The 102,979-nt window shown below is 68.0% G+C and carries 100 protein-coding genes and 5 tRNA genes; 66 read left to right on the forward strand and 39 right to left on the reverse strand.

Translation table 11 applies throughout. From position 1 onward, the window contains the following. The first annotated feature begins 439 nt into the window (after positions 1-439). Positions 440-1,375 carry an aldo/keto reductase gene (locus EV670_RS17775; RefSeq protein WP_130434680.1) on the forward strand — a complete coding sequence of 312 codons (936 nt, stop codon included), beginning with the start codon at positions 440-442 and terminating at the stop codon, positions 1,373-1,375. Further along, positions 1,375-2,076: a DUF6064 family protein gene (locus EV670_RS17780; RefSeq protein WP_130434682.1), complete on the forward strand. Its 702-nt coding sequence runs from the start codon at positions 1,375-1,377 to the stop codon at positions 2,074-2,076. Before EV670_RS17775 ends, EV670_RS17780 begins: the two co-directional genes overlap by 1 nt. Here the strand turns inward: EV670_RS17780 and EV670_RS17785 are convergent. Genes EV670_RS17785 through EV670_RS17800 form a run of 4 tightly spaced genes read right to left on the reverse strand, consistent with a single transcriptional unit; the run spans position 2,073 to position 3,935 of the window. After that, on the reverse strand, positions 2,073-2,714 hold the full coding sequence (locus EV670_RS17785; protein ID WP_130434684.1) for a DUF599 domain-containing protein: 642 nt from the start codon (positions 2,712-2,714) through the stop codon (positions 2,073-2,075). The two genes, EV670_RS17780 and EV670_RS17785, sit on opposite strands and share 4 nt — an antisense overlap. Positions 2,715-2,723: 9 nt before the next feature. Next, positions 2,724-3,164 (reverse strand): DUF6691 family protein, encoded by a 441-nt coding sequence (locus EV670_RS17790; RefSeq protein ID WP_130434686.1) that lies wholly within the window; start codon positions 3,162-3,164, stop codon positions 2,724-2,726. A gap of 10 nt (positions 3,165-3,174) precedes the next feature. Beyond that, positions 3,175-3,609 (reverse strand): YeeE/YedE family protein, encoded by a 435-nt coding sequence (locus tag EV670_RS17795; protein WP_130434688.1) that lies wholly within the window; start codon positions 3,607-3,609, stop codon positions 3,175-3,177. A gap of 5 nt (positions 3,610-3,614) precedes the next feature. Further along, positions 3,615-3,935 carry an ArsR/SmtB family transcription factor gene (locus EV670_RS17800; RefSeq protein ID WP_130434690.1) on the reverse strand — a complete coding sequence of 107 codons (321 nt, stop codon included), beginning with the start codon at positions 3,933-3,935 and terminating at the stop codon, positions 3,615-3,617. 81 nt (positions 3,936-4,016) lie between these two features. Between EV670_RS17800 and EV670_RS17805 the strand changes: the two genes are divergently transcribed. After that, positions 4,017-4,895: an MBL fold metallo-hydrolase gene (locus EV670_RS17805; RefSeq protein ID WP_130434692.1), complete on the forward strand. Its 879-nt coding sequence runs from the start codon at positions 4,017-4,019 to the stop codon at positions 4,893-4,895. A 10-nt stretch (positions 4,896-4,905) separates the two neighbouring features. Here EV670_RS17805 and EV670_RS17810 read toward each other — a convergent pair whose 3' ends face one another. From EV670_RS17810 to EV670_RS17825, 4 genes are all read right to left on the reverse strand, one after another. Next, a complete protein-coding gene (locus EV670_RS17810) occupies positions 4,906-6,966 on the reverse strand; it encodes a M13 family metallopeptidase (protein WP_130434694.1) in 2,061 nt (686 codons plus the stop codon). 54 nt (positions 6,967-7,020) lie between these two features. Further along, entirely contained in the window at positions 7,021-8,037 is a 1,017-nt protein-coding gene (locus EV670_RS17815; RefSeq protein WP_130434696.1) for a glycoside hydrolase family 18 protein, read from the reverse strand. Positions 8,038-8,179: 142 nt separating this feature from the next. Then, positions 8,180-8,887 carry a DUF6445 family protein gene (locus EV670_RS17820; protein ID WP_207225102.1) on the reverse strand — a complete coding sequence of 236 codons (708 nt, stop codon included), beginning with the start codon at positions 8,885-8,887 and terminating at the stop codon, positions 8,180-8,182. A gap of 116 nt (positions 8,888-9,003) precedes the next feature. Continuing rightward, on the reverse strand, positions 9,004-11,628 hold the full coding sequence (locus EV670_RS17825; protein WP_130434698.1) for a TonB-dependent receptor: 2,625 nt from the start codon (positions 11,626-11,628) through the stop codon (positions 9,004-9,006). A gap of 437 nt (positions 11,629-12,065) precedes the next feature. Between EV670_RS17825 and EV670_RS17830 the strand changes: the two genes are divergently transcribed. After that, a complete protein-coding gene (locus EV670_RS17830) occupies positions 12,066-12,803 on the forward strand; it encodes a GntR family transcriptional regulator (RefSeq protein WP_130434700.1) in 738 nt (245 codons plus the stop codon). A 4-nt stretch (positions 12,804-12,807) separates the two neighbouring features. Here the strand turns inward: EV670_RS17830 and EV670_RS17835 are convergent, their stop codons facing one another. The 7 genes from EV670_RS17835 to EV670_RS17865 are packed head-to-tail and all read right to left on the reverse strand — an operon-like array spanning position 12,808 to position 20,381. Continuing rightward, the gene (locus EV670_RS17835; protein ID WP_130434702.1) at positions 12,808-13,716 is read right to left on the reverse strand and encodes a glycoside hydrolase family 16 protein; all 909 of its coding nucleotides are present in this window, start codon (positions 13,714-13,716) and stop codon (positions 12,808-12,810) included. Then, positions 13,716-15,065, reverse strand: a complete 1,350-nt coding sequence (locus tag EV670_RS17840; RefSeq protein ID WP_130434704.1) for an MFS transporter — start codon at positions 15,063-15,065, stop codon at positions 13,716-13,718. The genes EV670_RS17835 and EV670_RS17840 overlap by 1 nt, the downstream gene beginning before the upstream one ends. Positions 15,066-15,100: 35 nt before the next feature. Next, positions 15,101-16,594: a beta-N-acetylhexosaminidase gene (nagZ, locus tag EV670_RS17845; RefSeq protein WP_242617042.1), complete on the reverse strand. Its 1,494-nt coding sequence runs from the start codon at positions 16,592-16,594 to the stop codon at positions 15,101-15,103. Between the two features lie 23 nt (positions 16,595-16,617). Continuing rightward, entirely contained in the window at positions 16,618-17,628 is a 1,011-nt protein-coding gene (locus EV670_RS17850; RefSeq protein ID WP_130434858.1) for an SIS domain-containing protein, read from the reverse strand. Beyond that, positions 17,621-18,742 (reverse strand): N-acetylglucosamine-6-phosphate deacetylase, encoded by a 1,122-nt coding sequence (gene nagA / locus EV670_RS17855; RefSeq protein WP_130434706.1) that lies wholly within the window; start codon positions 18,740-18,742, stop codon positions 17,621-17,623. The genes EV670_RS17850 and nagA overlap by 8 nt, the downstream gene beginning before the upstream one ends. A 5-nt stretch (positions 18,743-18,747) precedes the next feature. After that, positions 18,748-19,488, reverse strand: a complete 741-nt coding sequence (locus tag EV670_RS17860; RefSeq protein WP_130434708.1) for a GntR family transcriptional regulator — start codon at positions 19,486-19,488, stop codon at positions 18,748-18,750. Next, positions 19,485-20,381: a glucosamine kinase nucleotide-binding domain-containing protein gene (locus tag EV670_RS17865; protein ID WP_207225103.1), complete on the reverse strand. Its 897-nt coding sequence runs from the start codon at positions 20,379-20,381 to the stop codon at positions 19,485-19,487. The genes EV670_RS17860 and EV670_RS17865 overlap by 4 nt, the downstream gene beginning before the upstream one ends. A gap of 324 nt (positions 20,382-20,705) precedes the next feature. Here EV670_RS17865 and EV670_RS17870 point away from each other — a divergent pair. From EV670_RS17870 to rpoC, 13 genes are all read left to right on the forward strand, one after another. Continuing rightward, positions 20,706-20,791 (forward strand) — tRNA-Tyr (locus EV670_RS17870). Positions 20,792-20,810: 19 nt separating this feature from the next. Next, positions 20,811-20,884, forward strand: a tRNA-Gly gene (locus EV670_RS17875). 65 nt (positions 20,885-20,949) lie between these two features. Beyond that, positions 20,950-21,024: transfer RNA gene (locus EV670_RS17880), tRNA-Thr, on the forward strand. A gap of 46 nt (positions 21,025-21,070) precedes the next feature. Beyond that, complete coding sequence (tuf, locus tag EV670_RS17885) at positions 21,071-22,261, forward strand: elongation factor Tu (RefSeq protein ID WP_130434712.1); 1,191 nt, start codon at positions 21,071-21,073, stop codon at positions 22,259-22,261. Between the two features lie 39 nt (positions 22,262-22,300). Continuing rightward, positions 22,301-22,376 (forward strand) — tRNA-Trp (locus EV670_RS17890). A 183-nt stretch (positions 22,377-22,559) separates the two neighbouring features. After that, on the forward strand, positions 22,560-22,946 hold the full coding sequence (gene secE / locus EV670_RS17895) for a preprotein translocase subunit SecE (protein WP_130434714.1): 387 nt from the start codon (positions 22,560-22,562) through the stop codon (positions 22,944-22,946). A gap of 29 nt (positions 22,947-22,975) precedes the next feature. Continuing rightward, a complete protein-coding gene (gene nusG, locus EV670_RS17900; RefSeq protein WP_130434716.1) occupies positions 22,976-23,554 on the forward strand; it encodes a transcription termination/antitermination protein NusG in 579 nt (192 codons plus the stop codon). A 169-nt stretch (positions 23,555-23,723) separates the two neighbouring features. Then, positions 23,724-24,155 carry a 50S ribosomal protein L11 gene (rplK, locus tag EV670_RS17905; protein ID WP_130434718.1) on the forward strand — a complete coding sequence of 144 codons (432 nt, stop codon included), beginning with the start codon at positions 23,724-23,726 and terminating at the stop codon, positions 24,153-24,155. Position 24,156: 1 nt separating this feature from the next. Further along, the gene (gene rplA / locus EV670_RS17910; RefSeq protein WP_130434720.1) at positions 24,157-24,864 is read left to right on the forward strand and encodes a 50S ribosomal protein L1; all 708 of its coding nucleotides are present in this window, start codon (positions 24,157-24,159) and stop codon (positions 24,862-24,864) included. Between the two features lie 338 nt (positions 24,865-25,202). Next, positions 25,203-25,748 (forward strand): 50S ribosomal protein L10, encoded by a 546-nt coding sequence (gene rplJ, locus EV670_RS17915; RefSeq protein ID WP_130434722.1) that lies wholly within the window; start codon positions 25,203-25,205, stop codon positions 25,746-25,748. A 46-nt stretch (positions 25,749-25,794) separates the two neighbouring features. Next, positions 25,795-26,169, forward strand: a complete 375-nt coding sequence (gene rplL / locus EV670_RS17920) for a 50S ribosomal protein L7/L12 (protein ID WP_130434724.1) — start codon at positions 25,795-25,797, stop codon at positions 26,167-26,169. A gap of 294 nt (positions 26,170-26,463) precedes the next feature. Further along, the gene (gene rpoB, locus EV670_RS17925; protein WP_130434726.1) at positions 26,464-30,591 is read left to right on the forward strand and encodes a DNA-directed RNA polymerase subunit beta; all 4,128 of its coding nucleotides are present in this window, start codon (positions 26,464-26,466) and stop codon (positions 30,589-30,591) included. Positions 30,592-30,603: 12 nt separating this feature from the next. Further along, a complete protein-coding gene (rpoC, locus tag EV670_RS17930; protein WP_130434728.1) occupies positions 30,604-34,845 on the forward strand; it encodes a DNA-directed RNA polymerase subunit beta' in 4,242 nt (1,413 codons plus the stop codon). 84 nt (positions 34,846-34,929) lie between these two features. Here the strand turns inward: rpoC and pgi are convergent, their stop codons facing one another. The 3 genes from pgi to pgl form a co-directional block, all read right to left on the reverse strand. Continuing rightward, complete coding sequence (gene pgi, locus EV670_RS17935; RefSeq protein ID WP_130434730.1) at positions 34,930-36,594, reverse strand: glucose-6-phosphate isomerase; 1,665 nt, start codon at positions 36,592-36,594, stop codon at positions 34,930-34,932. Further along, complete coding sequence (locus tag EV670_RS17940) at positions 36,584-37,477, reverse strand: SIS domain-containing protein (RefSeq protein ID WP_130434732.1); 894 nt, start codon at positions 37,475-37,477, stop codon at positions 36,584-36,586. Before EV670_RS17940 ends, pgi begins: the two co-directional genes overlap by 11 nt. 150 nt (positions 37,478-37,627) lie before the next feature. After that, complete coding sequence (pgl, locus tag EV670_RS17945; protein ID WP_207225104.1) at positions 37,628-38,395, reverse strand: 6-phosphogluconolactonase; 768 nt, start codon at positions 38,393-38,395, stop codon at positions 37,628-37,630. A 165-nt stretch (positions 38,396-38,560) separates the two neighbouring features. Between pgl and edd the strand changes: the two genes are divergently transcribed. From edd to zwf, 3 genes are read left to right on the forward strand one after another with little or no spacing between them, the layout of a single operon-like run. After that, complete coding sequence (edd, locus tag EV670_RS17950; protein WP_130434736.1) at positions 38,561-40,420, forward strand: phosphogluconate dehydratase; 1,860 nt, start codon at positions 38,561-38,563, stop codon at positions 40,418-40,420. Positions 40,421-40,425: 5 nt separating this feature from the next. Beyond that, a complete protein-coding gene (gene eda / locus EV670_RS17955) occupies positions 40,426-41,055 on the forward strand; it encodes a bifunctional 4-hydroxy-2-oxoglutarate aldolase/2-dehydro-3-deoxy-phosphogluconate aldolase (protein WP_130434860.1) in 630 nt (209 codons plus the stop codon). Between the two features lie 15 nt (positions 41,056-41,070). Continuing rightward, positions 41,071-42,564 (forward strand): glucose-6-phosphate dehydrogenase, encoded by a 1,494-nt coding sequence (gene zwf, locus EV670_RS17960; RefSeq protein ID WP_242617043.1) that lies wholly within the window; start codon positions 41,071-41,073, stop codon positions 42,562-42,564. Positions 42,565-42,585: 21 nt separating this feature from the next. On the opposite strand, the gene EV670_RS17965 is transcribed toward zwf, so the two are convergent. Then, entirely contained in the window at positions 42,586-43,035 is a 450-nt protein-coding gene (locus tag EV670_RS17965; protein WP_130434738.1) for a PIN domain-containing protein, read from the reverse strand. 231 nt (positions 43,036-43,266) lie between these two features. Between EV670_RS17965 and rpsL the strand changes: the two genes are divergently transcribed. From rpsL to EV670_RS18145, 36 genes are all read left to right on the forward strand, one after another. Further along, on the forward strand, positions 43,267-43,644 hold the full coding sequence (rpsL, locus tag EV670_RS17970; protein WP_130434740.1) for a 30S ribosomal protein S12: 378 nt from the start codon (positions 43,267-43,269) through the stop codon (positions 43,642-43,644). Between the two features lie 143 nt (positions 43,645-43,787). Then, entirely contained in the window at positions 43,788-44,258 is a 471-nt protein-coding gene (gene rpsG / locus EV670_RS17975) for a 30S ribosomal protein S7 (protein WP_130434742.1), read from the forward strand. Between the two features lie 71 nt (positions 44,259-44,329). Continuing rightward, positions 44,330-46,432, forward strand: coding sequence for an elongation factor G (gene fusA, locus EV670_RS17980; protein WP_130434744.1), 2,103 nt, complete (start codon positions 44,330-44,332; stop codon positions 46,430-46,432). A gap of 115 nt (positions 46,433-46,547) precedes the next feature. Beyond that, complete coding sequence (gene tuf / locus EV670_RS17985) at positions 46,548-47,738, forward strand: elongation factor Tu (RefSeq protein WP_130434712.1); 1,191 nt, start codon at positions 46,548-46,550, stop codon at positions 47,736-47,738. Positions 47,739-47,837: 99 nt separating this feature from the next. Next, complete coding sequence (gene rpsJ, locus EV670_RS17990) at positions 47,838-48,149, forward strand: 30S ribosomal protein S10 (protein ID WP_130434746.1); 312 nt, start codon at positions 47,838-47,840, stop codon at positions 48,147-48,149. 193 nt (positions 48,150-48,342) lie between these two features. Then, positions 48,343-49,023: a 50S ribosomal protein L3 gene (rplC, locus tag EV670_RS17995; protein ID WP_130434748.1), complete on the forward strand. Its 681-nt coding sequence runs from the start codon at positions 48,343-48,345 to the stop codon at positions 49,021-49,023. Next, positions 49,023-49,643: a 50S ribosomal protein L4 gene (gene rplD, locus EV670_RS18000; protein WP_130434750.1), complete on the forward strand. Its 621-nt coding sequence runs from the start codon at positions 49,023-49,025 to the stop codon at positions 49,641-49,643. Before rplC ends, rplD begins: the two co-directional genes overlap by 1 nt. After that, positions 49,640-49,972, forward strand: coding sequence for a 50S ribosomal protein L23 (rplW, locus tag EV670_RS18005; protein WP_423213595.1), 333 nt, complete (start codon positions 49,640-49,642; stop codon positions 49,970-49,972). Before rplD ends, rplW begins: the two co-directional genes overlap by 4 nt. Continuing rightward, positions 49,972-50,796 (forward strand): 50S ribosomal protein L2, encoded by an 825-nt coding sequence (gene rplB, locus EV670_RS18010; protein ID WP_130434752.1) that lies wholly within the window; start codon positions 49,972-49,974, stop codon positions 50,794-50,796. The genes rplW and rplB overlap by 1 nt, the downstream gene beginning before the upstream one ends. Positions 50,797-50,808: 12 nt before the next feature. Next, complete coding sequence (gene rpsS, locus EV670_RS18015; protein WP_130434754.1) at positions 50,809-51,084, forward strand: 30S ribosomal protein S19; 276 nt, start codon at positions 50,809-50,811, stop codon at positions 51,082-51,084. A gap of 9 nt (positions 51,085-51,093) precedes the next feature. Beyond that, positions 51,094-51,423: a 50S ribosomal protein L22 gene (gene rplV, locus EV670_RS18020; RefSeq protein WP_130434756.1), complete on the forward strand. Its 330-nt coding sequence runs from the start codon at positions 51,094-51,096 to the stop codon at positions 51,421-51,423. Between the two features lie 10 nt (positions 51,424-51,433). Then, complete coding sequence (gene rpsC, locus EV670_RS18025) at positions 51,434-52,345, forward strand: 30S ribosomal protein S3 (protein ID WP_130434758.1); 912 nt, start codon at positions 51,434-51,436, stop codon at positions 52,343-52,345. A gap of 12 nt (positions 52,346-52,357) precedes the next feature. Continuing rightward, complete coding sequence (rplP, locus tag EV670_RS18030) at positions 52,358-52,774, forward strand: 50S ribosomal protein L16 (protein WP_130434760.1); 417 nt, start codon at positions 52,358-52,360, stop codon at positions 52,772-52,774. A gap of 20 nt (positions 52,775-52,794) precedes the next feature. After that, positions 52,795-52,995, forward strand: coding sequence for a 50S ribosomal protein L29 (rpmC, locus tag EV670_RS18035; RefSeq protein ID WP_130434762.1), 201 nt, complete (start codon positions 52,795-52,797; stop codon positions 52,993-52,995). Further along, positions 52,992-53,267, forward strand: coding sequence for a 30S ribosomal protein S17 (rpsQ, locus tag EV670_RS18040; RefSeq protein ID WP_130434764.1), 276 nt, complete (start codon positions 52,992-52,994; stop codon positions 53,265-53,267). The genes rpmC and rpsQ overlap by 4 nt, the downstream gene beginning before the upstream one ends. Positions 53,268-53,391: 124 nt before the next feature. Beyond that, a complete protein-coding gene (locus EV670_RS18045; RefSeq protein ID WP_130434766.1) occupies positions 53,392-53,904 on the forward strand; it encodes a peroxiredoxin in 513 nt (170 codons plus the stop codon). A 278-nt stretch (positions 53,905-54,182) separates the two neighbouring features. Further along, positions 54,183-54,551, forward strand: a complete 369-nt coding sequence (gene rplN, locus EV670_RS18050) for a 50S ribosomal protein L14 (protein ID WP_130434867.1) — start codon at positions 54,183-54,185, stop codon at positions 54,549-54,551. A 25-nt stretch (positions 54,552-54,576) separates the two neighbouring features. Next, a complete protein-coding gene (gene rplX, locus EV670_RS18055) occupies positions 54,577-54,903 on the forward strand; it encodes a 50S ribosomal protein L24 (RefSeq protein ID WP_130434768.1) in 327 nt (108 codons plus the stop codon). Between the two features lie 15 nt (positions 54,904-54,918). Beyond that, complete coding sequence (gene rplE / locus EV670_RS18060; protein WP_130434770.1) at positions 54,919-55,458, forward strand: 50S ribosomal protein L5; 540 nt, start codon at positions 54,919-54,921, stop codon at positions 55,456-55,458. An 8-nt stretch (positions 55,459-55,466) separates the two neighbouring features. Further along, complete coding sequence (rpsN, locus tag EV670_RS18065) at positions 55,467-55,772, forward strand: 30S ribosomal protein S14 (protein ID WP_130434772.1); 306 nt, start codon at positions 55,467-55,469, stop codon at positions 55,770-55,772. A 26-nt stretch (positions 55,773-55,798) separates the two neighbouring features. After that, positions 55,799-56,194 (forward strand): 30S ribosomal protein S8, encoded by a 396-nt coding sequence (rpsH, locus tag EV670_RS18070; protein ID WP_130434774.1) that lies wholly within the window; start codon positions 55,799-55,801, stop codon positions 56,192-56,194. 17 nt (positions 56,195-56,211) lie between these two features. Next, positions 56,212-56,745 carry a 50S ribosomal protein L6 gene (gene rplF, locus EV670_RS18075; protein WP_130434776.1) on the forward strand — a complete coding sequence of 178 codons (534 nt, stop codon included), beginning with the start codon at positions 56,212-56,214 and terminating at the stop codon, positions 56,743-56,745. Between the two features lie 11 nt (positions 56,746-56,756). Beyond that, the gene (gene rplR, locus EV670_RS18080; RefSeq protein WP_130434778.1) at positions 56,757-57,122 is read left to right on the forward strand and encodes a 50S ribosomal protein L18; all 366 of its coding nucleotides are present in this window, start codon (positions 56,757-56,759) and stop codon (positions 57,120-57,122) included. Between the two features lie 16 nt (positions 57,123-57,138). Beyond that, on the forward strand, positions 57,139-57,657 hold the full coding sequence (gene rpsE / locus EV670_RS18085; protein WP_130434780.1) for a 30S ribosomal protein S5: 519 nt from the start codon (positions 57,139-57,141) through the stop codon (positions 57,655-57,657). Between the two features lie 20 nt (positions 57,658-57,677). After that, positions 57,678-57,863 carry a 50S ribosomal protein L30 gene (gene rpmD / locus EV670_RS18090; protein WP_130434782.1) on the forward strand — a complete coding sequence of 62 codons (186 nt, stop codon included), beginning with the start codon at positions 57,678-57,680 and terminating at the stop codon, positions 57,861-57,863. Between the two features lie 23 nt (positions 57,864-57,886). Continuing rightward, the gene (rplO, locus tag EV670_RS18095; protein ID WP_130434784.1) at positions 57,887-58,318 is read left to right on the forward strand and encodes a 50S ribosomal protein L15; all 432 of its coding nucleotides are present in this window, start codon (positions 57,887-57,889) and stop codon (positions 58,316-58,318) included. A gap of 42 nt (positions 58,319-58,360) precedes the next feature. Next, entirely contained in the window at positions 58,361-59,674 is a 1,314-nt protein-coding gene (secY, locus tag EV670_RS18100) for a preprotein translocase subunit SecY (RefSeq protein ID WP_130434786.1), read from the forward strand. A 20-nt stretch (positions 59,675-59,694) separates the two neighbouring features. Next, a complete protein-coding gene (gene infA / locus EV670_RS18105; RefSeq protein ID WP_011830996.1) occupies positions 59,695-59,913 on the forward strand; it encodes a translation initiation factor IF-1 in 219 nt (72 codons plus the stop codon). 52 nt (positions 59,914-59,965) lie between these two features. Then, positions 59,966-60,079: a 50S ribosomal protein L36 gene (rpmJ, locus tag EV670_RS18110; protein ID WP_009548427.1), complete on the forward strand. Its 114-nt coding sequence runs from the start codon at positions 59,966-59,968 to the stop codon at positions 60,077-60,079. Between the two features lie 29 nt (positions 60,080-60,108). After that, on the forward strand, positions 60,109-60,474 hold the full coding sequence (gene rpsM / locus EV670_RS18115) for a 30S ribosomal protein S13 (RefSeq protein WP_130434788.1): 366 nt from the start codon (positions 60,109-60,111) through the stop codon (positions 60,472-60,474). A 27-nt stretch (positions 60,475-60,501) separates the two neighbouring features. Further along, positions 60,502-60,906: a 30S ribosomal protein S11 gene (gene rpsK / locus EV670_RS18120; RefSeq protein ID WP_130434790.1), complete on the forward strand. Its 405-nt coding sequence runs from the start codon at positions 60,502-60,504 to the stop codon at positions 60,904-60,906. A gap of 206 nt (positions 60,907-61,112) precedes the next feature. Continuing rightward, entirely contained in the window at positions 61,113-61,736 is a 624-nt protein-coding gene (rpsD, locus tag EV670_RS18125; RefSeq protein WP_130434792.1) for a 30S ribosomal protein S4, read from the forward strand. Positions 61,737-61,878: 142 nt separating this feature from the next. Next, positions 61,879-62,883, forward strand: coding sequence for a DNA-directed RNA polymerase subunit alpha (locus tag EV670_RS18130; RefSeq protein ID WP_130434794.1), 1,005 nt, complete (start codon positions 61,879-61,881; stop codon positions 62,881-62,883). Positions 62,884-63,000: 117 nt separating this feature from the next. Next, positions 63,001-63,399 carry a 50S ribosomal protein L17 gene (gene rplQ, locus EV670_RS18135; protein WP_130434796.1) on the forward strand — a complete coding sequence of 133 codons (399 nt, stop codon included), beginning with the start codon at positions 63,001-63,003 and terminating at the stop codon, positions 63,397-63,399. Positions 63,400-63,545: 146 nt separating this feature from the next. Then, a tRNA-Met gene (locus EV670_RS18140) sits at positions 63,546-63,622 on the forward strand. A 187-nt stretch (positions 63,623-63,809) separates the two neighbouring features. Further along, the gene (locus EV670_RS18145; RefSeq protein ID WP_130434798.1) at positions 63,810-64,748 is read left to right on the forward strand and encodes a sugar kinase; all 939 of its coding nucleotides are present in this window, start codon (positions 63,810-63,812) and stop codon (positions 64,746-64,748) included. Positions 64,749-64,752: 4 nt separating this feature from the next. On the opposite strand, the gene kdgR is transcribed toward EV670_RS18145, so the two are convergent. The 9 genes from kdgR to kduI form a co-directional block, all read right to left on the reverse strand. Then, the gene (gene kdgR / locus EV670_RS18150) at positions 64,753-65,571 is read right to left on the reverse strand and encodes a DNA-binding transcriptional regulator KdgR (RefSeq protein ID WP_130434800.1); all 819 of its coding nucleotides are present in this window, start codon (positions 65,569-65,571) and stop codon (positions 64,753-64,755) included. 63 nt (positions 65,572-65,634) lie between these two features. Then, on the reverse strand, positions 65,635-67,995 hold the full coding sequence (locus EV670_RS18155) for a pectinesterase family protein (protein ID WP_165393359.1): 2,361 nt from the start codon (positions 67,993-67,995) through the stop codon (positions 65,635-65,637). Positions 67,996-68,072: 77 nt separating this feature from the next. Further along, complete coding sequence (locus tag EV670_RS18160) at positions 68,073-69,242, reverse strand: oligogalacturonate lyase family protein (RefSeq protein WP_130434804.1); 1,170 nt, start codon at positions 69,240-69,242, stop codon at positions 68,073-68,075. A gap of 5 nt (positions 69,243-69,247) precedes the next feature. After that, entirely contained in the window at positions 69,248-70,549 is a 1,302-nt protein-coding gene (locus tag EV670_RS18165; protein ID WP_165393360.1) for an ABC transporter substrate-binding protein, read from the reverse strand. A gap of 1 nt (position 70,550) precedes the next feature. Next, positions 70,551-71,684 carry an ABC transporter ATP-binding protein gene (locus tag EV670_RS18170; protein ID WP_130434808.1) on the reverse strand — a complete coding sequence of 378 codons (1,134 nt, stop codon included), beginning with the start codon at positions 71,682-71,684 and terminating at the stop codon, positions 70,551-70,553. A gap of 14 nt (positions 71,685-71,698) precedes the next feature. Further along, positions 71,699-72,607 (reverse strand): carbohydrate ABC transporter permease, encoded by a 909-nt coding sequence (locus EV670_RS18175; protein ID WP_207225105.1) that lies wholly within the window; start codon positions 72,605-72,607, stop codon positions 71,699-71,701. Continuing rightward, complete coding sequence (locus EV670_RS18180; RefSeq protein WP_130434810.1) at positions 72,604-73,491, reverse strand: carbohydrate ABC transporter permease; 888 nt, start codon at positions 73,489-73,491, stop codon at positions 72,604-72,606. The genes EV670_RS18175 and EV670_RS18180 overlap by 4 nt, the downstream gene beginning before the upstream one ends. Positions 73,492-73,571: 80 nt before the next feature. Then, positions 73,572-74,333, reverse strand: coding sequence for a 2-dehydro-3-deoxy-D-gluconate 5-dehydrogenase KduD (gene kduD / locus EV670_RS18185; protein WP_130434812.1), 762 nt, complete (start codon positions 74,331-74,333; stop codon positions 73,572-73,574). 23 nt (positions 74,334-74,356) lie between these two features. After that, complete coding sequence (gene kduI, locus EV670_RS18190; RefSeq protein WP_130434814.1) at positions 74,357-75,193, reverse strand: 5-dehydro-4-deoxy-D-glucuronate isomerase; 837 nt, start codon at positions 75,191-75,193, stop codon at positions 74,357-74,359. 217 nt (positions 75,194-75,410) lie between these two features. Here kduI and EV670_RS18195 point away from each other — a divergent pair, with 217 nt between their 5' ends. The 3 genes from EV670_RS18195 (at position 75,411) to EV670_RS18205 (ending at position 80,593) form a co-directional block, all read left to right on the forward strand. Beyond that, a complete protein-coding gene (locus EV670_RS18195; protein ID WP_130434816.1) occupies positions 75,411-75,743 on the forward strand; it encodes a cupin domain-containing protein in 333 nt (110 codons plus the stop codon). A gap of 186 nt (positions 75,744-75,929) precedes the next feature. Further along, positions 75,930-78,926, forward strand: coding sequence for a TonB-dependent receptor (locus EV670_RS18200; RefSeq protein WP_130434818.1), 2,997 nt, complete (start codon positions 75,930-75,932; stop codon positions 78,924-78,926). Positions 78,927-79,123: 197 nt separating this feature from the next. Then, a complete protein-coding gene (locus tag EV670_RS18205; RefSeq protein WP_130434820.1) occupies positions 79,124-80,593 on the forward strand; it encodes an alpha/beta hydrolase in 1,470 nt (489 codons plus the stop codon). On the opposite strand, the gene EV670_RS18210 is transcribed toward EV670_RS18205, so the two are convergent. The 4 genes from EV670_RS18210 to EV670_RS18225 are packed head-to-tail and all read right to left on the reverse strand — an operon-like array spanning position 80,584 to position 85,744. Beyond that, positions 80,584-81,219: a TetR/AcrR family transcriptional regulator gene (locus EV670_RS18210; RefSeq protein ID WP_130434822.1), complete on the reverse strand. Its 636-nt coding sequence runs from the start codon at positions 81,217-81,219 to the stop codon at positions 80,584-80,586. The genes EV670_RS18205 and EV670_RS18210 overlap by 10 nt on opposite strands. Further along, positions 81,219-82,379: a CaiB/BaiF CoA transferase family protein gene (locus tag EV670_RS18215; protein ID WP_130434824.1), complete on the reverse strand. Its 1,161-nt coding sequence runs from the start codon at positions 82,377-82,379 to the stop codon at positions 81,219-81,221. Before EV670_RS18215 ends, EV670_RS18210 begins: the two co-directional genes overlap by 1 nt. 2 nt (positions 82,380-82,381) lie before the next feature. Continuing rightward, positions 82,382-84,520, reverse strand: coding sequence for a 3-hydroxyacyl-CoA dehydrogenase NAD-binding domain-containing protein (locus EV670_RS18220; RefSeq protein ID WP_130434826.1), 2,139 nt, complete (start codon positions 84,518-84,520; stop codon positions 82,382-82,384). A gap of 18 nt (positions 84,521-84,538) precedes the next feature. Then, on the reverse strand, positions 84,539-85,744 hold the full coding sequence (locus EV670_RS18225; protein WP_130434828.1) for an acetyl-CoA C-acetyltransferase: 1,206 nt from the start codon (positions 85,742-85,744) through the stop codon (positions 84,539-84,541). A 118-nt stretch (positions 85,745-85,862) separates the two neighbouring features. On the opposite strand from EV670_RS18225, the gene EV670_RS18230 reads away from it, so the two are divergent. From EV670_RS18230 to EV670_RS18250, 5 genes are all read left to right on the forward strand, one after another. Next, positions 85,863-87,548, forward strand: coding sequence for an AMP-binding protein (locus EV670_RS18230; RefSeq protein WP_242617045.1), 1,686 nt, complete (start codon positions 85,863-85,865; stop codon positions 87,546-87,548). Positions 87,549-87,615: 67 nt separating this feature from the next. Further along, a complete protein-coding gene (locus tag EV670_RS18235) occupies positions 87,616-88,122 on the forward strand; it encodes a hypothetical protein (protein WP_207225106.1) in 507 nt (168 codons plus the stop codon). 70 nt (positions 88,123-88,192) lie between these two features. Continuing rightward, positions 88,193-88,501, forward strand: coding sequence for a hypothetical protein (locus tag EV670_RS18240; RefSeq protein WP_130434830.1), 309 nt, complete (start codon positions 88,193-88,195; stop codon positions 88,499-88,501). A 39-nt stretch (positions 88,502-88,540) separates the two neighbouring features. Next, complete coding sequence (locus EV670_RS18245; protein ID WP_130434832.1) at positions 88,541-89,026, forward strand: RidA family protein; 486 nt, start codon at positions 88,541-88,543, stop codon at positions 89,024-89,026. Between the two features lie 80 nt (positions 89,027-89,106). After that, entirely contained in the window at positions 89,107-89,394 is a 288-nt protein-coding gene (locus EV670_RS18250) for a DUF1330 domain-containing protein (protein ID WP_130434834.1), read from the forward strand. Positions 89,395-89,398: 4 nt separating this feature from the next. Here the strand turns inward: EV670_RS18250 and EV670_RS18255 are convergent, their stop codons facing one another. Further along, entirely contained in the window at positions 89,399-90,790 is a 1,392-nt protein-coding gene (locus tag EV670_RS18255) for an esterase/lipase family protein (RefSeq protein WP_130434836.1), read from the reverse strand. An 82-nt stretch (positions 90,791-90,872) separates the two neighbouring features. Between EV670_RS18255 and EV670_RS18260 the strand changes: the two genes are divergently transcribed. Beyond that, entirely contained in the window at positions 90,873-91,112 is a 240-nt protein-coding gene (locus EV670_RS18260) for a ribbon-helix-helix domain-containing protein (RefSeq protein ID WP_130434838.1), read from the forward strand. Then, on the forward strand, positions 91,109-91,438 hold the full coding sequence (locus EV670_RS18265; protein WP_130434840.1) for a type II toxin-antitoxin system RelE/ParE family toxin: 330 nt from the start codon (positions 91,109-91,111) through the stop codon (positions 91,436-91,438). The genes EV670_RS18260 and EV670_RS18265 overlap by 4 nt, the downstream gene beginning before the upstream one ends. Before the next feature lie 22 nt (positions 91,439-91,460). Here EV670_RS18265 and malQ read toward each other — a convergent pair whose 3' ends face one another. The 6 genes from malQ to EV670_RS18295 form a co-directional block, all read right to left on the reverse strand. Next, positions 91,461-93,038, reverse strand: coding sequence for a 4-alpha-glucanotransferase (gene malQ, locus EV670_RS18270; protein ID WP_130434842.1), 1,578 nt, complete (start codon positions 93,036-93,038; stop codon positions 91,461-91,463). Between the two features lie 32 nt (positions 93,039-93,070). Next, entirely contained in the window at positions 93,071-95,176 is a 2,106-nt protein-coding gene (gene glgX / locus EV670_RS18275; protein WP_130434844.1) for a glycogen debranching protein GlgX, read from the reverse strand. Further along, on the reverse strand, positions 95,173-97,368 hold the full coding sequence (gene glgB, locus EV670_RS18280) for a 1,4-alpha-glucan branching protein GlgB (RefSeq protein WP_130434846.1): 2,196 nt from the start codon (positions 97,366-97,368) through the stop codon (positions 95,173-95,175). Before glgB ends, glgX begins: the two co-directional genes overlap by 4 nt. Positions 97,369-97,381: 13 nt before the next feature. After that, a complete protein-coding gene (locus tag EV670_RS18285; RefSeq protein WP_207225107.1) occupies positions 97,382-99,829 on the reverse strand; it encodes a glycogen/starch/alpha-glucan phosphorylase in 2,448 nt (815 codons plus the stop codon). A gap of 224 nt (positions 99,830-100,053) precedes the next feature. Further along, complete coding sequence (locus tag EV670_RS18290) at positions 100,054-101,190, reverse strand: ABC transporter ATP-binding protein (protein ID WP_130434850.1); 1,137 nt, start codon at positions 101,188-101,190, stop codon at positions 100,054-100,056. An 18-nt stretch (positions 101,191-101,208) separates the two neighbouring features. After that, on the reverse strand, positions 101,209-102,849 hold the full coding sequence (locus EV670_RS18295) for an alpha-glucosidase family protein (RefSeq protein ID WP_130434852.1): 1,641 nt from the start codon (positions 102,847-102,849) through the stop codon (positions 101,209-101,211). Between the last annotated feature and the right edge of the window lie 130 nt (positions 102,850-102,979).

Consider the following 102,979-nt stretch of genomic DNA (forward strand, 5'->3'; position numbering starts at 1 on the left):
GCGGTGAAGGCCGCGATGATGCAGTACAAGTGCGTGGCCGGCGCCGGCGAGGTGCGTGCGGTGCAGGAGTTCAGCTTCAAGATCGACTGACGAGCGTCCCGGCAGCGGGTGCACTCAGCGCAAAGGGCCACCGAGAGGTGGCCCTTTGCTTTTGGTCGCCGCCTGCTGTGCCCGATCAGGCGCGGCGGGGCCGGAGCGCGCGACCCAGTCGATCGGTGCGTCGAGCGCTGCGTCGCGCGCAAAGCCGCCGCGCAGCGCGACGTGGCAGCGTCAGGTCGTCATGAGCGAAGCTAGCATGGCCCGACCCCGGGGTGCCGCCGCCTCATGCGGCCAGATCCGGCGTCCGCCGTCACGCCGGCGGGAACTTCGAGGCGGCGAGCGCGCTCACTCACGTCGCCCGCGCCACGCGCGTGGCGGCCTTCAGCAAGGAGACTGTCCGATGACTGCCGAAAGCCGCAGCACGCTGAGTCGACGTGAACTGTTGCGAGGCGGCTCGTTGCTCGCCGCTGCGCTGCCGTGGACCCGGGCCGGCGTCGCGGCCGACCCTCCAACGCCCCTTGCCACGCGGCCGATTCCCGCGACCGGCGAGCCGTTGCCGTTGGTCGGGCTCGGCAGTTGGATCACCTTCAACGTCGGCCGCGACCGCGCGGCGCGCGAGGCCTGCGCCGAGGTGATGCGTGCCTTCTTTGCCGCAGGAGGGCGCATGATCGATTCGTCGCCGATGTACGGTTCCTCGCAGTCGGTCATCGGCGAGGGGCTGGCCCGGCTCGGTGGCGCAGCAACGGTGTTTGCCGCCGACAAGGTGTGGACCGTCGCCGACGGGCCGGCGCAGATCGAGGCATCGCGCCGTCACTGGAACCTGCCACGCTTCGACCTGCTGCAAGTGCACAACCTGCTGGGCTGGGAGGCGAACCTGCCGACGCTGTTCTCGATGAAGGCGGCCGGGCAACTGCGCTACGTCGGCATCACGACCTCGGAGGGCCGACGCCACCGCGAGATCGAGGCGCTGATGCGCAGCCAGCCGATCGACTTCGTCCAGCTCAGCTACAACCTGCTCGACCGCGAGGCCGAGCAGCGCCTGCTGCCGCTGGCGCGCGAGCGCGGCATCGCCGTCATCGCCAATCGGCCCTTTCGCGAGGGCGCGCTGCTGCGCGATCTGCAGCGCCATCCGCTGCCGGCCTGGGCGACGGAGATCGACTGCGACGGCTGGGCCCAGTTCGCGCTCAAGTTCATCGTCTCGCACCCGGCGATCACCTGCGCGATCCCGGCCACCGCCAGCGTGGCGCATGTGCGGCAGAACCTGGGCGCCGCCCGCGGCCGCCAGCCAGACGCTGCGATGCGAAGGCGCATGGCCGAACATGTGGCGGCGCTGTGATGTCGGAGGGCTCGCGCTACGAGCTGGCGGACCTGCTGCTGTTCTCTGCGCGCACCTACTACCGGCAGTTCGAGCTCTACAACGCAGAGCTCTGGCCGGCGCAGCTCTTTGGCATCGGCCTCGGCTTGGGCATCCTGGCGCTGGTGCGCAGCGGCACGTCGCGATCGGCGCGCGCGGTGCCGCTGCTGCTGGCCGCATGCTGGCTGTGGGTGGCGTGGGCCTTCCATCTGCAGCGCTACGCCGACATCAACTGGGCCGCGACCTGGTTTGCTGCCGCCTTTGCCACTCAGGGCCTGATGCTGCTGCTGGCCGGTGCCGGCGCCGCAGCGCGCCCGTCCGTGGGCCCGGTGCGCGCGGCGAGCTCTGCGATCGGCCTCGGCCTGATGGTCTTTGCGCTCTTCGTTCAGCCGTGGATCGGCGTGCTGTTCGGTCGCGCGTGGCGCCAGGCCGAGTTCTTCGGCCTCGCTCCAGATCCGACGGTAGTGTTCACGCTCGGGGTGCTGCTGTTGCTGCAGCCGGTCAGGCAGGGCCAGACACGGACACGACCGCTGCCGGCATTGCTGTGGCCGATTCCGCTGCTGTGGTGCGCGGTGAGCGGCGCGACGCTGTGGACGATGCGGGCGCCGGATGCCGTGGTGATGCCGCTGGCGGCGCTGGTGGCAGTCGTCGGCCTCGGGATCCGCGCGTGGAGCCGAGCCTAGGCGGCACCGACGCGATCGAAGCCGAACAGCACCGCCACCGCAATCACCGCCGCCACCGGCCCGGCCGCGGGGTGGACGATCGCGGCAATGATCGGCGCGACCAGGATCAGGTTGCGCAGCCCCCAGCTGTAGAGCACGCCGGCGCGTCGCACGTAGACGGTGCCGGCACTCGACCAGCGCTGGCGCGCCTCGGACTCGACCGGCATCGAACCGATGAAGCTGGCGTGGTTGTAGTAGCGCACCGCCATCGCCGAGCACAGCAGCGAGGCGAACAGCAGCGCCATCAGCGCGAGTTCGAGCGCCAGCCGCGCGCTGAAGGCGGGCCCGCCGGCCGGCGCCACGCCGAGGCTGGCGTGCAGTGACGGCGCCGCCAGCGTTACCGAACCCATCAGCGCCAGCGCGGCGGTGGAGGCGGTCAGCGTGGCCGACATCAGCGAGTTGCGCAGCGTCTGCACCGCCAGCAGTTCCGAGCCCTTCTGCGCGGAGAGGGTGGCGAACCATTCCTCGCGCAACGCGGCGTGGGCCGAGCGCGCCAGCCGCTGCGGGTCGCGTCGGTGGGCCAGCGCGAGCACAAGCTCGTAGCCGAGCAGCACGCCGACGGTTGCTGCCGCGGCCAGCCAGGCTTGGGTCTCGCTCATCGCGGGCGCTCAGGCAGCGTGCGCGACGGCCGCCTGCCGGCGCCGCTCGACCAGTTCGAACAGGCCCATGCCAGCCAGCATCGCGGCGACGAACACGAATGCCTTGAACTCGCCCATGCCGAGCGCGACCAGCCCCGGCCCCGGGCAGAAGCCGGCGATGCCCCAGCCGATGCCGAACAGCGTGCTGCCGGCCAGCAGGCGGCGATCGATATGGCGCGCGGTCGGCAGCTTCATCTCGGCACCGATGAGGGAAACGGTGCGCTCGCGCGCGACGAAGAAGGCCAGCACGCCAACTGCGATGGCGCCGAGCATCACGAAGGCGAGCGAGGGGTCCCAGGCGCCGGCGAGGTCGAGGAAGCCCAGCACCTTGGCCGGGTCGGCCATGCCGGAGACGATCAGGCCGAGTCCGAACAGCAGGCCGGCGAGCAGGGAAGTGAGAACGGGCAGCATTGCGAGCTCCTCAAAGACCGAGCAGGTGACGGGTCACGAACACCGTCGCGAAGCCGGCGCCCATGAACGCGAGCGTGGCCGCCAGCGAGCGCGGCGACAGCCGCGACAGCCCGCAGACGCCGTGGCCGCTGGTGCAGCCCGAGCCGTAGCGGGTGCCTACGCCGACCAGCAGCCCGGCCGCGACCAGCGCGCCGAAGCCGGCATCGACGCGCGGCGTCGGCAACTGGCCGAACAGCGCATAGGCCAGCGGCGCACCGACCAGCCCGAGCACGAAGGCCGCGCGCCAGCCGATGTCGCCGCGCACCGGCCGCAGCAAGCCGCCGATGACGCCGCTGATGCCGGCGATGCGGCCGTTGAGCAGCAGGAACATCGCCGCGGCGATGCCGATCAGCACGCCGCCCGCGAGCGCGGACCAGGGCGTGAACTGGTTCCAGTCGATGGTCATCGTGATCACTCCTTCGGACAGTACAGGCGGTGCAGCAGCGCCAGGATCTCGAGCAGCGAGCGGTCGGCGACGCTGTAGTAGATGTTCTTGCCCTCGCGCCGGGTGCTGACCACGCCCTCGCCGCGCAGCACGCCGAGCTGCTGCGAGAGGGTGGGCTGGCGGATCTCGAGCTGCTCCTCGAGCTCGCCGACGCACATCTCGCCCTGCGAGAGCTGGCACAGCAGCAGCAGCCGGTCCTCGTTGGCGAGCAGCTTCAACGCGCCGACGGCCTGCGTGGCGCCGGCGCGCAGGGCCTGGGGATCGATCATGAGTCGCGAGCGTGGCATGGGTTGGCTCCGGTTTGACAACAGTATATCAAAAGATATAACATGTGCACACAGATTGATTGAACATCCCCGGAGTACCCGATGAGCACCCGCAGCACGACCCAAGGCTTCTTCGACCCGCAGACCTGGACCGTGTCCTATGTCGTGTGGGACCACGCCACGCGCCGTGCCGCAGTGATCGATCCGGTGCTCGACTACGACTTCAAGTCGGGCCACACCGGCACCGCCTCGGCCGACCTGATGCTCGACTACCTCGAGCGGCATGCGCTGCAGGTCGACTGGATCCTCGAGACCCACGCCCACGCCGACCATCTCTCGGGCGCGCGCTACCTGCAGCAGCGGGTCGGCGGGCGCATCGCCATCGGCGAGCACATCCGCGCGGTGCAGGCTACCTTCAAGAAGCTCTACAACCTGGAGCGCGGCTTCCTGCCCGACGGCAGCCAGTTCGACCACCTGTTCAAGGACGGCGAGCGCTTTCGCATCGGCGAGCTCGAGGCCACCGCGCTGCTGGTGCCGGGCCACACGCCGGCCGACATGGCCTACCTGGTCGACGGTGCGGTCTTCGTCGGCGACACGCTGTTCATGCCCGACGTCGGCAGCGCGCGGGCCGACTTCCCCGGCGGCGACGCGCACCAGCTCTACCGTTCGATGCGGCGCCTGCTCGCCCTTCCTCCGCAGACCACGATGTATGTCTGCCACGACTACCCGCCCGCCAACCGCGAGCCGGCCTGGCAGACCACGGTGGCCGAGCAGCGCGCACTCAACATCCACGTGCACGACGGCGTCGGCGAGGACGAGTTCGTCGCCATGCGCAAGGCGCGCGACGCCACGCTCGAGGTGCCGACGCTGATCCTGCCGTCGATCCAGGTCAACGTACGTGCCGGCCAACTGCCGCCGGCCGACGACAACGGGGTGGCCTACCTGCGCATCCCGCTCAACGCGCTGCCGCTGCACCGCTGAGCACGACGGCTCACCACACGCGGCAGGGCTTGGCGCGCACCATCGGCTGGTCCGGCTTGCAGGCAAAGGCCTGCGCGAACTCGGGCATGTTGGCGAGCACGCCGTTGACCCGGTGGCGCGCCGGCGAGTGCGGGTCGTTCAGCGCCTGCAGTCGCAGCCGCTCGGGCCGCTCGTTGCCGCAGGCCCATTGCGCCATGCCGATGAAGAAGCGCTGCTCGGGCGTGAAGCCGTCGCGCGCCTGCAGGTCCTGGCCGGCGGTCGCGGCCTTCCACGCGGCGTAGGCGAGGATCGTGCCGCCGAGGTCGGCCACGTCCTCGCCGAGCGTGAGGCGGCCGTTGATGCGGATCTCGTCGACCACCGTGTAATGCGAGTACTGGTCGACAACGCATTGCGCGCGCTGCTTGAAGGCGGCGGCATCCTGCTTGGTCCACCAGTCGCGCAGGTTGCCCTGGGCGTCGAACTGGCGACCCTCGTCGTCGAAGGCATGGGTGAGCTCGTGGCCGATGGTCGCGCCGGTGTTGCCGTAGTTGGGCGCGTCGTCCATGCGTGGATCGAACAGCGGCGGCTGGAGGATGCCGGCCGGGAAGTTGATGCTGTTCATCTGCGGGTCGTAGTAGGCGTTGACGGTCGGCGGCGTCATGAACCATTCGCCGCGGTCCAGCGGGCGCCCGATCTTGGCCAGCTGCCGCGCGCGCTCGAAGCCCAGGCTGCGCTGCACGTTGCCGACGAAGCCCTCGCGCGCGATCGCCAGCCCGCCGTAGTCGCGCCAGCGCTCGGGGTAGCCGACCTTGTCGGAGATGGCCTGGAGCTTGGCCAGCGCCGCGGCCTTGGTGGGCTCGCTCATCCAGTCGAGCGCCTCGATGCGGGCGCGCATCGCGTCCTCGATGTGCCGCGTCATCGCAACCGCGGCGTCGCGCGTGGCCGGCGCGAAGGTCTTCTCCACGAACATCTGGCCGAGCGCTTCGCCGAGGTCGCGGTCGACCCACTGCACGCACTGCTTCCAGCGCGGCGGCATGGACTCGATGCCCTCCAGCGTCTTGCCGTAGAAGTCGAAATGCGCCTGCGCGAAGGCCGGCGAGAGATACGGTGACTGCGAGCGCAGCAGGTGCCAGCGCAGGTAGCTCTTCCACTCGGCAAGCGGCCGGCCCGCGAGCAGCCCGCCGAGCGCCCGCATGAAACGCGGCTGAGTCACGTTGAGCGCGGTGTCGGCCGCCACGCCGCTGGCCTCGAGGTAGGCGCGCCAGTCGAAGCCCGGCGCCAGGCCTTGCAGCTCGGCCAGCGTCATGCGGTGGTAGACGCCGCGCGGATCGCGCTTCTGCTCGCTGGTCAGCGAGGCCGCGGCCAGTGCGGTCTCGATGCCGAGCACCTCGCGCGCCGCCGAGCGCGCCTGCACCGGCGTGGCGCCGGCCAGCTCGAAGCTGCGCGCCACATGGGCCTGGTAGGCGCGCTTCAGCGCCAGCGAGGCCTTGTCGCGCTTGAAGTAGTGGTCGCGGTCGGGCAGGCCGAGACCGGCGGCGTCGGCGACCGCGATCACCTGGCTCGAGTCGGCGGCGTCCTGTTCGGCGCCGAAGCGGAACAGGCTGTGCCCGGCGCCCAGGCGATGCAGCCCGGCCAGCAGCGGTGCCAGTGCCGCGCGCGAGTCGAGTTGCTCGATCGCGGCCAGCGGGCCGGCGAGCGCGGCGAGACCGGTGTCGGCATCGGCCGCGGTCTCCGCCGCCACGCAGGCGGCGAAGTAGTCGCCCGCCTTCTGTTCATGCGCCGCGCGCGCCGAGCCCGGCTCGGCCGCGGCGATCAGCAGGCCCCACAGGTAGCGCAGGTTCTCGTCCTGCAGCTTGGCGTAGACGCTCCAGCCGGCCTCGTCGGGCGGGATCGGGTTGTTCTTCATCCAGCCGCCACAGCTGAAGCGGTGGAAGTCGACACAGGCGTCGACCTCGCGGTCGAGCGAGCTCGGGTCGAGGCTGGGCGCGTAGGGCAGCGTGCTCAGCGGCTGCGGCTGCCGGGCCGGCGCCGCGCCGGCGAGAAGCAACAGCGCCAGCAGCGGGGCGAGGCGACGAGGGGAGAACAGCGGCATCGAGGGTGCGGGCGTGACGGCAAGACGCGCAGTCTGCCGTGGCCTGCGCCGGGCTCAGCGCGCCTGGTCGCCGGCGGCCAACGCCCGCGTGAAGGCCAGCGGCTCCAGCCCAGGCAGCGAGTGGCAGGTCGGCGAGAGCGCATCCTTGTCCGGCGGGCATGCGCGGTCGCGGTCGAGCGACCAGTGATGCAGCCCGGCCAGGCCGAGCGCGCGCGCATCGCGTGCCAGCGCCTGCGCGTCGGCCAGCGTGAACACGTTCTCCGCGACGTCGTTGCGGCCCAGCATCGCGGTCAGCGCGATGCGGTTGTAGGGCACGCCGTGCTTGCGATGCAGGTTGTGCGCGGCCTGCAGCGCCGAGGCGTGCATGTCGCAGCGGCCGTCCTTGCCGACCACGCAATGGGCGGCCGAGGCCGGGCCGTAGTTCATCACCATCAGGTTGATCACGGCGCCGCCGAGCTGGTGGCGCTTGATGGCGGCCATCAGCGTGTCGCCGAGCGCGTTGAGGCTGGCGCCGCCGCCGTCGCTGGCGGCGAAGGTGGCCACCGTGAACGAAAAGCGCAGCTTCGGATGCCGGCGCTGCGCCGTCTTGACCCGCTGCACCAGCGAGTCGACCTCGGCCGGGGTCTGCTTGCCCTCGATGTCGAAGTCGAAGCCGCGCAGCATCTTCGATGCGTAGCGCGCCATGAAGCGCGCCATGCCCTCGTCGCTGGCGCAGGTGAACACGCCGCCCTCGCCGCCGGTCGAGACGATGTAGGGCATGCCGGCCTTCTCGAAGGCCGCGACGTTGGCCCGCGCGACGAGGTCGGCATCGAGGCCGATCCAGCGCTCGGCGCCACATTCGCCAACCGCGAAGGCCCAGCTCAGCGTGCTGCCGGCGGGCAGCACCTCGGCCGCCGGCAGCAGCGTGCGCTTGCCGCTCACCGCGGTGGCCATGCGGGGGTCTGCCGGCTCCAGCGACTGCGCGAGATCCTTGTAGGGGCCGAAGACAAAGCGGTCGACCGGCGCGCCGCGTTCTTGCGCGAACGCGGTAGTCGAGATCGATCCCAGCGCGAGTGCAGTGGTGGCGACCACTGCGCGGATACGTCGTGCGTTTGCGAGTGCTTGATGTTGGCCGTTCTTCATGTTCGATGAGGTTCTTCGCCGCCAGTCGTTCACCACAGGTCGACGCTGGAACGCGAGGTGAGCGCCGGGCGCGGTCATGGGCCCAGGCTGCTCAGAGGTCGTAGAAGGTGTTGACCGTCAGCCGGCCCTGGCGCGGGTCGCTGCTCAAACTGCGGGCGGGGTTGATGCAGGCGCTGTGCAACAAGCTGCCGGGATACACCACCAGGCGGTTGAAGCGGGCGGGCATCATGCCGAGAAAGCTGAACTGCTCGTCGGAGCGGTCGAAGTAGCGCGCCGGCGGGGTGCGGCGCTTGACTTCTGCGTGATAGACGTCGAGGTAGCGCTCGCGATCCTCGGCAGTGATCCGCTGCAAGCCCGTGGCGTTGTGGCGGTAAAAGCCGGTGCCGCCATGGCTTTCGTCGCACAGATAGAGCAAGGCCGCCATGTAGTGCGGCGTGCTGGCGTCGAAGTGCGGTGTGCGCTGCAGCGGCCCCAGTTCTTCGGGCTGGGTGGTGGTGAGGGAGAAGGCACTCAGTCCCACCTTGATGTCCAGTTGTTCCGGCACCTGGAAATTGATCCTGATGAGCGGGTCCAGCAACTCCGTGAGCGCTTGCGTGTAGGCCGCCGGAGCCGCGGCACGCAGGCCCGGGTAGCCCTTCCCTTCGGCCCGCGTGGCAGACGGCTCGAAGCGGCTTTGGCAGGCGGCTTCCACCAAGGCTTGCGGGTCTTGCAGGAAGTTGTCGATGAAGACGATGTTCTGCCCGCCGATGTTCACGGATCGGACGTCGGGGGGCATGCGGATGGCGACGGGCGGACTCATGGGACGGGCCGCTGGGGCAGGTTCGTGGGTGCGCAGCGAGGGGCGCTGGCTCGATCATAAAAAAAGCCCGGCCTGAGCCGGGCTTCTCGGAAAGGCGGGCCGAAGCTCGCCCGCCATCAGAACCTGGCGCTCACGCCAAGCTGATAGGTGGTTTCACCCTCGAACGACCAGGCCGGGAAGCCGTCGCGCAGCGAGGGGCGCTGCGCCGGGGCGTTGCCAGCACCGTACTGCACCGAGTCTTCCTTCGTCAGGTTGACCGCCTCGAAGGTCAGGCGCAGGTTCTTGGTGATGTTCCAGCCGAGGCTCAGGTCCAGGCTGCCGATGTCGTCGTGCCAGCGGTTGCCGTACCAGCCGTTCTCGCGAACCATGTACTTGGAGCGCCAGCTGTAGGCCAGACGGGCCGAGTAGCTTTCGTTCTCGAAGTAGCCCACCAGGTTGACGTTGTTGCGCGAGGACAGCGTGAAGACGTTGATTTCGTCCTGGTAGCTGGTGGCTGGCGCCGTGGCATCGGAGTAGGTGTAGTTGGCGGCTACGCCGAAGCCGTTGTCGAAGGCATGGTTGCCCTGCAGCTCGATGCCCTTGATCTTGCCGCCGCCGGCATTGATGTAGCGGTTGACGGTCCAGTTGTCGAGGCCGGTGTCGGGGCTCACCACGCCGACGCTCTGGTTCAGCAGGGTCTGCGTGGTGACGAAGTTGTTGATCTTCTTGTAGAAGATCGCCGCGGCCACCACGTTGCCGCGACCGTAGTAGTGCTCGATGCCAAGGTCGAACTGGCTGGACTTCTGCGGCTTCAGGGTGGGCGAGCCGTAGTTGAACGCGTCGTTGGAGGCGTTGGTGTCGTCAAAGCCGACCACCGACGTCAGGAACATGTTGTCGTAGTTCGGACGGGTGATCGCCTGGGCGGCAGCAAAGCGCAGCAGCGTGTCCTTGCGCAGGTCGTAGACGACGTTCAGGCTCGGCAGGAAGTCGTCGTAGGTCTGCTTCTCGGTGACCTTGTTCGTGCTCCAGCCGTTGTTCTGACCGACGTCGGTCGTCGGGGTGCCGTCGAAGGCAAAACCCGTCGCCGAGACCTCGGTGCGGATGTAGCGCAGGCCGAAGTTGCCGCGCAGGGCTTCCTTCTCGAACTCGAGCATGCCGTACAGGGCCGAGTTCTTTTCGTTCAGCTGCGCGTAGGCCGAGCGGTCTTCAACCCAGTTGCTGATGTTGGCCGAGGCCAGGCCCAGCGCGGCGTCGATGTTCGGACGCGGAACGCTCCAGCCGCCCACCACGTCCAGGTTGCCGCTGTACAGGCTGGCCGTGTCGCCCGGGAGGGCGGTCGCCGCGTGCACGCCACGGAAACCCGTGCGCGTGAACGTGTGGTCGCTCGCCCGCACGCCGGTCTTGAAGGAGCTCAGACCGTTCCAGTCGATGTCGATGGTGCCGTCCGCCTGGACGAAGTTTTCCTTGTCCTCGTTGGGGCCGCGGCCGGAGGCCCAGCTTTCCGGCGCCGAGGTGGCGGGCAGGTTGCCGACGCCGATGCTCTGGTTGGAGCTGGGATGGATGGCAATCTGCTTGCCGCGGGCGTCGATCGTGCCGGTCCAGAACGGCAGGTTGGCCGCACCGGTGACCGGGGCCCATTGGCCGTAGGCGAAGTTCGCCGTCTGGTCGGTGCCGCCGGTGGCCTTGGTCGTGCCGACCACGCCGGACAGCCTGAAGCCGTCGCCCCTGTAGGCACCGTCCAGCACCAGGCTGTCCGAATCCATCGAGGCCTTGCGGATCCAGTTCTGCAGGAACACGTTGTCCGTCGCCGGGCTGGCCGTGTCGCGGGTGTGCAGCGTGCACAGGCCCGCCGCATTGGTCTGCTGGCAATTGCCGGAGTTGCCCGTGAAGATGTAGTGGCTGGTGTTGGAGTTGTTGGCATCCAGCTCCAGGTGCAGGTAGTTCAGGCCGATGTCGAAGCCATCCGCCGGACGGGCCTGCAGCGTCACGTTCAGGGCCTTGCGCTCGCGCTCCTGCACGAAGGTCGTGGGCGCCACGTCGCCAGACCAGCGCATGTCGGCTTCGACGCCGCGGCGGATGTAGTCGCCCTTCTCGAACACGCCGGCGACCAGCACGCCAAAGGTCTTCGCGTCGTTCTTCCAGCTGTAGAGGCCCGAGACATCCCCGCTCGTGTCGCTGATCGTGCCCTTGCCGACCTTGAGGCTGCCGAAGACGGTGTTGGCGTCCAGGTCCAGCGGCTTGCGCGTATTGACGATCACGGTGCCGCCGATGCCACCTTCGGTCAGGTCGGCCTGCGACGATTTGTACACCTTCAGGCCGCCGACCAGCTCGGCGGGCAGCAGGGAGTAGTTGAAGGAGCGGTCGACCGACTTCTGGTCATACCAGCCCGTGGAGGCCACCGACTGACCGTTCAGGGTGGTGTAGGTCATCTGCGGGTCGGTGCCACGGATGGAAACCGAAGCGCCCTGGCCGAAATCGCGACCCACCGAGATGCCCGGGATGCGGCCCAGAGCTTCGCCCACGTCGGCGTCGGGCAGCCTGCCAATGTCCTCGGCGGATACGGCGTCCACCACGGCGTTGGCGTTCCGCTTGACGTTCGCGGCCGTTGCCAGCGAGGCACGGATGCCGGTGACGGTGACCGTTTCCAGATCGGCCTTCGTCTCGGGTGCTGCGGGCGCGGCCTGCTGGGCCTGCACCGCGAAGGCGGCGCTCATCAACAGGAGCGCCACGGCCGATGCGACGGGGGTGTGGTTGCACTTCATTGCTCACCTCTGCGGTGTTGTGGCCTCGGGATGCCCTTGGCCGATGGATTGATCGGGCGATTCGGTGCCTGACTGCGTGTCTGGCCCTTGCTGCTCTGGTTTGTTGCTGCCTGTTTCCGCCGCCGTCCTGGCGCGTGACCGGTGGGCCTACTGGTAGTGCCAGACTGCATGCCAGCGATGGAAATTCGACGCCAAGAAGAGTACCACTTAGAGCCAGTTTGCTACCACTTGGTAGAAACGAGAATCCGCGGCTTTGTTGCAACTATTTCGCAGGAGCTGCGGAGCGCCGGCGGTTGTCATTTGGTGCGCTCGGTGATGCTGCTGGTGCGCCCACTGGCGCGTTATTGGTATTATTTTGGTTCGGCGACGAGGGGGCGCGCCGATGCGGCGCGGCATTTCGCCTCAAGTCCCCGGCGGCCAAGGAGGGCCGCAGCAGCATGAAATCGCTCGCCAAGACCCTGCGCGCGCTCGATCCCGCCAGCAGCCAGCCGCTCTACCAGCAACTGCAGCGCGCGCTGCGCGAGGCGATCGAGAAGCAACTGCTCGGGCCGGACGACGCCCTGCCCTCGGAGCGCCAGCTGGCGATCGACCTCGGCGTCTCGCGCATCACGGTGCGCAAGGCGATCGACGGTCTCGCGGCGGAAGGGCTGCTGGTCAGCCGCCAGGGCTCGGGCAACTTCGTACGGCCGCACATCGACAAGAACTTCGCCAAGCTGACCTCGTTTCACGAGGACATGCAGTCGCGCGGCCAGGTCCCGCGCAGCGAGTGGCTCAAGCGAACCGAGGGCACGGTTTCGCCCGACGAGGCGCTGAAGCTTGCGCTGAGCCCGGGCACCCTGGTCTATCGCTTCCACCGCCTGCGCTATGCCGACGATGCGCCGATGGCGCTCGAGTACGCCACCGTCGTGGCCTCGTGCCTGCCGTCGATCGACGCGGTGCAGGAGTCGCTCTACGAGGCGCTGCAGAAGGCGGGCAACCGCCCGGTGCGCGCGCTGCAGCGGCTGCGCGCGCTGCTGCTCGACGATGAGCAGGCCCGGCTGCTGCAGGCCGAGCCGGGCGACGCCGGGCTGCTGGTCGAGCGCCTGGGCTTCCTGCGCGACGGGCGTGCGGTGGAGCTGAGCCACTCCTACTACCGCGGCGACACCTACGATTTCGTCGCCGAGCTCAGCGCCTGAGCGTTCAGAAGTCGCAGCGGCTCGGAAGCGCGGGTTCTGCCGCCGGGACCGTGTCGACGCGGGCATGACCGGCGCGACGCCGGGCCTGCACCGCGGCCTCCACCTGCGCCGGCGACAGCATCGCGTCGCGGGCGTGGAACACCCAGTCCACGTCCTGGCGCCAGACCCGTGGCTCGGCGCTCGCCGGCAGCAGGCCGCCGGGCGAGAACCAGAGGTTGAAGCTGATTGCCATCGGCTGCACCGGCACGTTGCGACCGGCGTGGCGCGCGAGTTCGCGGCCGTCGAGGAAGACCCGCACGTGGTCCTGCGCGACCTGCGCCATCAGCACATGCCAGCCGTCGAGCGCACGGCGTTCCTCGTGGCTGGCGTTGAAGGCCTGCCACGGCTCGATCTGCACCGTCTGCCACGAGATCGCGTAGAGCCGCGTGTCCGGGCTGCCCCAGCCGCCGTTGGGCAGGTACTCGAAGTCGACCTCGCTGAAGTTCGGGTCGAAGTCGTGCTTGAGCGGCGCCACCGCGTAGAAGGTCTGGATCACCGGATCGCCGTCGATGCCCGACTGCGGCCGATCGTTGAAGCGGATCCGCGCCGCGTAGGTGCCGCGCAGGAACTTGCGCGCCTGGCAGAGCTGGGTCTGGGCGGTGCCCTGCGGCGTGCCGTCGGTGCGCGCCTCCATGCGCAGCAGCCGGTTGCCGGGGCGGGCCGGGTCATCGACCAGGCTGATCAGCTCCGGTGCCCAGCGCGCGCCCGGCACGCCGGGGTGGCCGGCGGCGGCGCGCAGTGTCCAGCCACCGGCGGCGAGGGTCGCGGTGTCGGCATCGCCGAAGTCGTCGAAGAAGATGGCCGGTGCTGCCGGCGCGGCAGCCTGCGCGGCCGAGGCCAGAGCCAGCGTCAGCGCGAGGACGGCGATGCGCATCAGGCGCCGGCCGGCTTGTTGCCGACGGCGTCGACCGCGGCGTCGGGCGCGGTTGAGGTCGCGTCGCTGCGTCCGGGGATCCTGACGAAGAACATCAGCGCCAGCACCGGCAGGCCGCACAGCACCGTCCACAGGAAGAAGCGCTCGTAGCCGAGGGCGAGCTGGATGTCGCCGCTGATGGTCTTGGAGAGGATGAAGCCAAGCTGCATCACGCCGGTGCCCAGGGCGTAGTGCGCGGTCTGGAAGCGGCCCGGCGCCACCGCCTGCATGATGTAGAGGATCATGCCGACGAAGCCGAAGCCGTAGCCGAACATCTCGATGCTCACTGCGGTGCCGATCACGTTGAGGTCGCTCGGTCGTGCATGCGCGAGCCAGGCGAACACCAGGTTCGGCACCATCATGCCGAGGATCAGGAAGAACATCGCGCGCTTGAGGCCGAGCCACGACGTGAAGTAGCCGCCGAGGATGCTGCCGAGCAGGAAGGCCAGCGTGCCGGCGGTGCCGTAGACGATGCCGATCTGGTCGGTCGTCAGGCCCAGGCCGCCCTGGTCGCGTGCCTCGAGCATGAACAGCGGACCGATGGTCTGCACCTGGCCCTCGGCGGCGCGGAACAGCACGATGAACAGGATCGCCAGGCCGATGCCCGGCTTGGACAGGAAGTCGCCGACCACGTCGCGCAGCGTGCGAGTGACGCTGGCCAGCGTGAGGTCGGCATGGCCGGTGTTGAGCGTGCCGGGCAGCGCCCAGGCGTTGTAGGCGGCGATGGCGGCCAGCAGCACCGCGAGCAGCACGAAGATCGCGCTCCAGGCGTTGTGCACGCCGACGCTCTTTTCAAGATGCCCCGCCAGCACCAGCAACCCGCCGAGGGTGAGGAACTTCGAGGCGTTGAAGAAGGCACCCTGCCAGCCGGCGTAGGCGGCCTGCGAGCGCGCGTCGAGTGCTGCCATGTAGAGGCCGTCGCAGGCGATGTCATGCGTGGCCGAGGCGTAGGCGAGCAGGAACAGCACCGCGATGCTGGCCGCGAAGAACATCGGCAACTGCACCGCCAGCGCCAGCAGCGCCAGGCCGATCGCGCCGGTGAACTGCAGCGCGACGACGATCAGCTTCTTGCTGCGCGCCATCTCCAGGAACGGGCTCCACAGCGGCTTGAAGGCCCAGGCCAGGCCGAGCACGCCGGTCCAGCGCGCGATCAGGTCGTTGGCCACGCCCATGCTCTTGAACATCAGGCCGGCGATCAGCATGACGACGAAGAACTGCAGGCCTTGCGCGAAGTAGAGCGTCGGCACCCAGCTGATCGGGGAGCGCTTCTTTACCGTGACGGCGGGGGCGGTGTGGTCGGCGGTGGTCATCGGCGGGCTGGCAGGAGAAGTCGGGGCGCGGTCGTTCAGGCGGCGCGCGGGGCGAGAGTGACCGGCGGCGTGGGCAGGGCGTCGGCGCGGCCGTCGAGCCAGGCCTTGACCGCGGCCAGCGCGCCATCGGCGTAGCCCCAGCTGACGAGCGCCGCGGCCGCCACGTCGAGCGCCTGGTATGGGTTCCACAGCACCAGGTGCAGGTCCGGCCGCCAGCCGGCCGCGGCGGCACCGTAGCGGGCGCGGTGGTTGGAGGCCAGCACGTTGAAGCGGCCGTCGCGCGGCATCGAGGCGCCGTCGAGATCGTCGAGGCGGGCGAGCGCGATCAGCTCCACGTCCTTGAAGCCGGCAAACAGCGCGGCGATCTGCTCGGCCGAAGGCCCGGCCTCGGACACGCCATCGCAGGGCACGCTGCGCTGAGTGAAGACGCGCAGGCGTTCGTCGGCGCGCGGCGGGCGCGGTGCGCCGAGCGCGACCAGGCCACGGGCCCAGGCGGCGCGCATCAGCGCGTCATCGCTGGCGCGCTGCTCGTCGGCGTACGACTCAGCGCGGATCGGGAAGCGGGTCGCCAGCGCGGCGACGCGCCCGCGTGCCTGGTCGGCGCGTGCGAGCGGCACGCTGCCGTCGCGCAGCGCGGCATCGATCGATTCGATCGCCGCTAGCTGTTCGTGGCGCGCGCCCTGCGCCAGCACCAGGTCGGCGCCGGCCTGCAGCGCCAGCACCGCGGCGCGGGCATGGCCGTAGCGCTCGTGGATCGCCTTCATCATCAGCGCGTCGGTGATGACGACGCCGTCGTAGCCCATGGCCTTGCGCAGGATGCCGGTCAGCACCCGCTTGCTCAGCGTGGCCGGATGCTCGGGGTCGATCTGCGGGTAGACGATGTGCGCCGTCATCACGGCGGGCGCGATGGGCGCCAATGCGCGGAAGGGCTTGAGCTCGAGCGCCTCGAGCTGCGCCAGCGTCTTGTCGACCGCCGGCAGCGCATGGTGCGAATCCACATGCGTGTCGCCGTGGCCGGGAAAGTGCTTGACGCAGCAGGCCACGCCCTCGGCCAGCGAGCCGCGCATCCAGGCGCCGGCCAGGCGCGTCACACGCTCCGGCTCCTCGCCGAAGCTGCGCTCGGCGATCACCGGGTTGGCCGGGTTGTTGTTGATGTCGAGCACCGGCGCGAAGTTCCAGTTGATACCGAGGCCGCGCAGGCCGCGCGCCACGGCCGCGCCGATGGCCTCGGACAGCGCCTCGTCATCGGCGGCGCCAAGCGCCATCGCCGCCGGCGGCTGCGGCAGGAAGGTGGCGCGCACCACCGAGCCGCCTTCCTGGTCGATGCCGATCAGCGCCTCGGGCCCCATCAGCTCGCGCAAATCGGCGCAGAGGCGCTTGACCTCGGCCTCGCTGCCGAGGTTCTTGCGGAACAGGCAGACCGCGCGGATGTCGTGCTCGCGGATGAAGTCGGCGGTGGCGGCGGCTAGCGAGGTGCCATCCATGTCGACCATCACCAGATGGCCGGGGCGGATCGTGTTGCTGTTCATCGTGCCGGCTTCTTCGAGCTTCTTCAATGGGTGCGGGTGACCTTGGCGAGGTGGCGCGGCACATCCGGATCGAGCCCGCGCGCACGCGCCAGCGCCTCGACCATCGGATAAAAGCTCTGCACCGCGCAGATCGGGTCGAGCTCCTCGTGGCCGGCCTCGACCAGCGGCAGCTCGGCGCCGGGCGTGCCGGCTGGTGCGGCCAGCAGCACGCGCGCGCCGCGGCCGCGCATCTCCTCGGCCAGCGCGATCAGGCCGGCCTGGGCCGGGCCGCGCGGCGCGAACACCAGCATCGGGTAGCCCTGCTCGACCAGCGCCATCGGGCCATGCTTGACCTCGGCGCCGGAGAAGGCCTCGGCCTGGATGCCGCAGGTTTCCTTGAACTTGAGCGCGGCCTCCATCGCGATCGCCAGGCCGGTGCCGCGGCCGATGACGAACAGCTTGTCGGCCTGCGTCAACGCGTCGACCGCCGGCTGCCAGTCCTGTCGCGCGGCGCGTGCGAGAGCGGCGGGCAGCGCGTGCAGCGCGGCCGTCAGCGCGGCGTCGTCCTGCCAGCTGGCCACGACGCGCGCGCCGGCCACCAGTTGCGCGATGTAGCTCTTGGTTGCGGCCACGCTCTGCTCGGCGCCGGCATGCAGCGGGAACACCCATTCGCTGGCCTGCGCCAGCGGCGAGGCGGCGTCGTTGACGAAGGCCACGGTGCGCGCGCCGCCGTTGCGGAAGAAGCGAGTCGGCGCGACCAGATCCGGGCTCTGGCCCGACTGCGAGAAGGCCAGCGAGACCAGGCCCTGGCACTGGATCTTGCTCTGGTAGAGCGTGATCAGCGACATCGGCAGCGAGGTCACGAGCCGGCCCAGGCGCGCCATGATCAGGTAGGCCATGTAGTGCGCGGCGTGGTCGGAGCTGCCGCGCGCCACGGTCAGCAGCGACTGCGGTGGCATCTCGCGCAGGCCGCGGCCCAGGGTGGCGTAGGCCTCGGTGTCGGCCGCCATCAGGCGGGCCACGGCGTCGGGGGCGTGCAGCGCCTCCTCAAGCATGCGCGAGGTCAATCTCTTCTCCTTCTGCGAAAACGCGGATCAGTTGCAGGTCGCGGTCGAGTACCGCGATGTCGGCGTAGGTGCCGGCGGCCAGCCGGCCGCGGTCGGTGACGCCGAGGTAGTCGGCGGCGTGGGTGCTGGTGCGCATCGATGCCTCGGTGAGGCTGAGACCGAGGCCGACCAGGTTGTAGAGCGCCTGGTCCAGCGTCAGCGTGCTGCCAGCCAGCGTGCCGTCGGCCAGCCGCACGCCGCCCAGGCACTTGGTCACGATGTGGCGGCCGAGGCGGTAGTCGCCGTCGGGCATGCCGGCGGCGGCGGTCGAGTCGGTCACGCAGAACAGGCAAGGCACCGCGCGCAGCGCGGCCTTGATGGCGCCCGGGTGCACGTGCAGCAGGTCCGGGATGATCTCGGCGTACTGCGCATGCGCCAGCGCCGCGCCGACCATGCCCGGCAAGCGGTGGTGCATGCCGCTCATCGCGTTGAACAGGTGGGTGAAGCCGCCGGCGCCGCGCTCGAGCGCGGCCACGCCGTCCTCGTAGCTGCCGCCGCTGTGGCCGATCTGGATGCGAAAGCCGGCCGCGCGCAGCGGCGCGATCAGCTCGAGATTGCCGTCGAGCTCGGGTGCCAGCGTGATCAGGCGGATCGGTGCCAGCGCGTGCAGCGCGAGCACCTCGTCGATCGAGGCCGGCTTGGCGAAGTCGGGCTGCGCGCCGAGCCGGTCGGGGCTGATGTAGGGGCCCTCGAGATGAACGCCGAGCACGCGCGCCGACTGCGGCGCGCGCTGTGCGCAGGCCGGCCCGAGTGCGCGCATCGCGGTCTCGATCTCGACCAGCGGCGCGGTCATCGTGGTCGCCAGCAGCGCGGTGGTGCCGTGGCGCACATGCATGCGCGTGATCTGCGCGATCGCGTCGCCGGCCTCCATCGTGTCGGCGCCGCCGCCGCCGTGCACGTGGGTGTCGACGAAGCCGGGCAGCACGAAGGCGCGCGCCTCGGCGCGGGCCTGCGCCTCGCCGACCGGCGTGCCCTCGATGCGCAGCACGCGGCCACCCTCGTGCTCGAGCGCACCGTGCACGAAGCCCTGCGGCGTGAGGACGTGGCCTTCGATCCGTTGCATCGCGTTCAGCCCTCGCGCCGCATCTCGGCGACGAAGCCGTAGTAGTCGCTGCGACAGTACGACAGCGTCAGCTCCACCGCCTGGCCGCTGGCGAGGTAGCCGACGCGGGTGATGAACAGCAACGCATGGCCGGTCGCCACGCCGAGCATGTTGGCCAGTTGGCCGTCGGCGTTCTGGGCGCGGATGTGCTGCAGTGCGCGCACCGGCTCGCGGCCGCGGCCACGCAGGTACTCGTAGAGCGAGGCCTCGACCGCGTCGGGCTCGGGCACCACCTCCTGTGGCAGCACGCTGACCTCGTAGGCCATCACGACCTCGTCGGCCAGGCGCAGGCGCTCCAGCCGCGCCACCGGCGTGCCGGGCGACAGGCCCAGGCTCAGCTGCTCCTGCGGCGTGGCCGGTGTCAGTGCGCGGTTGAGCCAGCGCGACGACGGCGTGAAGCCGCGCAGGTGCAGTTCTTCGGAAAAACCGGTCAGCCGCGACAGCGGCTGTTCGAGCTGCGGCGCGATGTAGTTGCCGGAACCCTGGCGGCGAACGACCAGGCCCTGGTCCACGAGCTGATCGATCGCCTTGCGCGCCGTCACGCGCGACAGGCTCAGCGAGTCCGACAGCACGCGCTCCGAAGGCAACGCCTCGTTGGTCTGGTAGCGGCCGTCGCGGATCGCCTGGGCCAGGGTCTGGGAGAGTTGCAGGTACAGCGGCGACGCGGCCTGCGCGTCGGGCTGGAAATCGAAGCGCAATCGGCTCATGGGATTCCAGGGGCGAGCGGTTGTCGGATCTGTTCTCGGACCAGTTGCAGCGCGCCGTCGATCGCGTCGCCGGCCGGCTTCACGCAGCGCGCGCGCGTGGCGGCGTCGAGGTAGGGCTCGAGGCGCCGACCCAGGCTGCCGCACAGCGCCAGCGGCAGTTCGGCGCGCGGGTCGATGGCGACGACGGTGGCTTCGATCGCCTGTGCCGCAGCCGCCAACAGTGCGGCGGCCTGCGTGTCGTCGGCCTCGGTCTCGAATACCAGTGGTGCCAGTTCGGCGTAGCGCTGCTGGCCGGCGTGCTCGCACCAGGCCAGCAACTCGGCGCGACTGCCGCCGGCAGTGCGCCAGACCGCGCGCGCCAGGGCGCCAGCGGCGCTGCGGCCATCGAAGGCCTGCTGCGCGATCTGCATGGCAAGCAGGCCAAGCCAGGCGCCGCTGCCCTCGTCGCCGACCGGGAAGCCCCAACCGTTGGCCGAGGTCTCGCGGCCGTCGGCATGGCGCGCCAAGCCGATCGTGCCGGTACCGACCGCGACGATCGTTCCTGGCCGCCCGGCATGCGCGCCGGCCAGCGTGGTGGCGGCGTCGGTGGCGAGTGCCAGTTTGCAGTAGGCAGGCGCCGATGCGAGGAAGCGCTCACGTCTGGTTGCCACCTCGGCACCAGCCAGACCCAGGCCAAGGGCGCAATCGGCCTCGGCGGCCGGCGTCAGGCCGGCGGCCAGGAAGGCGGCGTCGATGGCTTGGCGGATGTTGCGCCAGGCCTGGTCGACGCCCTGGCCCAGGGCTGAGGGCCCCGCCTCGCCCTGACCGAGCCGGCGGCCGGCGCTGTCGACGAGTCGCGCGCGGGTGCCGGTGCCACCACCATCGATGCCGATCAGATAGCGCGCAGCGGGCACTGCCGTGGAGGATGAAGGCGATGGGCGGCGGCTCATGGTCTGATACCAGTGTAGTACCAGACGAGGCAGCGGGTCAATCGCGCCGGCGCCGGCTTTCCCCTGTGAAAACCCTCGTAGCAGGCTGAGTGTGGTCATCGCGGCAGCTCGCCCACCGCGGTCGGTGGTGTGGTCGACAATACCAATTGCTGCGCGCTGGTGTCATCCGACCGCTGGCCGCCGGCGATGGGTCGCGATCGGTGTCGTCGCGCAGGCTCGGGCGAGGGGCGAGTCGCTCGCGGGGGCTTGGCGATGGGCGACGAACCCTGCTATACTGATGGGCTCGCCGGAGGGGTGCCCGAGTGGCTAAAGGGGGCAGACTGTAAATCTGTTGGCTTACGCCTACGCTGGTTCGAATCCAGCCTCCTCCACCAGCGAGAACCCAATTTCAGGGCGGGAGTAGTTCAATGGCAGAACCCCAGCCTTCCAAGCTGATGACGCGGGTTCGATTCCCGTCTCCCGCTCCAGCATTTGTTGTCGTGCCTTGATCGACAGCGGCTTGCGCACCGTGGTGCCCAAGCCCGTGTTGATCGCCCATGTGGCTCAGTGGTAGAGCACTCCCTTGGTAAGGGAGAGGTCGCGCGTTCGATCCGCGCCATGGGCACCACCTCTTTGTTTGATCACCGACCGCGTCGACCGTCAGGAGAAGCGAAATGGCAAAAGGCAAGTTTGAGCGGACCAAGCCCCACGTGAACGTGGGCACGATCGGTCACGTGGACCACGGCAAGACGACGCTGACGGCGGCGATCACGACGATCCTGTCGAAGAAGTTCGGCGGCGAGGCCAAGGCCTACGACCAGATCGACGCAGCGCCCGAAGAGAAGGCGCGCGGCATCACCATCAACACCGCCCACGTCGAGTACGAGACGGCCAACCGGCACTACGCCCACGTCGACTGCCCGGGCCACGCCGACTACGTCAAGAACATGATCACCGGTGCCGCCCAGATGGACGGCGCGATCCTCGTGTGCTCGGCCGCCGACGGCCCGATGCCCCAGACCCGCGAGCACATCCTGCTGGCGCGTCAGGTCGGTGTTCCGTACATCATCGTGTTCCTGAACAAGTGCGACATGGTCGACGATGCCGAGCTGCTCGAGCTCGTCGAGATGGAAGTGCGCGAACTGCTCAGCAAGTACGACTTCCCGGGTGACGACACCCCGATCGTCAAGGGCTCGGCCAAGCTCGCCCTCGAAGGCGACACCGGCGACCTCGGCGAGCAGGCCATCATGCGCCTGGCCGATGCGCTGGACAGCTACATCCCGACGCCCGAGCGCGCCATCGACGGTGCCTTCCTGATGCCGGTCGAAGACGTGTTCTCGATCTCCGGCCGCGGCACCGTGGTGACCGGCCGTATCGAGCGCGGCATCGTCAAGGTCGGCGAGGAAATCGAGATCGTCGGCATCGCTGCCACCCAGAAGACCACCTGCACCGGCGTGGAGATGTTCCGCAAGCTGCTGGATCAGGGCCAGGCGGGCGACAACGTCGGCATCCTGCTGCGCGGCACCAAGCGCGAAGACGTGCAGCGCGGCCAGGTGCTGTGCAAGCCGGGCAGCATCAAGCCGCACACGCACTTCACGGCCGAGGTGTACGTGCTGAGCAAGGACGAGGGCGGCCGTCACACGCCGTTCTTCAACAACTACCGTCCGCAGTTCTACTTCCGCACCACCGATGTCACGGGCGCCATCGAGCTGCCCAAGGACAAGGAAATGGTGATGCCGGGCGACAACGTGTCGATCACCGTCAAGCTGATCGCACCGATCGCCATGGAGGAAGGCCTGCGCTTTGCCATCCGCGAAGGCGGCCGCACCGTCGGCGCCGGCGTCGTGGCGAAGATCGTCGAGTAATCGACGCTCGGTTGCGGTTCCTGCAAGAGGATTCAGCTTAGGGGTATAGCTCAATTGGCAGAGCGTCGGTCTCCAAAACCGAAGGTTGTAGGTTCGATTCCTACTGCCCCTGCCACCTGAATCCTGCACCGGAAGAAGCGCGACAGACAGAACAGAGAGCGTCCAACGCAACGTCAGCAGCCCGCGGAAATGTTCCGCGGATGAGCCCGCAGGAGGTCCCCAAAGACCCGGCGGGCTTTGCTGCTCAAGGCGATGCCGCACCGAAGCCTTCCGGCCCAGGTGCAAGACACGAGCAAAGATGAGCAATTCCTCCTCCGTCGAAACCGTCTCCACTGGCGCCGACAAAGCCAAGCTGGCGGGTGCCGGCCTGTTGGTCGTGGCCGCCGTGGCAGCCTATTACCTGCTGGGTCAGCAGGCGCTGTGGCTGCGCGTGCTGGCGCTGCTGGGCCTGCTGGTCGCGGGCGTGGCGCTGTTCTTCACCTCCGAGCCGGGCAAGGCGCTGATCGCCTACGGCCGCGACTCGGTGCGCGAGGTCAAGAAGGTCGTCTGGCCAACCCGCAAGGAGGCCACGCAGATGACGCTCTACGTGTTCGCCTTCGTCGTCGTGATGGCGCTGTTCCTGTGGTTGACCGACAAGACGCTGGAGTGGGTGCTGTACGACCTGATCCTGGGTTGGAAGCACTGAGTTCGCACGGCGACACGAGAGGTTTGAGCATGAGCGAAGTCGAGCAAACGGCCGTCCCCGAAGCCGCGGCAGCGAATCCGCTGCGCTGGTACATCGTCCACGCCTATTCGGGCATGGAGAAGGCGGTCGAGCGCAACCTGCGCGAGCGCATCGAGCGTGCCGGCATGAACGCCAAGTTCGGTCGCATCTTGGTGCCGACCGAAGAGGTCATCGAGGTCAAGAACGGCAAGAAGGCGATCAGCGAGCGCCGCCTGTTCCCGGGCTACGTGCTGGTCGAGATGCTGATGGACGACGAGTCCTGGCACCTGGTCAAGCACACCAGCAAGGTCACCGGCTTCGTCGGTGGCGCCAAGAACCGCCCGGTGCCGATCTCGGAAGACGAGGTCAACAAGATCGTCAACCAGATGCAGGAAGGCACCGACAAGCCGCGGCCCAAGGTCGAGTGGATGGTCGGCGAACTGGTGCGGGTCAAGGACGGCCCCTTCACCGACTTCAACGGCTCGGTCGAGGAAGTCAACTACGACAAGTCGAAGGTGCGTGTCTCGGTCACGATCTTCGGCCGCGCGACGCCGGTGGAACTCGATTTCCACCAGGTCGAGAAGGTCTGAAGACCTGAGGTTCACGGGGCTGGCGCTGGCCCCGACCGCCGCAAGGTGGTCGCTCCAGCGCCCGTTGCTGCCGGTGACGAGACACCGGTGCGAGGAGCCAGGGTAGCCAATCCCTGGCGTTTGCACTCAACCCCTGCCGCAGGCCGCAGCGGGGGCTACTGGAGAAATCATGGCCAAGAAGATTGTCGGCTTCATCAAGCTGCAAATCCCGGCGGGCAAGGCGAACCCTTCGCCCCCGATCGGTCCGGCGCTGGGTCAGCGCGGACTCAACATCATGGAGTTCTGCAAGGCGTTCAACGCCCAGACCTCCAGCCTGGAACCGGGCCTCGTGCTGCCGGTGGTGATCACCGCCTTCGCGGACAAGTCCTTCACCTTCATCCTCAAGACCCCGCCGGCGACGGTGCTGCTGAAGAAGGCGGCCAAGCTGGACAAGGGCTCGAAGACGCCGCACACCGACAAGGTGGCCAAGCTGACGCGCGCGCAGGTCGAGGAAATCGCCAAGACCAAGATGAAGGATCTGACCGCTGCCGATCTGGACGCCGCCGTGCGCACGATCGCCGGTTCGGCCCGTTCGATGGGCATCACGGTGGAGGGCCTCTGAAATGGCAAAGATCACCAAGCGCCAGAAGGCATTTGAAGGCAAGGTCGACACGACCAAGCTGTACCCGATCGGCGAGGCCCTGAGCCTGGTCAAGGACTGCGCGACCGCCAAGTTCGACGAGTCGATCGACGTCTCGGTCCAGCTCGGCATCGACGCCAAGAAGTCGGACCAGGTCGTGCGCGGCGCCGTCGTGCTGCCCAACGGCACCGGCAAGACCAAGCGCGTCGCCGTGTTCGCCCAGGGTGCCAAGGCCGAGGAAGCCCGCGCCGCCGGTGCCGACGTGGTCGGCATGGAAGACCTGGCCGAACAGGTCAAGGCCGGCAACCTGAACTTCGACGTCGTGATCGCCTCGCCGGACACGATGCGCATCGTCGGCACACTCGGCCAGATCCTCGGCCCGCGCGGCCTGATGCCGAACCCGAAGGTCGGCACCGTGACGCCCGACGTGGCCACCGCGGTGAAGAACGCCAAGGCCGGTCAGGTCCAGTTCCGCGTCGACAAGGCCGGCATCATCCACACCACGCTCGGCCGTCGTTCCTTCGACGCCGACAAGCTGGTGGGCAACCTGCAGGCACTGCTCGAAGCGCTCAACAAGGCCAAGCCGGCTTCGAGCAAGGGCATCTACCTGCGCAAGGTCGCGGTGTCCTCGACCATGGGCGTCGGCGTTCGCGTCGAAGTCGCCAGCATCAACGCAACGGCGCAAGCCTGAGCCTGAACGGTCGCTGCCGGCGCGAGCCGGCGGCGCCGATTGAACAAGGGATCGCGCGTGTGTCTGACGCGCGGTCCGACAAGGATTGGTGGGCCGTGGCACCCCGCTCGAAGGAGCCGGTGCCGCGGGCCATCAAAGACCGCTGGTGCAGCCAATGGCTGCCTAAATGGGGCAAGAGTCGCAAGACCTCGGCCCTGGCCAGCGCAGATGGCGAACCCGCCTGAAGGGTAGATCGCGATGCAGCTTCGGCTGCGGCGCGAGGTTCCTGGAAGGAAGGTCGCTGCAACCGGGTGTGCCGGAGTCCGCAAGGATGACGGCACGTTTTTGAGGAGTGGACCTTGAGTCTGAATCGCAACGAAAAGGCAGAAGTCGTCGCCGAAGTGCAAGCCCAGGCGGCCAAGGCACAGACGCTCGCGCTGGCCGAGTACCGCGGACTCACGGTGGAACACCTGAACGCACTGCGCAAGCAGGCGCGCGACAAGGGCGTGTACCTTCATGTACTGAAGAACACGCTCGCGCGGCGTGCCGTCACTGGCACGTCGTTCGAGGTGGCCGCCGAGAGCATGACCGGCCCGCTGATCTACGGCTTCTCCGAAGATGCCGTGGCCGCAGCGAAGGTCATCGCGGACTTTGCCAAGAGCAACGACAAGCTGATCGTGAAGGCCGGCGCCTATGCCGGCAAGGCGCTCGATGCCAACGGCGTGAAGGCGCTGGCGGCTATCCCGAGCAAGGAAGTGCTGCTGTCCCAGTTGCTGGGCCTGATGCAGTCGCCGGTCTCGCGCATCGCGCGCGTGCTGGCGGCGCTGGCCGAGCAGCGTGGCGCTGGCGCTACCGCCGAGCCTGCCGCCGCAGCCGAGGGCGAAGCCGCCCCGGCCGCCGCCTGAACGATCCGCTGGATCAACTGAAATTCAACCTATCCAAGGAACCAAAATGGCTTTCGACAAAGACGCATTCCTGACCGCACTGGACGCCATGTCCGTGATGGAGCTCAACGAGCTGGTCAAGGCAATCGAAGAGAAGTTCGGCGTGTCCGCCGCGGCGATGGCCGCTCCGGCCGGCGCCGGTGGTGCCGCCGCTGCCGTGGTGGAAGAGAAGACCGAGTTCAACGTGATGCTGACCGAAGTCGGCGCCAACAAGGTCTCGGTCATCAAGGCCGTGCGCGAACTGACGGGCCTGGGCCTGAAGGAAGCCAAGGACCTGGTCGACGGCGCTCCCAAGGCTGTCAAGGAAGGCATCGCCAAGGCCGACGCCGAAGCCGCCGTCAAGAAGCTGGTGGAAGCCGGCGCCAAGGCCGAGCTGAAGTAATTCAGCCGCCGCGCAAAGGCTGGATGCCCGTCAAGGCATCCGGCCTTTCGTGCTTCAAGGCAGCCCGCTTCGGAGCTGCCTTGAGAGCACCTGAAAAGACCCGAGGGGCCTTTTCAAGTGTTCTCTGATCCGACTGCAGAGAACCGGTTTGGTCGGGCTTCGGTGCAATGCCGAAGTTGTCCGCCAGCGGTTGGTAGTGGCCAACCACCAAGCAGCAGACGCAAGGTCTGTTCCGCCAGTCGCCGAAAGGATGCCGCCTAGGCCGGGTTGCATCCATTCGACACGGAGTGATTCATGGCGCAAACCACCCCCTATAGCTATACCGAACGCAAGCGGATCCGCAAGAGCTTCGGCAAGCGCGCGAGCGTGCTCGACGTTCCCTACCTGCTCACGATGCAGCAGGACAGCTACATCGCCTTCCTGCAGAAGGATGTGCCGCCGCAGAAGCGCAAGCCCGAGGGCTTGCAGGCGGCGTTCCTGTCCGCGTTCCCGATTGTTTCGCACAACGGGTTCGTGGAGATGAAGTTCATCGAATTCAACATCGCCAAGCCGCCGTTCGACACCCGCGAGTGTCAGCAGCGCGGCCTGACCTATGCAGCGGCCGTGCGCGCCAAGCTGCAGATGATCATCTATGACCGCGAGACCTCGACCAACCAGTCGAAGGTGGTCAAGGAGATCAAGGAGCAGGAGGTCTACATGGGCGAGGTGCCCCTGATGACCGACTACGGCTCCTTCATCGTCAACGGCACCGAGCGCGTGATCGTCTCGCAGCTGCACCGCTCGCCGGGCGTGTTCTTCGAGCACGACAAGGGCAAGACCCACAGCTCGGGCAAGCTGCTGTTCAGCGCCCGGATCATTCCGTACCGCGGCTCCTGGCTGGACTTCGAGTTCGACCCGAAGGACATCCTGTACTTCCGCGTCGACCGCCGCCGCAAGATGCCGGTGACGATCCTGCTCAAGGCCATCGGCCTGAACCCCGAGCAGATCCTCGCCCACTTCTTCGACTTCGACAATTTCCGCCTGATGGACGCGGGCGCGCAGCTCGAGTTCGTGCCGGCGCGTCTGAAGGGCGAGATCGCCCGCTTCGACCTGACCGACAAGTCGGGTGCGGTCGTCGTCGAGAAGGACAAGCGCATCACCGCGCGCCACGTGCGCACGCTGGAGCAGTCGGGCACCAGCCACATCTCTGTGCCGGAGGACTATCTGGTCGGTCGCGTGCTGGCCAGGAACATGGTCGACGCCGACACCGGCGAGATCATCGGCAAGGCCAACGACGAGCTGACCGAGGCGCTGCTCAAGAAGCTGCGCACCGCCGGCATCAAGGAAATCCAGTGCCTGTTCACCAACGAGCTGGATGAGGGCGGCTACATCAGCCAGACCCTAGCCGCCGACGAGACGGCCGACGAGCTGGCCGCGCGCGTCGCGATCTACCGCATGATGCGCCCCGGCGAGCCGCCGACCGAAGACGCGGTGCAGGCGCTGTTCAACCGCCTGTTCTACGACGACAACACCTACGACCTGTCGCGCGTGGGCCGCATGAAGTTCAACGCCCGCGTCGGGCGTGACAGCGGCAGCGGCCTGATGGTCCTGACCAACGAGGACATCCTCGACGTGGTCAAGATCCTGGTCGAGTTGCGCAACGGCCGTGGCGAAGTGGACGACATCGACCACCTCGGCAATCGTCGCGTGCGCTGCGTCGGCGAACTGGCCGAGAACCAGTACCGATCGGGCCTGGCCCGCATCGAGAAGGCGGTCAAGGAGCGCCTGGGCCAGGCCGAGGCCGAGCCGCTGATGCCGCACGACCTGATCAACTCCAAGCCGATCTCCGCGGCACTCAAGGAGTTCTTCGGCGCGAGCCAGCTCTCGCAGTTCATGGACCAGACCAACCCGCTGTCCGAGATCACGCACAAGCGTCGCGTCTCGGCACTGGGCCCGGGCGGCCTGACCCGCGAGCGCGCCGGCTTCGAGGTCCGCGACGTGCACCCGACCCACTACGGTCGCGTGTGCCCGATCGAGACCCCCGAAGGTCCGAACATCGGCCTCATCAACTCGCTGGCGCTGTACGCCCGCCTCAACGAATACGGCTTCCTCGAGACGCCGTACCGTCGGGTGGTCGATGGCAAGGTGACGATGCAGATCGACTACCTGTCGGCGATCGAGGAAGCCAAGTACGTGATCGCGCAGGCCAACGCCGCGCTGGCCGCCGACGGCAGCCTGAGCGACGAGCTGGTCTCGGCGCGCGAACAGGGCGAGTCGGTGCTGACCTCGCCCGAGCGTATCCAGTACATGGACGTGGCGCCGACCCAGATCGTGTCGGTCGCGGCCTCGCTGGTGCCTTTCCTCGAGCACGACGACGCCAACCGCGCGCTGATGGGCGCCAACATGCAGCGCCAGGCGGTGCCGACGCTGCGTCCGGAGAAGGCCTTCGTCGGCACCGGTGTCGAGCGCGTCTCGGCGGTCGACTCGGGCACCGTGGTCACCGCGCGTCGCGGCGGCGTGGTGGACTATGTCGACACCAACCGCATCGTGATCCGCGTCAACGACAAGGAAACGGTGGCCGGTGAAGTCGGCGTCGACATCTACAACCTGATCAAGTACCAGCGTTCCAACCAGAACACCAACATCCACCAGCGTCCGATCGTCAAGCGCGGCGACCAGGTGGCCAGTGGTGACGTGGTGGCCGACGGCGCCTCGACCGACCTCGGCGAACTGGCTCTCGGCCAGAACATGCTGGTCGGCTTCATGCCCTGGAACGGCTACAACTTCGAAGACTCGATCCTGATCAGCGAGCGCGTGATCGCCGACGACCGCTACACCTCGATCCACATCGAGGAACTGGTGGTCATGGCGCGCGACACCAAGCTCGGCGCCGAGGAAATCACGCGCGACATTCCCAACCTGTCGGAGCAGCAACTGGCTCGCCTGGACGAGTCGGGCATCGTCTACGTGGGTGCCGAAGTGAACCCGGGCGACACGCTGGTCGGCAAGGTCACGCCGAAGGGCGAGACCACGCTGACGCCGGAAGAGAAGCTGCTGCGCGCGATCTTCGGCGAGAAGGCTTCGGATGTGAAGGACACCTCGCTGCGTGTCGACCAGGGCACCAGCGGCACCGTCATCGACGTGCAGGTCTTCACCCGCGAAGGCATCCCGCGCGACAAGCGCGCCCAGCAGATCATCGACGACGAGCTCAAGCGCTATCGCCTGGACCTCAACGACCAGCTGCGCATCGTCGAGGCCGACGCCTTCGACCGCATCGAGAAGCTGCTGGTCGGCAAGCTCGCCAACGGCGGCCCGAACAAGCTGGCCAAGGGCACCAAGCTCGACAAGGAGTACCTGGCTTCGGTCGAGCGCTTCCACTGGTTCGACATCCGCCCGGCCGAGGACGAAGTGGCCAACCAGCTCGAGTCGATCAAGAACTCGCTCGAGCAGACCCGCCACAGCTTCGACCTCGCCTTCGAAGAGAAGCGCAAGAAGCTCACGCAGGGCGACGAGCTGCCGGCCGGCGTGCTGAAGATGGTCAAGGTCTACCTAGCCGTCAAGCGCCGCCTGCAACCCGGCGACAAGATGGCCGGCCGCCACGGCAACAAGGGCGTGGTGTCCAAGGTCGTTCCGGTCGAGGACATGCCCTACATGGCCGACGGCACCCCGTGCGACATCGTGCTCAACCCGCTGGGCGTGCCTTCGCGCATGAACGTGGGCCAGGTGCTCGAAGTGCACCTGGGCTGGGCCGCCAAGGGCATCGGGCAGCGCATCGGCGACATGCTGCAGCGCGAGTCGCGCGTCGCAGAACTGCGCAAGTTCCTCGACGAGCTCTACAACAAGAGCGGCGGCAAGACCGAATCGCTGCAGGACCTCTCGGATGCCGAGTTGCTCGAGATGGCGACCAACCTGAGCCACGGCGTGCCCTTCGCGACGCCGGTGTTCGATGGCGCCGCCGAGAGCGAGATCCGCGCGATGCTGCACCTGGCCTACCCGGACGAGATCGCCCGCGCCAAGGGCCTCAACGCCACGCGCACCCAGGCCACGCTGCACGACGGCCGCACCGGCGACGCCTTCGAGCGTCCGGTCACCGTGGGCTACATGCACGTGCTCAAGCTGCACCACCTGGTGGACGACAAGATGCACGCGCGCTCGACCGGCCCGTACAGCCTGGTCACCCAGCAGCCGCTGGGCGGCAAGGCGCAGTTCGGCGGCCAGCGCTTCGGCGAAATGGAAGTCTGGGCGCTCGAGGCCTACGGCGCCTCGTACATCCTGCAGGAAATGCTGACCGTCAAGTCCGACGACGTGAACGGCCGCACCAAGGTGTACGAGAACATCGTCAAGGGTGAGCACGCGATCGAGGCCGGCATGCCGGAGTCGTTCAATGTGTTGATCAAGGAAATTCGTTCGCTCGGTATCGACATCGAGCTCGAGCGCAACTAAAGGAGAAAAGGCATGAAGGGACTACTCGACCTTTTCAAGCAGTTCACCCCGGACGAACACTTCGACGCGATCAAGATCGGGCTCGCTTCGCCCGAGAAGATCCGTTCGTGGTCCTTCGGCGAGGTGAAGAAGCCCGAGACCATCAACTACCGGACCTTCAAGCCGGAGCGTGATGGCCTGTTCTGCGCCAAGATCTTCGGCCCGATCAAGGACTACGAGTGCCTGTGCGGCAAGTACAAGCGCCTCAAGCATCGCGGCGTGATCTGCGAGAAGTGCGGCGTCGAGGTCACGCAGACCAAGGTGCGGCGCGACCGCATGGGTCATATCGACCTCGCCGCGCCCTGCGCGCACATCTGGTTCCTGAAGTCGCTGCCGTCGCGTCTGGGCCTGGTGCTCGACATGACGCTGCGCGACATCGAGCGCGTGCTGTACTTCGAAGCCTACGTGGTCACCGACCCCGGCATGACCGCGCTCAAGAAGTACTCGATCCTGAGCGAGGACGACTACGACGCCAAGAAGCTCGAGCACGGTGACGAGTTCACGGCCAAGATGGGCGCCGAGGGCATCCAGCAGCTGCTGGCCGAGCTCGACCTCGATGTCGAGACCGAGAAGATCCGCAACGACGCTACCGGCTCCGAGCTCAAGATCAAGAAGAACTCCAAGCGCCTGAAGGTGATGGAGGCCTTCAAGAAGTCGGGCATCAAGCCGAACTGGATGGTGCTCGACGTGCTGCCGGTGCTGCCGCCGGACCTGCGTCCGCTGGTGCCGCTGGATGGCGGCCGCTTTGCCACGAGCGACCTCAACGATCTCTATCGCCGCGTCATCAACCGCAACAACCGCCTCGCGCGGCTGCTCGAGCTGAAGGCGCCGGAGATCATCGTGCGCAACGAAAAGCGCATGCTGCAGGAGGCGGTGGACTCGCTGCTCGACAACGGCCGTCGCGGCAAGGCGATGACCGGTGCCAACAAGCGCGCCCTCAAGTCGCTGGCCGACATGATCAAGGGCAAGAGCGGCCGCTTCCGCCAGAACCTGCTGGGCAAGCGCGTCGACTACTCGGGCCGTTCGGTCATCGTGGTCGGCCCGACGCTCAAGCTGCACCAGTGTGGCCTGCCCAAGCTGATGGCGCTCGAGCTGTTCAAGCCCTTCATCTTCTCGCGCCTCGAAGCCATGGGCATCGCGACGACGATCAAGGCGGCCAAGAAGGAAGTCGAATCCGGCACGCCGGTGGTCTGGGACATCCTCGAGGAAGTCATCAAGGAACACCCGGTGCTGCTGAACCGCGCACCGACGCTGCACCGCCTGGGCATCCAGGCCTTCGAGCCGGTGCTGATCGAAGGCAAGGCGATCCAGCTGCATCCGCTGGTCTGCGCCGCCTTCAACGCCGACTTCGACGGTGACCAGATGGCGGTCCACGTGCCGCTGTCGATCGAGGCGCAGATGGAAGCGCGCGCGCTGATGCTCGCCTCCAACAACGTGCTGTTCCCGGCCAACGGCGAACCGTCGATCGTGCCGTCGCAGGACGTGGTGCTGGGTCTGTACTACGCCACCCGCGAGCGCACCAACGGCAAGGGCGAAGGCATGGTCTTCGCCGACGTCTGCGAGGTTCAGCGCGCGCTGGACAACGGCGTGGTCGAGGTCACCGCCAAGATCAGCGTGCGCCTGACCGAGTTCGTCAAGGACGCGGTCAGCGGCGAGTTCACGCCCGAGACCAAGCTCGTGGCCACCACCGTGGGCCGCGCGCTGCTCAGCGAGATCCTGCCCAAGGGCCTGCCCTTCGCGAACATCAACAAGGCGCTGAAGAAGAAGGAAATCTCCAAGCTCATCAACGTCTCGTTCCGCAAGTGCGGCCTGAAGGAGACGGTGGTGCTGGCCGACAAGCTGCTGCAGAGCGGCTTCCGCCTGGCCACCCGCGCCGGCATCTCGATCGGCATCGACGACATGCTGGTGCCCAAGGAGAAGCCGGGCCTGATCGAGCGCGCCGAGAAGGAAGTCAAGGAGATCGAGCAGCAGTACGTCTCGGGCCTGGTGACCGCCGGCGAGCGCTACAACAAGGTGGTCGACATCTGGGGCAAGACCGGCGACGAGGTCGGCAAGGTCATGATGTCGCAGCTCTCGAAGCAGAAGGTCATCGACCGCCACGGCAAGGAAGTGGATCAGGAGTCCTTCAACTCCATCTACATGATGGCCGACTCGGGCGCGCGTGGTTCTGCGGCGCAGATCCGCCAGCTGGCCGGCATGCGCGGTCTGATGGCCAAGCCTGACGGCTCGATCATCGAGACGCCGATCACCGCGAACTTCCGCGAGGGCCTCAACGTTCTGCAGTACTTCATCTCGACGCACGGCGCCCGCAAGGGCCTGGCGGACACCGCGCTGAAGACCGCGAACTCGGGCTACCTGACGCGTCGCCTGGTCGACGTGACGCAGGACCTGGTGGTCACCGAGGACGATTGCGGCACTGACAACGGCATCGCGATGCGCGCGCTGGTCGAGGGCGGCGAGGTGATCGAGTCGCTGCGCGACCGCATCCTCGGCCGCGTCGCCGCGGTCGACGTGCTGCACCCCGAGACCCAGCAGCGCCTGCTGGCGGCCGGCACCATGCTCGACGAGGATCTCCTCGACGAAGTGGAGGCGGCCGGTGTCGACGAGGTCAAGGTCCGCACCCCGCTGACCTGCGCCACGCGCTTCGGCCTGTGCGCCAAGTGCTACGGCCGCGATCTCGGCCGTGGTGGCCTGGTCAATTCCGGCGAGGCGGTGGGCGTGATTGCCGCGCAGTCGATCGGCGAGCCGGGCACCCAGCTGACGATGCGTACCTTCCACATCGGTGGTGCGGCTTCGCGGGCGGCGGTGGCTTCGAGCGTCGATGCCAAGAGCGACGGCCACGTCGGCTTCAACGCGACGATGCGCTACGTGACCAACGGCAAGGGCGAACTGGTCGTGATCTCGCGTTCCGGCGAGATCATCATCAGCGACCAGCATGGCCGCGAGCGCGAGCGTCACAAGGTGCCGTATGGCGCCACGCTCAACATCAAGCCCGACCAGCAGCTCAAGGCCGGCACCGTGCTGGCCAACTGGGACCCGCTGACGCGCCCGATCATCACCGAGTTTGCCGGCAAGGCGCGCTTCGAGAACGTCGAGGAAGGCGTCACCGTGGCCAAGCAGGTCGACGAGGTGACGGGTCTGTCGACGCTGGTCGTGATCGATCCCAAGCGCCGTGGCGTGGCCAAGGTCGTGCGACCGCAGGTCAAGCTGCTCGACGCCTCGGGCCACGAGGTCAAGATCCCCGGCACCGACCACTCGGTGACGATCGGATTCCCGGTCGGCTCGCTGGTGCAGATCCGCGACGGCCAGGACCTCGCCCCCGGCGAAGTGCTGGCGCGCATCCCGGTCGAAGGCCAGAAGACGCGTGACATCACCGGCGGTCTGCCGCGGGTGGCCGAGCTCTTCGAAGCCCGCACGCCCAAGGACAAGGGCACGCTGGCCGAGATCACCGGCACGGTGTCCTTCGGCAAGGAGACCAAGGGCAAGGTTCGCCTGCAGATCACCGATCCCGAAGGCAAGGTCTTCGAAGAGCTGGTGCCCAAGGAGAAGAACATCCTGGTGCACGAAGGCCAGGTGGTCAACAAGGGCGAGAGCATCGTCGACGGTCCGGCCGATCCGCAGGACATCCTGCGCCTGCTGGGCATCGAGGCGCTGGCGACCTACATCGTCGACGAGGTGCAGGACGTCTACCGTCTGCAGGGCGTGAAGATCAACGACAAGCACATCGAGGTGATCGTTCGCCAGATGCTGCGTCGGGTTCAGATCACGAACGCGGGCGACAGCACCTACATCTCGGGCGAACAGGTCGAGCGTGCCTCGCTGCTCGACACCAACGACCGCCTGCGCGCCGAGGGCAAGATGATCGCCACGCATGCCGACGTGCTGCTGGGCATCACCAAGGCCTCGCTGTCGACCGACTCGTTCATCTCGGCCGCTTCCTTCCAGGAAACGACCCGGGTGCTGACCGAGGCGGCGATCATGGGCAAGCGCGACGAACTCCGCGGTCTCAAGGAGAACGTCATCGTCGGCCGCCTGATCCCGGCCGGTACCGGCCTCGCCTTCCACCATGCCCGCAAGGTCAAGCAGGAGATGGACGAGACCGAGCGCCGCGCGATTGCGATTGCCGAGGCCGAGGAACTGGCCGAGCTCGAAGGCGCTGCCTACGAGGCGGCCGCCGAGCCGGTGGCGGGCGAGGAGCCGCCTGCGGCGGAGTAAGACCGTGCTTTACCCGGCTGCGTCGCGGCCGGGCAGCAGAAAGGGGCGACCGCGGTCGCCCCTTTTTCTTTGGCCGCGGCGTTCTCAGCCCTGCCGCTCGAGCACCCTCGCCATCAACCCCGAGGTCGACCCATCGAGGCCCTGCGGCACGCTGCCCGCGCGCAGCGCATCATCGATGCGCCGGGCCACCACCTTGCCGAGTTCGACGCCGAACTGGTCGAAGGCGTTGACGTTCCAGACCACGCTCTGCACGAAGACCTTGTGTTCGTAGAGGGCGATCAGCGCGCCGAGCGCGGGCGGGTCGAGCTTCTTGAGCAGGAGGGTGTTGCTCGGCCGGTTGCCGGCGAAGCCGCGGTGGCGCGCGACGCGCTCGATAGTGTTGGCGTCGAGCCCTTGCGCGGCGAGCTCGGTGCGCACCGTGCCCTCGTCCTTGCCGTGCATCAGCGCACTGCCCTGGGCGATGCAGTTGGCCAGCAGCAGGCGCTGGTGCTCGTGCAGGCCGTGGCTGGCCTCGACGGCGGCGATGAAGTCGATCGGGATCAGGTCCGAGCCCTGGTGCAGCAGCTGGAAGAAGGCATGCTGGCCGTTGGTGCCGGGCTCGCCCCAGACCACCGGGCAGCTGGCGTGGGCCAGCACCTCGCCGTCGATCGAGACCGACTTGCCGTTGCTCTCCATCTCGAGCTGCTGCAGGTAGGCCGGCAGCCGCTGCAGGTGCTGGCTGTAGGGGATCACCGCGTGGCTCGCGGTGGCGCCGAAGTTGCGGTACCAGATGCCGACCAGCGCCAGCAGCACCGGCATGTTGGCGTGCGCGGGCGCGTGGCGGAAATGCTCGTCCATCGCGTGCGCGCCGGCCAGCAACTCGTCGAAGCGCGCAGGCCCGATCGCGATCATGATCGGGAGCCCGATCGCGCTCCACAGCGAGTAGCGACCGCCGACCCAGTCCCAGAAGCCGAACATGTTCTCGGCCGCGATGCCGAACTCGGCCACCGCCTGCGCGTTGGTCGAGACGGCGACGAAGTGCCGCGCCACGTCGGCCTGCGACGCACCCGAGGCCAGAAGCCAGCGCCGTGCACTGCGCGCGTTGGTCAGTGTCTCGATGGTCGTGAAGGTCTTGCTGGCGACGATGAACAGCGTGGTCGCCGGGTCCAGGCGCTGGAGCACGTCGTCGAGTTCGGCGCCGTCGATGTTGGCGACGAAGTGCAGCCGTGGCAGCTCGACGCAGAAGGGCCGCAGCGCGTCGACCACCATGCGCGGGCCGAGGTCGGAGCCGCCGATGCCGAGGTTGACGACGTCGGTGATGCGCTCGCCCGTGTGGCCGCGCCAGGCGCCGCTGCGCACGCGCCCGGCAAAGTCGGCGCAGCGCGCGCGCACGGCGGCGATCTCGGCCGCACCCGGCTCGCCCACCGATTCGGCGGCGATGGCGGCCGGCGCGCGCAGCGCGGTGTGCAGCGCGGCGCGACCCTCGGTGAGGTTGATGGTGGCGCCGTCGAACAGCGCGGCGCGCTTCGCGGGAAGGCCGCTGGCGTCGGCCAGCGCGATCAGCAGCGACAGCGCGCGCTCGTCAAGCCGGTTCTTCGAGTAGTCGAGAAAGAGCCCGGCGGCCTCGAGCGAGAAGCGCTCGAAGCGTTGTGCGTCGGCGTCGAACAGCGCGCTCATCGGCGCGCTGCCGGTGGCCGCGAAGTGCTCGCGCAGCGATTGCCAGACGGCGGCGCGATGCGCGCGCAATGGTGGGTGAGTCTCAAAGATCATCGAATCGCTTCTCGTTGATGACGGCCTTGGCGCGTTGCAGCCGTTCGGCCAGTTCGGGGCCGCGGGCGATGGCAACGCCGACCGCCAGCACGTCGAAGATCGCCAGATGCGCCAGACGCGAGGTCATCGGTGCGTAGACGTCGGGGTCCTCGGGCACGTCGGCGAGCACCGCGATGTCGCTGGCCTGCGCCAGCGGCGAGTTGGCGACGGTGATGGCGATGACGGTGGCGCCGGTCTCGCGCGCGATCTCGACGCTGCGGATCAGGTCGCGCGTGCGGCCGCTGCCCGAGATCGCGACCACCACGTCGCCGGGGCCGAGCATCGAGGCCGCCATCGCGTGCACATGCGGGTCGCTGTGGGCGGCGGTGGCCACGCCGAGGCGGAAGAACTTATGCTGCGCGTCGAGCGCCACGATGCCGGAGTTGCCGAGGCCGTAGAACTCGATGCGGCGCGCCTTGCGCAACGCATCGACCGCCGCCGCGATCGCGGCCGGGTCGAGGTGGTTGCGCACCGTCACCAGCGCGGCGATCGAGCGGTCGAAGACTTTTGCACCGATCTCGGCGGCCGAGTCGCCGGGTTGCACGTCGCGGTGCACGAAGGGCACGCCGTCGGCCATCGGTACGCCGCGCGCCAGGCTCTTGGCCAGGCGCAGTTTGAACTCGCGCAGGCCCGAGAAACCGAGCGCGGTGCAGAAGCGCGCCACGGTCGGCTGGCTGACGCCGGCGCGCTGGGCGAGCTCGCCGAAGGGCAGGTCGATGACCTGGTTCGGCTGGCGCAACACGAACTCGCCGACCAGGCGCTCGGAGGGGCGCATGCCCTCCAGCGCGCTGGCCACGCGGTCAAGCAGCGCGCCCTGGCGGACGGGGGCGATGACCTGGTTCATCTCAGTTGCGCCCGGCCACCCGAAGCCACTGAGCGCCCCCTCGGGTGGGGCGAAGCGCCGCGGCTCCAAGCCCGCCTGCGCGGGCTTGGACGGCTCAAGCGCCACGAGTTCTGCGAGTGGCAGCGAGCGAAAGCGAGCGTTGGGGTCATGTCAGTTGCTCCAGACGATGTCGAGCGCGCCGCGCCGGTGGTGCCAGACGGCGGCGATGGGCAGAGCGCCGGGCGGCAGTGCGGCGAGCGTGCCGGGCGGACAGGCGCGAGCCAGCACCTCGCGCTTGGTGGCGCCACCGAGCAGCAGCACCGCGTGGCGCGCCGCCACCAGTGCCGCCAGGTTCATGCTGATGCGTGCGTGCGGCGCCAGGGTCGGATGCATCGCGACCAGCGCCGGCGCGGCGCGCGGGTCGAGCGCCGCCTCGATGCCGTCGGCGTCGGGAAACAGCGAGGCGGTGTGGCCGTCGTGGCCCATGCCGAGCACCAGCACGTCGGCGCCCCGCAGCACCTCGGCCAGCGCCGTGCTGCGCTCGGCCAGCGCGGCCTCGGGGGTGGCGGTCGCGCTCTTGAGTGGCAGCAGGCGCGCGGCCGCGCCCGGACCGCGCAGCAGGTGCTCGCGCAGCACGCGCTCGTTGCTGGCCTCGGCGCCGGGATCGACCCAGCGCTCGTCGGCCAGCGTGACGGTCACGCGCGCCCAGTCGAGCGGCGCCGCGCTCAGCGTGTGAAAGAAGGCGATCGGGCTGCGGCCACCCGACACGACGAGCGAGGCGGTGCCGGCGCTGGCCAGGGCGGCGCCGAGTCGCGCCGCCACTTCGGCGGCGAGCGCGGCGGCGGCCGCGTCGGCGCCGGGGTATTCGCGCAGCGCGGCGACGGCGCCCTGGTCGAGCGCGGGGGCGGGACTTGCGACGGCCGTGGGCGAGGATTTCACGATGCTCGATTCTGGCGATTTGTCTTGTAGATTGTCAACAAGACATTCATGAACGCGGACCATGTCCGCAATGATGCAGAGGGAAAGTGGTGGCATCGTTGGCGTTGAAACTTGACCAATGTCGGTAGTTTGTCTACATTGAACACTCGACTCCGTCAGCACACCATGAGCCTCCATCCGGCCCTTCAGCAGGTCACTGCGCGCATTCGCGCCCGCAGCGCGCCGACCCGCGCGACCTATCTGGCCATCGTCGAGCAGGCACGCAAGAGCGGCGTTGCGCGCGGTCGCGTGTCCTGCACCAACCTCGCCCATGCCTTTGCCGCCGAGGCCCCGCGCGACAAGATCGTCATGCGCGAGCAGCGCCAGCCCAATGTGGCGATCGTGTCGGCCTACAACGACATGCTGTCGGCGCACCAGCCCTTCGAGCGCTTTCCGGCGCTGATCAAGCAGGCGGTGCGCGAGGTCGGCGCGGTGGCCCAGTTCGCCGGCGGCGTGCCGGCGATGTGCGATGGCGTCACGCAAGGCCAGCCGGGCATGGAGCTGAGCCTGTTCTCGCGCGACGTGATCGCGATGTCGACCGCGATCGCGCTCTCGCACGCGGTGTTCGACGCGGTGCTGTGCCTGGGCGTCTGCGACAAGATCGTGCCCGGGCTGTTGATCGGCGCGTTGCAGTTCGGCCATCTGCCGGTGGTCTTCGTTCCGGCCGGGCCGATGACTTCGGGCATGCCGAACGACGAGAAGTCGCGCATCCGCCAGCTGCACGCGCAGGGCAAGATCGATCGTGCCGCGCTGCTCGAGGCCGAGAGCCAGAGCTACCACGGCGCCGGCACCTGCACCTTCTACGGCACCGCCAACAGCAACCAGTTGCTGATGGAGGTGATGGGCCTGCACCTGCCGGGAGCGGCCTTCATCACGCCGAGCACGCCGCTGCGCGATGCGCTGACGGCCGCGGCCGCCCGGCGCGCGGCGCAGACCAGCGCGCTCGGCAGCGAGTACATCCCGATCGCCGAGGTGGTCGACGAGCGCACCATCGTCAACGCGATCGTCGGCCTGCTCGCCACCGGCGGTTCGACCAATCACACGATCCACCTGGTGGCGATCGCGCGCGCGGCCGGCATCGTCATCGACTGGGACGACTTCGATGCGCTGTCGAACGCGGTGCCGCTGCTGACCCGCATCTACCCCAACGGCTCGGCCGACGTGAACCACTTTCACGCCGCCGGCGGCTGCGGACTGCTGATCCGCGAGCTGCTCGACGCCGGCCTGCTGCACGAGGACGTGCAGACGGTGGTTGGCCGCGGCCTGCGCCGCTACGCGCAGGAGCCGCTGCTCGATGAGGGCCAACTTGGCTGGCGCGACGCACCGGCCGCGAGCCTCGACCGCGACGTGCTGCGGCCGGCGGCCGAGCCCTTCAGCGCCGAGAGCGGGCTCAAGATCCTGTGCGGCAATCTTGGGCGCTCGGTGATCAAGGTTTCGGCGGTCAAGCCGCAGCACCGGATCGTCGAAGCGCCGGCGGTGGTGTTCGACGAGCAGGCCGATCTGATCGCGGCCTACAAGCGCGGCGAACTGAATCGCGACTTCATTGCCGTGCTGCGCTTCCAGGGCCCGCGCGCGAACGGCATGCCCGAGCTGCACCAGCTGATGCCGACGCTCGGCTCGCTGCAGGATGCCGGCCACAAGGTGGCACTCGTGACCGACGGCCGCATGAGCGGTGCCTCGGGCAAGGTGCCGGCGGCGATCCACCTGACGCCGGAGGTGCTCTGCGGCGGCCCGCTCGGCAAGGTGCGCGACGGCGACCTGATCCGGCTCGATGCGACCACCGGCGAACTCGACGCGCTGGTCGATGCGGCCGAGTGGGACGCGCGTGAGCCCGCGGCGGGCGATGTCTCGGCCCACGCCAGCGGCATGGGCCGCGAACTCTTTGGCGCGATGCGCGCGTATGCCAGCGGCGCCGAGCAGGGAGCGAGCAGCTTTGGCTGGGCGCCGGTCGCGGCCCAACTTCAACCTGCCGAGATCGCCGCATGAGTGCAATGAACATTCGCGACCTGATGCACGCCTCGCCGGTGATGCCGGTGATCGTGCTCGACCGCGTGGCCGACGCCGTGCCGCTGGCGCGCGCGCTGGTGGCCGGTGGCATCCGCGTGCTCGAGGTGACGCTGCGCACCGCGGCCGCGCTCGAGAGCGTGCGCGCGATCCGGGCCGAGGTGCCGCAGGCGCTGGTCGGCGTCGGCACCGTGACCACGCCGGCCGAGCTTGACGCGGCGCAAGCGGCGGGCGCGGTGTTCGGCGTCAGCCCGGGCGCCTCGCCGGCGCTGCTGCGCGCGATTGCCGCCAGCGGCCTGCCCTTCCTGCCGGGCGTGATGACGCCGTCCGACGTGATCGCCGCGCGCGAGGCCGGCTTCGAGGCGCTGAAGCTGTTTCCGGCCGCGCAGGCCGGCGGCATCGGCATGCTCAAGGCGCTGGCAGGTCCCTTCCCCGGCCTGGTGTTCTGCCCGACCGGCGGCATCGACGCCGGCTCGGCGCCGGATTTCCTGGCGCTGCCCAATGTGCTGTGCGTCGGTGGCTCGTGGCTGGCGCCCAAGGCGCTGGTCGAGGCCGGCGACTGGGCCGGGATCGAGCGCATCGCACGCGCCGCCGCCGCGCTGCGTCCGGCGGCCTGAAGCACCCATTCAGTAATGAACGAGAACATGACCCTCGACCTGCCCCTGACGACCTGTCGCGCGCTGGTGATGTTCGGCGCCACCGGCGACCTGGCCCGGCGCATGCTGTGGCCCTCGCTCTACGCGCTCGATTGCGACGGCCTGCTGCCGCCCGGCTTTGCGCTAATCGGCGCGGCGCACAGCAAGGCCAGCGATACCGAATTCGTGGCCCGCATCCGCGAGGCGGTGCAGGCCTCGGCCAACGGCGGGCTGTTCGACGCGGCGGTGTTCGACCGCTTCGCGGCGCGCATCCGCTATGTCTCGGTCGACGCCGGCACTGCGGGCGGCATCGAGCCGATCCGCGCCGCGCTGGCCGAGTCGGCCCCGGGCGAAGGTGGCGTGATCTTCTACCTCTCGACGCCACCGACGCTGATCGGCCCGATCTGCGGCGCGTTGCGCGAGAGCGGCATTGCCGATCGCGCCAGCCGGGTGGTGGTGGAAAAGCCGATCGGCACCAGCGTCGCATCGGCCCACGAGACCAACGAGGCGATCAACGCCACCTTCGCCGAGGACCAGGTCTTCCGCATCGACCACTACCTCGGCAAGGAGGCGGTGCAGAACCTGCTGGCGCTGCGCTTTGCCAACGCGATCTTCGAGCCGCTGTGGAACGCCAACGCGATCGAGCAGGTCCAGATCACGGTGGCCGAGACGGTCGGCGTCGAGGGTCGCTGGGGCTACTACGACAACGCCGGCGCGCTGCGCGACATGGTCCAGAGCCACCTGCTGCAGTTGCTGTGCCTGGTGGCGATGGAGCCGCCGGCGAGCTTCACGCCGAGCGCGGTGCGCAACGAGAAGGTCAAGGTGCTGTGGTCGCTGCGGCCGATCACCCAGGCCGACGTGGGCGCGCACACCGTGACCGGCCAGTACGCCGAGGGCTACGCCGGCGGCAAGCCGGTACCGGGCTATCGCGAGGAAGAGGGCGCCAACAGGAGCAGCGACACCGAGACCTTCGTCGCGATCCGGGCCGAGATCGACAACTGGCGCTGGGCCGGCGTGCCCTTCTATCTGCGCACCGGCAAGCGGCTGCAGCGGCGCTCGAGCGAGATCGTGATCCAGTTCAAGTCGGCGCCGACCAACATCTTTGCCGAGGTCGGCGCCTCGCTGGCGCCCAACGTGCTGCTGATCAAGCTGCAGCCCGACGAGATGATCACGCTGAGCCTGATGCACAAGAAGGCCGGCCTGAACGAGATGGCGCTGGAGCAGGTCGGCCTCGACCTCTCGATCGAAGACGTCGCGGGCGGCAGCCGGCGCCGCATCGCCTACGAACGCATGCTGCTCGACGTGCTGCGCGGCAACTCCAGCCTGTTCGTGCGGCGCGACGAGGTCGAAGCCGCCTGGCAGTGGATCGACGGCATCATCGAAGGCTGGCGCACCACCGGCCAGAAGCCCAGGCCCTATGGCGCCGGCAGTTGGGGTCCGAGCGCGGCGATCGGCCTGCCGGAGCGCTTCGGCCACAGCTGGCACGAATAGCGCGGCGGCGGCCGCTGGTCGTCAACCGGCCGGCAGGAGCCGCCACTCGGGCGGCCGGACCACCTGCACGCCGAAATGCGCGGCGCGGCGGCGCAACTTGAGCAATGCGCGGTCGCGCGTGACGAGCCAGGTCGCGCGCTCGGCGATTGCCAGGTCGATGAAGACCTGGTCGTCGGGGTCGGTGCAGCGTGGCCAGGTGGGGCCGGGCGTGGGCGTCGGCCGCATCGCGGCGAACCGGTCCCAGGCCTGGGCGACACGCGCCGGATCCGGTTGCCAGCGAGCTATTTCGGATCTGGAGAGTACATGCTCACACTCGGTACGCATGCTGTTGCAGGCCAACCAACGGAGCGTTCCCGTTTCGACGGCGGCCGCGATCGGCGCGGCGCTAGGCTCATCGAACAGCAGCCAGTCGAGCACGGTGTTGGTGTCGATGACGGCCGTGGGAGCGGCGGGTCGGCGGTCTGAGTTCATGGCTCGCGGCGGCCGTAGAAGCCGCCGCCTTGCTACCGAGGGGCTACCCGAATATAATGGAGGGCTGTTCGGCAGTTTCTGCTGCGTTCTTTGCTGAGCGCCTGGAGCGTCATGTGGGCCAAAGCCATCGCGGCTGCGGCCCTTTCGTCGTCTACGGTGTGTCCTGCGGGGTGCGGCTTTGCTGCCGGGAGTTCTGATTTCCAAGTAACTTCAAACGGGAACAAGTTACCCATGCCAACCATCAATCAGCTCGTGCGCTTCGGTCGTCAGACCGAAACCGTCAAGAGCAAGTCGCCGGCGATGGAGGGAAGCCCCCAGCGCCGTGGCGTGTGCACCCGCGTGTACACGACCACTCCCAAGAAGCCGAACTCCGCGCTTCGCAAGGTCGCCAAGGTGCGCCTGACCAACGGTTTCGAGGTCATCTCGTACATCGGCGGTGAAGGCCACAACCTGCAGGAGCACAGCGTTGTGCTCGTGCGCGGCGGCCGCGTGAAGGACCTGCCGGGCGTGCGCTACCACATCGTGCGTGGCTCGCTCGACCTGCAGGGCGTCAAGGATCGCAAGCAATCGCGTTCGAAGTACGGCGCCAAGCGCCCGAAGAAGGCCTAAGGCTTCGCCAACAGGAAATTCGGCCTGAAGGCCGAAGTCGGATGACCCGCCGCGCGGGTCGAGTAAGTGGATGCCTCCAGATGTCGGTGGGCATCCAGGGTGGGGTCGAAGACCTTGCCAACTGAAGAATCGAAGGAAGAGAAATGCCTCGTCGTCGCGAAGTACCCAAGCGCGAGATCCTGCCTGATCCCAAGTTCGGATCGGTCGATCTCTCGAAGTTCATGAACGTGATCATGGAGTCCGGCAAGAAGGCCGTGGCTGAGCGCATCATCTACGGTGCCCTCGACCAGATCGAGAAGAAGATCAACGGCGATCCGCTCGAGGTCTTCATGGTCGCGCTGAACAACGTCAAGCCGATGGTCGAAGTGAAGTCCCGCCGCGTCGGTGGCGCGAACTACCAAGTTCCCGTGGAAGTTCGCCCCGTCCGTCGCGTCGCGCTGTCGATGCGCTGGCTCAAGGAGTCGGCCCGCAAGCGCAGCGAGAAGTCCATGGCCCAGCGCCTGGCCAACGAGTTGCTCGAGGCCGCCGAAGGCCGTGGTGGCGCGATGAAGAAGCGCGACGAAGTGCACCGCATGGCTGAAGCCAACAAGGCCTTCTCGCACTTCCGCTTCTGACCCTGTCCGTCCCGGCCGCTTCCTAGGGTTGTCACCAACCCGGAAGCGGCCCCTGTATTTGGAGTTCCGCCATGGCCCGCAAGACCCCCATCGAGCGCTACCGCAACATCGGTATCTCCGCGCACATCGATGCCGGCAAGACCACGACCACCGAGCGCATCCTGTTCTACACCGGTGTGAACCACAAGATCGGCGAGGTGCACGATGGCGCCGCGACGATGGACTGGATGGAGCAGGAGCAGGAGCGTGGCATCACGATCACCTCGGCTGCCACCACCTGCTTCTGGAAGGGCATGGACCTGTCCTTGCCCGAGCATCGGATCAACATCATCGACACCCCCGGGCACGTCGACTTCACGATTGAAGTCGAGCGCTCGATGCGCGTGCTCGACGGTGCCTGCATGGTCTATTGCGCCGTGGGCGGCGTGCAGCCGCAGTCCGAGACCGTCTGGCGCCAGGCCAACAAGTACAAGGTGCCGCGCCTTGCGTTCGTCAACAAGATGGACCGCACCGGCGCCAACTTCTTCAAGGTCTACGACCAGATGAAGACGCGCCTGAAGGCCAACCCGGTGCCGATCGTCATTCCCATCGGCGCCGAGGAAAACTTCACCGGCGTGATCGATCTGCTCAAGATGAAGGCGATCATCTGGGACGAGGCCTCGCAAGGCATGAAGTTCAGCTACGAAGAGATTCCGGCTGGACAGCTCGCCGATGCCCAGAAGTGGCGCGAGAACATGGTCGAGGCGGCTGCCGAAGCCAGCGAAGAGCTGATGAACAAGTATCTGGAATCGGGCGAGCTGACCGAGGCCGAGATCAAGCACGGCATCCGCTCGCGCACCATCGGTGCCGAGATCCAGCCGATGTTCTGCGGCACCGCCTTCAAGAACAAGGGCGTGCAGCGCATGCTCGACGGCGTGATCGACTTCATGCCCTCCCCGATCGACATCCCGCCGGTGCCGGGCACCGACGAGGACGACAAGGAAGTGGTGCGCAAGGCCGACGACACCGAGAAGTTCGCAGCGCTGGCGTTCAAGCTGATGACCGACCCCTACGTCGGCCAGCTGACTTTCGTGCGCGTGTACTCGGGCGTTCTGAAGAGCGGCGACTCGGTCTACAACCCGATCCGCGGCAAGAAGGAGCGCATCGGCCGGATCCTGCAGATGCACGCCAACCAGCGTGAAGAGATCAAGGAAATCCTGGCCGGCGACATCGCCGCCTGCGTGGGCCTGAAGGACGTCACCACGGGTGAGACCCTGTGCGATCCGGAAGCCGTGATCACGCTCGAGAAGATGATCTTCCCGGAGCCGGTGATCTCGCAGGCCGTCGAGCCCAAGACCAAGGCCGACCAGGAAAAGATGGGCATCGCCCTCGGCCGTCTGGCCCAGGAAGACCCGTCGTTCCGCGTGCGCACCGACGAAGAGAGTGGCCAGACCATCATCTCCGGCATGGGTGAACTGCACCTGGAAATCATCGTCGACCGCATGAAGCGCGAGTTCGGCGTCGAGGCCAACGTCGGCAAGCCGCAGGTGGCGTACCGCGAGACCATCCGCAAGGCGGTCTCCGATGTCGAAGGCAAGTTCGTGCGCCAGTCGGGCGGCAAGGGCCAGTACGGCCACGTCGTGCTGAAGGTCGAGCCGCAGGAACCGGGCAAGGGCTTCGAGTTCGTCGACGCCATCAAGGGCGGCGTGGTGCCGCGCGAGTTCATTCCCGCGGTCGAGAAGGGCGTCGTCGATTCGCTGCCCAACGGCGTGCTGGCCGGCTACCCGGTGGTCGACGTGAAGGTCACGCTGACCTTCGGTTCGTACCACGAGGTCGACTCGAACGAAAACGCGTTCAAGATGGCCGCGTCGCTCGGCTTCAAGGACGGCTGCCGCAAGGCCTCGCCGGTGATCCTCGAGCCGATGATGGCGGTCGAGGTCGAGACGCCCGAAGACTACGCCGGCAACGTGATGGGCGACCTGTCCTCGCGGCGCGGCATGGTGCAGGGCATGGACGACATGGTCGGCGGCGGCAAGATCATCAAGGCCGAAGTGCCGCTGAGCGAGATGTTCGGCTACTCGACCACGCTGCGCTCGATGTCGCAAGGTCGTGCCACGTACACCATGGAGTTCAAGCACTACGCCGAAGCTCCGAAGAACGTGGCCGACGCGATCATCACCGCGCGCGGCAAGTAATTTCTATCTGAGCCGGTCTTCCCGGGAGGGCCGCACGCTGCCAGTGGCGTGCGACTCCTCTCTCCCGGGGAAACCTTAAACCCGACACTGGAAATGCTCTTTTTGGAGAAGCGAAATGGCAAAAGGCAAGTTTGAGCGGACCAAGCCCCACGTGAACGTGGGCACGATCGGTCACGTGGACCACGGCAAGACGACGCTGACGGCGGCGATCACGACGATCCTGTCGAAGAAGTTCGGCGGCGAGGCCAAGGCCTACGACCAGATCGACGCAGCGCCCGAAGAGAAGGCGCGCGGCATCACCATCAACACCGCCCACGTCGAGTACGAGACGGCCAACCGGCACTACGCCCACGTCGACTGCCCGGGCCACGCCGACTACGTCAAGAACATGATCACCGGTGCCGCCCAGATGGACGGCGCGATCCTCGTGTGCTCGGCCGCCGACGGCCCGATGCCCCAGACCCGCGAGCACATCCTGCTGGCGCGTCAGGTCGGTGTTCCGTACATCATCGTGTTCCTGAACAAGTGCGACATGGTCGACGATGCCGAGCTGCTCGAGCTCGTCGAGATGGAAGTGCGCGAACTGCTCAGCAAGTACGACTTCCCGGGTGACGACACCCCGATCGTCAAGGGCTCGGCCAAGCTCGCCCTCGAAGGCGACACCGGCGACCTCGGCGAGCAGGCCATCATGCGCCTGGCCGATGCGCTGGACAGCTACATCCCGACGCCCGAGCGCGCCATCGACGGTGCCTTCCTGATGCCGGTCGAAGACGTGTTCTCGATCTCCGGCCGCGGCACCGTGGTGACCGGCCGTATCGAGCGCGGCATCGTCAAGGTCGGCGAGGAAATCGAGATCGTCGGCATCGCTGCCACCCAGAAGACCACCTGCACCGGCGTGGAGATGTTCCGCAAGCTGCTGGATCAGGGCCAGGCGGGCGACAACGTCGGCATCCTGCTGCGCGGCACCAAGCGCGAAGACGTGCAGCGCGGCCAGGTGCTGTGCAAGCCGGGCAGCATCAAGCCGCACACGCACTTCACGGCCGAGGTGTACGTGCTGAGCAAGGACGAGGGCGGCCGTCACACGCCGTTCTTCAACAACTACCGTCCGCAGTTCTACTTCCGCACCACCGATGTCACGGGCGCCATCGAGCTGCCCAAGGACAAGGAAATGGTGATGCCGGGCGACAACGTGTCGATCACCGTCAAGCTGATCGCACCGATCGCCATGGAGGAAGGCCTGCGCTTTGCCATCCGCGAAGGCGGCCGCACCGTCGGCGCCGGCGTCGTGGCCAAGATCGTCGAGTAAGTTTTTGCGTGACGGCCCGGCGCTCCTGGGCGCCGGGCCTCCACCCTCTGGCAGTCCGGCCGTCTCGGCCGGGTTGCATTGCTCTTTGAAGGAACCGTCATGCAAAAGCAGAAGATTCGCATCCGCCTGAAGGCGTTTGACTACAAGCTGATCGACCAGTCGGCACTCGAGATCGTCGACACCGCCAAGCGCACCGGCGCCATCGTCAAGGGCCCGGTGCCCCTGCCGACCCGCCTCGAGCGCTTCGACATCCTGCGCTCGCCGCACGTCAACAAGACCTCGCGCGACCAGTTCGAGATCCGCACCCACCAGCGCCTGATGGACATCGTCGATCCGACCGACAAGACGGTCGACGCGCTGATGAAGCTGGACCTGCCGGCCGGCGTCGACGTCGAGATCAAGCTGCAATGAGTTGGAGCCGGGAGTCCACGCAGCTAGCTGCGCGGGTGAACCCGGATCTGCTACACTAGCAAGCTTTTCCGCGGCTGCCTTCGTGCAGCAACGGATTTTGAGGGGCGCCGCTTCGGTGGCGTTCCATTTGTCAGTCCGGCCAATCGATGCCGGACGTTGCAACAAAGGCTCTTAACAGAGCTGGAGAAGAACCATGACGACAGCCAATCCGGGCCACCGCCTCGGTTTGCTGGGCCGCAAGGTGGGCATGATGCGCATCTTCACGGACGACGGCGATGCCGTGCCCGTGACGGTGCTCGACGTGTCGAACAACCGTGTTGCCCAGGTCAAGACCGAAGCGACCGACGGCTACAGCGCCGTCCAGATCGCTTTCGGCACGCGCAAGGCTTCGCGCGTGACCAAGCCGGCCGCAGGCCACCTCGCCAAGGCGGGTGTGGAAGCCGGCGAGATCCTCAAGGAATTCCGCGTCACGGCCGACGTGGCTGGGCAATTCGCGCCGGGCAGCTCGCTGCCGGTGACGTTGTTCGCCGCCGGCCAGGTCGTCGACGTGCAAGCCACGTCGATCGGCAAGGGTTTCGCGGGCACGATCAAGCGCCACAACTTCAGCTCGCAGCGCGCGTCGCACGGCAATAGCCGTTCGCACAACGTGCCGGGCTCGATCTCGATGGCGCAGGATCCTGGTCGCGTGTTCCCGGGCAAGAAGATGACCGGCCACATGGGTGACGAGACCGTCACCACGCAAAACCTCGACATCGTGCGCGTTGACGAAGCCCGTCAGTTGCTGCTGGTCAAGGGTGCGGTTCCGGGCGCCAAGGGCGGCTTCGTGACCGTGCGTCCGGCCGTCAAGGTCAAGCTCAAGAAGGGAGCCCAGTGATGCAACTCGAGCTCCTGAACGAACAGGGCCAGTCGTCTGCCAAGGTGGACGCGCCCGACACGGTCTTCGGCCGTGACTACAACGAGGCGTTGGTGCACCAGATCGTCGTGGCCTACCAGGCCAACGCGCGCCAGGGTACCCGTGCCCAGAAGGACCGCGGCACCGTCTCGCACACCACGAAGAAGCCGTGGGCCCAGAAGGGTACCGGTCGCGCTCGCGCCGGCATGAGCTCCTCGCCGCTGTGGCGCGGAGGCGGCCGGATCTTCCCGAACACGCCGGACGAGAACTTCTCGCAGAAGGTCAACAAGAAGATGTACCGCGCCGGCATGGCGTCCATCTTCTCGCAGCTGGCCCGTGATGGCCGTCTGGCGGTGGTCGATTCGATCAAGGTCGATTCGCCCAAGACCAAGCTGCTGGCCGCCAAGTTCAAGGCCATGGGCCTGGACTCGGTGCTGGTGATCGCCGACGAGGTCGACGAGAACCTGTTCCTCGCGTCGCGCAACCTCGCCAACGTGATGGTGGTCGAGCCGCGTTACGCCGATCCGCTGTCTCTGGTCTTCTACAAGAAGGTCCTGGTGACGAAGGGCGCGATCGACAAGCTCAAGGAGATGCTGGCATGAGCGCCGCCTTCAAACCCATCGACACCAAGTTCGACGAGAACCGCCTGATGCAGGTGCTGGTCTCGCCGATCGTGTCCGAGAAGGCCACGGCCGTCGCCGAGAAGCACAACCAGGTGCTGTTCAAGGTGCTCCAGGACGCCACCAAGCCGGAAATCAAGGCTGCGGTGGAGCTGATGTTCAAGGTCGAGGTCGACAAGGTCTCGGTCGTCAACATCAAGGGCAAGACCAAGCGCTTCGGCAAGACCACTGGCCGCCGGGACAACCTGCGCAAGGCCTACGTCTGCCTCAAGCCGGGTCAGGAGCTCAACTTCTCCGGGGAGGCTGCGTAATGGCCGTCGTCAAAGTCAAACCGACCTCGCCCGGCCGCCGTGCCGTCGTGAAGGTGGTGCATTCGCACCTGCACAAGGGCAAGCCCGAAGCGTCGCTGCTCGAGCCGCAGATGCAGAACTCGGGCCGTAACAACAACGGTCACATCACGATTCGCCACAAGGGCGGTGGTCACAAGCACCACTACCGCGTGGTCGACTTCAAGCGCAACAAGGACGGCATTCCGGCCAAGGTCGAGCGTATCGAATACGACCCGAACCGCACCGCCCACATCGCGCTGCTGTGCTACGCCGACGGCGCTCGCACCTACATCATTGCCCCGCGCAATGTCGAGGTGGGCCAGACGCTGCTGAGCGGCGCCGAGGCGCCGATCAAGGCCGGCAACACGCTGCCGATCCGCAACATCCCCGTGGGCTCGACGATCCATTGCGTCGAGATGCTGCCCGGCAAGGGCGCGCAGATCGCGCGTTCGGCCGGTACCTCGGTGGTGCTGATGGCGCGTGAAGGCACCTACGCTCAGGTTCGCCTGCGCTCGGGTGAAGTGCGCAAGATCCACATCGACTGCCGCGCCACCATCGGCGAGGTCAGCAACGAAGAGCACAACCTGCGCCAGTACGGCAAGGCCGGTGCCAAGCGTTGGAAGGGTATTCGCCCGACCGTCCGTGGTGTTGCGATGAACCCGGTGGACCACCCGCACGGCGGCGGCGAAGGCCGCACCGGCGAAGGTCAGGTGCCTGTGTCGCCGTGGAACACGATGACCAAGGGCTATCGCACTCGCAGCAATAAGCGCACGCAGACGTTCATCGTCTCGCGTCGCAAGAAGTAAGGGGCGCAGCAGATGTCTCGTTCACTGAAAAAGGGTCCCTTCGTGGACCACCACCTGGTTGCCAAGGTCGAGAAGGCCGTGGCCATCAAGGACAAGAAGCCGATCAAGACCTGGTCGCGCCGCTCGACGATCCTGCCCGAGTTCATCGGGCTGACGATCGCCGTGCACAACGGCAAGCAACACGTGCCTGTGTACGTGAGCGACCAGATGGTCGGTCACAAGCTCGGCGAGTTCGCCCTGACCCGTACGTTCAAGGGTCACCCCGGCGACAAGAAGGCCAAGAAGTAAGGAGCGGCTATGGAAACCCGAGCAATCGTTCGCGGCGTCCGCCTCTCGGTCGACAAGGGTCGACTGGTGGCTGACCTGATCCGCGGCAAGAAGGTGGACCAGGCGCTCAACATCCTGGAATTCACGCAGAAGAAGGCGGCCGTCATCGTCAAGAAGGCGCTGGAGTCTGCGATCGCCAATGCCGAGCACAACGACGGCGCCGACATCGACGAACTGAAGGTCAAGACGATCTATGTCGAGCAGGGTCCGACGCTGAAGCGTTTCACCGCGCGCGCCAAGGGCCGCGGCAACAGCATCAGCAAGCCGACCTGCCACATCTTCGTCACCGTCGGCAACTAAGGCCTAGACCATGGGACAAAAAATCCATCCGGTAGGCTTTCGCCTGCCCGTGACCCGCAACTGGTCGTCGCGCTGGTACGCGTCGAGCAAGAACTTCGCCGGCATGCTGGCCGAAGACCTGCAGGTTCGCGATTTCCTCAAGGCGCGTCTGAAGAATGCCGCGGTCTCGCGCATCCTGATCGAGCGTCCGGCCAAGAACGCCCGCATCACCATCTACTCGGCGCGTCCCGGCGTGGTGATCGGCAAGAAGGGCGAGGACATCGAGAACCTCAAGGCCGAACTGACGCGCCGCCTCGGCGTGCCGGTCGCGGTCAACATCGAAGAGATCCGTAAGCCGGAAGTCGATGCTCAGCTGATCGCCGACTCGATCACCCAGCAGCTCGAGAAGCGAATCATGTTCCGCCGTGCGATGAAGCGCGCGATGCAGAACGCGATGCGCCTGGGCGCGCAGGGTATCAAGATCATGTCGGCCGGCCGCCTCAACGGCATCGAGATCGCCCGCACCGAGTGGTACCGCGAAGGCCGGGTGCCGCTTCACACGCTGCGCGCCGACATCGACTACGGTTTCTCGGAAGCCAAGACGACCTACGGCATCATCGGTGTCAAGGTCTGGGTCTATCGTGGCGACCGCCTGGCCAACGGCGAGGCGCCGACGCTCAAGGGCGGCGACGATCGTGAAGACGATCGCCGCAACCGTCGTGGTCCGCGCAGCGACCGTCCGGGTGGCGACCGCCGTCCGAGCGGTGGCCGTGGCGGCCCGGGTGCCCCTGGTGGCCCCGGCCGTGGCCCGCGCGCCGAAGCCGCACCGGCCGACAGCGACAGGCCGGCAGATGCCGCGACTGCCGCCCCCGCCGGCGATGCGCCCAAGGCTCCGGCCGTCAAGCGCGTGCGCAAGGTCGCCGCACCTGGCACCGGCGCATAAGGAGAACAAGACATGCTGCAACCCGCTCGCCGCAAATACCGCAAGGAGCAGAAGGGCCGCAACACCGGCGTCGCCACTCGTGGCGCCACCGTGGCATTCGGTGAATTCGGCCTCAAGGCCACCGAACGCGGCCGTATCACCGCTCGCCAGATCGAGGCCGCGCGTCGCGCGATCTCGCGTCACGTGAAGCGCGGTGGTCGTATCTTCATCCGCATCTTCCCGGACAAGCCGATCTCGCAGAAGCCTGCCGAGGTCCGCATGGGCAACGGCAAGGGCAACCCGGAGTACTACGTGGCTGAGATCCAGCCCGGCAAGGTGCTCTACGAGATCAACGGCGTCGACGAAGTCCTCGCACGTGAGGCGTTCACGCTGGCTGCCGCCAAGCTGCCGCTGAAGTGCACCTTCGTCGCCCGCCAGGTCGGCACCTGAGCCGGCACCGGAGACCACACATGAAAGCATCCGAACTCCGCACGAAGGACGTCGCGGCGCTCGAGCAGGAAATCAAGTCCCTGCTCAAGGCGCACTTCGGCCTGCGCATGCAGAAGGGTACCCAGCAGCTGAGCAACACCGCCAGCCTGCGCGATACCCGCCGTTCCATCGCTCGCGCCAAGACCATCCTGGCCGAGAAGAAGAAGGGAGCCGCGCAATGACGCAAGCTCAAACCGCCGAGAAGAACACGCGCACGCTGGTCGGCCGCGTCGTCAGCGACAAGCGCGCCAAGACGATCACGGTGCTGGTCGAGCGTCGTGCCAAGCACGAGCTCTACGGCAAGATCGTCGCCACCTCGCGCAAGTACCACGCGCATGACGAGAACGGCGACTACCACCTCGGTGACCTCGTCGAGATCGCCGAAGGGCGCCCGATCTCGAAGACCAAGTCGTGGGTCGTGACCCGCCTGGTCGAGAAGGCGCGCGGCATCTAAGCCGACTTGAGCTCAAGGCCTTGCGAGGCCCTGTTCAGAAGAACGACCTGGTGCTGGCAAGCTGGCACCCGGTCGTTTTTCATTTCGGGTCCGTTTGCGACTCTAGCCACCAGGAGACGAGAAGATGATCAAGATCGGTGACAAGCTGCCCGCGGGCACGCTGCAGGAATATGTAGAGGTCGAGGGCAACGGCTGCTCGATCGGGCCGAACAGCTTCGAGATCCCGAAGCTCACGGCCGGCAAGACGATTGCGCTGTTCGCGCTGCCCGGCGCCTACACGCCGACCTGTTCGGCGCAGCATGTGCCCGGCTATGTGCAGCACGCGGCCGACTTCAAGGCGGCCGGCGTCGACGAGATCTGGTGCGTGTCGGTCAACGATGCCTTCGTGATGGGTGCCTGGGGCCGCGACCAGAAGACGGCAGACAAGGTTCGCATGATGGCCGACGGCAGCGCGGCATTCGCCCAGGCCACCGGGCTGACGCTCGATCTCACCGCGCGCGGCATGGGCCTGCGCTCGGCGCGCTACTCGATGCTGGTCAAGGACGGCGTGGTCAAGACGCTCAACGTCGAAGGACCGGGCAAGTTCGAGGTCAGCGATGCCGCCACGCTGCTGGCTCAGGCCAAGGCGCTGGCCTGACCAAAGCCAGGGAGCCCTCTCCACTTCTTTGCGTCTGGGCACTTGACGCAAGCTGGTGGATAAGGGATACTGCTGAGCTTCGCCGGGAAACCGGGTTGCGATCCCTCAGGGTCTCCTGAGCGCCTGACAAAGGCAGTGGACGCGCAATTCGACTCCCGGTCTCGCCCTTCGAGGGTGGCGGCCGCTGGCAAATGAGCGAGCGGTCTTCGCCCCACGGGACCAAGACTGACCGCTGGCCGCCCATGGTGGGTGTCGTGCGGGACAAGTTGGGGACAGACATGATCCAAATGCAATCGCGACTTGATGTCGCGGACAACACTGGCGCGAAGAGCGTCATGTGCATCAAGGTGCTGGGCGGCTCCAAGCGCCGCTACGCCGGCATCGGCGATGTCATCAAGGTCTCCATCAAGGAGGCTGCGCCGCGTGGTCGCGTGAAGAAGGGCGAGATCTACAACGCCGTCGTCGTGCGCACCGCCAAGGGCGTTCGTCGCCAGGACGGCTCGCTGGTCAAGTTCGACGGCAATGCCGCCGTGCTGCTCAACGCCAAGCTCGAGCCCATTGGCACCCGCATCTTCGGCCCGGTCACGCGTGAACTGCGTACCGAGCGCTTCATGAAGATCGTGTCGCTCGCGCCCGAAGTGCTGTGAGCGAACAGCGTCCAAAGGACAGGTCATGAACAAGATTCGCAAAGGCGACCAGGTCATCGTGCTGACTGGTCGCGACAAGGGCAAGCGCGGCGTCATCTCGGCGCGCGTCGACGTCGATCACGTGCTCGTCGAGGGCGTCAACGTGGTCAAGAAGCACGTCAAGCCCAACCCGCTCAAGGGCACGACCGGTGGCATCGTCGACAAGACCATGCCGATTCACCAGTCCAACGTGGCGATCTACAACCCCGCATCGGCCAAGGCCGACCGCGTGGGCATCAAGCTGCTTGATGACGGCAAGAAGGTGCGCGTTTTCAAGTCGAGTGGTGAGCAGATCCCTGCGCCCAAGGCCTGACGCTAGAGGTTCAACATGGCACGTCTGCAACAGTTCTACCGCGAAAAAGTGGTGCCGGACCTCGTCGAGAAGTTCGGCTACAAGTCGGTGATGCAAGTCCCGCGTCTCGAGAAGATCACGCTCAACATGGGCGTGAGCGAGGCGGTCTCCGACAAGAAGGTCATGGATCACGCAGTTGGTGACCTGACCAAGATCGCCGGCCAGAAGCCGGTGGTCACCAAGTCGAAGAAGGCGATTGCCGGCTTCAAGATCCGTGACGGCGTGCCCATCGGCACGATGGTCACGCTGCGCGGTGTGCGCATGTACGAATTCCTGGATCGCTTCGTGACGATCGCGCTGCCCCGCGTGCGCGACTTCCGCGGCATCTCGGGTCGCGCCTTCGACGGCCGTGGCAACTACAACATCGGCGTCAAAGAGCAGATCATTTTCCCCGAGATCGAGTACGACAAGATCGACGCGCTCCGCGGGATGAATATCAGCATCACGACGACCGCGAAGAACGACGAGGAGGCCAAGGCTCTTCTCGCCGCCTTCAAATTCCCGTTCAAGAACTGAGGTGACCTGTGGCCAAGGTTTCGATCAAGCAGCGTGAGCTGAAGCGAGAGCAGATGGTCGCCAAGTTCGCGAAGAAATACGCTGAACTCAAGGCAATCATCGACGACGCCGGCAAGTCCGACGAAGAGCGCTACACCGCGCGCCTGGCGCTGCAGAAGCTGCCGCGCAATGCGTACCCGACGCGCCTGCGCAACCGCTGCGAGCTGACCGGTCGCCCGCGTGGCACGTTCCGCACCTTCGGTCTGGGGCGCAGCAAGATCCGTGAGCTGGCGTTCAAGGGTGACATCCCCGGTGTCATCAAGGCCAGCTGGTAAGTCGGCGCTGAATAGGAGTTCATCCCATGAGCATGAGTGATCCCATCGCCGACATGCTGACCCGCATCCGCAACGCGCAACTGGTCGAGAAGACCAAGGTCGCGATGCCGGCTTCGAAGGTCAAGGTCGCGATCGCCCAGGTCCTGAAGGACGAGGGCTACATCGACGGATTCGCCGTCAAGAGCGAGGACGGCAAGTCCGCGCTCGAGATTGCGCTGAAGTACTACGCCGGTCGCCCGGTCATCGAGCGCATCGAGCGCGTGAGCCGTCCCGGCCTGCGCGTCTACAAGGGTCGCCACGACATTCCGCAGGTCATGAATGGCCTCGGTGTGGCGATCGTGACCACGCCGCAAGGCGTGATGACGGACCGCAAGGCCCGCGCTGCCGGTATCGGTGGCGAGGTCCTGTGCTACGTCGCCTGACGCGAAGGAGCTGAAACATGTCCCGCGTAGGAAAAATGCCGATCGCCGTGCCGCAAGGTGTGGACGTTGCGATCACCGCTGAGCAGATCACCGTCAAGGGTTCGCTCGGCACGCTGTTGCAGTCGATGAGCCCGCTGGTGTCGGTCAAGAACGAAGGCGGTTCGCTGAACTTCGCGCCGGTCGACGAGACCGCGGCCGCGAACGCGATGAGCGGCACGATGCGTGCGCTGGTGGCCAACATGGTCAACGGCGTCAGCAAGGGCTTCGAAAAGAAGCTGAACCTGGTCGGCGTGGGTTTCCGGGCCCAGGCCCAGGGCCAGAAGCTGAACCTGCAGATCGGGTTCTCGCATCCGGTCGCCAAGGAAATGCCGGCCGGCATCAAGGTCGAGTGCCCGACGCAGACCGAGATCCTCATCAAGGGATCGGACCGCCAGGTGGTGGGCCAGATCGCCGCCGAGGTGCGCGCGATCCGTCCGCCGGAGCCCTACAAGGGCAAGGGCATCCGTTACTCCGATGAAAAGGTCTCTCTCAAAGAGACCAAGAAGAAGTAAGGAGCAGCACGATGTTGAACCAGAAAGAACAGCGCCTGCGTCGTGCCCGCCAGACCCGCGCCCGCATTGCACTGCAACGCGTGGCCCGTCTGACGGTGTTCCGCTCCAACCTGCATATCTATGCAAGCGTCATTTCCGACGACGGCCAGCAGGTGCTCGCAAGCGCCTCGACCGCCGAAAAGGAAGTGCGCGCCCAGCTCGGCGCGGAGGGCAAGGGTGGCAATGCCGCCGCTGCCGCCATCGTCGGCAAGCGTATCGCCGAAAAGGCCAAGGCCGCCGGCATCGAGAAGGTCGCGTTCGACCGCTCCGGTTTTGCGTACCACGGCCGCGTGAAGGCGCTGGCCGAGGCAGCGCGCGAAGCTGGTCTGCAGTTCTGACGCACAAGGAAACAGCATGGCAAAGTTTCAACCCCGCGCCCAGACCGAAGCGAACGAAGACGGCCTGAAGGAAAAGATGATTCAGGTGAACCGCGTGACCAAGGTGGTCAAGGGCGGTCGCACCATGAGCTTCGCCGCGTTGACCGTGGTCGGTGACGGCGATGGCCGCGTCGGCATGGGCAAGGGCAAGGCCAAGGAAGTGCCGGTCGCAGTGCAGAAGGCCATGGAGTCTGCGCGCCGCAACATGGTCAAGGTCAGCCTGACGAACGGCACCGTGCATCACCGCGTGATCGGCGAGCACGGCGCGGCCCGCGTGCTGCTGCAACCGGCGTCGCCCGGTACCGGCGTCATCGCCGGTGGCCCGATGCGCGCGGTCTTCGACGTCATGGGCGTCAAGGACATCGTTGCCAAGAGCCATGGCTCGACCAACCCGTACAACATGGTTCGCGCCACGTTCGATGCGCTGACCCGTTCGACCACGCCCGCCCAGGTGGCGGCCAAGCGTGGCCTGACGGTGGAAGACATCTTCAATTGAGCCGCGCCCCGGAGAACGACATGACGACCGAAAAGAAGACGGTTACCGTCAAGCTGGTCAGGAGCCCGATCGGCACGCGCGAATCTCATCGCGCCACGGTGGTGGGCCTGGGCCTGCGCAAGCTCAACAGTGTGTCGACCCTGGAAGACACGCCGTCGGTGCGCGGCATGATCAACAAGATCAGTTACCTCGTGCAGGTGCTGTAAGCAGCGCTGCGCAGGAGAATTCGATGGAACTCAACTCCCTCAAGCCCGGCTCGGGCTCCAAGCGCGCCAAGCGTCGCGTCGGTCGCGGCATCGGCTCCGGCCTGGGCAAGACCGCGGGTCGCGGCCACAAGGGCCAGAAGTCGCGCGCCGGTGGCTACCACAAGGTGGGCTTCGAAGGCGGCCAGATGCCGCTGCAGCGTCGCCTGCCCAAGCGTGGCTTCAAGTCGACCACTGCCAAGTACAACGCCGAGGTCACGCTCGCCGACCTCGAGCGCCTGGGCGCGGCCGAAGTCGACATGCTGGCGCTCAAGACCGCCGGCCTGGTGCCGCATCGTGCGAAGAACGTGAAGGTCATCCTGGCCGGCGCGATCACCACGAAGGTCGCGCTCAAGGGCGTGCTGGCCACGGCCGGTGCGAAGGCTGCGATCGAGGCCGCTGGCGGCTCGGTGGCCTGAACGCGCGTCTGAACAGCAAGAAGAAGTCCTAGGACGGCAGCTTTGGCATCCACCAACGCGAATCAACTGGCCAAGAGCGGCAAGTTCGGCGACCTGCGTCGCCGGCTTGTGTTCCTGTTGCTGGCCCTCGTGGTCTACCGCATCGGGGCGCATATCCCGGTGCCGGGGATCGATCCTGCGCAGCTGCAGCAGCTGTTCCAGGGTCAGCAGGGCGGCATCCTGAGCCTGTTCAACATGTTCTCGGGCGGTGCGCTGTCGCGCTTCACCGTCTTCGCGCTGGGGATCATGCCGTACATCTCGGCCTCGATCATCATGCAGCTGATGAGCTACGTGGTGCCGAGCCTGGAAGCGCTCAAGAAAGAGGGCGAGAGCGGTCGTCGCCGGATCACGCAGTACACGCGCTACGGCACGCTGGGTCTGGCGCTGTTCCAGGCGATGGGCATCGCGTTCGCGCTCGAGGCCTCGGCCGGCCTGGTACTGAGCCCCGGTATCGGCTTTCGCGTGACGACGGTCGTCAGCCTGGTGTCGGGCACGATGTTCCTGATGTGGCTGGGCGAGCAGATCACCGAGCGCGGTCTGGGCAACGGCATCTCGATCATCATCTTCGCGGGCATCGCGGCTGGCCTGCCGAGCGCCATCGGCGGCCTGTTCGAGTTGATCCGCACCGGAGCGATGAGCATCATCGCGGCGCTGTTCATCATTGCGGTCGTGATCGCGGTGACCTACTTCGTCGTGTTCGTCGAGCGCGGCCAGCGCAAGATCCTGGTGAACTACGCCAAGCGCCAGGTCGGCAACAAGGTCTATGGCGGCCAGTCCTCGCACCTGCCGCTGAAGATCAACATGGCCGGCGTGATCCCGCCGATCTTCGCCTCGTCGATCATCCTGCTGCCGGCGACGCTGGTGGGCTGGGTCGCGGTGGGTGACGGCATGCGCTGGCTCAAGGACATCGCCTCGGCGCTGTCGCCGGGTCAGCCGATCTACGTGATGCTCTATGCAGCGGCGATCGTGTTCTTCTGCTTCTTCTACACGGCGCTGGTGTTCAACAGCCGCGAGACCGCAGACAACCTGAAGAAGAGCGGCGCGTTCATCCCGGGCATTCGTCCGGGCGAGCAGACCGCCAAGCACATCGACAAGATCCTCGGGCGCCTGACGCTGGCCGGCGCTGCCTACATCACGCTGGTGTGCCTGCTGCCCGAGTTCCTGGTCCTCAAGTACAACGTGCCGTTCTACTTTGGTGGCACCTCCCTGTTGATCATCGTCGTCGTGACGATGGACTTCTGGGCCCAGGTTCAGAGTTATGTGATGAGCCAGCAGTACGAATCGCTGCTCAAGAAGGCCAATTTCAAGGCCAGCTGATCAAGGAACGACCACGCGCTATGTCAAAGGATGACGTCATCCAGATGCAGGGCGAGATCCTCGAGAACCTGCCGAACGCGACGTTTCGAGTAAAGCTGGAGAACGGGCATGTGGTGCTCGGTCATATCTCCGGAAAGATGCGGATGCACTACATCCGCATCCTGCCGGGGGACAAGGTGACCGTTGAACTCACGCCCTACGATTTGAGTCGGGCTCGCATCGTCTTCCGGGCGAAGTGAGCGACAAGCGCAACACCCCGGAAGCACGCTAGAGACAGTCTAGGAGAAGACCATGAAGGTAGCCGCATCGGTCAAGAAGATGTGCCGCAATTGCAAGATCATCCGTCGCAAGGGCGTGGTGCGTGTCATCTGCACCGACCCGCGCCACAAGCAGCGCCAGGGTTGATCAGGCACGACCACGTACAGAGGTAGAACATGGCACGTATTGCTGGCATCAACATCCCGCCGCACAAGCACGCTGAGATCGGCCTGACCGCCATCTATGGCATTGGCCGTACCACGGCGCAGAAGATCTGCACCGCCTGCGGCATTGCCTTCGACAAGAAGGTCAAGGATCTCAACGACACCGATCTCGAGAAGATCCGTGACGCGGTGGGTCAACTCACGATCGAGGGCGACCTGCGTCGCGAGACCACGATCAACATCAAGCGTCTGATGGACCTGGGCTGCTACCGCGGCTTCCGTCATCGTCGCGGCCTGCCGATGCGCGGTCAGCGCACCCGCACGAATGCGCGTACCCGCAAGGGCCCGCGCAAGTCGCCCACCGCGCAGAAGAAGTGACGCGTTCGAGACTGAAAGAGACTCAGCATGGCTAAAGCTCCCGCCAATTCCGCCGCCTCGCGCGTGCGCAAGAAGGTCCGCAAGAACGTTGCGGACGGTATTGCACACGTCCACGCGTCGTTCAACAACACCATCATCACGATCACCGACCGGCAGGGCAACTCGCTGTCGTGGGCGTCGAGCGGTGGCCAGGGCTTCAAGGGCTCGCGCAAGTCGACCCCGTTTGCGGCGCAGGTTGCTGCCGAGAACGCCGGCCGCCAGGCGATCGACCAGGGCATCAAGAACCTCGAAGTGCAGATCAAGGGCCCCGGCCCGGGTCGCGAGTCGTCGGTTCGTGCGCTGGCCTCGCTGGGCATCCGCATCGTCTCGATCTCCGACGTGACGCCGGTGCCGCACAACGGCTGCCGTCCGCAGAAGCGTCGTCGCATCTGAGTCAGCAGCGCGACCGCCAAGGTCGCGCTACAATTCGGGGTTTCCCGAGCAGCCGGCGTGGCCCTTGTGCCCCGCCGGCTCTTTCACTGAAGAGCCGCATTCGCACGCGAGGCGCTCTTCTTAAGCCCACCGTCTGAGCGTCCACAACAACACTCGCCAGACTCGCGCGGTAGCAGTCGACCGCGTCAGAAAACCAAGGAAGCAACGTGGCACGTTACCTCGGCCCAAAGGCCAAACTTTCCCGCCGTGAAGGCACCGACCTGTTCCTGAAGAGCGCCCGCCGCCCGATCAGCGACAAGTCGAAGTTCGAATCCAAGCCCGGCCAGCACGGCCGCACCTCGGGTTCGCGTACCAGCGACTTCGGCCTGCAACTGCGCGAGAAGCAGAAGGTCAAGCGCATGTACGGCGTGCTCGAGCGCCAGTTCCGCCGCTACTTTGCCGAGGCCGAGCGCCGCAAGGGCAACACCGGCGCGAACCTGATGTTCCTGCTCGAGTCGCGCCTCGACAACGTGGTCTATCGCATGGGCTTCGGCTCGACCCGCGCCGAGGCGCGCCAGCTGGTGTCGCACAAGGCGATCACGGTCAACGGCCAGGTGGTGAACATCGCCTCGTACCTGGTGAAGCCGGCCGACGTCATCGCGGTTCGCGAGAAGTCGAAGAAACAGCTGCGCATCGCCGACTCGATCAAGCTGGCCGAGACGGTCGGCATGCCGGGTTGGGTCTCGGTCGACGCTACCAAGATGGAAGGCGTCTTCAAGAAGCTGCCGGACCGCGAGGACTTCGGCGCCGACATCAACGAATCGCTGATCGTCGAACTCTACTCGCGCTGATCAATCTGCGCCGTGCGGCAAGGTGCCGCGCGCGCAGCCTCCGCGTCGCCTTGCCGGGCACGTCGCGGAGCGAGAACTGCCCGGCATGGTCCCCAGCCTTATCGGTGTAACGAGCCGAGGGTATTGAGAGGAACAGGACTCAATGCAAACCAATCTGCTGAAGCCCAAGGCCATCAACGTCGAGCCGCTGAGTGCGCCTGCCGGCGCGTCCCAACGTGCCAAGGTCACGCTCGAGCCCTTCGAGCGCGGCTACGGCCACACGCTGGGCAATGCCCTGCGTCGCGTGCTGCTGTCGTCGATGGTGGGCTACGCGCCGACCGAAGTCACGATCGCCGGCGTGCTCCACGAGTACTCGGCCATCGATGGCGTGCAGGAAGACGTGGTTCACATCATGCTCAACCTCAAGGGCGTGGTGTTCAAGCTGCACAACCGCGACGAGGTCACCCTCGTGTTGCGCAAGGAAGGCGAAGGCCCGGTCACCGCGGCCGACATCCAGACCCCGCATGACGTCGAGATCGTCAACCCCGATCACGTGATCGCGCACCTGTCGCAAGGCGGCAAGCTCGACATGCAGATCAAGGTCGAGAAGGGCCGCGGCTACGTGCCTGGCAACCTGCGCCGCTACGGCGACGAGCCGACCAAGAGCATCGGCCGCATCGTGCTCGATGCTTCGTTCTCGCCGGTCAAGCGCGTCAGCTACACGGTCGAAAGCGCCCGCGTCGAGCAGCGCACCGACCTCGACAAGCTGGTCATGGAGATCGAGACCAACGGCGCCGTCAGCCCCGAAGAGGCGATCCGCGCCTCGGCCAAGATCCTCGTCGAACAGCTCGCCGTGTTCGCGCAGCTCGAGGGCAGCGAACTGGCCGCCTTCGAAGCGCCGACCGCGTCGCGCCAGCAACAGTTCGACCCGATCCTGCTGCGTCCAGTCGACGAGCTCGAGCTCACGGTGCGTTCGGCCAACTGCCTCAAGGCCGAGAACATCTACTACATCGGCGACCTGATCCAGCGGACCGAGACCGAGCTGCTGAAGACCCCGAACCTGGGTCGCAAGTCGCTCAACGAGATCAAGGAAGTGCTCGCTTCGCGCGGCCTCTCCCTCGGTGCTCGTCTCGAGAACTGGCCGCCGCAGGGTCTCGACAAGCGTTGATAGAAGTTCGCGTCGCCTGAGTTGGGCGACGCGCAGAAGATGGCCGGCTCACGCCGGCCGGTGCACCCGCCAGTACCTGATCCGGCTGGCGGCATTACATAGAAAGGACACAGCACCATGCGTCACCGTCACGGCCTCCGCAAGCTCAACCGCACGAGCTCGCACCGTCTTGCCATGCTTCGCAACATGTGCAATTCGCTGATCGAACACGAGGCGATCAAGACCACCGTCCCCAAGGCCAAGGAACTGCGCCGCGTCGTCGAGCCGCTGATCACCCTGGCCAAGGAGCCGACGCTCGCCAACAAGCGCCTGGCCTTCGACCGCCTGCGCGATCGCGACAACGTGGTCAAGCTCTTCAACGTGCTCGGCCCGCGCTTCCAGACCCGTCCGGGCGGCTACACCCGCATCCTGAAGATGGGCTTCCGCGTCGGCGACAACGCGCCGATGGCATTCGTCGAACTGGTCGATCGCCCGGACGCTAGCGTCGAAGCGGTGGCTGCCGACAAGGCCGAGTAAGCACGACCGCAGGGGCGTCGCGACGCGCTACGTCGCCCGCCACAGAAGGCCAGCCTCGCGCTGGCCTTTTTCATGCGATCACCTCATCAACGCCGCCGAAACAGTGGCGCCGCGCGGTGAAAGCATGCTAGAATTCCAGCTTCAGTCGCGGGATGGAGCAGTCTGGTAGCTCGTTGGGCTCATAACCCAAAGGTCGAAGGTTCAAATCCTTCTCCCGCAACCAAATACAAGGCTTCGGCCTTCAGCAAGCGCCCACTCTCAGTGGGCGTTTTGCTTTGTGCCTCGCGTCGACCTCATGCTCGACGCGCGGGCTGCAGGCGGATCGCGGGCGCCCTCAGGGTCGGCCCCCTGCCGTCTGAAATGTCGTGGCAATACATTTGCGGAACAGTGTTTCATAAATGAATTGAACGATGGCAACTCCACTGAATGTGGCCCTGCTGGGCGAATGCATGCTCGAACTGCAGGGCCAGGCCTTCGGTGCCATGCATCAGGGTTTTGGCGGCGACACCTTGAACACCGCGGTCTATCTGGCGCGCTGCGCCGACGCCAGCGCGCTGCGCTGCTACTACGCGACCGCCCTCGGTGATGACGCCCTGAGCAGCGGCCTGCTCAGCCGCTGGGCCGCCGAAGGGCTGGACCTCAGCCTGGTCCGGCGCATCCCCGGGCGCCTGCCCGGGCTCTACATGATCGAACTCGACGAGTGCGGCGAGCGCAGCTTCAGCTTCTGGCGCGACAGCAGTGCCGCCAAGGCCTACTTCGATGTCGAACTCAGCCCCCTCGAGTGCGATCCCGGTCAATGGGATGCGCTCTATCTCAGCGGCACCAGCCTCGCCATCCTGCCCGCGAGCGGCCGCCAGCGCGTGTTCGCGCTGATGCGGACGCTGCGCGAGCGCGGCGCCACGGTCGTCTTCGACAACAACTTTCGCGCGCGGCTGTGGCCCGACCGGGCCGAAGCCAGGGACTGCTTCGAGCAGGCGCTGGCACTGGCCAGCCTGGCGCTGGTGACCGTCGATGACCACCAGCTGCTGCTCGGCGTGAACAGCCGGGATGAAGCGCTGGCGCACGCCCGCGAACTGACCGCGCCTGAACTCGTGATCAAGCGCGGCGCCGAGTCGACGCTGGTGCGCAGCTCGGGTGCAGGCTGGCTGGAGGTGCCGACAGTCCCGGTCGCGACGGTGGTCGACACCACCGCGGCCGGCGACTCCTTTGCCGCCGGCTACCTGTGCCGGCGCCTGGCCGGCGCGAGCGCGCAGCAAGCGGCGCTGTTCGGCAACCAGCTGGCCGCGCGCGTGATTCAGCACCATGGCGCGGTGATACCGCGCGCGGCGATGGCGGACCTGGCCGCCTAGCGTCCTAGGACTGGCCTGCCGGCGCGTCGAGCGGGAAGACGGTGCAGCCCAGTCGCGTCGAGATGTCGCGACTGGCGGCCTGCAGCATCGCGACCACGCTGGCGGCCTTGGCGTCGTCGTAGCGGAAGGTCGGGAACGAAACGCTCAGGCCGGCGATCGGCTGGTTGAGCCGATCGAAGATCGGCGTGCCGAGGCAGCGAATGTGGTCGTCGAATTCCTCGCGGTCCTCGCCGAAGCCCTGCGCCTTGACGCGCTCGAGCTCGACCAGGTATTCGCCGCGGTCGACGATGGTCTTGTCGCGGTAGCGGGTGAAGGTGGCGCCGTCGAGGACGCGATCGCGACGCTGCGGGTGCTCCCACGCCATCAGCACCTTGCCGATCGCCGTGCAGTGCAGGGGCGCGCGCCGGCCGACGCGCGAGTACATGCCCAGCGTGTGGCGCGAGTCGACCTTGTGGACGTAGATGATCTCGCTGTCGATCAGGGTGCCCAGGTGCACGGTCTCGCCGGTCGCGTCGGCCAGCATCTGCATGTGGTGCTTGGCCAGCTCGACCAGCTCGGGGTACTGCAGCGCCTTGGTGCCGAGCTCGAAGGTCTTCATCGCCAGGCCGTAGCGCTCGCTGTCGGACTCCTGGCGCACGTAGCCCAGCGTCTTCATCGTCTGCAGGAAGCGGTAGACCGTGGCCTTGGGCATCGCCAGCCTGACCGACAGGTCCGAGATGCCGGTCTCGCTGCGTTCGGACAGTGCTTGCAGGATCGCAAACACCTTCAGCACGGCAGCCACCGATTCCGGTCCCTGCCTGCCATCGTTCAGATCGTCATCCATGCGATTTGATTGCTTCGAACAAGCGTTTCATTTGACTTGAATTGTCCACCGTTTCGGCGCCGCTCAGAGCATTCCGCTGCCCGCGCCGGCGCGCACCCGGGCCGGAACGTCTTGCGCGGCGTCCAGCGCGGCGCGATACGGAGGCGTCCAATCGACCGCACCGTGCAGCTGCTGCTGCGGGTGCGCCGCGCGCAGCGTCGCCAGCAGGTCGACGGGCTGGCCGTTGAGCAGCGAGCCGCGATCCTCGAAGACCTCGCCGCGCAGCAGGCGCACCAGGCGCTCGGCGCCGATGTCGGGCGAGAGCTCCCAGGCGTTGTGTTCGCTCAGCACCGCGGAGCGGTAGCCCAGCCCGATCGAATAGCCGAAAGGATGCGGCGAGTCGCTGCGGCCGACGAACAGGTTGTTGTAGACATGGACCTGGCCGTAGCGCACGCGCGGCGTGCGCTCGCGCAGTTCCTCCCAGAGGTTGTGGTGAAAGCTCACGCGCAGCTGGCCGGCGTCGAGCGTGTGGGCATCGCTGCCGCCGACCAGCGTGGTCTTGTCGTGGCGGCGGAAGTGGTTCCACGACACCGTCACCAGGTCCGACTGCTGCGTGATGTCGAGCAGGCCGTCGTGGCGCTGGATCGGCCGGCCGAGCGCGACATCCGGTTGTCGTGAAGCGGGCTCGTCGTCGTTGAAGCTGCAATGGTCGATCCAGACCCGGCGCGCGCCGCGCAGCGAGACGGCGTCGTAGTCGGAGTTCCACTCGCCGTGGCCGTTGTCGAGCGGATCCCAGGCCGGGAACAGGTCGTGCGGGTCGCTGATCAGCAGGTTGCGCACGATGACGTTCTGCACCCGCTCCAGCAGCAGCATGCCGCCGTCGATGCCGGCCCCCGGCCCGAAGCCGAGCAGCGTGGTGTTCGACGGCACGCGCAGCACCACCTGCGCCGCCTGCCGGCGCGCCGAGCGCCGGCGCGCCTCCTCCTGCGGTCCCTGCGGCGCGCGCCGCCCCCAGCTCGCCGGGTCGTAGGTGCGGACAAAGGCCTCGAAGTCGAACTCCGGATCACGCAGTGCCTCGTAGCCGACGGCGCGCCCCTGCTCGTCGCGACCGAGCGCGATGCGGCCCTGCACGAGGACGATCTTGGGCCGATCGCCGAGCGCCATCGCCGCCCGCAGTTCGCGTGGGTCGCGCACTACCAGCACCTGCTCGGCGCTGGCGTCCGCGCCACCGCTCGTGCCACCGGCGACCGAGCCCCAGCCATCGCCCTCGGGCAAGGTCTGGCGTGCCGCCGGGGGCAGCAGGGCATTGCGGTACTCGGCCATGCGGTTGGCCTGCGCGCCGGTGCTCGCAAAGGGTCGGCGCGAGGTGGACGCAGCCCAGCTGCGGAGGTGCTCGCCGAGCAGGCTGTCGCGCACCAGCGCCTGGCCGTTGGGTGAGAGCGCCGGCTGCCAGGCGCCGGCGGCCACGCCGTGATCCCAGGCCCGGCCAAGACTGACCGAGCCGACAGCGACCCCCGGCTCGGCGAGCAGCCGGCTGCGCTGCACGAGGAAGCCATGCGACTGCGCCGCCGGCGTGCTGGGCGCCAGCACATGGCCGCCCTGGCCCGCGGCGCGCCGGCCGGCGCGGCTCAGCAGCAGCGAGTCGTCGATCACCAGCGTCGCGTCGCCGAACACGAAGTCCACGTCGCCGGCGATCAGGCTGTGGCGCACCAGCACGCGCGCCGGCGCATCGGCGCGCTCGCGTGCCGCGTAGAAGGTGTCCTGGTGGCCGAGCAGCCGCAGGTTCTCGAGTTGCAGCCGGTCGCCGCGGGTCAGCAGCGCCACCGCCTGCGCGCCGCCGCTCTCGCCGGCGCCGGCGGGGTAGCCCTGGCCGGCGCGCACCCGGTCCATCGCATCGTTGACGATGCTGAGGTTGGCGACCTGCACCGCATCGCCGACGATCGTCACGCTGGCGCTGCCGGCGGTGCCGAAGGTGTCTGCGTGCGGATCCGCGACGCAGGAGCCGGCTACGCCGCGACGCGGCCTGGGTTCGGCGTTGTAGTGGCCGGCGACGATGCGCACCTGTGCCGGCTCGGAGCCGCCGCCGTAGAGCGTGAACGGCACCTTGTCGCGCACGCAGAGCTGCTCGCGGTAGGTGCCAGGCTCGATGCGGATGTAGTGGCGTGGGGCGCCGCTGACGCGCGCCGGCAGCGCGTCGAGCGCGGCCTGCACGCTGCGGTGGGTGCCGCTGCCGTCGGTCGCCACGACGAACTGCGGCTTCCACTGGCCGGGGTCACCCATCGGCTCGGGCACCCAGGGCGCAGGCCCGGCGCCGAGGTACTGCTCGATCGTGTGGCGAGCGGCGTCGGCGTCCTCGAGTTGCGGCCGCGGCTGGGCGTGCAGCACGGCCGTGCAGGCGAGCAGCAGCGCGCCTGCCGCGATGCAGCGACGCCCGCGTACGTTCATTGGCGCACCCTGCGGCCTGCGGCCTGCGGCCGGTCCCGCCAGGCGGGAACTCGCCCCTTCGGACGGCCGGGCGGGGCTCATGCCGTCGCCAGGTCGGCCAGGTAGAGCGCCGGCTCGCCGTCGACGTCGGAGGTGAACAGCACCCGCTTGTTGTCGGGCGTGAACGAGGGGTGCGGGTGCGTGACCTGCCGGTTGCCCTTGTAGACGCGCCACGAGCTGTCGTGGCGCGCGACGACGCGCTCGCTGCCGGCGCGCAGGTCGAACAGGTGCAGGTAGGGGTCGGTCGCGATCTGGTGGCTGGCGGTGTCGGCCACATCGGCCGGCGAGTCGCAGCCATCGCCGACCAGCAGCGTGCCATCAAAGTTGCTCATCAGGTGCGAGCAGGGCGGCATGTGGGCTAGGCGCCGGCTGCGCAGCGTGACCGGATCGAGCGAGCAGATCCAGCGCTCGCGCTCGCCCTTCAGATAGGACACGTAGATCATCGCCGAGCCGTCGGGCACCCAGAACTCGTGGGTGCAGCTCTCGCCCGATGCCTGCTCGCGGCCGCAGCGCAGGTTGCTGCCGTCCTCGTCGATGAACCACATGCGGGCGTCGACCAGGTCGTGCGGCCCCTCGTGGCAGAAGGCCACGGTGCGGTCGTCGAAGGGCCGGTACTGCGGATGGCCGAGCCAGCCGCGCTGATCGAGGATCGTCTCGCGCTCGCCGCTGGCGAGGTCGATGCGGATCAGCCGGCAGCGCGGCTTGCGATGGAACATCTCGTGGAACTTCTTCCAGTCGCTGAGCGGGAACCAGTCCTCGGCCGCGATCTCGATGCCGACCATGCGGGTGCAGGCGCTGTTCGAGACCCAGGTGCCGTAGCCGACCCAGCCCGCCGGCACCGTGTAGACCACCTCCTCGCTCAGGTCGGCCAGGTTCAGCCGCACCAGCTGGCGCTCGGCGCGCACGAAGTAGAGCTGCGCGTCATCGGGGCTGAGGAAACCGCCGAAGGTGTTCTCACCCTGCTGGTCGGTGAGCTGGGTCGCGACCTGGCTCTGCAGGTCGAGCAGGTGGTAGTTCCAGTGCGGACTGCCATGCGGGCCGAGCTCGGCGCCGAAGAGCAGGCGCTGGCCGTCGTTGCTGAAGCACTTCTGATAGAAGTAGTTGCGGTGGCAGGTGACGTCGGTCGGCGTCAGCCGCGTCACGCGCGCGCCGGTGTCGGGATCGTCGCGGCTGACGAATTGCAGTTGGCGCTGGGTCGCTTTGCTCATGGGCCTCACTTGATTCGTTGCAGCAGGGCATTGCCTTCGGCCACGAGGCGGGCAGCGGCAGCCTCGCTGCCGCTCTTGCCGTAGGCCACGGTCTCGAAGACGTCGCGCATGAAGCGGTGCATGCGCGCGTGCTCGAACAGCGGTGAAGGGCGCGGCAGGCGCCCGCTGCGGCGTTGTTGCAGGATCTGCTCGTGCGCCGCCAGTTCGAGCGCGGGCAGCTTGTTGGCAGCGAGCAGCACCTGGAACTGGCTCTTCGCCGACGGCACGCCGCGTGTGCGGCCGAGGATGCGCGCGGCGTCAGGATCGGTCGCCAGGAAGTTGGCCAGCCGCGCCGCGAGCTGCGGCTGCCTGCTGTTGCGCCCGACCGCGAACATCACCGTCGGTCGCCCGAACATGCCGCTGCTCATCGCACCGGGGCGGGTCGGAAACTCGCCCAGCACCAGTTGCTGGTTGCGATCGAGCGTGGCGGCGCGCAGCGGGATCACCGAGTCCCAGGTGTAGTTGCCGGCCCAGTTGCCGACCACCCAGTCGGGTTGCTGCTCGGTCGGCTTCTCGGCGCCACCGAGGCTCGCGCGCAGCGGCAGCGGCGTGGCCACGTGCTCGCCGACCAGGCGCTGGTAGGTCTGCACCCAGTCGAGCGCCGCCGCCGGGCTCATCGCCACGCGGGGCTGCAGCGGGTCGACATAGGGTGCGCCGTGCTTCTGCTCCACGTAGGCGTGGGCCAGCAGCATCATGTCGTAGAGCTCGCCGTCGAGCGGGAAGGCGTGCTCGCCGACGTTGCGGCGGAAGCTGCGGCCGGCGGCGAAGAGCTCGTCCCAGTCCCTGGGCAGCGAGACGCGCGCGCGCTCGAAGGCGGCCTGGTTCCACAGCATCACCCGCGCGCTGAACGAGACCGGCAACGCATTGAGCTTGCCGCCGATCTCGCCGAAGGCCAGGTCGTCGGCATCGAACTCCTGCAGCGCCAGGTCCTTGCGGTGCTGGTACAGATCGACGAAGCCGTTGCCGCGCTTGGAGAACATCGCGAGCCAGGCCCAGTTGATCTGCATGAGATCGGGCTCGGAGCGACCGGCGATCTGCGTCGTCAGCCGCTCCAGGTAGCCGGCGAAACCCATGTACTCGGCCTTGACGCGCAGGCCCGGGTTCTGCGCCTCGAACAGCGCGATCGCCTTCAGCGTGGCCTCGTGGCGCGCGGCACCACCCCACCAGGCAAAGCGCAGCACGCTTTGAGGCTGGGCCCGCAGCAGTGCCGGCGCGCCGAGCATCGCGATGCCGCCGGCCACCAGCCGGCGTCGAACGAGTCCGCCCATCTCAGTCCCGCAGTAGCAGGTTGACGCCGCTGGCGGCATCGAAGAGGTGGCAGCAACCCATCTGGAAGTGGAAGCCGTGGCGCGCGCCGCGCGTCTTGTGTTGCAGGCTGCCGAGTTGGTCCGAGGGCACGCGCGCGCTCAGCTGCAACTCGCCAAGATCGAAGTGCACGAAGACCTCGCTGCCCATGTGCTCCATGAAGCGCACGGTGCCCTCGACCTCGATGCTGTCGCCCTGGGCGCGCGGCACCGCGCCGATGTGCTCGGGCCGCAGCCCGAAGCTGACCGGACCTGTGTAGCCGTGCAGGCGCGTCGACTTGGTCGCTGGCAACGGCAGCAGCGCGCCGGCGACCGCGACCACCGCCATGTCGCCGCCGGGCCGCACCTGCGCGTCGAGGATGTTCATCTCCGGCGAGCCGATGAAGCTGGCGACGAAGGCGTTGGCCGGGCGTTCGTAGAGCGCGATCGGCGTGTCGAGCTGCTGGATCACGCCTTCCTTGAGCACGCAGATGCGCTCGCCCATCGTCATGGCCTCCACCTGGTCGTGCGTGACGTAGATGGTGGTGGCCGGCTGGCCCGACTCGCGCAGCGTGCGGTGCAGCTCGGTCAGGCGCACCCGCATCGCCGCGCGCAGCTTGGCGTCGAGGTTGGACAGCGGCTCGTCGAACAGGAACACGTCGGGCTTCTTGACGATCGCCCGGCCCACCGCCACGCGCTGGGCCTGGCCGCCGGAGAGCTGCTTGGGGTAGCGGTCGAGCAGGTGCTCCATCTCGAGCAGCTTCGCCGCATGCTGCACGCGCGACGCGACCTCGGCCTTGGCGACGCCGGCCAGCCGCAGGCCGAAGGCCAGGTTGTCGAAGACCTTCATGTGCGGATAGAGCGCGTAGTTCTGGAACACCATCGCGATGCCGCGCTGCTTGGGTGCCAGTTCGTTGACGACGCGCTCGCCGATGCGCAGCTCGCCGCCGCTGATCGACTCGAGCCCGGCGATCATGCGCAGCAGGGTCGACTTGGCGCAGCCCGAGGGCCCGACGAAGACCATGAACTCGCCATCGCGCACCTCGAGATCCACCGCGTGCACGGCCTTGAAGCCGTTCGGATAGACCTTTTCCACCTTGTCCAGACTCAGACGGGCCACTGTTGTTGTCTCCGCTATCCCTTGGTGCCGCTGCCGGCGGCGCCATCGATGAAGTATTTCTGCGCCATGAAGAACACCGCCACCGAGGGCAGCAGCGCGACGACCGAGATCGCGATCACGTTGGCCCACTCGACCTCCTCGGTCGCGCCGATGCTCATCTTCAGCGCCAGCGAGACCGGGTACTTCTCGACCGAGGCGAGGTAGATCAGCGGCGCCATGAAGTCGTTCATGGTCCAGATGAACTGGAAGACGATCACCGAGATGATGGCCGGCTTGAGCAGCGGCACGACGATGTGCCAGAGCAGCTGCAGCGCGTTGCAGCCGTCGATCTGCGCGGCCTCCTCCATGTCGCGCGGGATGCCGCGCAGAAACTGCACGAGCATGAAGATGAAGAAGGCGTCGGTGGCGAAGGCCGAGGGCAGGATCAGCGGCAGGTAGGTGTCGAGCCAGCCGAGCTCGCGGAACATCAGGTACTGCGGCAGCCGCAGCACGATCAGCGGCAGCATCATGCTGCCGACCATCACCGCGAACAGCAGCTTCTTGCCCCAGAACTCGAAGCGCGCGAAGGCGTAGGCCACCAGCACGCAGGAGATCACCGTGACGATGATGCGCGGGATCGTGATCAGGAAGGAGTTCAGGAAGTAGGTCGCGAAGGTGTACTCGGTGCTGGTCTTCCAGCCCTTGGCGTAGGCGCCGAAATCGAAGCGGCTCGGCCAGAAGCCGGCCGAGCCGAAGATCTCGGTGTTGCTCTTGAACGAGGCGCCGATCAGCCACAGCAACGGGTACAGCATCAGCACCGCGACGACCGCCAGCAGCAGATGGCGCAGCCATGGCGCGCCCGGTCTGCGAAGCAGCGCCGCATCGGACGCGTGGTGGGGCTCGTGCATCGCCGGCGGCGGGAGCTTGACGCTGGTATTGCTCACCGCGGCGACTCTTTCTCGCCGGCGTAGAACACCCAGTACCTGGAGCTCCAGAAGGAGATCGCGGCCAGCGCGGCGGCCAGCGCGAACATCACCCAGGACAGCGCCGCGCCATAGCCGAGGTTGAAGTAGCGGAAGCTCTGGTCGTAGATGTAGAGCGCCAGCACGTAGGTCGAGTGCAGCGGGCCACCCTCGGTGATCGCGTAGGGGCCGTTGAACTCCTGCAGCGCATGCACCGTCTGCATGATCAGGTTGAAGAAGATGACCGGCGTGATCAGCGGCACCGTGATGTGCCAGAACTGCTGGGCCTTCGAGGCGCCGTCGCACTGGGCGGCCTCGTAGAGCGAGTGCGGCACGTTCTGCAGCGCCGCCAGGAAGATCACCATCGCCGAGCCGAACTGCCAGGTGAACAGGAACACGATGGTCCACATCGAGTAGTGCTCGTCGGCCAGCCAGGCGATCGGCTCCAGGCCGACTTGCGCCAGCAGCAGGTTGACCAGCCCGTGCTTGGCGAAGATGAAGCGCCACAGCACCGCCACCGCGATCGAGCCGCCGAGGATCGAGGGGATGTAGAAGGCGGCGCGAAAGAAGTTGAGGCCGCGCAGCTTGTGGTTGAGCAGGTTGGCGATGAACAGCGCAAAGCCCACCCGCAACGGCACCGCCAGTGCCGCGAACAGCATGGTCACGCCGAGCGACTTGCGGAACAGCGGATCCTGCGTCAGCAGTTCGCGGTAGTTGTCGAGGCCAACGTACTCGGGCGGGTCGATCAGGTCGTATTGCGTGAAGCTGAGCGCCAGGCTCATCACGAAGGGAAACAGCTTGAAGGCCAGCACGCCCAGCACGAAGGGCAGGGCGAACATGAAGCCCAGGCGCTTGTTCTCATACATTCACCGCGTCTCCATCGGTGCGGCGGCGCGGCCGCTGCGGGGTGGAGGCGGCAGGACGACGGCCCGACATCGGGTCTGCTTCAGCGCGCCAGCCAGCCGCCGTCGACGGCCACGGTGTAGCCGTTGACGTAGTCCGAGGCCTTGCTGGCCAGGAACACCACCGGTCCGGCGAGGTCCTCGGGCTCTCCCCAGCGGCCGGCTGGGATGCGGTCGAGGATCGCGGCGTTGCGGCTCTCGTCGGCGCGCAGCGCGGCGGTGTTGTTGGTCGCCATGTAGCCGGGCGCGATCGCGTTGACGTTGATGCCGTGCGCCGCCCACTCGTTGGCCATCAGGCGGGTGATGCCGACCACGCCGCTCTTGGAGGCCGTGTAGGAAGGCACCCGCACCCCGCCCTGGAACGACAGCATCGACGCCACGTTGATGATCTTGCCACCGCTGCCCTGGGCCAGGTACTGGCGCGCCACGGCTTGCGAGAAGAAGAACACGGTCTTCAGGTTCAGGTCGATGACGTCGTCCCAGTCCTTCTCGCTGAACTTGATGGCGTCCTCGCGGCGGATGATCCCGGCGTTGTTGACGAGGATGTCGACCCGGCCGCCGAAGGCCTTGGCCTCGGCGATCAGCCCGTCGATGCAGCTGATGTCGGCGAGATTGGCGCGCAGGTCGAGGAAGCGGCGCCCGAGCGCCTCGACGCGGGTACGGGTGCCCTTGGGGTCGCTGACGTTGACGCCGACGATGTCGGCCCCGGCCTGCGCCAGCGCGCAGGCCATGCCCTGGCCGAGGCCGGTGTCGCAGCCGGTGACGATCGCGACCTTGCCGACCAGTTGGAAGTTCTCGAGGATCATGTGTTGCCTTGTGGGTGGGCCGTTCAGCGCAGCGCCGACATCGGCACGTGGTCCATGTCCTTGAAGACCTGGTTCTCGCCCACCATGCCCCAGATGAAGGTGTAGGCCTGGGTGCCGACACCGGAGTGGATCGACCAGCTGGGGCTGATCACCGCCTGCTCGTTGCGCACCACCAGGTGCCGGGTCTGGGTCGGCTCGCCGAGCATGTGGAACACCGCGGCGTTCTCGTTCATGTCGAAGTAGAAATAGACCTCCATGCGCCGGTCGTGCGTGTGGCAGGGCATGGTGTTCCAGAGGCTGCCCGGCTCGAGCCGGGTCATGCCCATCAGCAGCTGGCAGGTCGGCAGCACGTCGGGCACCAGGAACTTGTAGATCGTGCGGCGGTTGCTGGTCTCGGGCGCGCCCAGCGTCTCGGGCGAGGCCTCGGCCAGCGTCACCTTGCGGTGCGGATAGGCGGTGTGGGCCGGCGCGCAGTTGAAGTACAGCTTGGCCGGTCGCGCGGCGTCGACGCTGCGGAACTCGACGCGCCGGGCGCCCTTGCCGATGTAGAGCGCCTCGTGCTGGCCGACATCGAACTGCTGTTCGTCGACCTGGACCCGGGCCGCGCCGCCGATGTTGATCAGGCCGAGCTCGCGCCGCTCGAGGAAGAAGTCGGTGCCGGTGTGGCGGCCCAGTTCAGGCGCGAAGCTCACCGGGGCGGCCACCGGCATGACGCCGCCGACGATGATGCGGTCGATCTGGCTGTAGGTCAGCGTGATCTCGTCGGGGCGGAACAGCTCCTCCACGAGGAAGTGGCGGCGCAGGCCTTCGGTATCGAGCGTGCGAGCGTGCTCGCTGTGGACGGGTTGGCGGATCTGCATGGTGGGTCTCGGCTGGCTTGGCTGCTGCCCGGCAGCCCGGGCGTTCACGTTGGCAGCGAGACTAGCACGCCTCGGGATTTTCCCGGAATCATGGTTTCTATTTAGTGAACCGATGTTTCATTTAATGTCGGCGTCGCTATAGTTGCCTGCCATGCGGCCCCCGAGGGCTGCGTGTCGCCGCCGGACCGAAAGCCCGGCGTGCACCGCGGAGCGACCCATGAACCCGTACTTCGACAACGCAAACACGCCCTGGACCGAACTCGGCGACGGCATTCGCCGCAAGATCGTCGGCCACACGCCGGAGCTGATGAGCGTGCTGGTGCAGTTCGACCTCGGCGCCGTCGGCACCCCGCATGCCCACGACGCCCATGACCAGATCGCGTTCGTGATCTGTGGTTCCTTCGAGGCCGAGGTCGCCGGCGTCCGACGCGTGCTGCGCGCCGGAGATGCCTTCATCGCGCCACGCCTGCACATGCACGGCGTGGTCGCCCTCGAGGCCGGCAGCACGCTGCTGGACCAGTTTTCGCCGCGGCGGGAGGACTACCTGTAGCCCCCGTTCGCCAGCGCGGCCGCTCGCACTGCAGCGTCGGCCGCCCCTTCCCCTGGCGCCCTGCGCGCGCCGTCCACGACCAGTGAGAACTTCCGGGCGATGTACCCGGACGCCGGCACCCGTGCCGGGCGCCAAGGCGCCCGCAGCGGCCCGCCGGCGCGGCAAGAACCATCAGGAGACAAGACGATGCGCACCCGCCACGGCAAGAAGAAACCCCCCGTACTGCCCAAGCTCGCGGCCAGCCTGCTGAGTTCGGCCACGCTGTCCATGCTGGCGCTTGGCAGCGCCCAGGCGCAGCAGGCCGAGCCCGCGCCCGCGCCCACTGCCCCGGCCGCCCCGGCCGCCGCCCCGAAGGCGCTCGACACGGTCGAGGTCACCGGCATCCGCGCCTCGCTCGAGAGCGCGCTCAACGTCAAGCGCAACGAGATCGGCATCGTCGACGTGATCAAGGCGCAGGACGTCGCCAAGTTCCCCGACACCAACCTGGCCGAGTCGCTGCAGCGCATCCCGGGCGTCGTCATCGACCGCGACGCCGGCGAGGGTCGCAACATCACGGTGCGCGGTCTCGGCTCGGACTTCACGCGGGTGCGCATCAACGGCATCGAGGCGCTGACGACCACCGGCGGCACCGACAGCTCGGGCGGTGCCAACCGCTCGCGCGGCTTCGACTTCAACGTCTTCGCCGCCGAGCTGTTCAACTCGATCACGGTGCGCAAGAGCAGCTCGGCCGACGTCGACGAAGGCTCGCTCGGCTCGACCGTCGACCTGCAGACCTCGCGTCCCTTCGACTTCAAGGGCCTGACCGCACTGGCCTCGGTGCAGGGCCGCTACAACGACCTGTCGGGCAACACCGACCCACGGATGGCCTTCCTGCTGTCCGACACCTTTGCCGACAATCGCGTCGGCGTGCTGGTCTCCGGCGCCTACTCGAAGCGCCGGATTTACGAGGAGGGCTTCAGCACGGTGCGCTGGGACAACGGCGCCTCCTCGGGCGGCTTCTGCTCCCCGACCGGCGCCACACCGGCCAACCCCGCCACCACCGCCACCACCTGCGGCCCGGCGGCCCAGGGCGTGCCACGCGTACCCGGCACGGCGGAGAACATCGACGCCTACAACCTGGCGCGCGATCCGGCCAACTTCCATCCGCGCCTGCCGCGCTACGGCCGCCTGACCCACGAGCAGGACCGGCTCGGCCTGACCGGCGCCATCCAGTTCAGGCCGCTGGACGACACCAAGTTCACCTTCGACATGCTGTACGCGAAGCTCGACGCGACGCGGCAGGAGGACTTCCTGCAGGCGATCTCCTTCAGCCGCAGCGCCAGCCAGGGCGGCAAGCCGCAGACCAGCGTGCTGAGCACCGGCTACGACGGCAGCGGCTCGCTGCTACATGGGCTCTACAACGGCGTCGACATCCGCGCCGAGTCGCGCTACGACGAGCTCTCGACCACCTTCCGCCAGCCCAGCCTGATGCTCGAGCAGAACATCGGCGAGTCGGTCAAGCTGACGGCGCGCGTCGGCCGCGCCGACTCCAAGTTCCGCAACCCGATCCAGACCACCACCACGCTGGATGCGCTCAACGTCAACGGCTACGCGATCGACTTCCGCGGCAGCGACCGCCTGCCGGCCATCACCTACCCCTTCGACGTGAGCCAGCCGGGCGGACCGCTGACCATCGTCGGCGTGCCGCAGGTGGCCTCGGGCACGCAGCCGGCGACGATTCCGAACACGACCTCGAGCGAGATCCGCATCCGTCCGCAGGGCACCGACAACCGCACCGACGTGGCCCAGGTCGACCTGGCCTGGGACGCGATCCCCGAGGCCTTCACGCTCAAGGGCGGCATCAGCAACAAGAAGTTCACCTTCAACACCTACGAGTTCCGCCGCGTCAACCAGAACGACACCATCTTCGCGCCACCGGCCGGCACCTCGGTGGCCGACCTGACGACGATGGTGACCGGCTTCGGCCAGGGCCAGAACCTGCCGGCGGGCACCCCGACCAGCTGGGTCATTCCCAACCTGCAGGCGATCGCGCAGGCCTACGACATCTACTGCAACTGCATCAAGAGTGGCCCGGCCGGCGGCCCCGGTGACTTCACGCTGTCGTCGATCACCAACGGCAACGCGCGCGGCAACAACCGCAGCGTCACGGAGAAGGACACCGGCGGCTACCTGATGGGCGAGTTCGAAGTCAAGCCCTGGGGCACGCCGCTGCGCGGCAACCTGGGCCTGCGCTATGTCAAGACGCGCCAGGTGGCGACCGGCTACCAGGCGACCGGCGGCGGCACCGCGGTCACGGTCGAGAACGACTACGACGACTGGCTGCCGGCGCTCAACCTCAGCGCCAACGTCATGCCCGACGTGATCGTGCGCTTCGGCGCGGCCAAGGTGATGGCGCGCCCGCAGCTGGGCAACCTCAACCCCGGCGGCACCATCAGCACCACCGGCAACCTGTCGGTGACCAGCGGCAATCCGCTGCTCGAGCCCTTCCGCGCGACCACGGTGGACGGCAGCTTCGAGTGGTACTTCGCGCGCACCGGCTTCCTCGGCCTGGGCCTGTTCCACAAGAACATCGGCACCTACATCCAGACCCTGCGCACGACGATGCCGTTCAGCGCCACCGGCCTGCCGATGAGCCTGCTGCCGCCGAACTTCACCGGCGAAGAGGAGTTCCAGGTCACGACGCCGATCAACACCCCCGGGGGCAAGCTCAACGGCATCGAGCTCAACTACCAGCAGCCCTTCACCTTCTTGCCCACGTGGGGCAAGAACTTCGGCACGCTGTTGAACTACACCTACGTCAAGTCGCAGATCGAGTACGTGGTGTCGCCGACCAGCTCCACGACCATCACCGACGACCTGCTGAACCTGTCGCCGCACTCGGCCAACGCCACGCTCTACTACGACGACGGCAAGTTCAGCGCGCGTGTCTCGCTGGCCTATCGCCAGAGCTACCTGACGCGCGTGCCGGGCCAGAACAACAACGACGTCGAGGGCAAGAACAGCACGCGCAACGTCGATGCCCAGGTCTCGTACAAGATCAACGACAACCTGGAGGTGGTGCTGGAAGGGGTCAACCTGACCAACCAGGCCAACGACCAGTTCGTCAGCCGGGCCCGCAACGACGTGGTCGTCAACCACGTCACCGGCCGCGAGTTCCTGTTCGGGGTACGTGTGAAGTACTAAGTCCCGCGCCCGACTCGGGTCGGGCTACCCACCAGCCGCCCTCGGTGCCTCAAGGTGCCGAGGGCGGCCTGCCATGTGGCGCCGGTGCCGAAGCGCTGGCCCGCGCGTCCCCGCGGTGCTTGCCGCGTGCCGCGCCGCGGTTAACCTCGCCCTGAGCCTTGTCGAAGCCTCGACACGGCCAGAAGGAGAAGCGGCGGATGGCGTCCCGGACTCTCAAGTTGCTGAAGTGGTTGCTGGTGATCGTGCTGACGATCCTCGCGACCGTGCTCGTGCTGCGCTTCCTCGAGTCGTGGCAAGGCCCGCCGCTGCAGCGCTGGCACACCTTCGTGCCGACCGAGCCCTCGGTCGCCGAGATGGACCGCAGCGACTGGACCGGCTACCTCGCGGCCGAGAACGCGGTCTTCGAGCAGGTGCGCGCGGAGGTCACGCAGAAGGCCGATCCCGCGCAGCGCGGGGTCCCCAACCGCTACTACGAGGGCAGCCCGATCCATCCGGGCGGCTTCAAGCACGACTGGAACCGCTCCTTCGTCCTGCAGCCCGATGCCAAGCCGGTCGGCGTCGCGGTGCTGGTGCACGGGCTCACCGACTCGCCCTACAGCGTGCGTCACCTGGCCAGGCGCTACCGCGACCACGGCTATGTCGCGATCGGCGTGCGCATGCCGGGCCATGGCACCGTGCCTGGCGCGCTGACGCGCGCCCACTGGGAAGACTGGATGGCCGCGACCCGGCTGGCGGTGCGCGAGGCGCGGCGCCTGGCCGGACCCGCGGCGCCGCTGCACGTGGTCGGCTACTCCAATGGCGGCGCGCTGGTCATGAAGTACGCGCTCGACGCGGTCGAGGACCGCAACCTGGCGCGGCCCGACCGGGTCGTGCTGCTGTCGCCGATGATCGGCGTCACCAGCAGCGCCCGCTTTGCCGGCGTCTGGGGCTGGCCGGCGATCCTGCCCGGCTTTGCCAAGGCGGCCTGGCTCGGCATCGACCCGGAGTTCAACCCTTTCAAGTACAACTCTTTTCCGGTCAACGGGGGGCGCCAGTCCTCGCTGCTGACGCGCGAACTGCAGCGCCAGATCGAAAGGCTCGCGCGTGACGGGCAGATCGGCCGGCTGGCACCGGTGATCACCTTCCAGTCGGTGGTCGACTTCACCGTCAGCACGCCGGCGATCGTCACCGAGCTCTACGCGCACCTGCCGGCCAACGGCAGCGAACTGGTGCTGTTCGACATCAACCGCAACGCCAAGTTCGGCCCGGTGCTGCGGCCGAGCGCCGATGCCCTGCTCGGCCGGCTCGAGCGCATCATGCCGCCGCCGCCGCGTGCCTGGCGCAGCACCATCGTCGCCAACATCGATGGCACGAGCAGCGCGGTCCAGGAGCGCACGGTGGCCGCCGGTGCCGCCGGCGAGCAGGTCCGCCCGCTCGGCCTGTCGTTCCCGAGCGATATCTATTCGCTGTCGCACCTGGCGCTGCCGTTCCCGCTGACCGACGGCCTCTACGGACTGACGCCCGACCCGGCCGACGACTTCGGCGTGCAGCTTGGCGCACTGTCCACGCGCGGCGAGCGCGGCGTGCTCGTGATCTCGCTCGACGGCCTGTTCCGGTTGACCTCGAACCCCTTCTACGACTACGTCGCCGCGCGCATCGACGAAGGCATCGCGGCGCCTCAGCGGTGAGTGGCCAGCCAGCGAAAGCTGGCGCGGGCCGCCTCGTCGATCGCCGCCGCCTGCACCGCCGGCAGGCCACGCAGGCCGGCGTGCTGCAGCACGAGGCCCTCGATCTGGGCCACGATCAGCGCCGCTCGCGCCTCGCAGTCGCGCTCGCTGGCGTTCGGCCGGATGCCGGCGATCAGGCTCCGGACCGTCTTGCGCTCGCGCTTCTGGATCCGCGCCACGGTCTGCGCGGCGTGGGCATCGACGCGCGCCGCCGCCCACATCTGGACCAGCCCGTCGGCCACCGCCGGGCGCTTCATCTCGGCCAGGAACATCTCCATCGCCGCCATGAACTGGTCCGTACGCGAGGCCTTGGGCATGTTCTGGACGATGGCGTCGATCGCGCGCTGGTAGCGTGCCGCCGACTCCAGCAGCATCGCCTCGACCAGCAGTTCCTTGCTCGGGTAGTAGTGCTGGATCGTGCTCAGGCTCACGCCCACGCGCGCGGCCACGCTGCGCATCGAGAAGCCGCCATAGCCGTCGGTCACGAAGACCGCGTGCGCTGCGGCCAGGATCGCCTCGGCCCGCGCCAGGCCACGCTCGGTGGTGTGCGAAACCTTGCCGCGTGGCACGACGGCGGCGCCGGCCATCAGATCGCGCCCGCCGCTGCCAGCGCCTCGATGACGGCCGCGTCGAAGCCCCAATCGGCCAGCACCTCGGCGCTATCGGCGCCCACCGCCGAGGCCGGCCTGGGCATGGCCGCGGCGCTGCGCGAGAAGCGCGGCGCCGGTGCCGGTTGGGTGACGCCGGCGATCTCGACGAAGGCCGCGCGCGCCGCGTTGTGCGGGTGTCGCGGCGCCTCGTCCATGTCGAGCACGGGCGCCACGCAGGCGTCACTGCCGTCGAACACGACGCACCACTCGTCGCGTGTTCGCGTGCGCACTTGCGCGGCGACCAGCGCTCTCAGCTCCGGCCAGCGGCGCGCGTCCAACTGCGCTGCGGCCAGTTGCTGCGTGGCCTGCGCGTCGCAGCCAAGCCGCTCGAGCAACTGCGAATAAAAGCCCGGCTCGATCGCGCCGACGCTCAAGAACTTGCCGTCCGCGCATTCGTAGCAGCCGTAGAAGTGAGCCGCACCGTCGAGCAGGTTGGCCTCGCGCCGCACGCGCCAGATGCCTGCTGCCTTCAGCCCGTACATCATCGTGCCGAGCAGGGCCGAGCCCTCGCTCATCGCCGCGTCGACCACCTGGCCACGGCCCGAAGCTTTTGCTTCGAGCAGCGCGCAGACGATGCCGAAGGCCAACAGCAGCCCACCGCCGCCGAAGTCGCCGACCAGGTTCAGCGGCGGCGGCGGCGGCGCATCGGCGCGGCCGATCGCCTGCAACATGCCCGACAGCGCGACGTAGTTGATGTCATGGCCGGCGCGCGCGGCGAGCGGGCCGGTCTGGCCCCAGCCGGTCATGCGGCCGTAGACCAGCCTCGGGTTCGCTGCGAGACAGGGCTCGGGACCGAGGCCGAGGCGCTCCATCACGCCGGGCCTGAAGCCCTCGATCAGCGCATCGGCACGGGCGATCAGTGCCAGCGCCGCGTCGCGCCCGGCCGGCTGCTTGAGATCGAGCGCGAGCGAGCGCCGGCCACGCGCCAGCACGTCGAATTGCGGCGGCGTCGCGCCGAGCCCGGCGCGCCGGCCACCGGGCTTCTGGTCGATGCGGATCACCTCGGCGCCGAGGTCGGCCAGCAGCATCGCGCAGAACGGCCCGGGGCCGATGCCGACGATCTCGACGACCTTGAGCCCGGCAAGAGGTCCCGCCATGCTCAACCGACCTTCTGGCCCGGGGCCCAACCCGCCGGAAGAACCGGCGGCGTGAAGCGCTCGCCATGGGCGGCTGCCAACTCACGCGCCCGCGCGCAGAAAGCGTCCAGTCCCTGCGCCTCGATGAAGCGCCAGGCACCACCAGTCCAGGCCGGGAAACCGATGCCGAAGATCGAGCCGATGTTGGCGTCGTGGCCGCTCTCGAGCACGCCATCGGCCAGGCAACGCAGCGTCTCGACCGCCTGGCGATAGAGGATGCGGTCGCGCAGTTCGGCGATGTCCCAGGCCACGCCGGGCTTCTCGAAGCGCTCCTTCAGGCCCGGCCACAGCCGCTTCTTCTCGCCCTCCGGGTAGTCGTAGAAACCGCCGCCGGCGGCGCGGCCGGGGCGCTTGAACTCCTTGACCATCATCTCGACCAGCGCCTCGCCGGGCCGCTTGTCGAAGCGCTTGCCTTCGGCGGCAAGGTCGGCCGCGGTCTGCGCCATCACGTGCACGCTGAGCGACAGCGAGGTTTCGTCGAGCACGGCCAGCGGCCCGACCGGCATGCCGGCGGCGAGCGCGGCGTTCTCGATCACCGTCGCGGGGATGCCCTCTTCCAGCATCGCGCAGCCCTCCATCACGAAGGTGCCGAAGGTGCGGCTGGTGTAGAAGCCGCGCGAATCGTTCACCACGATCGGCGTCTTGCCGATCTGCAGCACGTAGTCGTAGGCACGGGCCAGCGTCTCGGCATCGGTCTGGCGGCCCTTGATGATCTCGACCAGTTCCATCTTGTCGACCGGCGAGAAGAAGTGCAGGCCGATGAACTTGTCGGGCCGCGCCGAGGCGGTGGCCAGACCCGTGATCGGCAGCGTGGACGTGTTGCTCGCGAAGAAGCCACCGGGCGCCAGCATCGGTTCGGCCTCCTGCGTGACGGTGGCCTTCAGCGCGCGCTGCTCGAACACCGCCTCGATGATCAGGTCGCAGCCACGCAGGTCGGAGGCCGCCGCGGTCGGTGTGATCAGCGCCAGCGTCGCGGCCTGCTTGTCGGCGGCCATGATCCCGCGCGCGACGCGCTTGTCGCTGAGCTTCTTGGTGTAGCTCTTGCCCTGCTCGGCGCGCTCGATCGACACATCCTTCAGCACGCAGGCCACGCCGCGCATCGCGTTCGAATACGCGATGCCCGCGCCCATCATGCCGGCGCCGAGGATGCCGACCTTGCTGGCCTTCCACTTCGGCACGTCCTTCGGCCGCGAGGCACCCGACTTGACGAGGTTGCGGTCGAAGAACACACCGATCAGCGCATGCGTCACCGGGCTTGCGACCAGCGTCGCGAGCCAGCGCGACTCGATGCGCAGCGCGGTGTCGAAGTCGACCTGCGCACCTTCGACCATGCAGGCGAGGATCGCCTCCGGTGCCGGGTAAAGGCCGCGCGTCTTCTGGCGCAGCATCGAGGGGCCGATCGCCAGGGCCTGAGCAACCTTCGGGCTGCTCGGCGTGCCGCCCGGGATCTTGTGGCCCTTCACGTCCCAGGGCTGCACGGCGTTCGGGTTGGCCTCGATCCACTTGATCGCGGCGGCGCGCAACTGGTCGGCGCTCGCCACCAGCTCGCCGACCAGGCCCAGCTTGTGCGCCTCGGCCGGCCGCAGCGTCTTGCCCTCGACCAGATAGGGCATCGACTCCAGCAGCCCGAGCAGGCGCACCGTCTTGGTCACGCCGCTGGCGCCGGGCAGCAGGCCGAGCGTGACCTCGGGCAGGCCGAACTGGATCTTCGGGCTGTCGACCGCGATGCGCTGGTGCGCCGCCAGCGCCAGCTCCCAGCCGCCGCCGAGCGCGGTGCCGGCGAGCATCGCCACCACCGGCCGGCCGAGTTGCTCGAGCCGGCGGAACTGCTTCTTGGTGATCTCGATGTCGGCAAAGACCGCGGCGCCGGCGTCGGGCTTCAGTTCGAGCACGGCCTTGAGGTCGGCGCCGGCAAAGAAGGTGTCCTTGGCCGAGGCCAGGATCACGCCGCGCACGCCGTCCTTCTCGGCGTACAGCCGCTCGACGCAGGACGTGAGGTCGGCCTGCCATTGCGGCGTCATCGTGTTGACCGGCGCACCGGGTGCGTCGAAGGTGAGGGTGACGATGCCCTGTGCGTCTTGCTCGTAGCGGATGCTGTTCATGATGGTCCGGTCCTCGAATCAGAGACGCTCTACGATCGTGGCGATGCCCATGCCGCCGCCCACGCACAGCGTGATCAGGCCGTAGCGCAATTGGCGTCGCTCGAGCTCGTCGAGCAGCGTGCCGAGCAGCATCGCGCCGGTGGCGCCGAGCGGGTGGCCGAGCGCGATCGAGCCGCCGTTGACGTTGACCTTTTCGTGCGAGACGCCGAGCTCCTTCATGAAGCGCATCGGCACCGCGGCAAAGGCCTCGTTGACCTCGAACAGGTCGATGTCGTCGATGCTCAGCCCGGCCTTGGCCAGCGCCTTGCGCGTGGCCGGCACCGGGCCGGTCAGCATGATGGTCGGGTCGCTGCCGGCAAGTGCCGCGGCGACGATGCGCCCGCGCGCCTGCAGCCCGAGCTCGCGACCCTTGGCGGCGCTGCCGATCAGCACCGCGGCGGCGCCGTCGACGATGCCGCTGGCGTTGCCGGCGGTGTGCACATGGCTGATGCGCTCGACCTGCGGATAGCGCCGGATCGCGGTGGCGTCGAAGCCCATCTGGCCCACCGCCTCGAAGGAGGACTTCAGCGCACCGAGCCCGGCCAGCGTGCTGCCCGGCTTGATGAACTCGTCGCGGGCCAGGATCGTCACGCCGTTGGCGTCCTTCACCGGCACCACCGAGCGGTCGAAGCGGCCGGCCTCACGCGCCGCCGCTGCGCGCTGCTGGGAAGCCAGGGCGAAGGCATCGACATCCTCGCGCGAGTAGCCGTCGAGCGTGGCGATGAGATCCGCGCCGATGCCCTGCGGCACGAAGTCGGTCGCGAGGTTGGTCTGCGGGTCGAGCGCCCACGGCCCGCCGTCGCTGCCCATCGGCACCCGCGACATGCTCTCGACGCCACCGGCCACGACCAGGTCTTCCCAGCCCGAGCGCACCTTCTGCGCCGCCAGGTTCACCGCCTCCAGCCCCGAGGCGCAGAAGCGGTTGAGCTGCACGCCGCTGGCGTTCCAGTCCCAGCCGGCCGCCAGCGCCGCGGTTTTCGCGATGCACGAGCCCTGGTCGCCGATCGGCGTGACGCAGCCGAGCACCACATCCTCGACCTGCGCGGTGTCGAGCGAGGTGCGGCGTTGCAGCTCGTTCAGCAGGCCGGCCACCAGGTTGACCGGCTTGACCTCGTGCAGGCTGCCATCGGGCTTTCCCTTGGCGCGCGGGGTGCGCAGGGCTTCGAAGATCAGGGCGTCGTTCATGGGGCGCATCCTCGTGGGCGGCGGTCAGGGGATAGACCGGATCGGCCGAACCGGTCAGTTGACCTATAAGCACTTCACTCTACGCAGGCCGCATCCGAAGTCAAGCACAGGGGAGTCAATGACGATGAGTTCCGTGGATCCCGCCGCCCTGCCGTTGCAGCGCCTCTATCACTGGGAGCGCGAGCGCGCCGATGCCATCTGGCTGACGCAGCCGATCGGCGGCGGCCGGCTGCGCGAGATCAACTGGCGCGAGGGTGCCGACGAGGTGCGCCGCGTGGCGGCCCACCTGCAGGCGCAGGGCTGGCCGGCTGGCTCGCGCATCGCGATCCTCGGCAAGAACAGCGCGCACTGGATCCTGGCCGACCTCGCGATCTGGATGGCGGGGCACGTGTCGGTGCCGCTGTACCCGATGCAGACCGCGGCCAACGCGCGCCAGATCCTCGAGCATGCCGAGGCGGTGGCCTGCTTCGTCGGCAAGCTCGACGACTGGGCCGGCCTGCAGCCGGCCGTCGCGGGGCTCGCGACGATCGCGCTGCCGCTGGCACCGGCCCGCGAGCTGGCGCAGTGGGACGACATCGTCGCGCGCACCGCGCCGCTGGCGGGCGAGCCGCTGCGCGCGGCCGACGAACTGGCGACCATCATCTACACCTCCGGCACCACCGGCCAGAGCAAGGGCGTGATGCACAGCTTCGGCACGATCACCGCGGCGGTTCAGATGGGCATGCAGCGGGCGCAGCTGACGAGCGAGGACCGGATCCTGTCGTACCTGCCGCTGGCCCACATCGCCGAGCGCGCGCTGGTCGAGATGGGCTCGCTCGCCTCCGGCGCGCACCTGTTCTTTGCCGAGTCGCTCGACACCTTCCAGGCCGACCTGCAACGCGCGCGACCCACGGTGTTCTTCTCGGTTCCCCGCCTGTGGACCAAGTTCCAGCAGGGCGTGCTGGCCAAGGTGCCGCAGCGCAAGCTCTCGTTGCTGCTCAAGCTGCCGATTCTGGGCGGACTGGTCCGGCGCAAGGTGCTGGCCGGCCTCGGTCTCGACCAGACGCGCATGGCCGCCGGCGGCGCCGCGCCGATGCCGGCCGAGCTGCTGCGCTGGTGGGCCGCGCTCGGGCTGCGCATCACCGAGGCCTACGGCATGACCGAGAACGGCGGCGTCTCGCAGGCCACGCTGGAGCACGAGTTCCGCCCCGGCACCGTGGGCCGCAGCTACGCGGGCGTCGACTGCCGCATCGACCCCGACAGCGGCGAGATCCAGATGAAGAGCGCCGGCCTGATGCTCGGCTACTACAAGGCGCCCGAGCTGACGCGCGAGGCCTTCACCGCCGACGGTTATTTGCACACCGGCGACAAGGGCCTGTTCGAGGCCGACGGCAACCTGCGCATCATTGGCCGCGTCAAGGACAACTTCAAGAGCAGCAAGGGCAAGTACATCGCGCCGGCGCCGATCGAGGACAAGCTCGGTCGCCACCCGGCCGTCGAGGCCTGCTGCGTGGTCGGCGCCAACCTGGAGCAGGCGATCGGCCTGGTGATGCTGGGCGAGGCCGCGGCCCGCGAGACCAAGGCGCCGGGCGGGCGCGAGGCCCTGTCGGCCTCGCTCGCCGCTCATCTGCAGCAGCTCAACGCCGGGCTCGACCCGCACGAGCAACTGGCCTGCATCGTCGTCAGCGACGAGCCGTGGTCGATCGAGGCCGGCTTCCTGACGCCGACCTTCAAGATCAAGCGCAACCGCATCGAGGAGGCCTACGCCGCGCGATTCGCGACCTGGGCCGCGGGCCGCGAACCGGTGCAGTGGATGCGGGCCTGACCCGGGCGAGGCCCCGTGCGATCATCGCGCCCGCCCGATCCAACGTAGCGCCTCGCGCCCACCGACGATGAACGCCACCGCCGCAACACCGCCCGCCCCGCCCAAGAACTCCGGCCGCAGCGGCTTTCGCTGGTGGCTCTGGCTGCTGGTCCTGGCGCTGCTGGCGGCAGGCTACTTCTGGGTCGTGCTGAACTGGAGCTACGCCAGCGGCGAACGTGCCGGCTGGGTCCAGAAGTTCTCGAAGAAGGGCTGGATCTGCAAGACCTGGGAGGGCGAGCTCGCGCTCGTCTCGCTGCCGGGCAGCACGGCCGAGAAGTTCAGTTTCACGGTCTGGGACGACGCTACCGCCGACGAGATCAACAAGGTCATGGGCAAGCGCGTCTCGCTGCACTACGAGCAGAAGGTCGGCCTGCCGACCACCTGCTTCGGCGAGACCCGCCACATCGTGACCGGCGTGCGGGTGCAGGACGAGATCCCGCTGGCACCCGGCGTGTCGGTGCCCGGCCAGCCGGGCGGGCCGTCGGCCGAGGCGGCATCGGCCGCGCGGGCGGCGAGCGCGGCGTCGGCGCCCTGACATTGATTTCCCAGGTCGTCAGTTGCACGTTCATCGACGGCGATGCTGATCGGTGGCCCCCGACACGCGCATGAAGAACATCCAAGTGATCGACGGCGCGGACAACTGCGCCTACGACATATTTGCAGCGACCGATTCAGAGTTCGGTCTGATCTTCCGAGCCGGTTGCGACATAGCCTTCATTGACGAGGTCTATGCCGAAGGCAACAAGGTATTGCTCGACGCTGCACTCAAGAATGTCTGGACCAGGCGAGTAGTCAAAGCCGAGGCCATGGGTATCCACGGCCTCTTGTTCTACGAACTCGATTCGAAGAAGCAGTACTACCCGACCAGGAAAGACGAAGAGGCTTGCAACCCCAACGGGTCGTCGCTGCGATAGCCAGACACTTCGCGGGCGGTGGCTGCAACGAGATACCTCATGTCTGTTGTCCAATCCCGCCTGCACGCCCTCGGCCTCGCCCTGCCCCCGCAACTTCAAGCGCCCGGCGGCATGGTGTTTCCGTTCCAGTTCGTCCGCGTCGTCGGCACACGCGCGCTGATCTCGGGTCACGGGCCGCAGAACGTCGATGGCTCGCTGGCGTTGCCGCTGGGCAAGCTCGGGCGCGAGCTGACGATCGAGCAGGGGGTCGCGGCCGCGCGGCTCACCGCGCTGTCGATCCTCGGCAGCCTGCAGCGCGAACTCGGCGACCTCGATCGCATCAAGGGCTGGACCCGGCTGTTCGCTATGGTCAATTCGGCGCCCGGCTTCAACCGTCAGCCGAGCGTGATCAACGGCGCCTCGGACCTGATCCTCGAACTCTTCGGCGCCGAGGTCGGCGCCCATACCCGCAGCGCGGTTGGCATGGCAGAGTTGCCCTTCGACATTCCGGTCGAGATCGAGGGTGAGGTCGAGTTGCGCGCCTGAGCGAAGCCGCTTGCTCGCTCGTCCGTCCCTCCCTCCACCCACCCAACCAACCAACCAACCACGCCGCAGGAGTTGCACCGATGGCCGCCTACATCCATGCCGAAGTCGAGGTCCACGACCCGAGCGCTTACGAGGAATACCGGCGCCAGGTGGCCGCCGTGCTGAGCGCCTACGGCGGGCGCTTCATCGTGCGCGGCGGTGCCGCCGAGCTGCTCGAGGGCGAGCGCGCGCCGCAGCGGCAGGTGATCCTCGAGTTCGCCGACATGGCCAGCCTCAAGGCCTTCTATCACTCGCCCGAGTACGCGCCGCTGATCGCGCTGCGCCAGCGCGTGTCCACCGCGCGGCTGGTGGCGATCCAGGGCGTCTGAGCCTTCAGGGCCGCGCGTCGCTGCGCTCGTTCTCCCACGGGAGTTGCCGCGTCAGCAGCACGTTGAGCAGGTTGTCCTGGAAGTTGATGTTGCCGGTGAGCTGGCTGTGGTGCTCGCACAGGAAGAAGGGGTAGGCCACCGGTAGGAAGCTGTCCTCGTGCTGCGGCGCGCTCGGGTCGAGCGTCTCGCGCGCCAGCAGCGAGGGCTTGGTGACGCGGCCGTCGCCCGGCTCGAGCATCAGCTCCTCGTAGTGCACGCCGGGGCGCGGCGCGCGGATGTCGGCGGGCGCCAGGCGCACCCGGTCGCGACCGGCCTCGGGCTCGAGCAGCAGGCGTGCCGGCGTGAGATTGCAGTCGCCGCCGAACAGCACGTAGCGGATCGGTGACACCGGCTCGGCCACCGACAGCATCCAGGCAAAGCGGCGTCCGCGTTCGAGCTGCTGCGTGAAGTGCTTCGACAGCGGTGCCGAGGCGGCTGCGGCCGGATCGAAGATCGACCACTGGTGGCGGCGCCAGGTCTGGACATCGAAGAGATCGTCGTCGCGCGGCTTGCCGTCGACATCGACCAGCCAGCTCGCCAGCGGATGCGGGAACAGTTGATAGGCGCTCGGCATCGTCGCCAGCGTGGCCGGCGCGATGCGGCGCAGGCCGACCGGCTCGCCGCTGAGAAAGGCATGCAGCGAACTCACCGAGCCGAGGTTGGGCGTGCCGAGCAGGATCAGCTTGCGCACCCGCGAGCTGCCGTCCATCGTGACCTGCTGCGGGCCGCCGTCGAGCACGTCGCGGGTGCCGAAGCGCAGGTAGTAGCGCGCGACCAGCCCGCCCATGCTGTGCGCCACCAGGTCCACGCGCAGCGCGGGGTCGGCGTAGTCGCGCCGCACCGCCTCGACCAGCGCGTGCAGTTCGCGTGCGCTCTGCACGTTGTCCTGCCGCCAGTCGTAGGCCAGGACGTAGACGCGGCGCTCGCCCTTCTGCGCCGGCTGGCCGGGACTGGCGCGCACATAGCCGCCGTGGCGCGTCAGGGTGTCGAGGATCGGGCGGTAGAAGTCGCGGCCGAAGGCCTGCTCGGCGATGCCGTAGGCCTCCAACTTCGACGGCAGCGGCGCGCCGCTCTGCGGGTCGAACTCGAGCGCGAGTTCGGGGTAGCTCGAAGTCAGGATGCGCCACCACGAGCCGGGCCAGATCTCCTCGCCGCTGGCACGGTCGCGCAGCCGCGAGCCGAAGGCGCCGGGGATCAGGATCACAGGCGCGATGTCGGCATCGGTTGTGCCGAGGCGGTAGAGCCGTCCGAGGTCGGGCCGGGGACCTTCGCCGCAGGCGGCGAGCAGCATTGCGGCAAGTAGCAGGGCTCCGACCAGACGCCGGCCAACCCGAGCCGCCACGATGTCGACTTGCATCAGCCGATTCTGCGGCGCGACGTGCCGTACCGGTCAACGCATCAGTTTGCCAAATTTTGCCAAGCCACCTACGATCCAAGGCATGAGCACGATGAACATCTCCTTGCCCGAATCGCTCAAGGCCTTTGTCGACGAGCAGGTTGCCGAGCGCGGCTATGGCACCAGCAGCGAGTACGTGCGCGAGCTGATCCGCAAGGAACAGGATCGCAGCCAGTTGCGCGCGCTGATGCTGCAGGCGGCGGCCTCGCCGGTGGTGGCCGAGATGGGGCCGGGCTACTTTGCCGAACTGCGCGATCGCATTCGAAAGCACGCGGCCCGATGAGCGTCCGCGGCAAGCGCGTCGTTCTCCGGCGCGAGGCCGTTCGCAGCATCGACGACGCGGTGGACCACTACCTGCAGGAAGCCGGTGCCGCGGTCGCCTTGAAGTTCGTCGCCGCGTTGGAAGAGGCCTGGCGCCACCTGCGTGACTTTCCGTCGACCGGCGCCTTGCGCTATGGCGCGGAACTGACCATTCCAGGCCTGCGCTTCTGGCCGCTGAACAAGTTTCCTTACCTCGTCTTCTACATCGAGCGTGAGGACGAGGTGGATGTGTTGCTGGTGCTGCACGGCAGTCGCGACATTCCGGCGTCGTTGCAAGCCGACGCGTAGGCCGACCGCAACAGCCCGTGCGCTACGGCAACTGCCGGTCCACCGGATACGCCGCCAGCCCGAGCCGCTCGATCGGCGCGCGCCCGTAGGTGGCCGACAGCCGCATCAGGTGCTCGGCCGGCTCCGGTCCCACCTGCGACCACTGGAAGCGCCAGGTCCAGTGGCCCATCTGGCCGGGCACGTTCATGCGGGCATGGCCGTCGAGGCCGAGCGCGTCCTGCATCTGGCAGACGGCGATGCGCGCGATCGAGGCCCAGCAGGTGCGGATCATCGCCCAGTGCACGTTGTGCTCGTCGACCGGTGCGCTCTCGGTGCCGAGGTAGGCGGCGGCATAGCCGCGCTCGCGCTCGGTGGCGCCGTACCACCAGCCGCGCGCGGTGTCGTTGTCGTGGGTGCCGGTGTAGACGCAGCAGTTCGCGCTCTTGAAGTTGTGCGGCAGGAACTCGTGCGCGCCGTCGCCGCCAAAGCCGAACTGCAGGATCTTCATGCCGGGCAGGCCGAAGCCGTCGCGCAGCGCCTCGACATCGGGCGTGATCACGCCCAGGTCCTCGGCGATCACCGGCAGCTCGCCATCGAAGGCCCGGCTCAGCGCCTCGAACAGCGCCTGGCCCGGCGCCGGCACCCAGCGGCCGTCGATCGCGGTCGGGCAGCTGGCCGGGATCTCCCAGTAGCCGGCGAAGCCGCGGAAGTGGTCGATGCGCACCAGGTCGCCGCGCGTCATCTCGTGCTTCACGCGCGCGATCCACCAGGCAAAGCCGTCCTTGGCCATCGCCTCCCAGTCGTAGAGGGGATTGCCCCAGCGCTGGCCGGTGGCCGAGAAGAAGTCGGGCGGCACGCCGGCCACCACCTGCGGCTCGCCGGCGGCGTCGAGCAGGAAGAGGTGTCGATTCGCCCAGCAGTCGGCCGAGTGGTGCGCGACGAAGATCGGCAGGTCGCCGACGATCTGCACGCCCTTGCCATGCGCGTAGTCCATCAGAGCACGCCACTGCGTGAAGAAGCACCACTGAACGAAGGCGTGGAAGTCGATCTCGGCGGCGTGCTTCTGGCGCGCAGCGGCGAGTGCCGACGGCTCGCGCATCGCCAGGCCCGGCGCCCAGCGCGCCCAGGCCCAGCATTGCTCGGCGCGGTACTGCTCGTCGATCGCCATGAACAGCGTGTAGTCGGCCAGCCAGTGCGATTGGGCGTCGCAGAAGGCGGTGAAGGCGGCGCGTTCGGTCGTCGTGGCCTTGGCCCTGAAGCCCGCCTCGGCCGCGCGCAGCTGGCTCATGCGCCAGGGCGCAACGCGATCGAAATCGACGCGGTCGTGCGGCAGCACGGCGAGTTCCTCGGCGCTCGGCGAAGCCAGCCAGCCGCGTTCGACCAAGGGCTCCAGCGCCACCAGCAGCGGCGAGCCGGCAAAGGCCGAGACGCTGGCGTAGGCCGAGTTGCCGGGGCCGACCGGCGTCAGCGGCAGCACCTGCCACAGGCGCTGCCCGGCGGTCGCGAGCCAGTCGATGTAGTGGTACGCGGCGGGGCCGAAGTCGCCGCAGCCATGCGGACCAGGCAGCGAGGTGGGGTGCAGCAGCACGCCGGCGAGGCGTTCGGTGGAAGCGAGGCTCATGGGCGGTTCGGGGGGCCTGGTTCGGTTGTTGGTCAGGAGCTGCTGCGGCACAGCAGCGCCAGGGAATGCGGGCCGAGTTCGAAGGCCGGCGTGTCGACCGCGACCGCGCCCGCCAGCGGGCGCTCGTGGCCAGAGTCGAAGCGCAGCTGCCAGCGGCCTTCGGAGGGCAGCGCAAAGCGTGTCGGCGCCGGTGCCGGGTTGAACAGCACCAGCACCGTGGCGCTCTGCGGCGCCTGCGGCGGCGGTTCGAGCAGCAGCGCAAAAGCATGTTGCGAGAGCTCGTGCCAGTCCTCGATGCTCATCTCGCGCCCGTCGGGATGGAGCCAGGCGGCGTCGGGGCGGCGCTCGCCGTCGACGCGCTCGACCTCCTCGCCGCGCAGCCAGCGGTCCTGGTGCAGCGCCGGCAGTTCGCGGCGCAACGCGACGAGCCGTGCGCAGACCTCGATCAGCGCCTCGTCGGCCCGCGCCCAATCGAGCCAGCCGATCTCGTTGTCCTGGCAGTAGGCGTTGTTGTTGCCGCGCTGGGTGCGGCCGATCTCGTCGCCGGCCAGCAGCATCGGCGTGCCATGCGCGAGCAGCGTGTTCGCCAGCAGGGTGCGCACATGCTGCTTGCGCAGCGCGTTCAGCGCCGGGTGCGCGCTCGCGCCCTCGACGCCGCAGTTGATGCTGAAGTTGGCGTGGTGGCCATCGCGGTTGTGTTCGCCGTTGGCCTGGTTGTGGCGGTGGTTGTGGCTCACCGTGTCGAGCAGGGTGAAGCCGTCGTGCGCGGCGACGAAGTTGATCGAGGCGCTGGGCTTGCGCAGGCCATGGTGAAAGAAATCGTCGGAGGCCGCAAAGCGCCGCGCGAACTCGCCGCGGGTGACGCCGCGCGTGAGCCAGTAGAGCCGGTTGGCGTCGCGGAAGCGATCGTTCCACTCGGCCCAGCGGCCGGGGAAGCGGCCGAGCTGGTAGCCATGCGGGCCGGCGTCCCAGGGCTCGGCGATCAGCTTGCAGCCGGCCAGCGGCGGATCCTGCGCGAGCGCGGCGAAGAACGCGGCCTGCGGATCGAAGCCGCCGGCGGCCGGGCCGCCGGGCGCGGTGCGACCGAGCACCGGCGCGAGGTCGAAGCGAAAGCCATCGACGCCCATCTCGCCGGCCCAGTAGCGCAGCGAGTCGAGCACCAGTTGCGTCACGCGCGGGTGGTGCAGCGCCAGGGTGTTGCCGCAGCCCGTGAGGTTCTCGCAGAGCGCGCGATCCTCCGGCTGCAGGCGGTAGTAGCTCGCGTTGTCGAGGCCGCGAAAGGCGATCGTCGGGCCCTGCTCGCCAGCCTCGGCCGTGTGGTTGTAGACCACGTCGAGCAGCACCTCGATGCCGGCGGCGTGCAGCGCCTCGACCATCGCGCGGAACTCGGCGCGGGTCGCGCTCGGATCGTCCGGCGTGAGCGACCAGCGCGGGTCGGCGGCGAAGAAGCCGATCGTGTTGTAGCCCCAGTAGTTGCTGAGGCCGAGCGTGCCGAGTCGCTCCTCGCTGATCGCGTAGTGCACCGGCAGCAGCGAGACCGCCGTCACGCCGAGGCGCCGCAGGTGCGCGATCGCGGCCGGGTGCGCCAGGCCGGCGTAGCTGCCGCGCAGCGGCTCGGGCACGCCGGGCATGAGCTTCGTGAAGCCCTTGACGTGCAACTCGTAGAGCACGCTTTCGGCCAGCGCCGTGTGCGGCCGCGGCTGGCGCAGCGGCGGCAGCGCTTCGGCGACGCGCGCCTTTAGCGCCCAAGCGGCGTTGTCGCGGCCGTCGGGTTGCAGCGGGTCATCGGCATGGCCCAGATGCTCCTCGCGCCACTCGAAGCGGCCGACGATCTCGCGTGCGCAGGGATCGAGCAGCAGCTTGTGCGGGTTGTGGCGATGGCCGGCACCGGGCTCGAATGGGCCGTGAACGCGCCAACCGTAGACCAGGCCCGCGCCGAGCTCGGGCAGGAAGCCGTGCCAGATGCCATCCTCGTGCTGACGCAGTTCGAGGCGGGCCCATTCCTGCGTGCCGCCGACGTCGAACAGGCACAGCTCGACCCGAGTCGCGTGGCCGGCGAAGAGGGCGAAGTTGGTGCCGCCATCGCGTGGCGTGGCGCCCAGCGGGTGAGGTAGGCCGGGCTCGAGGCGAACGCTCACCGCGCGTCCTCCATCGGCTCGAACACCACCAGCGCCAGCGGCGGCAGCAGCACCGCGATCGAATGCGCGCGACCGTGCGCCGGCACCGCCTCGGCGGCGACCGGGCCGAGCCCGTTTCCGAGGTTGCTGCCGCCATAGAGCGCGGCATCGCTGTTGAGGATCTCGCGCCAGCGGCCCGGACCGTTCACGCCGAGGCGGTAGCCCTCGCGCGGCAGCGGCGTGAGGTTGAGCGCGACCAGCAGGCTGCGGCCTTCGCCGTCATGGCGCAGGAAGGCGAGCACCGAGTTGGCGGCATCGTCGGCGCAGATCCACTCGAAGCCCTCGGCCTCGCAGTCACGTGCATGCAGCGCCGGCCGTTCGCGGTAAAGCCGGTTGAGGTCGCGCACCCATTGCTGGATGCCGCGATGGCGAGCGTCGTCGAGCAGATGCCAGTCGAGCGCGGCATCAAAGTTCCACTCGCGCCGCTGCGCGAACTCGCAGCCCATGAACAGCAGCTTCTTGCCGGGGTGGGTCCACTGCCAGCCGAGCAGCGCGCGCAGGTTGGCGAACTGCTGCCAGGCGTCGCCCGGCATCTTGTTGATCAGCGAGCCCTTGCCGTGCACCACCTCGTCGTGCGAGAGCGGCAGGATGAAGTTCTCGTCGAAGGCGTAGACCAGGCTGAAGCTGAGCTCGTTGTGGTGATGGCGGCGATGGATCGGGTCTTTCTGGAACACCTTGAGCGTGTCGTGCATCCAGCCCATGTTCCACTTGTAGTGAAAGCCGAGGCCGCCCATCGACACGGGGCGCGAGACGCCGGGCCACGCGGTCGATTCCTCGGCCGCGACCACCGCGCCGGGCGCGTCCGAGCCGACCGCCGTGTTGAGCTCGCGCAGCAGCGCCACCGCCTCCAGGTTCTCGCGCCCGCCCTGCGCGTTGGGCAGCCATTCGCCGGGCTGGCGGCTGTAGTCGCGGTAGAGCATCGAGGCGACCGCGTCGACGCGCAGCCCGTCGAGGCCCCAGTCCTGCAGCCAGTGCAGCGCGCTGCCGACCAGAAAGCTCTTCACCTCGTGGCGGGCGAAGTTGTAGATCAGCGTGTTCCAGTCCTTGTGGAAACCCTCGCGCGGATCGGCGTACTCGTAGAGCGCGGTGCCATCGAAGCGGGCGAGCGCGTGGGCGTCGCTCGGGAAATGCGCCGGCACCCAGTCGACCAGCAGGCCCAGGCCTTGCGCATGACAGGCATCGATGAAGCGGCCAAAACCGGCCGGGTCACCGAAGCGCGAGCTCGGTGCGTACTGGCCGGTGACCTGGTAGCCCCAGGAGCCGTCGAAGGGATGTTCGGCGACCGGCAGCAGTTCGAGATGGGTGAAGCCGAGTTCGGCGGCGTAGGCCGGCAGCCGGGCCGCGAGTTCGTCCCAGCCCAGGAAGCCGCCATCGTCGGCGCGCTGCCATGAGCCGAGGTGCACCTCGTAGATCGAGACCGGCGCGCGGCGCTGGTTGCGCTCGGCGCGGCCGGCCGGCAGTGAGCGCGCCGGGCGCGGTGAGACCACGCTGGCGGTCGCCGGGCGCAACTCGGCGGCGAGCGCATAGGGGTCGGCCTTCAGTGGCAGCGCGCGGCCCTGCGCGTCCAGCAGCGCGAACTTGTAGCGGTCGCCGATCGCCGCGTGCGGCACGAACAACTCCCAGACGCCGGCCGCGTGGCGCAGCCGCATCGGGTGCCGGCGCGGGTCCCAGGCGTTGAAGTCGCCGACCACGGCGACCCGTTGCGCGTTTGGCGCCCAGACCGCGAAGCGGGTGCCGGCCACGCCCTCGGCCTGCATCGGGTGCGCGCCGAGCACATGGTCGGGCCGCTTGTGGCTGCCGGCGGCAAAGGCGGCCAGCGCGCCCTCGCCGATCAGCGGGCCGAAGGCATAGGGGTCGGCGAGAAGGTCGCGGCCGCCGTGGGCCCATTGCACGCGCAGGCGGTAGGGCGGTGGCGCGTCGGCGCGATGGCGCGGACTGAGCGGGGTCTCGAAGAGGCCGGCTTCGTCACGCTGCTCGAAGCTGGCCAGGCGGCGGCCGCCGGGATGGCTCAGCGCCTCGACCGCGACCGCGCCCGGCAACAGCGCGCGCAACCACCAGCGGCCGTCGGCAGCGCGATGCGGGCCGAGCACCGCGAAGGGATCGCGGTGCCGGCCGGTGACGAGCGCATCGATGTCATCGCTGCCGAGAAGCACGCAGGGTCTCGCTTCAAGTGGCCACGTTCCAGATGTTGCGAGCGTAATCGCGGATCGTGCGATCCGACGAGAAGGCACCCATGCCGGCGATGTTCAGGATCGCCTTGCGGTCCCATTCGGCGCCGTCGGTGTAGAGGCGGTCGACCGCACCCTGCGCCTGCACGTAGCCGGCGAAGTCGGCCATCAGCAGGTAGGTGTCGCGCTCGAGCAGCGACTTGACGAGGGCCCGGTAGCGCTGCGGCTCGCCCGGCGAGAAGTCGCCGCGCGCGATGGCGTCGATCACGCGCTTGAGCTGCAGGTTCTCTTCGACGTAGAGCCGCGGGTCGTAGCCCAGCTCGCGCAGCTTGGCAACCTGCTCGGTCAGCAGCCCGAAGATGAAGAAGTGCTCGCGGCCGACCGCCTCGGCCATCTCGATGTTGGCGCCGTCCCAGGTGCCGATGGTCAGGGCGCCGTTCAGCGCGAACTTCATGTTGCCGGTGCCCGAGGCCTCGGTGCCGGCGGTCGAGATCTGCTCGCTGAGGTTGGCCGCCGGCATGATGGTCTCGGCCAGCGAGACACCGTAGTTGGGCAGGAACACCAGCTTGAGCTTGTCGCCGACGCGCGGGTCGCTGTTGACGACGCGCGCCACGTCGTGGATCAAGTGGATGATGTCCTTGGCCGCCACGTAGGCCGAGGCCGCCTTGCCGGCGAAGATCACCGTGCGCGGCACCCAGTTCGCGCTCGGGTTGGCGACGATCGCCTGGTAGCGGGCGATCACGTGCAGCAGGTTCAGCAGCTGGCGCTTGTACTCGTGGATGCGCTTGACCTGCACGTCGAACAGGCTGCCCGGGTCGATCGCGATGCCCAGCTCGCGGCGGACGAGTGCCGCGAGACGTTCCTTGTTGGCGAGCTTGGCGGCGCGCACCTCGGCCTGCAGGCTCTTGTCGCCGGCCATCGGCGCGAGTTCGGCGAGCCGGTCGAGATCTGTGCGCCAGCCGTTGCCGTCGAGCCGCTCGTCGAGCACCTCGCTCAGCGTCGGATTGGCCTGCGCCAGCCAGCGCCGCGGCGTGACGCCGTTGGTGACGTTGCAGAAGCGACCCGGGAAGATCTGCGCGTAGTCGGCAAAGATCGTCTGCACCATCAGTTCGGAGTGCAGCGCCGAGACGCCGTTGATGTGGTGCGAGGCGACGATCGACAGCGCCGCCATCTTGACGCGCCGCTCGCCGCTCTCGTCGATCAGCGAGACGCGCTTGACCAGTTCCTCGTCGCCCGGGAACTGCAGTCGCACCGCGGCCAGGAAGCGCCGGTTGATCTCGTAGACGATCTCGAGGTGGCGCGGCAGCAGGGCCTCGAACATGCGCACCGGCCAGGTCTCGAGCGCCTCCGGCATCAGCGTGTGGTTGGTGTAGCTCATCACCCTGAGGCAGGCCGCGAAGGCGGCGTCCCAGGGCAGGCCATGCTCGTCGAGCAGCAGCCGCATCAACTCCGGCACCGCCAGCGCCGGGTGGGTGTCGTTGAGGTGCACCGAGACCTTGTCGCCAAGCCCGTCGAGCGAGCCATGCTCGCCCACGTGGCGCGCCAGGATGTCCTGCAGCGAGGCGCTGACCAGGAAGAACTCCTGCTTCAGGCGCAGCTCGCGGCCGGCCGGCGTGGAGTCGTCGGGGTACAGCACCCAGTTCAGCGACTCGGCGGCGACCTTGTCGTGCGCCGCACCGAAGTGATCGCCGCGCGAGAACGCGGCGTAGTCGAGCGGACGCACCGCGACCGCCTCCCACTGGCGCAGCACCGAGACGCGGCGCGTGTCGTGGCCGGGAACGACGAAATCGACCGCGTCGGCATGAACGATCTGCGCCGGCTCCCAGCGCCGGCCGCAGCCGTCCTCCGCCGTGACGTGGCCGCCGAAGCCGACCTCGTAGCGCAGTTCGTGGCGCGGCACCTCCCACGGGTCGCCCAGGCTCTGCCAGTCGTCGGGGGTCTCGACCTGGCGACCGTCCTGGATGCGCTGCGCGAACATGCCGTAGCGGTAGCGCAGGCCATAGCCGAAGGAGGGCACGCCGAGCGTGGCGAGCGAATCGAGGAAGCAGGCCGCGAGTCGGCCGAGGCCGCCGTTGCCGAGCGCGGCGTCGTGTTCGCGCTCCAGCACCTCGCCCGGCTCGACGCCGGCATGGCGCGCCACTTCGGCAAACGGGGCGTCGAGTTCGAGTGCGGCCAGGGCGTTGCCCAGCGCACGGCCCATCAGGAACTCCATCGACAGGTAGTGCACGCGCTTGGCACCGCTGGCGCGGTCGGCCAGCATGGTCTCGTTGAGACGCTCTTCCAGTTCGCCGCGGCAGGCCTTGGCGACCGCGCGCATCCAGGCGGCGGGCGCCGCTTGGGCGGCGTCGCTGCCGGCTTCGCGCTCGATGCGCTTGAGCAGGGCGGCGGGCACGGCACCCAGCTTGGGCGCGGCGGTCTTGCGCTTGGCACCAGGGGTCAGAGTCATCATGGCTTCTCCATCGCTCGATTCAAGTAGGAATATTACAAGAATCGACAGTTCGCAAGCTTCAACTTGACGGAATCATTGGTAAACCGATGTTGAATTCGCCACGGCCTGCGCCAACTGCTTGCAAACGAAATCTGTATCTTTGCTACAGGCGCTATTGATAATGCACGCATGTCGCGTGCCACGGTCGCCGTCCTTGGGGGTGTGCGCCTGGCCGGGACGACTCAGGTCGGCAACTCGACCGTGCGCCGGCAGGCCTGGCCGGTGGCGTCGAAGAGGTGCAGTTGCTCGGGCAGCAGGCGCAGCGTCAGGCGCGCGCCGACCGCGGTGACGGCGCTGCCCTCGACCCGGGTCGTCAGCGTCGGCAGCCCGGCACCGACGTTCAGGTAGAGCAGCGAGGCGTCGCCCAGGCGCTCGACGTGCAGCAGCGAGGCCGGCAGGCCATGGCCGGCGCCCTGGTCGGCGATCGCCATGTGTTCGGGCCGCACGCCGAGCCGCACTTCGGCGCCAGGCGCCAGGTGGCTGGCGTCGACCGCCACGCTCAGGCGCTGGCCGGCCAGTTCGACCACCGCGTGGCCGGCCTCGGCGCCGACCAGCCGCGCCGGCAGCAGGTTCATCTTGGGCGAGCCGATGAACTCGGCGACGAACACGCTCTGCGGCCGGTGATAGAGCGCCATCGGCGAGCCGATCTGGGCTACGCTGCCGCGCTCCTCGATCAGTGCGCCGGTGTGCAGCAGCACGATCTTGTCGGCCAGCGTCATCGCCTCCACCTGGTCGTGGGTGACGTAGATCATCGAGGCAGAGCCGAGGTCGTGGTGCAGCTTGGCGATCTCCAGGCGCGTCTGCACGCGCAGCGCGGCGTCCAGGTTCGACAGCGGCTCGTCGAACAGGAAGACCTTGGGCTCCTTGACGATCGCACGGCCGATCGCGACGCGCTGGCGCTGCCCGCCGGAGAGCGCCTTTGGCAGCCGGTCGAGCAGCGGCGTCAGCTGCAGGATCTCGGCGGCCGCCTTGACCTTGCGCTCGATCGCGGCCTTGTCCGAACCCAGCACGCGCAGGCCGAAGGCCATGTTCTCGGCCACCGTCATGTGCGGGTAGAGAGCGTAGCTCTGGAACACCATCGCCACGCCGCGCTTGGCGGGCGGCAGGTCGTTGACGCGCTGCTCGCCGATCAGCAACTCGCCCGAGGTGATGTCCTCGAGCCCGGCCACCATCCGCAGCAGCGTGCTCTTGCCGCAGCCCGAGGGGCCGACGAAGACGCAGAACTCGCCGTGGTCGATCTGGATGTTTGCGTTGTTGATGGTCAGCGGCAGGCCCGGTGCGTAGCGCTTGCAGACGTTGCGGAAATCGATGCGCGACATGGGACGCTTTCTTCTAGATCAGTCGAGGCGGGCGAAGAGGCCGCCGAAGGGTTCAAGACGCAGCGTCGGGCCGTCGATGCGACCACCTTCGAGCCCGCTGGCAGGCAGCTTGGCGAGGCTGCCCAGCTCGGGTGGCAGCACGACCGAAGCCGGCGCTGCGCTGAAGTTGAAGGCGCACAGCACGCGCTCGACCGGCGTGCTGCGGACGTAGGCGAGCACCTGTGCGTGTGCCGGCAGCAACTGCATCTCGCCGCCGAGCAGCGCCGGTTGGCCGCGCCGCCAGTGCAGCAGGCGGCGGTAGAAGTGCAGCAGCGAGCCAGTGTCGGCCTCCTGGGCATCGACCGCCAGCGCGCGGTGGCTGGCGGCCAGCGGCAGCCAGGGTCGTGCGCAACCGAAGCCCATGTCCGCCGCTTCGGCGTGCCACGCAATCGGCGTGCGGCAACCGTCGCGGCCCTTGAACTGCGGCCACATCGAGATGCCGTAGGGGTCCTGCAGGTCCTCGTAGGCAACATCCGCTTCGGGCAGGCCGAGTTCATCGCCCTGATAGAGACAGGGCGTGCCGCGCAGGCTGAGCTGCATCGCCGCGGCCAGGCGCAGCAGGCGCGGGTCGGGCGAGGCGCCGCCCCAGCGCGTGGCCAGTCGCGTCACGTCGTGGTTGGCCAGGGCCCAGCACGGCCAGCCGTCACCGACGATCGTTCCGAAACGGCTCAGCAGCTCATGCAGGAAGGGCGCGTCGTGCCTGGCGCCGAGCAGGTCGAAGCTGTAGGCCATGTGCAGCTTGTCGGCGCCGGCCGTGTACTCGGCCATGCGCTGCAGGCCATCGGCATCGCCGATCTCGCCGACCATCGTGGTGTGCGGGTAGCGGTCGAGTAGCGCGCGCAGTTCCTGCAGGAAGCCGAGGTTCTCGGGCCGGCTCTTGTCGTAGCGATGGAACTGCCAGTCGTAGGGGTTGAAGGTCTTGCTCTCGGCATCCGCGCCGCTCGGCCGGCCGCGCGGCGGGTTGTCGCGCAGTTGCGCGTCGTGGAAGTAGAAGTTGGCGGTGTCGAGCCGGTAGCCGTCGACGCCCAGATCGAGCCAGAACTTCACCGTGCCAAGGATCGCCGCGCGCACCTGCGGGTTGTGGAAGTTGAGGTCGGGCTGGCCGACCAGGAAGTTGTGCAGGTAGTACTGGCCGCGCCGCGTGTCCCACTGCCAGGCGCTGCCGCCAAAGACCGACAACCAGTTGTTGGGCGGCGTGCCGTCCGGCCTGGGGTCGGCCCAGACGTACCAGTCGGCCTTGGGGCTCGTTGCGCTGCTGCGGCTCTCGTCGAACCACGGGTGCTGGTCGGAGGTGTGCGACAGCACCTGGTCGATCATCACCTTCAGCCCGAGCGCGTGGGCGCGAGCCAGCAGGGCGCGAAAGTCGTCGAGGGTGCCGAACATCGGGTCGACGTCGCAATAGTCGCTGACGTCGTAGCCGAAGTCCTTCATCGGACTCTTGAAGAAGGGCGAGAGCCAGATCGCGTCGGCACCAAGCCGCGCCACGTGATCGAGGCGCTGGGTGATGCCGGGCAGATCGCCGACGCCGTCGCCGTTGCTGTCGGCAAAGCTGCGCGGGTAGATCTGATAGATCACGCCACCGCGCCACCAGCCGTCGTTTGGGGCTTTGGCTGGCGTCATTGGACGGCGCGGCCTGCCGCAGTGAGGGACTGCTGTCGGCGCATTGCGGTCGTTCGTCTTCCGTGCCGCTCAGGCGAGCAAGGCCATGGGCGGGCAGCCGTCGGCGCTTCGCTGCGGCGGTCGGCCAAAG

Origin of the sequence: Rivibacter subsaxonicus, from assembly GCF_004217215.1 — a bacterium.
GTDB classification, from domain to species: domain Bacteria; phylum Pseudomonadota; class Gammaproteobacteria; order Burkholderiales; family Burkholderiaceae_C; genus Rivibacter; species Rivibacter subsaxonicus.

What these genes read in the sequence shown, in the direction of transcription:
- EV670_RS18235 (WP_207225106.1), top strand. Translation starts at nt 87,616, where the DNA reads ATGAACGCCACCGCCGCAACACCGCCCGCCCCGCCCAAGAACTCCGGC.
- rplN (WP_130434867.1), top strand. Translation starts at nt 54,183, where the DNA reads ATGATCCAAATGCAATCGCGACTTGATGTCGCGGACAACACTGGCGCG.
- rplL (WP_130434724.1), top strand. Translation starts at nt 25,795, where the DNA reads ATGGCTTTCGACAAAGACGCATTCCTGACCGCACTGGACGCCATGTCC.
- rplW (WP_423213595.1), top strand. Translation starts at nt 49,640, where the DNA reads ATGAGCGCCGCCTTCAAACCCATCGACACCAAGTTCGACGAGAACCGC.
- EV670_RS17860 (WP_130434708.1), bottom strand. Translation starts at nt 19,488, where the DNA reads ATGAGCCGATTGCGCTTCGATTTCCAGCCCGACGCGCAGGCCGCGTCG.
- rpsS (WP_130434754.1), top strand. Translation starts at nt 50,809, where the DNA reads ATGTCTCGTTCACTGAAAAAGGGTCCCTTCGTGGACCACCACCTGGTT.
- rplF (WP_130434776.1), top strand. Translation starts at nt 56,212, where the DNA reads ATGTCCCGCGTAGGAAAAATGCCGATCGCCGTGCCGCAAGGTGTGGAC.
- EV670_RS18200 (WP_130434818.1), top strand. Translation starts at nt 75,930, where the DNA reads ATGCGCACCCGCCACGGCAAGAAGAAACCCCCCGTACTGCCCAAGCTC.
- rpmJ (WP_009548427.1), top strand. Translation starts at nt 59,966, where the DNA reads ATGAAGGTAGCCGCATCGGTCAAGAAGATGTGCCGCAATTGCAAGATC.
- nusG (WP_130434716.1), top strand. Translation starts at nt 22,976, where the DNA reads ATGAGCGAAGTCGAGCAAACGGCCGTCCCCGAAGCCGCGGCAGCGAAT.
- EV670_RS18225 (WP_130434828.1), bottom strand. Translation starts at nt 85,744, where the DNA reads ATGAACGACGCCCTGATCTTCGAAGCCCTGCGCACCCCGCGCGCCAAG.
- EV670_RS18205 (WP_130434820.1), top strand. Translation starts at nt 79,124, where the DNA reads ATGGCGTCCCGGACTCTCAAGTTGCTGAAGTGGTTGCTGGTGATCGTG.
- EV670_RS17830 (WP_130434700.1), top strand. Translation starts at nt 12,066, where the DNA reads ATGAAATCGCTCGCCAAGACCCTGCGCGCGCTCGATCCCGCCAGCAGC.
- EV670_RS17800 (WP_130434690.1), bottom strand. Translation starts at nt 3,935, where the DNA reads ATGCCACGCTCGCGACTCATGATCGATCCCCAGGCCCTGCGCGCCGGC.
- rplA (WP_130434720.1), top strand. Translation starts at nt 24,157, where the DNA reads ATGGCAAAGATCACCAAGCGCCAGAAGGCATTTGAAGGCAAGGTCGAC.
- rpsL (WP_130434740.1), top strand. Translation starts at nt 43,267, where the DNA reads ATGCCAACCATCAATCAGCTCGTGCGCTTCGGTCGTCAGACCGAAACC.
- EV670_RS17780 (WP_130434682.1), top strand. Translation starts at nt 1,375, where the DNA reads ATGTCGGAGGGCTCGCGCTACGAGCTGGCGGACCTGCTGCTGTTCTCT.
- rpmC (WP_130434762.1), top strand. Translation starts at nt 52,795, where the DNA reads ATGAAAGCATCCGAACTCCGCACGAAGGACGTCGCGGCGCTCGAGCAG.
- zwf (WP_242617043.1), top strand. Translation starts at nt 41,071, where the DNA reads ATGAACGAGAACATGACCCTCGACCTGCCCCTGACGACCTGTCGCGCG.
- EV670_RS17965 (WP_130434738.1), bottom strand. Translation starts at nt 43,035, where the DNA reads ATGAACTCAGACCGCCGACCCGCCGCTCCCACGGCCGTCATCGACACC.
- kduD (WP_130434812.1), bottom strand. Translation starts at nt 74,333, where the DNA reads ATGATCCTCGAGAACTTCCAACTGGTCGGCAAGGTCGCGATCGTCACC.
- rplV (WP_130434756.1), top strand. Translation starts at nt 51,094, where the DNA reads ATGGAAACCCGAGCAATCGTTCGCGGCGTCCGCCTCTCGGTCGACAAG.
- rpoC (WP_130434728.1), top strand. Translation starts at nt 30,604, where the DNA reads ATGAAGGGACTACTCGACCTTTTCAAGCAGTTCACCCCGGACGAACAC.
- rpsM (WP_130434788.1), top strand. Translation starts at nt 60,109, where the DNA reads ATGGCACGTATTGCTGGCATCAACATCCCGCCGCACAAGCACGCTGAG.
- EV670_RS18220 (WP_130434826.1), bottom strand. Translation starts at nt 84,520, where the DNA reads ATGAACAGCATCCGCTACGAGCAAGACGCACAGGGCATCGTCACCCTC.
- EV670_RS18210 (WP_130434822.1), bottom strand. Translation starts at nt 81,219, where the DNA reads ATGGCCGGCGCCGCCGTCGTGCCACGCGGCAAGGTTTCGCACACCACC.
- rpsJ (WP_130434746.1), top strand. Translation starts at nt 47,838, where the DNA reads ATGCAAAAGCAGAAGATTCGCATCCGCCTGAAGGCGTTTGACTACAAG.
- rplC (WP_130434748.1), top strand. Translation starts at nt 48,343, where the DNA reads ATGACGACAGCCAATCCGGGCCACCGCCTCGGTTTGCTGGGCCGCAAG.
- rplD (WP_130434750.1), top strand. Translation starts at nt 49,023, where the DNA reads ATGCAACTCGAGCTCCTGAACGAACAGGGCCAGTCGTCTGCCAAGGTG.
- EV670_RS18265 (WP_130434840.1), top strand. Translation starts at nt 91,109, where the DNA reads ATGAGCGTCCGCGGCAAGCGCGTCGTTCTCCGGCGCGAGGCCGTTCGC.
- EV670_RS17835 (WP_130434702.1), bottom strand. Translation starts at nt 13,716, where the DNA reads ATGCGCATCGCCGTCCTCGCGCTGACGCTGGCTCTGGCCTCGGCCGCG.
- rpsQ (WP_130434764.1), top strand. Translation starts at nt 52,992, where the DNA reads ATGACGCAAGCTCAAACCGCCGAGAAGAACACGCGCACGCTGGTCGGC.
- malQ (WP_130434842.1), bottom strand. Translation starts at nt 93,038, where the DNA reads ATGAGCCTCGCTTCCACCGAACGCCTCGCCGGCGTGCTGCTGCACCCC.
- EV670_RS17775 (WP_130434680.1), top strand. Translation starts at nt 440, where the DNA reads ATGACTGCCGAAAGCCGCAGCACGCTGAGTCGACGTGAACTGTTGCGA.
- EV670_RS18195 (WP_130434816.1), top strand. Translation starts at nt 75,411, where the DNA reads ATGAACCCGTACTTCGACAACGCAAACACGCCCTGGACCGAACTCGGC.
- infA (WP_011830996.1), top strand. Translation starts at nt 59,695, where the DNA reads ATGTCAAAGGATGACGTCATCCAGATGCAGGGCGAGATCCTCGAGAAC.
- fusA (WP_130434744.1), top strand. Translation starts at nt 44,330, where the DNA reads ATGGCCCGCAAGACCCCCATCGAGCGCTACCGCAACATCGGTATCTCC.
- kdgR (WP_130434800.1), bottom strand. Translation starts at nt 65,571, where the DNA reads ATGGATGACGATCTGAACGATGGCAGGCAGGGACCGGAATCGGTGGCT.
- EV670_RS17940 (WP_130434732.1), bottom strand. Translation starts at nt 37,477, where the DNA reads ATGAACCAGGTCATCGCCCCCGTCCGCCAGGGCGCGCTGCTTGACCGC.
- EV670_RS17850 (WP_130434858.1), bottom strand. Translation starts at nt 17,628, where the DNA reads ATGCTTGAGGAGGCGCTGCACGCCCCCGACGCCGTGGCCCGCCTGATG.
- EV670_RS17785 (WP_130434684.1), bottom strand. Translation starts at nt 2,714, where the DNA reads ATGAGCGAGACCCAAGCCTGGCTGGCCGCGGCAGCAACCGTCGGCGTG.
- EV670_RS17820 (WP_207225102.1), bottom strand. Translation starts at nt 8,887, where the DNA reads ATGAGTCCGCCCGTCGCCATCCGCATGCCCCCCGACGTCCGATCCGTG.
- EV670_RS18260 (WP_130434838.1), top strand. Translation starts at nt 90,873, where the DNA reads ATGAGCACGATGAACATCTCCTTGCCCGAATCGCTCAAGGCCTTTGTC.
- pgi (WP_130434730.1), bottom strand. Translation starts at nt 36,594, where the DNA reads ATGATCTTTGAGACTCACCCACCATTGCGCGCGCATCGCGCCGCCGTC.
- EV670_RS18250 (WP_130434834.1), top strand. Translation starts at nt 89,107, where the DNA reads ATGGCCGCCTACATCCATGCCGAAGTCGAGGTCCACGACCCGAGCGCT.
- rpmD (WP_130434782.1), top strand. Translation starts at nt 57,678, where the DNA reads ATGACGACCGAAAAGAAGACGGTTACCGTCAAGCTGGTCAGGAGCCCG.
- rpoB (WP_130434726.1), top strand. Translation starts at nt 26,464, where the DNA reads ATGGCGCAAACCACCCCCTATAGCTATACCGAACGCAAGCGGATCCGC.
- EV670_RS17810 (WP_130434694.1), bottom strand. Translation starts at nt 6,966, where the DNA reads ATGCCGCTGTTCTCCCCTCGTCGCCTCGCCCCGCTGCTGGCGCTGTTG.
- EV670_RS18180 (WP_130434810.1), bottom strand. Translation starts at nt 73,491, where the DNA reads ATGTATGAGAACAAGCGCCTGGGCTTCATGTTCGCCCTGCCCTTCGTG.
- edd (WP_130434736.1), top strand. Translation starts at nt 38,561, where the DNA reads ATGAGCCTCCATCCGGCCCTTCAGCAGGTCACTGCGCGCATTCGCGCC.
- rplX (WP_130434768.1), top strand. Translation starts at nt 54,577, where the DNA reads ATGAACAAGATTCGCAAAGGCGACCAGGTCATCGTGCTGACTGGTCGC.
- tuf (WP_130434712.1), top strand. Translation starts at nt 46,548, where the DNA reads ATGGCAAAAGGCAAGTTTGAGCGGACCAAGCCCCACGTGAACGTGGGC.
- EV670_RS18045 (WP_130434766.1), top strand. Translation starts at nt 53,392, where the DNA reads ATGATCAAGATCGGTGACAAGCTGCCCGCGGGCACGCTGCAGGAATAT.
- rplE (WP_130434770.1), top strand. Translation starts at nt 54,919, where the DNA reads ATGGCACGTCTGCAACAGTTCTACCGCGAAAAAGTGGTGCCGGACCTC.
- rpsC (WP_130434758.1), top strand. Translation starts at nt 51,434, where the DNA reads ATGGGACAAAAAATCCATCCGGTAGGCTTTCGCCTGCCCGTGACCCGC.
- EV670_RS17790 (WP_130434686.1), bottom strand. Translation starts at nt 3,164, where the DNA reads ATGCTGCCCGTTCTCACTTCCCTGCTCGCCGGCCTGCTGTTCGGACTC.
- rplQ (WP_130434796.1), top strand. Translation starts at nt 63,001, where the DNA reads ATGCGTCACCGTCACGGCCTCCGCAAGCTCAACCGCACGAGCTCGCAC.
- EV670_RS17795 (WP_130434688.1), bottom strand. Translation starts at nt 3,609, where the DNA reads ATGACCATCGACTGGAACCAGTTCACGCCCTGGTCCGCGCTCGCGGGC.
- rpsG (WP_130434742.1), top strand. Translation starts at nt 43,788, where the DNA reads ATGCCTCGTCGTCGCGAAGTACCCAAGCGCGAGATCCTGCCTGATCCC.
- EV670_RS18155 (WP_165393359.1), bottom strand. Translation starts at nt 67,995, where the DNA reads ATGAACGTACGCGGGCGTCGCTGCATCGCGGCAGGCGCGCTGCTGCTC.
- EV670_RS17840 (WP_130434704.1), bottom strand. Translation starts at nt 15,065, where the DNA reads ATGACCACCGCCGACCACACCGCCCCCGCCGTCACGGTAAAGAAGCGC.
- EV670_RS17805 (WP_130434692.1), top strand. Translation starts at nt 4,017, where the DNA reads ATGAGCACCCGCAGCACGACCCAAGGCTTCTTCGACCCGCAGACCTGG.
- EV670_RS18295 (WP_130434852.1), bottom strand. Translation starts at nt 102,849, where the DNA reads ATGACGCCAGCCAAAGCCCCAAACGACGGCTGGTGGCGCGGTGGCGTG.
- rplO (WP_130434784.1), top strand. Translation starts at nt 57,887, where the DNA reads ATGGAACTCAACTCCCTCAAGCCCGGCTCGGGCTCCAAGCGCGCCAAG.
- EV670_RS18290 (WP_130434850.1), bottom strand. Translation starts at nt 101,190, where the DNA reads ATGTCGCGCATCGATTTCCGCAACGTCTGCAAGCGCTACGCACCGGGC.
- EV670_RS18245 (WP_130434832.1), top strand. Translation starts at nt 88,541, where the DNA reads ATGTCTGTTGTCCAATCCCGCCTGCACGCCCTCGGCCTCGCCCTGCCC.
- EV670_RS18285 (WP_207225107.1), bottom strand. Translation starts at nt 99,829, where the DNA reads ATGACTCTGACCCCTGGTGCCAAGCGCAAGACCGCCGCGCCCAAGCTG.
- EV670_RS18165 (WP_165393360.1), bottom strand. Translation starts at nt 70,549, where the DNA reads ATGGGCGGACTCGTTCGACGCCGGCTGGTGGCCGGCGGCATCGCGATG.
- rplK (WP_130434718.1), top strand. Translation starts at nt 23,724, where the DNA reads ATGGCCAAGAAGATTGTCGGCTTCATCAAGCTGCAAATCCCGGCGGGC.
- EV670_RS18240 (WP_130434830.1), top strand. Translation starts at nt 88,193, where the DNA reads ATGAAGAACATCCAAGTGATCGACGGCGCGGACAACTGCGCCTACGAC.
- rplB (WP_130434752.1), top strand. Translation starts at nt 49,972, where the DNA reads ATGGCCGTCGTCAAAGTCAAACCGACCTCGCCCGGCCGCCGTGCCGTC.
- nagZ (WP_242617042.1), bottom strand. Translation starts at nt 16,594, where the DNA reads ATGAACAGCAACACGATCCGCCCCGGCCATCTGGTGATGGTCGACATG.
- EV670_RS18130 (WP_130434794.1), top strand. Translation starts at nt 61,879, where the DNA reads ATGCAAACCAATCTGCTGAAGCCCAAGGCCATCAACGTCGAGCCGCTG.
- rplP (WP_130434760.1), top strand. Translation starts at nt 52,358, where the DNA reads ATGCTGCAACCCGCTCGCCGCAAATACCGCAAGGAGCAGAAGGGCCGC.
- rplR (WP_130434778.1), top strand. Translation starts at nt 56,757, where the DNA reads ATGTTGAACCAGAAAGAACAGCGCCTGCGTCGTGCCCGCCAGACCCGC.
- rpsK (WP_130434790.1), top strand. Translation starts at nt 60,502, where the DNA reads ATGGCTAAAGCTCCCGCCAATTCCGCCGCCTCGCGCGTGCGCAAGAAG.
- eda (WP_130434860.1), top strand. Translation starts at nt 40,426, where the DNA reads ATGAACATTCGCGACCTGATGCACGCCTCGCCGGTGATGCCGGTGATC.
- nagA (WP_130434706.1), bottom strand. Translation starts at nt 18,742, where the DNA reads ATGCAACGGATCGAAGGCCACGTCCTCACGCCGCAGGGCTTCGTGCAC.
- EV670_RS18160 (WP_130434804.1), bottom strand. Translation starts at nt 69,242, where the DNA reads ATGAGCAAAGCGACCCAGCGCCAACTGCAATTCGTCAGCCGCGACGAT.
- rpsE (WP_130434780.1), top strand. Translation starts at nt 57,139, where the DNA reads ATGGCAAAGTTTCAACCCCGCGCCCAGACCGAAGCGAACGAAGACGGC.
- EV670_RS18145 (WP_130434798.1), top strand. Translation starts at nt 63,810, where the DNA reads ATGGCAACTCCACTGAATGTGGCCCTGCTGGGCGAATGCATGCTCGAA.
- EV670_RS18230 (WP_242617045.1), top strand. Translation starts at nt 85,863, where the DNA reads ATGACGATGAGTTCCGTGGATCCCGCCGCCCTGCCGTTGCAGCGCCTC.
- EV670_RS17825 (WP_130434698.1), bottom strand. Translation starts at nt 11,628, where the DNA reads ATGAAGTGCAACCACACCCCCGTCGCATCGGCCGTGGCGCTCCTGTTG.
- tuf (WP_130434712.1), top strand. Translation starts at nt 21,071, where the DNA reads ATGGCAAAAGGCAAGTTTGAGCGGACCAAGCCCCACGTGAACGTGGGC.
- secE (WP_130434714.1), top strand. Translation starts at nt 22,560, where the DNA reads ATGAGCAATTCCTCCTCCGTCGAAACCGTCTCCACTGGCGCCGACAAA.
- EV670_RS18255 (WP_130434836.1), bottom strand. Translation starts at nt 90,790, where the DNA reads ATGCAAGTCGACATCGTGGCGGCTCGGGTTGGCCGGCGTCTGGTCGGA.
- EV670_RS18215 (WP_130434824.1), bottom strand. Translation starts at nt 82,379, where the DNA reads ATGGCGGGACCTCTTGCCGGGCTCAAGGTCGTCGAGATCGTCGGCATC.
- kduI (WP_130434814.1), bottom strand. Translation starts at nt 75,193, where the DNA reads ATGCAGATCCGCCAACCCGTCCACAGCGAGCACGCTCGCACGCTCGAT.
- rpsH (WP_130434774.1), top strand. Translation starts at nt 55,799, where the DNA reads ATGAGCATGAGTGATCCCATCGCCGACATGCTGACCCGCATCCGCAAC.